Source organism: Sulfuricurvum sp. (assembly GCF_031427015.1).
GTDB lineage: Bacteria > Campylobacterota > Campylobacteria > Campylobacterales > Sulfurimonadaceae > Sulfuricurvum.
The window spans coordinates 460,286-542,266 of the sequence record NZ_JASJOW010000002.1 but is presented as its reverse complement, the minus strand read 5'-3'; the positions used below and the strand labels follow the sequence as shown (position 1 = coordinate 542,266).

Here is an 81,981-nt window from a genome sequence, read left to right as displayed (position 1 = left end):
CGTATGCCGCTCGAATCACACCGCTCGCTTTTCCCGCTACGAACGCCTCATCGATGCTCGATGCACTTAATGCAACCACCGCAGCCATACTCAGTACTAGTGTTTTTTTCATTATAAACTCTCCTTTTTTTGCTTATCAACACATTTCATTATTTTGATTTGCATTATTAAAATCTTCCGTAATGATAATGACTCTCGACTTATAGCAAGCTTAATAATGATAACACTTTTCATTATTATTCATAAACTCTTTCAGCAGGGTTTGGTTATAATTTATAGATTAAAAAGAGAGTATGGAGTTTTTATGCAATTTTTGTGGCGTTCTACGAGTCATTTCAACCTTGCCAACTTAGTAACGATGGCAAATATCACCTGCGGATTGCTGGCAACGTACTTCATTACCCAAAATCAGTTTATGATTGCCGTTATCCTCGCATGGATGGGGGGAGCGTTTGACATCATCGACGGCAAAATCGCTCGCAAATTCGGCCTCTCAAACGAGTTTGGCGTACAACTCGACTCTTTTGCCGACTTTCTCAGCTTCGTCCTTGTACCGACTTTCTTTATTTTCCAGTCAGTTTATACCGATCTCACGGGATTAGCGCTCATCATCACCTCAATCGCTTCCATCTATTATGTCATCAGCGGTTTACGCCGTCTAATCCAGTTTAACATCAACACCGATGCGGGGGAAGTTGCAAAACATTTTACGGGTGTGCCGACTCCGCTTGGGGCCATTTTACTTTGGCTCGTATGGCTGGGATCGGGATTTATCGGATGGATGGGGGTACTTGCCCTGATGATCATCATCGGAGCATTGCTGAATTCAAAGGTAAAGATTCCGCACCTATAAGAGAATCTCTTCTTCGTCTTCGGTATCGGTTACCGAGGAGGGAAGTAACTTCTTCGGCTTCAATCCCAGTTTTCTCATCGACTCGACACGGCGAATCAAATTCCCTTTTCCGCTAGAGAGCTTATTCATCGCCCCCTCATAACTCTTTTGAGTACGTCCGATCTGCTCGCCGATTTTCTCCATATCTTCGACAAACGCTACCAGTTTTTCATACAACGCTTCGGCAGATTCGGCAATCGCTTTAGCATTGCGTTCTTGATATTCGCTTCGCCAAATATGCTCGATGGTACGGAGGGTTACGAGCAATGTCGAAGGGGAAACAACAACGATATTTTGCTCATACGCCGTTTTAAAAAACGTATTATCCTGCTCCAGTGCGAGTAGAAATGCCCCCTCTATCGGCATAAAAAGGAGGACGAAATCGAGAGTCCTAACCCCGCTGAGCTGTTCGTATCGTTTGCCGCTCAACCCTTTGATATGAGCATGGATCGAGAGGAGATGCTGTTTAAGGGCATGGGCACGTTCCTCATCGCTCTCTGCTCGGATAAACGCATCATAAGCCACCAACGAGACTTTGGAGTCAATGATGATATCTTTGTTCTGAGGTAAATGGACAATAACGTCGGGACGGAACTTTTTCCCCTCTTCATCGCTGTAGGTATTTTGAGTTTCATACTCGTGCCCCTCACGCAGTCCCGATTCTTCAAGTATCCGCTCTAATACAATCTCACCCCAGTTTCCTTGAGTTTTGTTTTCCCCCTTAAGCGCTTGGGTGAGGTTGATCGCATCTTGGCTAAGCCGTTCATTGAGGGTTTTGAGTCGGAGGATTTCGTCTTTGATGCTTTGTCGCTCTTTCGCATCGTGGATGAACTGCTCTTTGCTCTGCGTTGCAAATTGGGCTATCTGCTCACGAAAGGGTTTGAGGAGCAAATCAAGCCCTTTGGTATGCGCTTCATCAAACGTTTTCGCTTTTTGTTCGAAAATCTGCGCCGCCAACTGTTCAAATTGCACTTTCATCTGCACTTTTGCTTCGTCTAAAAGACGAATTTTTTCTTCGAAAGAGCGTGAGGATTCCTCATGACGGGTGTGCAGCACCGCGTAATCCCGTTCTAGCGAATGGTACTCTTGTAGAGTCGTCTCCAATTGCGTTTGTATTTTTGATTTTAGCATCTGCTCTTGGGCGTACAACTCTTGCAGCTGTAACGCACGTGCTTCAAGCAGAGCGTAATGTTGACGGGATTGATTCCACATCCATCCAAATGTTCCGGCGGCCGCGAAGGTAATAAGGGTTGTTATTTCATACATCATAAAAGCGATTATAACTTAGCTCAGCTAAGAGGTTAAAAAGATGGCATTTTGTAAGATACGGCATGAAAATTTCAAACAATGCCTCCTGCCCCTGTCACAGCGGTGAAAAGTACAAAAAATGCTGTCTTCCGTACCATAAAGGGATATTCCCCTCCAATGCCCTGCGTCTTATGCGTTCACGCTACAGCGCGTTTTCCCTTTCATTAGCCGAGTATATTATGGCAACCACCCATCCGAACAACCCTGATTACACAGAGGATAAAGAGTATTGGAGAAAAAGCATTTTGGATTTCTCTCAAAATACTCAGTTTATCGGATTAAACATCGATGCATTTATAAATGGAGACGCAGAAGCCTTTGTCACGTTTGAAGCGAGGCTCGATAGCGGTATCCTCAAAGAGAAAAGCCGCTTTTTAAAAGAAGAGGGAAAATGGCTTTATGAGAGCGGAGAGTTTATTTAAACGGATTTCCGTTAATAACAAGACGAAATCCAATATCGTTAGAAATCAAATCGGGACGTGAATACCCTCGAAATGCACTGCGCAGGCACAAATAACCCGTTTTATAGCTTCCGCCGCGGCGTACTTTAAACGATTCCCCCTCTGCTCCGCCGATACGCGGACTTCCATCACTCGGGGCGCCGTTGTAATTGGCGAAAAAGTCATCTTCACACCACTCCCATACGTTCCCCAAAAGTGCGTGAACCCCTAATCGATTCGGGAGTTTACCGTCCACTATCGCCGTTTTGCCGTTCGAGCTGTACTCATAGATCGCATAATCATCGAGCATGGCTTCCGAATCGCCGAAAGAGAATCGGGTATTACCCCCTGCTTTGGTGACATATTCCCACTGTGCTTCGGTCGGCAATGCATAAAAGCGGGTTTTCCCCTCGTAACGGTTGAGCAGTTCCACATACGCTTTAGCATCAAACCAACTCACCTGTTCCACCGGATGGCGACGAGAGCTCTCCTCTTCAACTTTATCGTTCTTAAAATAAGAGGGATTGACACGGGTCAGTTTAAAATACTGTTCTTGGGTCACCGGATATTTGGCAATCCAAAATCCGCTTAATTTTACGGGATGGTCGGGAGACTCTACATCTCCCCCCTCAGTGTACTGCGGGTTACGACCCATCATGTACTCTCCCCCATCTATGTAGAGAAACTCCATACCGATCGAATTGGTAAAATCTCTTGGAGTCTCTACGGCTGATGCCGTCGGAGTTTCTTCGGTTTTCTTTTTAAAAAAATCGAGCAAAGTGAACCTTTTAAAATATGTTGATAGCTTTTTCTAAAACAGACATAGCAAAAACCGTTCACATCTTTATTGCGAATCGATCATTTTTCGATATTTGCGATAAAATCTTTTACATGAAAATCTTGCTGATGTTCCTTTTGCTTCTATCCCCTCTTGCCGGCGAAGAGATTGAACTCTACGCAACCCTAGGAATGGTATCGCACCATTTCGGCACGACTGAGAGCGGCAAGAAATACAATGAAGACCATAACGCCTTCGGTGCGGAAGCGGTGCTTGATCAACGCTATACCCTCGCCTACTTGCATTTTATAAACTCCCGTGATAAAACTACCGACATCATCGCCCTTGGATACCGTTACGACCTGATTGATTCTTTTGGCATTTACGGTGTAGTCGGCTATCAACGAGGCTATTGTTTCGACGCTCTACGATCAGTCGAGTGTACGGAGGGAAAAGACAATACGAATATTGCCTTTATGCCGATGCTCTATTACCGCCATAAATATTTTATCCTCGACTTTATTACGCAAGGAAGTATGATTGCACTTAAATTAAATCTGAAGCTTTTTTAACAAATCTCTTTAGAAAAATTACCTTTCTTGACAACGCGCCAAGCGATAGTTTATAATGTCGGAACAAAACAATGACCTGTCAATGACATCTCACCTAAAACTCGCCGATTAAATCCACACACTTTAAGGCATTCCACGCATGAGCGATACCGCAAAAACTCCTCGAAATAACTCGAAAAACCGTACCCATATACCGGTTGACGGATTCACGATTGAAGCCCTACGTACTAAAAAACTGGAAGATCTCCTCGAGATCGCTACCTCTTTAAGTATTGAAGACCCGAATGAACTCAAACGTCAGGATTTGATTTTTGAAATTCTCAAAACACAAGTTCAGCAGGGAGGATTCATCCTCTTCACCGGAATCTTGGAGATTATGCAAGACGGCTACGGCTTCTTGCGTGCGGTAGACCAAAGCTTCAGCGATTCCATGCACGATGCGTACGTCTCCAGCACCCAAATCCGCCGCTTTGCTCTGCGTAACGGGGATATCGTTACGGGACAAGTCCGTGCACCGAAAGATCAAGAGCGTTATTATGCCCTTCTCAAAGTCGAAGCAATCAACTACCTCCCTCCCGAAGAGTCTAAAAAACGTCCCCTCTTTGAAAACCTCACTCCGCTCTATGCGTTAGAGCAGATCAAACTTGAATACCAACCGACCAAACTTACCGGCCGAATGATGGATTTGTTTGCCCCTATCGGTAAAGGACAGCGCGGATTGATCGTCGCACCTCCACGCTCGGGTAAAACAGAGCTGATGAAAGAGATCGCCCACGGTATCACCAACAACCACCCCGAAATCGAACTGATGGTTCTTCTCGTTGACGAACGCCCCGAAGAGGTTACCGATATGGAACGCTCCGTCAAAGGGGAAGTCTACAGTTCAACGTTTGATGAACCGGCAAAAAACCACGTCAAAGTTGCTGAAATGGTAATCGAACGTGCCAAACGTCGCGTCGAACTCGGCAAAGACGTCGTGATCCTTCTCGACTCGATCACCCGCCTTGCCCGTGCGTACAATACCGTAACGCCGAGTTCGGGAAAAGTTCTCTCAGGGGGAGTCGATGCCAACGCATTGCACAAACCGAAACGATTCTTCGGAGCGGCGCGTAACATCGAAAACGGCGGAAGTTTGACCATTATTGCCACCGCTCTCGTCGAAACGGGAAGCCGTATGGATGAAGTTATTTTTGAAGAGTTTAAAGGGACGGGGAACTCCGAGATTGTCCTCAGCCGTAAAATCTCCGATCGTCGTATCTTCCCGGCTATCGATATTCTCAAATCGGGGACCCGCAAAGAGGAGCTCCTCCTCGGACCGGATGTGTTACAAAAAGTATTTGTCCTTCGTTCTATGTTGCACAAACAAGAGGATGAAGTCGAAGCCCTCCGCTTCCTCTATAACACCATGCTCAAAAGCAAATCGAATATCGAGTTTCTTGATAGCATGAACGAGTCGACCAAATAAGATGAGAGTCGGCGTCTTTGATAGCGGTGTCGGGGGGTTAAGCGTCGTCAAATCGCTGTTGGAACATAAGCTCTTTGAAGAGATTATCTACTTCGGCGATACCGCCCGCGTCCCCTACGGCGTCAAAGATCAAAACACCATCATCCGCTACTCGCTCGAAGCCCTCGAATTTTTTAAAAACTTTGAAATCGATCTCCTCATCACCGCATGCAATACCGTCAGTGCCTATGCTCTCGATGAGATGAGAGAGCACAGTGACTGCGACGTTATCGGAGTGGTCGACCCGGGGGTACTGGCTCTTAAAAATGCCATCCCCTCCACCGAGGCCAATATCCTCATTCTAGGAACCAAAGCAACCGTCAAATCAAGAGCCTATGAAAAAAAGCTGCACGAATTGGGATACAAAAATCTTAGTGCCATCGCGACCTCTTTGCTTGTTCCGATCGTCGAAGAGGGGCTGTACGAGGGTGAAGTACTTCAAAGCACCCTCCGCCACTATTTTCGTGACTTAGATAAAACACCCGATGCGATTATCCTCGGATGTACCCATTTTCCGTTAGTCGCCCGTGCGATTGACAACTATTTCGAGGGGAAAAGCTCCCTTATCCACTCCGGTGAAGCGATTGTCGAATATCTGGAGAGCCATTACGATTTTACAAAACGTTTTGAAAATACAAGCCTTAAATTTTTTGCCTCCGAAAATCCCGAAGGGCTTCGCCGCGTCGCAAAAGAGTGGCTAGCCCTATAATATAATTTTTACCCTAAGCACGGTAAACTTTATCACTCAGAATCAAAGAGGTCTCCATTGAGCACATCCGAAGTACTAGCACTTAAATACCGCCCTCGACGTTTTGAAGAGCTGATCGGTCAAGAGAGTATCTCTCAAACCCTCTCTCTCGCACTTGATTCAAAACGGCTCTCTCATGCCTACCTTTTCTCAGGACTTCGCGGTTCGGGAAAAACTTCTACGGCACGGATTTTTGCGAAATCACTTATTTGCGAAAACGGCCCCACTTCCAGCCCATGCGATGTGTGTAGCCACTGTGTCATGGCAAACGAAGGGCGTCATATCGACATTATCGAAATGGATGCGGCTTCCAGCCGTAAAATCGACGATATCCGCGACCTAATCGAACACACCAAATACCGCCCTGCGAGCGCCAATGTCAAAATCTTCATCATCGACGAAGTGCACATGCTCACCAAAGAGGCACACAATGCTCTCCTTAAAACCCTCGAAGAGCCGCCTGAATATGTCAAATTTATCCTCGCGACGACCGATCCGCTAAAACTGCCGCCGACGATTCTCAGCCGCACGCAACATTTTCGGTTCAAACGGATCAGCCACCCGAATATCGTCCATCATCTCAGCCATATCCTCCATTTGGAGAATATCGAGTACCAAGCCGAAGCACTCGATATTCTCGCCCGCAGCGGTTCAGGAAGTTTGCGCGACACCCTCACCCTACTCGATCAAGCCATCATCTACTCCAAAGGGTTCGTGGACGTTAAAACCGTTGCCGATATGTTGGGGCTTCTCGATCCCGATTATATCAGCCGTCTTTTCGACGCTATTTTTGCCAAAGACCGTACAAGCCTCATATCAATGCTTCAAGAACTCGAAGCGTATGAGTCGGAAATGGTCGTCGATGAACTAATCGCCTATCTCAAAGAGCGGCTGTATGAGGGGGATCACCGTTTCAGTCCTCTGGTTATCGAGCGGTTTTTCCGAATCTTGAGCGATGCCAAAACCCTTTTTGCGATCAATGCCGACGGTGGATTTGTGGTGAGCCTCGTACTCTTTAAAATGATTGAAGCGCTCAAAATCAAAGAGATTGATGAGATGATCGAGTCTCTCGAATCCCGTGTTACCCATATACCGACAAAAACACCTATCGCCGCAAGTGTCAGCGAAACACCGACCATTCATGTTACCCCGACACCCCCTGCGGTAAAATCCCCGTACGAACAATTATGTGAACGTATTAGTGATCGAAGCGGTGAGCTGGGAGTCTGTTTTAAAAATAACGTCCAATTCCTCTCTTTTGAAGAGGATACTCTGACATGGGAAAGTTGTGCCGAAGGTGAAGACAAAGAGCTTCTGAAAAACAGTTTCGGGATCATCCGCCAATTTGTCCGAGAGATTTACGGAGTCACTACCCAGATTAAATCTCAAGCGTGTACCAAAACAGCCGAAGAGATTTCCCCTCCGCCTCCTCTTGAAGAGATCAGTACCCTCGAACCGATTCCTGAACCCGCATCGATGGTAGAAGAGGCTGAAATCGGCGTAGGGAGCTGTGTAAGCGCGTGTGATGAAACCAGTATAAAAGAGTTTGACGGCAGCGATGTCCTCAAAGAGCCGATGATTCAAAAAGCGGCGGAGCTGTTCGAAGCAACCAAAATTACGGTGCAGTCTAAAGTTTAATAACTTTCCTTGCTATTAAGTTTTTTTTCAGCTACAATACCCTTACAGAAAGATGATTTAGAGTTTCATCTTTGGTTTGCTTTTTATTGAAGACCTTTTAGTTAACAGTACGATCTACCATAAGAATACTCCACTTTATATTTTCGACCACCTCGGCAACGAAGTGTATAACAACACAAAGGGTTTACTATGGCAGACGTACTAAACGGAACCGTTAAATGGTTCAACAGCGAAAAAGGTTTTGGATTTATCCAACAAGATAACGGCGGCAAAGATGTATTCGTACATTTCCGTCAAATCAACAGCACTGGTTATGGCCGTGTTTCTCTTGACGAAGGTCAAAAAGTGACTTACACAGTAGGTCAAGGTGACAAAGGTCCACAAGCAGAAAACGTTACAGCTCTGTAACTTCTACTTGTGTTACACATCTAAATGAGCTAAGCTCATTTAGATGGCAAGGACAATTTTGTCCTTTGCAATCCCCTAAAGCTTTCCGCATTTATGCGGAAGATTCCATTTTTTCCCGAAATCATTTTACTAAAGACACTATTAGGTGTTTTTCCAAGCCGATTTTAAAGGACCCCCATGGAAAGCAAAGAAGCCGTTTTGAGCGCATTAAAAGAAGGTAAAAAGCTTACCAGTAACGTTACAGGGTTACAATACACCCTTATCGGCGGTCAACTCCACGCCCGCAACAGTGAAAAAACCGACTGGCACGAAAGTGAACTCAGTTTCGACAATCCTCCCTCGTGGCTAAACCTTCGCGCGTAAGCGCAAGGTAGCTATGCCCTCACCTTTACGATTCCGTTATCAAACCCTCGAATTTATCAACGCTGACATCCACGTCCGAACCCTCAGAGATACCCAACAATATTACGATACCGACAATATGGCACACAATCTCGGAATATCCTCCGCATCATGGCCGTTGTTCGGCGTGATCTGGGATTCGAGTAAAATTCTCGCCCATCTGATGAGCGACTTCGACATTGCGGGAAAACGGATTTTAGAGGTAGGATGCGGTATCGGTCTCGCTAGCCTCGTCCTCAACCACCGTTCGGCGAACATCACCGCTACCGATTACCACCCCGAAGCAAAACGGTTCATGGATGAAAACGTCCGTATCAATAACGACAAACTTATCCCTTTTACCCGCACCGGATGGGGGGATTTTGACGATACGCTGGGTGAATTCGATCTTATTATCGGAAGTGATCTCCTCTATGAGAGAGACCATATTAACCTTTTAGCGGGATTTATCGATCGCCATACCAAAGAGCATTGCGAAGTGATCATTGTCGATCCGGGGCGTGGTAACCACTCTCATTTCAGTAAAAAAATGCTCACCCTCGATTTTTCCCATACCCAGAGTAAACCGCTGGATACTACTTACCTTACTCTCCCTTTTAAAGGGCAACTTCTCCGATACGTACGTTAAGAAGCAGCCGTGAGAGTAGTATAACTATTTAATGTCGAGTTTTAAATCAGGGTATTTTTCATGAAACACACGTTCGCTTTCATCGGTCAGTTTCGTCCCCTCGATAATATCTTTATTCCCTTGTTCAATCTCATTTTTACCCGTCGTAATATCTTTATCACCTGATTTAACCAGTTCTTCGCCATGTTTGACCAATTTTTCACCTGATTTTTTTAAGGCCAACCCCTTATCCCAATTTTTAGCTATCTCTTTTTGATCTATCCCTGTTGCTTTTTCATCTGCGGCATGCATACGCATAAAATCACCCGTAGTAGGAGCTTTTGCAGTACATCCAGCGAGAACTGTCATTGCAACAACGACAGTACTTATCATTTTCAATCTTTTCATAATTATTCCTTATATTTTCTATTGTGATTTCTCACTGAATTCAGTCTATCCCAGCAAGATCACTTAAATACTTTATATTACAACTATCCATTTTTATTTATATTTCATTAATAAATAGAATTATTATTAATTTTATTTATTTATATGTCATGAAGTTGTCCGGTTGTACTCTGTTATCAAATATGTATTGGTTTATTACTGAATAAACTAAAATAGCATAACGTCTAGCACTGACGCGTAATATTAGAGCTGCAGACATTGGTCTGCATCATTTACGACACGCTAAAGAAGAAAACATGCTTGAAACTATTGCAATCCTTCTCATTGTCCTCTGGGCATTCGGCTTTGTCTCCTCCTATACAATGGGTGGCTTTATCCATATTCTTTTAGTTATTGCGGTTGTGGTACTTCTCATTCGTATCATTCAGGGACGAAAACTATAAATCCCACTTAAGACTCACCTCCAATCATGTGCTGTTGTATTTGACAGCTTGATACCTTCGTTTCGTAGTTCAGAGGGATGAACCTCTGAACCCTTTGGATCGCCACACTTAAAAGGAACTATTATGAGTACAAAAGAAGCCTATAAACAAAAAATGAATGCCGAATTGGAATTGGCTCAAGCCAAACTCGTCGAGTTCAAAGCAGAAGTAAAAAATTCTGCAGCCGATGTCCGAATTAAATACAATGAGCACGTAGATGAACTTCAACAGATGGTTGATACGACAAAAGAGAAGCTAAAAGAGCTTGACACAGCTGGGAACGATGCGTGGGAGCACCTCAAAGAGGGTATCGAAAGTACATGGAATTCCTTAGGAACAGCCCTGCAAGATACAAGCGATATATTTAAAAAACAATAATTGCTAATTAGGCATATTAGAATGCACCTGAGAGGAAAAGCATTCGATCATTGTAGTAAGCCCTATATTTAAATGTTATGAAAACATTTCTTTCAACGTCATTGACAAAAAACTAATACCAAGGAAATATTATGAAATTAATTAAACGTACCAATGCCATGAATACAGCGATAGTTGCAGCTGTTTTAATAGCGACAACTCTCCCACTATTCGCATCTGAAACAGATGATCGTATTGAATCATCATTTAAAAAGAGCTATGTCTATAAAACCTATTTAACTGATGAAAATATCAAAATCAGTTCAAAAGACGGGGCAGTTATCTTATCGGGTAACGTTTTGGATGAGACACACATACCAATGGCTCAAAACGTTGCAGAAGCACTCCCCGGAGTCAAAAGCGTGGACAATACTATTGTACTCAAAAGTGATAAATCCGATATGTGGCTTAAAATGAAAGTGCAAACCGCACTCGTATTTCACAGTAATGTTGATGCCACAAATACCCATATTTCTGTACAAGATGGAATCGTAACCTTAAAAGGCGAAGCAGTTAGCCCTGCACAAAAAGAGCTTACTACAGAATATGCCAAAGATATTGAAGGGGTAAGAGGGGTCAAAAATGAAATGACCTTGGCAAAATCAACCAATACCATTGGTGAAAAAATTGATGATGCTTCCATTACGGCTCAAGTAAAAATGACCTTGATGATGCATAAATCTACCGGTGTATTGCGAACCGGTGTTACCACTAATAATGGGGTAGTCACACTCAGCGGTCAGGCACGTAACGAAGCTGAAAAGGATTTGGTTAGCAAGCTGACCGAGGATGTTCAAGGCGTTAATTATGTCATCAATAAAATGACTGTCAAATAAGAGAATAAGGATTAATTATGAAATCGTACATTAGAGCTACATTTTATTTTTAATTCTCTCAATTTTTGCTTTCCCGCTTATGCGGGAGAGAATAAATCCCTCATTTTTTAACTCTCCTGTGCTACTCTTTCGTACTTAACCATAACGAGGTAACTATGTATCTGCACAAACATATCGAGACTATCGAAGCGATTCCCCAAAAAGCGGGAAAAGGGGTTAGTATGAAAATGCTCCTATCTCCCGATGAATCCCCCAATTTTGCCATGCGTAACTTTACCATCGACGCAGGGGGTCATATGCCGCTGCATACCAACACGGTTGAGCATGAACAATACGTCCTCGGCGGTCGGGCGCGTGTCGTGATCGGAGATAAAACGATTGAAGCGGAAGCGGGAGATGTGTTACTGATCCCTGCGGGGGTGCCTCACAGTTATGAGACACTCGGAGAGGAAACGTATAGTTTTTTATGTCTCGTCCCTAAGGGGGTAGACGTTATCGAAGTATTGGCGTGCTAAAGAGAATGCGGGATTAGTTATTGGTCCCGCGAACTACACGCTTCACATCATCGATACCATCACTCACACCGTCACCAAACTCTTTTACCGTACATCCGCTAAAAAGTAATATTGTCACTATTGAGAGCATTGCGAAACGAATCATTGATTCTCCTAAAATTGTAAATAGATATGAAATTATAACGCGTTTGCCGTTCACATACCGTTTATCGACTATTGCGGTATCATTGCATCCATAAGAAAAAGGATCAACTATGGACGGCAAAGAGCGGAAAAATATTATGTCGGGTAAACGGGTGAGTATCGTCCTCAAAGAGGATCAATCGACGGGGAGATTAACAGAGGGGGTGGTTCGTGACATCCTCACCAAATCACCGAATCATCCTCATGGGATTAAAGTGCGGTTGATGAGCGGGGAAGTGGGACGCGTTAAAGAGGTGTTTTAAGTGTTATTTGAATGAAGCCAATACTAACGCATCTATCTCATTTTCACTGAGGTTTTCGAAATCACTTTTATCATAGATAAACAATAAGTAAAGCTCATTATCAATGAGTTTTAAATAGGTGATGAGTCGATAGCCACCGCTTTTGCCGCTTTTTTTGTCTGAGTTGGCAATACGTGCTTTATACACCCCATCACCCAAATGAATCCCTAAATCTTCTTCATGCTCGATGTGTTCAACAAACTCTGCACAATCATCTTCGATATGTCGGAATCGTTTTTTGAGTTTTTTTACAGATTTGGAAAATTTTTCGGTTTCGAGGATAACGACGGAGGAGAGTTTTTTCACTTGATTGTTCGGATACTTTTTACCCGTCCGGCTTTGACATCGTCAAAAGCTTCTTTGATATTGTTTTGAAATGTTTCGATCTCTTTGGACTTTTTATCTTCGGTAATTTTTACCGCTTTTTTCGGGAGCATATCCACAAATGCAACAAATCGATCGAAATAATCATCACTGATTTTAAGTGTCAGTGTACGCATTCTATACTCCTTGTAAATTCATTATGGAAATTATAGCACAAACGAAAAAATACGGTTGATGAGCGGGGTAGTGGGACGGGTTAAAGAGGTGTTTTAGTATCTACTTTAACAACTACCGTTCCAGCCATAAAGTCGTGAACAGCTCGACGTTTTTTATTAAACATCATAGTTATAAATTCGCTAAAAATCCATATTTGAATCATTATAATAATATATTCTTGCCAAAAAGGTCCGTATTCAATTAATTTTTGACCTTTTTCTATATAGCTAAATGAATAATATTGCTCATCAGTAATATTTAATTTTGCAATTATTCCACCTACTCCTGCAATAATCATAAGAATGAATAAAACTATATATCTTAAAAATGCTGCCTTTAAAGTGATCCTAGCCCCATCTAGCATTGTGACACGAAGTTTCATAAGGAGTTTGCCGGGAGTCCCACCATATTTTCGTAATAAATAGACATCAAACCAAATCAAAAATAATTCATTTGGTACAAAATAATACAATTGAGCCAACCGATAATAATCATTCATTAGATAAATAATCCCTGAAAGAGGGAGAAGAATAATTGCATCAATCCAATATGCTCCAAATCTCCGCCAAAATCCTGCGTAAATCATTTATACTCCATATAATTAAAATAAATATTTTTAAATTATATCTAAAAGCTATTATATTGAGCAAAATTATAAATTATCTGATTTCAAGAGTTTCAGTAATTACCACCACTTTCCCCTTACTATTGCTCTTCACATACTCCACTATCATCCCATGAAACCGCGCAAAAGCCGCAGGTAACTGAACACTGTCGAAATACCCTCTCACCCCCTCTTCACACCACTCCTGCAACTCATCATAACTCTCGAACTCATACCCGAATGCACCCAGTAATCGTGCCGTGTAGCTATCGACGACCATCGCGGGACGCGCACAGGCGTAACACAATATCGAATCTGCACTCTCAAGACCGATCCCTTTTTGACTCAACAGCCATTCACGGTCTACGCTGAGGGCAAACGTCTCGAAATCCCCGAAATCGTCCATCATGGCACGAGAAAGGCGAATAATATTTTGGGCTTTGGCTTTGAACAAACCGCTCGGACGGATCAGCTCCATCAATATCTCAACATCGCAATGGGCGAGAGCATCAGGAGATAAGAGTCCGTTATTACGAAGATTATCGAGAGAGATTTGAACCCGTGACCATTGGGTATTTTGGGTGAGAATGGCACCCACTACGACTTCAAAAGTTCCATAGGCAGGCCACCAAAGCGGCGGAGAGTTTTCGAGAAGTTTAAGACGTTCTAATGCACTAAAAAGTTCAAAAGAGTCGTGAAGCTCCATTTATTCCTCGATCCACGCATCGGTTCGGTAAACACGCCCGTCATCGAATATTTTGAGTTTAAACGCTTCACTGCATTTCCCCTCTTCGAGATTCATGATCGCAATTTGGAGAATCTTGCGGCATTTTTCAGGTACTTCGAACCGTCCCGATACCCCCGTGATAAACCGCTCTAACGGCACTTTCGAATCCATTCCGATAACGTTGTCGCGACAACCGCTCAAACCGATGTCGGTAAGGTACGCCGTCCCTTTGACAATCTGGAAATCATCGCTCCCCACGTGGGTATGGGTTCCAATAATACCGCTCACCTCTCCCGCGAGTAACATCAACATAGAGCGTTTCTCACTGGAGGCTTCGGCGTGGAAATCGAGAAAGATATGCTCCACTCCGTCGTTCTTGAGCTGTGCTACGGTGTCGCGGGCGCATCGAAAGGCGTTATCGACATACGGCATCCCGTAATGTCCCATGATGTTGAGGATGGCAAGTTTCTCTCCCGCAACGTCGAAGATACGGCACCCCGTCCCTTTAACCCCATCGGGATAGTTATGAGGACGCAGAAGCGGTAATGTCTCCAACAGTGGGAGGATCTCTTTTTTATCCCACGTATGATTTCCGCCGCTCATGCAGTCGATCCCCATCACTAACAACTCTTGGGCATTTTTCATCGTCACCCCGAAACCGTGCGAAGCGTTTTCGTAGTTGGCGATGACGAAATCGATACCGTGTTCGCGTCTGAGCTTCATAAGATGCTCTTTTATCATCATCCGTCCCGGACGTCCGACGATATCTCCGATAAAAGCTATTTTCACTCTTTCTCCTCTTTGAGATCTTCTCTAAGCTCTGTTATTCTCTGACGAAAATTATCACTGTCTCCGTAATCGAAGAATTTTTTATAATTGTTATGCATCGATTTGACCCGCGTTGCGTGACGGATCGGACACCAGTATTGTTCCGTTCGACCCGCAATCTCGCTGATATACCCCATCAGTCCGTTAAAATAACTGCAATAGAGGCAGTTAAGTTTTTCAATTGCGTTAAGATACCCTAAACGGTGACGATCGATGATGATGTAATCCCTCCGTTTAACTTTTGCGATCTTATAGATCGGAAAACAGACCCACTGATAAACACTCACGAAAGCATCCAGTATCAACGCTGGGATTAACACCGACCAGATGATCGGGACACTCAATAGATGTAAAATGGGGGTTGTCGCGAGATAACGAAGCAACCCCTCACGATCATGCCGATACGAAGCGAGAATCTCTTCCCGTTTTTTTGTAATTTCACAGGTAAATTTTTCATATTCCTGCTGGAGTTCTAATTCTAGCTCCGATTCGAGTGCTTTGATCTTTGCGACGAGGACGTCGATCTTTTGGTGTTCCATCCCGAACCTTTGCGTAATGTGGTGAAACTATACTATAACTGACCTTACGCACTTTAGTTCGACGGGTAAAATTGGGGAGGTAAAAGGGGTTATGGTGTATAATTTCCAATTAAAATTTAAAACAAAGCACACTCATTCTATGCACAAATCGATCCTCAAATCTCTTTTACTACTCGGCGCTATTTTCGGCAGTTATGCCATGGCAACCGAATTACCGAATCCTTGCAGTCGCGATCAAAACCCAAACGAGTTTACCGTCCTAAGCTATCATGAAATCGCCGATAAAAGCGAGACTCTCGATTCAACCTACGCGGTCACCCCTTCTCACTTTGAAGAACAAATCCATTGGTTGATAGATGAGGGTTATCACTTTATCAGTATCAATGATATTTTGGCGTATCGAAAACACGCAAAGCCCTTACCTAAAAAAGCCGTTTTAATGACGTTCGATGATGGGTATCAATCGGTGTATGCGAATGCCTATCCGCTCATCAAGAAATATAAAATTCCCGTTGTCATCGCATTGGTCGGAAGTTGGATGGATGCCAACAATACGGTAAATTTTGACGGGCAAATGATACCGCGCGATAAGTTCCTCAGCCAAGCGGAGATTAAAGAGATGGTGAACAGCGGATTGGTAGAGATCGGCAGTCACAGCTACTTTTTACACAAAGGGATTCAAGGTAATCCGCAGGGGAATATGCAGCCGGCCATGATCACACGCCAGTGGCTGAGTGATAAAAAAAGGTATGAAGACGAGAAAGCGTATCGGCAACGAATCACTAACGATCTCTCGGAAAATAACCGCTTTTTAAAAGCGTATACGGGGCAAAAACCCCGTGTAATGGTTTGGCCGTATGGGTATTACAATAAAGCCTCACGTACCCTCGCAGAGCATTTGGGAATGGAGGTCGGGTTAACCTTGGATGATGGGAGCAATACCAAGCTCACCCCTTTATGGGGACTTCGACGGATATTAATCGATAAAAGCATGACCCTCAAAGAGTTAGAGCAAAACATCCGCTCACGCAATGCCAATTTGATCGATAACGATCGTACCACTAAAGCGGCCCATATCGATTTGGATTATATGTACGATCCCGATCCTGCACAGCAGGAGAGAAATTTGGGTGATTTGCTCGATCGGATCAAGAAACTGGGGGTTAACACGGTCTATTTACAAGCTTTTGCCGACCCTGATGGCAACGGTGCTGCCGATTATGTCTATTTCCCCAATCGCCATATTCCGATGCGTGCCGATCTGTTTAACCGTGTAGCGTGGCAAATAGTCACCCGTACCCAAGTTAAACGTCTGTATGCATGGATGCCGATGATGGCGTGGCAATTACCGAAAACCCATCCAGCCGCCAACGACACCGTAGTGACGTTACAAGTCGATCAGACTCATCTCAACATGGGTTATCCTAGACTCTCGCCGTTTTCTTCCAAAGCACAAAAAGTTATCAAAGAGATTTATGAAGATTTGGCCGTATCACCCCGCATTGACGGCATATTGTTTCATGATGACGTGACATTATCCGATTATGAAGATGACAGTAAAGCGGCACGCAAACAGTATAAAAAATGGGGATTGGCACCGAGTGTGACCAAAATTCGAGCGGATAGAGCACAGTATGAAAAATGGAGTAACCTAAAAACAGACCATTTAGACGGTTTTGCGATGCAACTGGCGCAGATCATAAGAGATGCTCATCCGGAGGTAAAAACGGCCCGTAATTTATACGCTCAAGTGGCACTCAACGAATACGCGCAAGAGTGGTATGGACAAGGTTTGAGTGCATCTATCAAACGATACGATTACACTGCCATCATGGCGATGCCGTATATGGAACAAGCGAGTGATACACGACAATTTTACGATAAAATCGTTGAACGGGTAAAGCAAGAAGAGTGTGGCTTGGAACGGACGGTAATGGAGCTTCAAACGCTCAATTGGAGAAAAAACGATGAACCGATTTCATCACAGGAGTTGAGTGATACAATAACTCATTTGTATGCTTTAGGAGTGCATCATATGGCGTATTATCCCGATAATGTATTTAAAAACATTCCGAATGCCGATACGATCAAAGAGGCATTCACAAAAAAACCGGTCTATATGCATCTATCTACACCGAATAATACTACCCCAAAGAGCCGATGATGACATTCGAACTATTTTGGCATTCACTCTGGCACTTTGTATTGGGATATGTCTTTTATTATCCCCTCTTTATGTCCAGTTTATGGATTATCGGAGCAATCTTTTTTTATTACAAAAATGAAAAACCTTATCTCAAAAATATCATTCCCCCGCTTAGAGACAAAGAGAACTGGCAAGGGGTGAGTATTTTAATCCCTTGCTACAATGAAGGACAAAATGCAATCGAAACCATCACCTATGCTCTTAACGTGGAATATCCCGAATTTGAAGTAATCGCGATTAACGACGGCAGCAAAGATAATACGTTAGAGATATTACTCGAGTTGGCAAAAACCAATCCGAAATTAAAAGTGGTTAACTTAGCTGAAAATCAGGGTAAAGCGTTAGGTCTTCAAGCAGGTGCATTAATGGCTAAGTATGAGTATTTAGTGTGCATTGACGGAGACGCCTTGCTGGATAAATATTGTCTCTACTGGATGGTCAAACATTTTATCCGCTACCCTCAAGTTGCCGCGGTAACGGGTAACCCGAGAATACGAAATCGGACGACGTTATTGGGGAAAATTCAGGTGGGTGAATTTTCTTCTATTGTGGGGATGATCAAACGTGCCCAGCGCAGTTTTGGACGGATATTCACCGTTTCGGGGGTCATTACCGGCTTTCGAAAAGCGGCGGTACATGAGGTGGGCTATTGGAGCCCCGATATGCTGACGGAAGATATCGATATTACGTGGAAGCTGCAACGCAACGGTTGGGATGTCCGCTTTGAACCTCGCGCGCTAGTGTGGATTTTAATGCCTGAGACATTAAAAGGGCTATGGAAACAACGTCTCCGTTGGGCTATGGGCGGCGTTCAAGTGATGCTGAAAAATTTTAAAGTTTTATTCTCACATAAACAAACCCATCTTTGGGGTCTCATGACTGAGCTTATGTTAAGTACGCTGTGGGCGTATAGCATGGCATTGGTTTTTTTAGTCTGGTTTATCAGTTTGTTTGCACCTATCAATTATTTAATGCCTCAGCAATCTCCTATTTTGCCTGACCAAAGCAGTGTCATTTTAATCGGTGCTTGTTTAATACAATTTGCGGTCAGTAAATGGTTGGACGGTCATTATGATGAAGGTTTGGGTAAAAATTATTTTTGGATGATTTGGTACCCTTTTGCCTATTGGCTACTGAATCTCTTTACCGCCGTAACGGCTTTTCCGAAAGTTTTATTCAGTAAAAAAGGTCGTGCCAGATGGGTCAGTCCCGATCGCGGTGCACATCAACAGTTGGAGAAAAAAATCTAAGATGTCTATTGAAACCTTAATTATCAACAAACGTCGCGAGTTACCGAAAACCAAACGATTGATCTGGGATATCATAACTTTTTTACTGTGGGTCGGTTTTATCTATTTATGGAAACCTCTACTCATCGTTTTTTACGGAATCCTTACGTTGAAAGTACCGCCTGAAGAGATATCGGGTTGGATTTACGATAATATTCACAGCGTAACGTTCGAGCATGCACTGTTCATGTTAATCACAACGCCTGTGGTTCTCTTTATACTCTCCAGATTGAATAGACATCAAGCACCCAGTGAGCATTTGATCTATACTTCACGTGATTATTCAAACTATTTTAAAGTAGATGATACACACTTGCAAGCGTGTGTGGAGAGCCAATGGGTGACGGTTCACCATAATCATCATGGACATATCATCCATCTAGAGAATCAAATTACCCCTAATGACCGATGAATACACCGCTCAAATATCTTTCCCACTACAGCCAAGAGATACGTTCACAGGTTCAAACCCTGATCGATAGCCGTATGCTCGGGGAACACCTTTTACTCAAATATCCCGACACCCATCCGTACAATACCGATAAAACACTTTATGAGTACGTCATGGAGATTAAAAATACCCATTTTCGGAGTTCCGCCCCTATCTCCAAAGTACTCTATGACACCAAAATCCGTGATCTAAACTCAGCACTCGGAACCCACACGTTTGTTTCACGGGTACAAGGGGGAAAACTCAAAGCCAAAAATGAGATTCGGATATCGCATCTGTTTAAAAAAACACCTGAGCCGTTCTTGCGCATGATCGTTACCCATGAACTCGCCCATCTCAAAGAGAAAGAGCATAACAAAAGCTTTTATAATCTCTGCACTCATATCGAACCGCAGTATCACAGAATCGAATTTGAAGTTAGGCTCTATCTCACCCACCTCGATCTGTTCGGTGAACTTTATTCGAGTACCAACTCCACCAAAACTTCATAATGTACGGTGTGCGGAAACATATCAAACAGCTGAACGCGCCGAACGCTGTAGCCGCTCAGTGATTCCAGATCTTTAGCCAAGCTCATCACATTACAGCTCGAATAGAGTATCCGTTCACTACTAACGCGTATCAGCCATTTGCAGATTTGTTCTCCCAACCCGCGACGAGGAGGATTCACGATAATAAGATCGGGTTTTGCTCCCGACGTAGCGCTAAACGTCGCCGTATCAAGGGATTCGAAACGAAGATTGTTCATCTCTAACTGAGCCGCCGAATCGCGGGCGCACTCTATCGCTTCGGGCTCGATTTCGATCCCGACAATATGCCGTTCCGGTGCGGTGCAATGCAATGCAAAGCCCCCTACCCCACAAAAAAGATCCCAAAGAATTTTCGGTTTGCTCTCATCTGCCCACTCGGCGGCCGTTTTATAAAGTTGTTCCGCGACATCGGGATTGGTTTGGAAAAAACTTTTAGGACGGATAAAAAGGGGGATACCGTTAAATCTCTCTTCCAAACGGCGCTGTTCCGTGAAAAATATCTCTTCCTCCCCTTCCAAAATTGCCATATGTACCGGTTGTATATTGGCGGTAACCACTTTTAATTCCGGCGCCCGTTTTAGTAAATCATCCAGAGCGTTTTCCAATCTTGCAACAATGCCGTGAGAACGGAGAACGAAACGGATCATCATCGTATTATTCGATTTGCTACGGGTGAGGAGAACGTATTTCAACTCCCCTTTTCGCAAACGTACATCATACCCTTTTACCCCTAGCTCTCGGAGCCACTCTTGGACGGTGTGCAATACCTTCTGCATACTGATATCGTACAACGGACACTCAATCAGACTGACCTCTTCCGAGAGTCCCAAAACCACCCCCTCCAAAGTAGGAGTCGCCACCATTTTGGCTTTGTTTCGGAATCCTTTGATCGGTGATGTAGCCGGTTTGAGCCACACCTCCGGCTGATATCGATTGAGAAGTGCGTGTAATTGATCACTTTTAAGTTTCAACTGCTCGGCATAATGATAGTCGATCCAACCGCACGAATGGCAAAAATGGGCATCAAAATAGGAACAAAAGCTCATTAGACCCCTTTTGGTTTTACGTTGCGAAGATAGTGTAACACGGTTCCGATGAGATCATCATCGTCTTTACTCTTACTTTGTAAGGTCTCTTTGGTGCCGCTTTGGTACTCAATGGTGATGTTTTGGTTGTAGTTACTCACCATTTTTATTTTCTTTTCGATACAAAGGAGTTTAATCACCATGATCTCAAAAAACTGTTTCGTCGGCGTATCGGGTTTACCGAAACGATCCCCTACCTCCTCTTCAATCTCATAAATCTCACTTGGTGATTCACACTGACTAAGACGACGATAAAGCTCAAGTCTCAGGCGATCTTCACTCACGATTTCATCGCTGATAAAGGCACTGACGGTGAGTTTGATATCCACTTTAGCACGCACGGCCGTCGTTTGGTTGGTGAGGATTTTGATTGCATCCTCCAACATCCGCAGATATAACGAATATCCGATGTTTTTGATGTGACCGCTTTGGGCATCCCCGACGAGGTTCCCTCCGCCGCGAATTTCGAGGTCGTGATGTGCCAACATCGAGCCACTTCCAAGAAACGAATTGGATTCGAGTGCCACAAGACGTTTTTTCGCCTCTTCGGTGAGATGCTCTTTATCATCCACGATGAAATAGGCGTACCCCTCGGTATGGCCCCGTCCGACCCGCCCGCGCAACTGATGTAAATCCGCCATCCCGAAACGATCTGCCCCGTCAATAATCATCGTGTTGACCGTCGGCATATGGATTCCCGATTCGATGATAGAGGTGGCGAGAAGGACATCGTATTCGCGGCCCGCGAACTTGGCGAGTTCATCCTCGGTTTGGGTTGCACTGATCTGGGAGTGGAGTATGAGGATACGCAGATCGGGGAGGATCGCCTTAAGCTCGCCCGATTTAATAATCATCGAATCAATCGAGTTATGGACGTAGAACACCTGACCGCCGCGTCGAAGTTCGCGTAAGATTACCTCTTTGATCAGTTTCTCATCGTAATTTTTCACAAACGTCCGTACCCCTAAGCGCTCGGATGGAGGGGTGAGGAGTTCGGACATTGTTTTGATCGAGCTAAGCGCTTGATTGAGGCTTCGAGGAATCGGTGTCGCACTCATACTGAGGAGATGGACGTTCTCATAGAGCGATTTGAGTTTCTCTTTTTGTTTCACCCCGAATTTATGCTCTTCATCGATGATAACGATCCCCAGTTTCGCACAGCTCACCCCAAACAGCGCATGAGTTCCGACGACACAATCGAGTTCACCCGCTTCAAGCGCTCGCAGCGTTGCCGTTTTTTCTTTGGCACTGACAAAACGATCGAGCTTCGCGACCCGTAGACCGAACGGAGCAAGGCGTGCTTTAAGCGATTGGAAATGCTGGGAACTGAGCAAGGTTGTCGGAACGACGAGGAGCGATTGAAATCCCCCTTTTGCGGCGGCGAAGATGGCGTTCATCGCCACCTCGGTTTTACCGAAACCGACATCACCGCTGAGGAGGCGATCCATAATCTGCCCCGAAGCGAGATCGCGAATGATAGAGCTAATCGCGCTCGCTTGATCAGGGGTATAATCAAAACCTGCGGCGGCTTGAAATCGATCCAATTCTCCCCCGTCGACATTGATAACCGAAGCTTTGATAAGAGCGCGGCTTGCGGCAATCCCCACAATCTCGGAGGCGATTTCGAACAATCGCGCTTTAACCGACTCTTTGAGTTTACCGAAACTCCCTTTTCCGAGGCGATCGAGTACGGGAAGACTCCCTGAGGCGATATAGCGATCAATCGAATCGAGATTTTCGACAGGGAGAAGAAGTTTATCATCCCCCATGTATTTGATGACGACAAGATCTTTGATTCCGCCTAGAATCTCCGCCTGCTCAATCCCGACAAATATCCCCACTCCGTACTCTTCGTGAACAACATAATCGCCCACTTTCAGATCATCAAGAAGGATGGAAGTGCGACGGCGGCGACGCTTTTTCTCATGGCGGTTGAGGGAGAAAATAATCTCCTCAGGTCCGATCAGGTTAAGGACGATCCCTGAGGTTTTTACAGTGATCCCTTTGAGCTCAAATATCCCCGCTGCTTTGAGCTGCGTGTCGCTTGCGGCGATAAGGGTGAACTTTTTGTTTTTGTGGACGCTTCGAAGGGTCTCGAAATTTCCCCCGCCCAATGGCGTGTACTTCTCCGACTCGCTAAGGATATCGACTTCTAGCCGTTCGCGCGGCAATGTCGGCTGATTAAGACCGTAGGCTTCATCGAGAACGCTTTTCATCTCACGGATACGCGCAACCCTCTTCCCTTCGCACAGATCAATACCGTGTTCTCCTAATACCCAGAAGCCGAGAGAGGCGATGTCTTTGACAAAGCTGTCGCTTTGCGCCTGAGCTATCGCTTTTTCGAAATGTTTGTACTGCTGTGCATCGAGGGAGAAAAAGGCACTCGTTACCTCGATACTCGCTAAGTCTTCTTTGTCGGTACGCTGGGTTTCGACATCGAACGCTTTGATCTCTTCGATCTCATCATCAAACAGGCTGATGCGGTACGGATTGGGTTGATTCGGAACGTAGATATCGAGGATATCGCCGCGATGAGATACCTCCCCCTCCATCTCCACCATATCGACAAAGGTGTAACCCCAATGGATCAGCTTCTCTTTAAATGCACCCAAATCGATCCGTGATGCAAACTCAATGGTCTCGCTTTGAAGCAAAGAGGGATTTGGGAGCGGAAAGAGGAGCGTTTTTACAGGGGAGATGATAAGCGGTTTTTTACTCGCTGCGTAATAGATTCGAAGCGCGGCAAAAAGGGCAAATAACTCTTCACTAAAGGGGCGCAAATCGTCCATATAAGTCGCACGAAAATCGGGTAATACGACATGTGATACCTCTAAAAAGGTCGAAACATCGCTCAGTTCCGATGCCTCTTTCGCATCCTCACATAAAAGAATTTCAGGGCGATTTTTCGGATTGTTTTTTAGGTACTCATACCATCGGGCTTGTGACATTTATCCTCTTTAAAAACGTTTCGGCTACGCTGAACGAACCGAAAACTAAATATTCTTTACTTTTTTTAATATCTTTAAATGATCGATAGGGGATATTCAACTCACGCAATACCGATTCGAGAAGGCTCCGCTCTACAATCCGCCCTTCCTCTACCTCAATAATCTCAACCGAATCAATAATAGGCTTTAAAATACTCAAAATCTCTCGGTAATCTTTATCGCCGTAGGTGTTATAAATGAGGGTTACTTTTTTTCCTTGAAAGTTTAGGGCTATCGACTCTGCCGCCATAGCGTTATGCCCGACATCCAACGTAATATTCGGAGCTATACGGCTCAAACGTCCAAATAAAGCGTTCTGATCAAAAAGCGATTCATCTGCTTCATATCCTAACAACTCATACGCGACCATAGCCAACATCAGATTATCGCGTAAATACTCGCTAAGAGAGTTTTTTGTGGCAAGGAGCAATGCAGACGCTTCAATATTCGGAGTCAAACACTCTGAGAGGGTATAGAGCTTGCACCCTTTTTCATCTGCAATGGTACGTGCAATAGACTCAATATCAGAGTGTTTTTGTTTTCCAAGTAAAGCAATATTTTGCATACTTCGCAATTTGGTCGTTGCGATGGAATCGATAGTGTTACCTAAAAATGCGGCATGATCAAAATCGATGGGGGTAAAGATACTTAAAACCTTGTCAAAGGCATTGGTAGCATCAAATTCCCCTCCTAATCCCGCTTCACATACGACGTAATCGCATCCCTCATACACCACCATCGCGAGCAGTGTCGTATATTCAAAATAACTCAATGAGTCGGCGATTTCCGTAAATAAGAGATCCAAAAGCTTTTGGTGGGCACGCTCCAATACCTCATTGCTTACCTCTGAGCCGTCCAACCATATCCGCTCATTAAAGCAGAGAATATGAGGTGACGTGTAATGCCCTATCCTCTTGCCTGATCGATGCAACGCATTTGCTAAAAACCTTCCGGTTGAACCTTTGCCGTTGGTACCGACAAGATGAATTATCTTTGGGCTGGGTAGAAAATGTCTAATCGCTCGATACGCTTCCGGAAAACGCTCATAATCAATGACATCGTAAAAAAGAGGCTTGTGTGCTAAAAAATCATTTAAACTCATGCAGGCTCTACGCGGTTTCGCCCTTTACGCTTAGCATCGTAGAGACGCTCATCCGCACCGTTTACCAATGCTTTGAGAGAGGGATAATCACTACGCTGAGCGTATCCTATGCTTAAGCTTACGGCTATGCGCTGTCCCTGATACATAAAATGAGCTTGCTCGACGTGTGCTCTAACTTTTTCACAAAATATTTTGGCACCGGAGAGATCGGTTTCTCCCAAAATCGCCATAAATTCTTCTCCGCCGTAACGCCCTACTACATCACTGGTTCTTGCTTCTAGTTTTAGAATTTTTGCAAATGCGATCAATACCGCATCCCCCGCTTCATGCCCGTAAGTATCATTAACCGCTTTGAAATGGTCCAAATCAAGCATGGCAACACAAAACGAATGACCGTGGCGCTCATACTCCGCCTCTTTTAAACTCAAATGCTCTTCTATTGCACGTTTATTAAAAAGTTTCGTTAAAAAATCTTCTCGTGAAGCTTGCGTTGCTTGCGCTAGCTCAACTTCAAGCGTCGCAATCTTTTTCCCCATCTGAACCACTTTTTCATTGTGGATTTTCAAATCTTTGCTGAGTACCTCGACTTTTTCTTCCAACGTACTTGCAATCGTATAAAGACGCTTGTGCGCCGTTTTAAAATCGGTCGGTTTATTGCTCTCTAACGCTTCAAGATCACGTTTTACCTCTCGAATTTCACTGCTGGAGTTTTCACTCCGCTCAATCAGCTCAATCAGTTGCGCCGAGAGTTTTTCTAGGAGTATATCAAGGGCATTTACCATCTCTTCAACGCTCCGCTTGTCCAAAGCGATTCGCATTGCAATCGCAATTTTAAGCTCTTTTTCACACTCATCACTTGCAATATATTCAGGATTATTACTCAGTTTTTGTGTGAGTTCAATCGTTGCATTGTCCATCGTAGGTGCGATAGATGGGACTAACGAAGAGACGAGCAACCGGATGGTTTTATCGTAATCCACCCCTTGATCTGCACTTTTATGGAGATTAAGTCCCTCGATAGTACGTCGTAAATTTGCCGAATCGACAGGGCCGAAATGGGTTAATTTCATTAAAAAAGAGTCATCGTATACGGTTAAGAAGTTTGCCCATGCCTGTTTGAGCAGTTCAATCTGAGTCGAACCCCCTTGGGATTCTAAAATCGTAATGGTTTTTTTGGCCAATGCCGAAGCGTCCGGATTGTGGAGTAAATCGATACTTTGCGCCATCTTCTTCGCCAAAGCGCTGAGGAGTTCGACTAATACCGTCGCTTCGTTCGGATTCATACGGCTAAGTTTAGAGATTAAAAAACGGATAAGTTCAGCCGTTGTTCTAACACGGTATTGTTTTATCTCTTCGGCAGTTTTTTTATCAAACAGAGATACATAACGATCAATTCCACTACAATCTTCAACCGCAAAACCTGCTTTTTTCGCTTCAGAACAAAACGTTTCGGCATACACATCGGGAGTCCACGTTTTCCCCTCTGCTTTCAGCTTTTCGACCGTATTTCGAACAATCTGATGGATGGTCATTATTACCCCTTATTTCGAGTTCGCACCCTGTGCCGCAATTTGTGCAACAAAAGCATCAATCCCTTTTTGCGCCCCTTGGCGTATTGCTTCAAATCGGGCCTGATCACTTATAATCGCATTCGGTTCAATTTCGAAATCATACATCCCCTTGGTAGCGTAGGTTTGTGATTTTTCTTCCGATGTGCGGATAATTGACATGGTTACTGTCGTACGATAGGTAATTACATATCCATCCGTATCATAGCGAAGCGGTGTGAACGAAACACTCCCTATCGATATTTTCAAATGTGTTTTTGCCGTATTTTTAGGAACAAGTGCCGTCCTGAATTTTGTAATGACCGCCGTATCTACGGCATCTTTGATAATCACCGTATTTTGAGGATCCTCCATAGAGACAACCACTTCGGTACTGACGCTCTCACCTACAATATTTTTTGCATAATGACTGGCCGGCTGATAGCCGCATCCGCTGAGGAGAATTAATGCGCTCAGTATCCAATACTTCATAATTACCCTTTTATCACGAGGTTCACAAGTTTACCCGGAATGACGATCGCTTTGAGTATCTCTTTCTCTTCGATCCATTTCTCTACGGCAGCTTTTGCGATCTCGATAATCGCCTCTTGAGATTCATTCACTCCGACCTCAATCGTAGCGCGATTTTTGCCGTTGATCGAAACTCCCAGAGCTACGCTATCGACTTCAAATACCTCTTCGCGTACCACTTGAATACCGAAATTTTTCCCGCCGAAAAATTCGGTTGAGAGTTCCCAGCATAAGTGAGGGACAATCGGCTCCATCACAGAGGTGAGAATCCAATACCCTTCCGTCCAAACATCACGGTTGGTTTGCTCATTTAATGCGTTCATCGCTTCCATAACGCCGGCAATCATCGTGTTAAACGTATGACGCTCACCGTACACCTCTTGGGCGCGTTTAAGAGCTTCGTAAACTTTTTTACGAGCACCTTTCTCTTCTTTAGAGAGGGTGCTGTGATCGATAAGCGGTATTTTATCGGTGATGTTAACGTATTGGCTGCGATCGGCAAATCGTTTGAGAAAACGATATGCTCCCTCTACCGCGCTGTCGTTCCACTCCAACTCTTGGGTCGGAGGTGCGGCAAAGAGGATAAAGAGACGTGCGGTATCGGCACCGTATTTTTCTACCAAGGCACCCGGATCGACGGTGTTTCCTTTGGATTTGGACATCTTCGCACCGTCTTTAAGAACCATCCCCTGAGTGAGGAGATGCTCAAACGGCTCATCTGAACTGACGTATCCCAAATCACGAAGCATTTTGGTAAAAAATCTCGCATACAATAGATGCAAGATAGCGTGCTCAATCCCGCCGATGTAGTGATCCACTCCCATCCAGTAATCGAGCGCTTGCTTATCAAATGCCTCTTTAAAATCGTTTTTGACCGTATAACGGAGAAAATACCATGACGACTGGATAAACGTATCCATCGTATCGGTTTCACGAAGGGCAGGTTTACCGCATTTCGGGCATGTGCAATGTTTCCATGTCGGATGATGTTCCAGCGGATTTCCTTCGCCGTTGATCACCACATCTTCAGGAAGTGCGACCGGGAGATTGCCTTTATCTTCGGGGACAATACCGCAGCTCTCACAGTGGATAAACGGAATCGGTGCACCCCAGTAGCGCTGACGGCTGATTCCCCAATCTTTGAGGCGGAAGTTGATCACTTTTTTACCGAGTTTTTCGGCTTCGAAATAGTCCATAATCGACGCTTTTGCGGTAACGTTGTCTAAGCCGCTGAACTGTGCACTCTCACGCAATGTCCCTGTTTCCGTATAGGCGCACCCGCTAGGAAGTTCACCCTCAGGAAAAATAACCGCTTTGATCGGAAGATTATACTTCGTCGCAAACTCATAATCGCGATCATCATGGGCAGGAACCGCCATAACCGCACCCGAGCCGTAATCGGTGAGGACAAAATTCGCCACCCATACCGGCACTTTTTCCCCCGTGAGAGGATGGATAACATTGATTCCTAAAGAGACACCCTCTTTTGGGCTCGTGGCACGATCACGTGCGCTGACACGCTGCATCGCTTTGATCGCATCGCTTGTCGCTTGATCGAGTAAACCGAATGAGAGCATATGGCGAACAATCTCGTGTTCCGGTGCGAGCGCGGCGTAGCTCACCCCGTAAATCGTATCGGGACGGGTCGTAAAAACATCGAAACTTTGATAAACAGCTCCGAGTTTTGCCTCACTCTCATCATCGAGTTTAAACGCGAACTCCAAACCGTACGATTTTCCGATCCAGTTCTCCTGCATCGTCAAAACTTGTTTCGGCCATTTTCCCTCGAGGGTTTTAAGCGATTCGAGAAGCTCTTCGGCATAATCGCTGATTTTGAGATAGTACTGATACATCTCTTTTTGGACGATAGGGGTTCCGCATCTCCAGCATCCGCCGTCAACCACTTGTTCATTCGCTAAAACAGTCAAATCATGCGGACACCAATTCAGAAATCCCTGCTTACGATACAACAATCCCTTGTTGAACATATCGATAATAAAACCCTGTTCGAACGCCGTATATTCAGGATTCGAGGTCGCAAATTCTCTATCTTCCGAAAACGAAAGTCCTAATCCCGCAAGCTCACCGCGCATCGTAGCGATGTTTTCGTAGGTCCATTTTTTCGGATGAACGCCGTGTTTTATCGCCGCATTCTCTGCGGGCATACCGAAACTGTCCCATCCGATCGGATGAAGAACATTAAATCCCTGTTGGCGATAGTATCGGGCAAATGCATCACCGATAGTGTAGTTACGAACGTGCCCCATATGGATACGCCCGGATGGGTAAGGGAACATGCTAAGCACATATTTTTTAGGTTTGGAAAAATCAGTTGAGGGTTCATACGCTTTGGTTGTACTCCAAGTTTTCTGCCACTTGGCTTCAATCGATGCGGGGGTGTAATTCAAAAAAAACTCCTAGTTTATTATAAGACGCTTTCTCTCTGTAAAGCAAAGGCTCTTTTGAAAAAAAGCCTATTCGTAATTCTCTTTAGCCTTGGCACTCTCTATAAATACCATTACAATTGAAAAGAGGTTGGCAATCAATGCACCGATAGCCAATGATATAGCCCATGTTTGGTTTCCGACCACTTCCACATAAATAAATGCAGGGATCAAATGCAAATCCGCAACCAAAGAGGCAGCCAGTAACTCTGCCGCCAAGAGGTTACGAACCCCTAATTTCAAGATCGTTGAAATCAAATTCAAACTTGCCGCTACAAAAAGCATAATCGATGAATGATCGTATAAAAACCCCGCAACCGAGGTTAAGCTCATCAGTGTGAAAAAAACATAAACTACTTTTCCCCAATCCATTTATTACTCCTTAAACCACACCCTGCTCAAACTGAGCACGCATTTTTTCTTTTTCAGCTTGAGTTTTTATTTTTTCAGCCATTTTTTCACGATAACGTCCAACACTGAACCCTGTCCATACAACGAGCTGTGCGGCGACAAAAATCGAACTGTACGTTCCAATTATAACACCGACAAGCATCGGAAAGCTGAAACCGATCATAATGTCTCCACCAAATAAGAAAAGAGTCAACACAACAAAAAAGACGGTTAAAGAAGTCAACGTCGTCCGAGACTGTGTACGTGAAACCGCTTCATTGACTATCATTACAAAATCACTGTTTTTAGACTCTTGAATATGTTCGCGAATACGGTCATAAACGATAATAGTATCATGGATCGAATATCCTAAAATCATCAACAAGGCTGCAACACTCTCAATGTTGAAATCGATTTCGAAATAGGATACAAAACCAAACGTAATAACGATGTCGTGAACAATAGCGATAATCGCCGCCAATGCAAAACGCCATTCATAACGAAATGTCACCATTGCCATAATCGCAGCCAATGTCAAAAGAAATGCGGTAAGCCCTTTTACACGAAGTTCATCTCCGACTTTCGGGCCGACCATATCGACACGCCGAATCTCAAATTCACCCGTCCCTTTGAGAATCTCTCTCGTAACGTCTCCGATATCTTTGCTCAATCCGTCAGTTGATGCTGCCGTTTTGATAATAATTTCCTCGGGAGAACCGAACTCAGTAACGCTGGCATGTTTGAAAAGTTCATCTTTTTCCAATGCTTCACGAACTTTATCGATAGGTGCAACACCCTGATATTTGACCTGAACAACGGTTCCTCCGGTAAAGTCGATTCCGAATGAAAACCCTTTTGTCGCGATAAGAACAATCGCTAAAAAGAAAAGGACAAACGAAGCAACGAAAAAGATTTTCCCTTTGCCTAGAAAGTTATAGACTTTATCTTCTTTAAACAATTCCATGATTAGTTTACCTTTCTCGTCATTCCAAACCACAATTTGTAGTTTTTAGACTTTTCGATACGATTGGTGAAAAGTTGGAATATTCCATACGTTCCGACGATGGCAGTAAGCATAGAGGCCAAAATCCCCATACTCAGAGTTACAGCAAACCCTTTAATCGCACCCGTTCCATAGACATAGAGAATCGTACATGCGATAATTTGAGTAATATTGGAATCCAAAATGGCCCGCATTGCTTTTGCATATCCTTCTTCGAGCGCTTTTCGGACACTTAGCCCTAAGCGCAATTGTTCCCGAACACGCTCATTGATAATAATATTGGCATCGACCGCCAAACCGATATGAAGGACGATACCCGCCATACCAGGCAATGTCAACGTCGCCCCTAAAAGTGCCATCATCGCCAAAATAATAAAAATATTGATCAATACCGCAAGATTGGCGATAATCCCCGCCAACCCATAGTACATAATCATGAAAATCATAACAAGAACAAAACCGCTTACAAGTGCAAGCAAAGAAGCTCTAATACTATCGGCTCCTAAACTTGGCCCCACCGAGCGTTTTTCCAACATATAGATCGGTGCCAGCAATGCACCGGATCGAAGAGCGATTGCCAAATCGTTAGCTTCCGCAATCGTATAGTTACCGCTGATTTGACCGCTTCCGCCACCGATACGTTCATTAATAACGGGAGCTGAGTACACTTTACCATCCAATACAATAGCAAGCCGTTTACCGACACTTTTACCCGTAAAATCACCGAAAATCTGTGCACCGGCAGAATTAAGTGAGAAATTAATCACCGGACGGTTGTTTTGATCGTATCCGACTTGCGCATCGGTCAACATGGTCCCATCCAAAATCGGAATTTCATTGACCAAATGCTTCATCTGCGGCTGAAGGGCATCTTCGAGGATTTTGTCCCCATAGCTTGCCGCTTCTGCTTCACTCATGTCATTAACACGCATAGAACGATCTTCATCTACCGCCATCAGTTCGAGTTTTGCCGCACGGGAGATCAACTCGCGTGCACGCTGCTCTTCTTCGGGAGTTTTTATCCCCGGAAGCTCGACGAGAATTTTATCAATCCCTTGTCGTGCAACAACAGGTTCCGCCAATCCAAACTGATCAAGACGGTTACGAATTGTCTCAATCGCTTGATCAACAGCTTGCGCCTTTAATTTTTCAACCGCTTCCTGCGTAAAAGAGATGCTGTACGATTCACCTGAAGCTTTTGCAACAGCACCCTGAATGGTTTTTAAATGCTCGTCAATCTTGATACCGTCTTCAGTGTCCAAAAGAGAAAACACGACATGATCGCCTTCTACGCTGAGACCATCGAGTAAAATATCATTCTGTTCCGAAAAATGTTTAACACTGGATGCAACTGATTTAAGTTGAGAATTAACAGCCTCTTCCGTTTTAACACCCAAAAGAAGATGCAATCCCCCCTGAAGGTCAAGCCCCAGAGTAACTTTTGCACCTTGCTGGCTTTGTGTTAGAGAAGGAATTGAAAATATAATTCCAAAAAGGGTAGCGGCAATAAGTAATACAATGCGAAAATTAAGCTTCATCCTCGTACTTTCTGGCAACCGCATCTTTGACGAGGCGCACTTCGGTCTCATTATTCATTTTAATCACGAAATAAGTATCTTCGACTTTTTTAATTTCGACGATCAATCCGCCGGTAGTGATAATTTTATCCCCACGTGTAAGGGCTTCAATCATCTCTTTGTGTTTTTTAGCCTGTTGGTTTTGGGGACGAATGATCACGAAATACATAATAGCGATCAAAAAGACAAATGGGAGAATCTGGGTAACAATTTCCATGGGTATCCTTGGGTAATGTGAAATTGGGGCATTATACTGAAATGTGGCTAACAACGATATAATTACTCTATGAAATATCGAACTGCACCTATTATTGAACTCGTACTCGCCCCTTTGTTGATCGCCCTCTTTTTCTCAGCTTTTATCTATTGGGAACATTTTGATCTCACCTCTAAAGCTTTGAATACTTTTTCAGGGCTTATCGCCCTTTATGCCCTTTTGCATGCGCCCAAACGTACCCTCATCATCAGCGGGTTTTGGATCGGGTTACTGTGGTGCTATTGGATCGGATTTAGTTTCCAGTATTACGGTCTGGGATGGGCGACTTGGCTCGTTGCTTTAGGATTCGGAATCGTCTATGCCCTCTATTACGGAACGATGGCACTCACCGCACATCCCCTTATCCGCGCGATCATTCTCTTCGGTCTCACCTATGTATGGCCGATGGATTTTAACTGGATGCAACCCGAACTGATCTTCGTCGAAAGTTACATGGGATTTACTAAATGGCAGTTTGCCCTGATCCTCTTTTCGCTCGCCTCGACGGTATGGTTTGAGAGGTGGAAAAAACTCCTTCCCCTTATCCTTCTTCTCGGCGCGGTTCAAACCACCCATCCTGCTACGCCGCTTCCTGAGATAAAAATTAAACTGGTCTCTACCGATATTTCGCAGGATTTCAAATGGCAGGGGGAGCGTTTAGAGCAAACGCTACAAGAAAATTTCAATGCGATTGATGATGCGATTGTACAGGGGTATGATCTGGTCGTCCTCCCCGAATCGGCATTCCCACTTTATATGAATGAACATACCGCAATCGCCGAAGCACTCGCAAAACGTTCCCTGCACATCGCCATACTTACGGGAACATTGCATAAAGAAAATAACCTCAACTATAACGTCTCTTATCTTTTCGATCAGGGAAATGTGACCGTTGCGAAAAAAACGATCCTCGTCCCCTTCGGCGAGTACATTCCCCTCCCTGAATTTTTACGAGGATGGGTCAATCGTGAAATTTTCGGAGGAGGAGCTGATTTTGTCACCGCTAGAGCCCCGACCGATTTCAAAATCAAAGGGGTGAGTTTTCGCAATGCCGTCTGTTACGAAGCAACCCGCGAAGAGCTTTATACACCAGAAGTGCGTTACATGATTGCCGTAAGTAACAACGGATGGTTCAAACCCTCCATCGAACCGACGGTGCAAAATCTGTTAATCCGTTTTTATGCACGAAAAAATAATACGATTGTCTTTCATTCGGCGAATGGTGGAGGAAGCGGGATAGTGTATTGATTCAAGCCCGAGGGCTTGATATTTTAGTGACGAACGTTGAGGTTGTTTTTATTGATAGCTTCGATTACAGCAGTAATATGTTTCATTTTTGCCTCTTCGTCATCCATATTATGGATCGCGTCAAGGTTAAAATGTTGTAATTTCGTATCAAGATACCCTGTGTCCAATTCACCTTTAATAAAATGCTCATCACGTACAATTTGTCTGTGAAGCGGGATATTCGTCGGAATTCCCTCAATAAGAAATTCATCCAAAGCGCGGCGAGCTTTGCGAACCGCATCTTCCCATGTCAATCCCCAAATAATAAGCTTTCCAATCATAGAGTCATAGTTGGATGGGATTAGGTAGTTGGTATAGGCCATAGAGTCCAAACGTACTCCAGGACCACCCGGTGCAAGGTAGTTGGTGATGAGGCCCGGCGATGGAACAAAGCCCATTTTCGGATTTTCAGCATTGATACGGAACTCGATCGCATACCCACGAAACTTGATCTCTTCTTGCATAAAGATCAACGGATCACCCTCAGCAATTTGAATCATTCGTTGGATTAAATCGATCCCTGATATCGATTCCGTCACTGGATGCTCGACTTGAACACGAGTGTTCATTTCGATGAAATAGATATTATCATCTTGGTCAACCAGATATTCGATAGTTCCTACACTCTCGTATCCGAGTTTGAACATCGCTTTGGTAGAGATACGATACAGCTCACGACGAGTTGTTTCATTTAATAACGGTGAAGGAGCAATCTCAATCACTTTTTGGTGACGACGTTGGATAGAGCAGTCACGGTCTCCGAGATGGACAACATTACCATATTTATCGGCAACGATTTGAATCTCGATATGACGAGGGTTTTTAAGATATTTTTCGATGAATACTTCACCTCGACTAAAGAAACGCAATGCTTCTTTGGTTGCCGATTCGTACATCTCTTTAAAATCAGATGCCTTCTCAACAATACGCATCCCACGTCCGCCGCCGCCGAATGCCGCTTTGATAATAATCGGGAACCCGATATCGGCTGCAATTTTTTCGGCGTCGTCAATGTTGTCAATCGGCTCATCGGTTCCGGGAAGCATCGGAACACCTACCGCTCGCATCGCCACTTTAGATGCCATTTTATCCCCGAAAAGAGCAATATGTTCCGGTTTCGGTCCAATAAAAATCAAACCGTTATCGGCACATGCTTGAGCGAATTCAGCACTCTCGGATAAAAATCCGTATCCAGGGTGAATCGCATCACAATCAGCTTTTTTAGCCAAAGAGATAATACGCTCATAATCAAGATATGCGGCAATCGGATCACCCATAATCGGATAACATTCATCAGCTTTGCGAACCCAAACACCGTTAACGTCTACTTCTGAAAAAACAACGACACTTTGAATTTCTAACTCTTTACAAGCACGAATAATACGAAGTGCGATTTCACCACGGTTTGCAATCAATACTTTGCTGATCTTTTTAGTTTTCACTGTATTCCCTCATTTGAACATCTTTGAGTATTTTAGGCTCTTTAGATACCCGATATCTTGATTTAAAAATGAAATTATAGGATAAAACTGCTATTTATGCAAAAATTTTTACCTTATATCCTGTCCAGTCACGATTTCATATTATCCATACTAATTCACTAATGATTATTGGCTTTTTCAAATTTTGCTATTATACTTGTCAAAAACACAGGGATACACAATGAAAATAGCGGCAAATATCACTGAACTCATCGGCAATACTCCTCTCGTACGGCTCAATGCCCCCTCATCTGCGAGCGGAGCTACGATTTTAGGAAAATGTGAATTCATGAATCCGACCAGTTCGGTCAAAGATCGCATCGGCTATAACATGATCCATACGGCAATGGAAGAGGGGAAAATCAATGCGGATACCCTTATTATTGAACCTACTAGCGGTAATACCGGCATTGCTCTGGCTTCTATCTGTGCCGCATTGGGATTAAAGCTCACCCTTACCATGCCCGAATCGATGTCAATCGAGCGACGAAATCTACTTAAAGCACTCGGAGCCAATTTGGTTCTTACTCCTGCGGCACAAGGGATGAAAGGGGCGATTGATGAAGCCAATGCCCTCGTCGCCTCTAACCCCAATGCGATTGTTTTACAGCAATTTGCCAATCCTGCCAATCCCGCTATTCACCGTATCACTACCGCACAAGAGATTCTCCGAGACACGGACGGTCAAGTCGATATCTTTATTGCCGCAGTCGGAACAGGCGGAACTATCACAGGAACAGGTGAAGCGCTCCGAGCCGCTTTGCCGAATATCCAAATCATTGCCGTAGAACCGAAAGACTCTCCTGTCCTCTCCGGAGGTAAACCGGGACCTCATAAAATTCAAGGAATCGGGGCAGGATTTGTCCCAGATGTCCTTAACACGGCTCTTTACAGTGAAGTGATTACCGTAAGCAATGAAGAAGCAATAGCCGCATCCAAAGCACTGGCAAAATCTGAGGGATTGCTCGTCGGCATCTCAGCAGGAGCCAATGTTCATGCCGCATCATTGATTGCAGCACGTCCTGAAAACAAAGGAAAAACCATTGTCACGATCCTTTGCGATACCGCAGAACGTTACCTCAGCACCCCACTTTTTGAAGCCTAAATGCTACTAGAGACGCTTCGATGCGAGAACGGTTCCCCCCTCCATCTCTCCTACCATCAGGAGCGTCTCGAAGCGACCCTCCATACCCTTAACATTCAAACAACGTATGACTTACATACCCTCATTTTTCCCCCTAAACTCGGGATCTATCGATGCCGCTTTCTTTATAACGCAGAGGGGTATTCCATCGAATTCCACCCTTATATTCCGAAAAAAATCACTTCCCTCAAGTTGCTCTTCGCCGATGATATTGAGTACGCTATCAAATATTCCGATCGAAAAGCACTTGAGTGCTTATTTGAACAACGTGAAACGTGTGATGACGTTCTCATCGTCAAAAATGGCTTTCTTACCGATACGACTATCGCCAATATTGCCTTGGAAATTGAGGGGAAATGGTTCACCCCCCAGACCCCTTTACTTGCAGGAACCACACGTGCACGTTTGCTCGAGGAAGGGTTCCTCACCCCTATACCTCTCAGTGTATCCGATATCGCGAAAGCGACCAAAGTGGGAGTCATGAATGTGATGGTTGGCTTCATTGAAGTCGAAAATGGTATAATTTCCTAAAAACAGGTTTGTCGTTATGTTATTTGATATTATTAAAAGCTCTTCATTCGCACGTTTGATGGAAAATCATGTTCGAGATATGCTCATTTATCTTTTTGAAAACGACCAAAACTTCGGTATTTTATGTAAAATTGACCATGTCACCTTTGATCCGCCTCTCCCTCAACACTTAAGTGAAGAGTTTCGAGCCATGACCCTCTTTTTTCTAGCCGGATATACCTTTGAAAGCGCCCGAATCGATAATGATATTTTAATTTTTGAAGCAGGATTCGGTCATGAAAATATCGGCAGTTTCGTCTCCGTACCGTTACTCTCAATCGTCCAAGTAATTATCGATGATACTCCCGCATTTGTTAACTTAGCACTCCCGCAAGAGCAACATCCTGTTATTAATATTGAAAAGCATGAAGGGGTTCAGAACTCGATGAGCGCACTGCTTGCAAATCCCGAAAATCAGAAGTTTTTGAAGAAAAAGTAAAGGGTGAAGTTTATAACTTCAACCCTAGTAAGTAGGTAACTACATTGTCGATAAACGCATCATGTTTACGCTCTTTGCTGTAAGCGATGTAAAACTTACGTTTAATTTTATAGTTTTTAATCCGAGCCTCAAACAATTTTCCCTCTTCCACTTCATCACTGATAACATGGCGAGAGATAACCGATACTACCGGACGTTCAGCATCTTTAGGGGAACGCATCAGCGTCTCTTTAATCGCCGTCGAGCTGGCAACAACACCGATAACGCTAAAACTTGAACACTCAACACCGATCTCTTCGAATACTTCAGCAGTCAGTTTACGGGTATGGGAGTTTTCATCACGGCAGATCCAGTCGAATTTATACAAATCTTCTTTACGAAGCTGTTTCGGGATGGGCTGATTTGAGAAAACAACCAACTCATCCTCTTCCCATTCACGGTAAATCAACCCCTCTTTAAATACCGGAGATTCGATGAGGGCGATGTCGATTTTTTTATCCAATAACTGATCCACAATTTCTTCTGAAAAGGCAACCCGAATGTGTACTTCATTGTTAATCTTTTCTTTAAGCTGCCCCAAATACGACGGCAATACATAGTTACCTATGGCGTACGATGCACCGACAATAAACGTGAACTCTTTATTGATAATTTTAAGAAGCTCTTTTTCACTTGATTGAATTGCTTTTTCTAACTTAGTCGCAATGCGAAAAAGGTCTTCCCCCTCTTTGGTAAGCTTAATCCCGTTCTTTTTCCGTTCAACAACACGGGTATCCAGATAATCTTCGATAAATTTGATCTGCTGTGTTACCGCCGGCTGAGAAATTCCGAGTTTCGCCGATGCTTTGGAAAAGCTTTTTTCTCGGACTACCGTCAGAAACGTCATAAGTTTGGCAAAATCTTTTAACATAATAATTCCTATAAGCTGAATGAATAGCAGTATTATAACTCAATATTATAACCAATGCAAGAGTTTGAATGCAAATCAAATCCCGATAGTGTCATGGAATTTAAATAACAGAAAACTTGGGCTATAATAAATCAACTATATATTATGAGCAGGGCAAAAACGTTATGGATGAAATTCTCTCAAACCTTAATGAGGCACAGCGCAGTGCGGTAGAGCGGATTGACGGTCCTTTGCTCATTTTGGCGGGTGCGGGAAGCGGAAAAACCAAAACCATCACGACACGTCTTGCTTATCTTCTCGATCAAGTCGGGATTCCAGCAGGTAATACCCTCACCCTCACCTTTACCAATAAAGCGGCAAAGGAGATGCGTGAACGGGCAATGGGACTGATCTCCCAAAACTCTTATCCGCCGTTACTCTGTACCTTTCATAAATTCGGCCTTCTCTTTTTAAAATTCCATATTCACTTGCTCGGTCGTGCTAATAATTTCGTCGTGATCGATACCGATGACAAAAAGAAAATCATCAAAAAAATCAACGCCGATCTCCCTACCGCATTAATCGCCAGTGAAATTTCCCGCTATAAAAATTCCCTTATTGACCCAAGCGAAGCCTATGCTCAAGCAGAGCTGACCAACTACAAACACATTGCTAAAATCTATGAAGAGTATGAAGCCTATCTGCTCAAAAACAACCTTGTTGATTTCGACGATTTACTCTGCCTAACCTATAAATTACTCGATGAAAATCCTGAGCTTTGCACACAAACCTCGGAAAAATACCGCTACATTATGATCGATGAGTACCAAGACACCAACGAACTCCAACTCAGACTTCTTCAAAAACTCTGTTCTACCCACAATAACCTCTGTGTCGTAGGAGACGATGACCAAAGTATTTACGGCTGGCGAGGAGCGCATGTGCGCAATATCCTCGAATTTGATCAAGACTTTGCCGATGCGATGGTGGTCAAGCTAGAGCACAACTACCGCTCAACGCAGCCGATTCTTACCGTTGCTAACGCCCTGATTGAACACAATCGCTCCCGCCTTGGCAAAACCCTCATCGCAACGAAAACCGGAGGAGATGACGTTCAGACCATAACCTCAAACGATGAGAGTGAAGAGTCCCAAAAAATTGCTAAAACGATCAAAGGACTCATCAATCAAGGGGTGCGGCCGAATGAAATCGCCGTTTTGTACCGAATTAATGCCCTCAGCCGATCCCTCGAAGAAGGGTTAAACCGTGCAGGGGTCGCTTATAAACTTGTCGGCGGTTTGCGCTTCTATGACCGTGCTGAAATCAAAGACCTTATCAGCTATTTACGAGTTATTACCAACGTTCATGACAACTTTTCCCTCAAGCGTATCATCAATAAACCCAAAAGGGGTCTGGGGAAAGCGACCATTGATAAAATCGAACTCTCCTCTATCGAGCGCGAGCAGTCCATGTTCGAGTTTATCTCTACCTTAAACGACAGTGAGTTAGAAGCGCTGGTGCGTAAAAAAAGTGCCGGTGAACTGCGTGATTTTGTGGCTGAAATTCTCGAACTTCGACGTGTCTCTGAAGAGGCGATTTATCGTTTTATCGATCTGCTCGAAGAGCGTTTTAAGATCAAAGAGACCCTTAAAGGGCTTCCGGATGAAGCTGAAAAGATCGCTAATATCGATGAATTCTACGGACTCTTTCGCGATTACGTCAAACAAAATCCCGATGCCTCTTTGGCAGAATTTCTCAACGATATTACACTTCAGAGCGAACAAGATCAGGTAGAAGGTGAGAGCATCTACATTATGAGTATCCATGCGTCAAAAGGGCTGGAATTCGAGCATCTTTTCGTAATCGGATTGGAAGAGGGATTCTTACCGCTTATCGGAGACGGCAGCGATCTCGAAGAAGAGCGGCGTCTAGGCTACGTTGCTATCACACGTGCCAAAAACAATCTTACCCTATCCAACGTCAATAGCCGTTTTTATAAGGGGAGACGTACCGATCTGCAAAAAAGCCGCTTTATCAATGAAGCGGGCTTATGCGAAGGGTCGTTGATTTTAGAAAAAAATACCTCGTATAAAAAAGGGGATTTGGTTCGCCACAAAATTTTCGGCGCGGGTCGGGTTGAAGGGGTGAGCAAAGCAGGACGCGAATTTAAACTGAGCATTAACTTCGGTGGAAATAAACGGGATATTCTCGCCTCTTTTGTCGAAAAGCTTTAACCTCTATGAACCGCCTTTTTGTAGCCTACAAACCTTCCGGTATTAGTTCCAATCAACTTTTAGGACAGCTTAAACGCCGTTATAAAGTCAAAAAAGCGGGTTATTCCGGAACTCTCGATCCGTTCGCTAAAGGAGTTTTGATCATTGCATTCGGTAATCACGGCCGATTGTTCCGATTTTTAAATAAAACACCGAAACGATACCGTGCGACACTTTGGCTTGGTGCCTATTCCCCGACACTGGATATTGAAAAAATCGAAACCATAGCTAAAGTTCACCCTGTCACGACAGATCAAATAGAAAGTATCCTCCGCTCCTTAGAAGGGGAACTTACTTATCTCCCCCCCAAATACAGTGCCAAGCGGATAGAAGGGCGCAGAGCTTATGAGTTTGCGAGAGAAGGGAAAGAGGTTGATTTGCATGAAATTACTTCAACTATCTTCGAACTTAAACTCCTTCACTATTGCCACCCTTTTGTCACCTTTGAAGCAACCGTATCCGAGGGGACCTATATTCGATCTCTGGGAGAGATGATTGCTGCCGCTCTGGGAACCGATGGGGCACTTACCGCGCTGGAAAGACTCAATGAAGGGCAATTCATTTACGAGAATGAAACGCCTCTTGATATCAAAACTTCTCTCGGTATTACTAAAAATCGCTATAATGGCACATTACAAACGATTCTCTTAGGACAACCACTGCTACGCGAAGATTTCGATATTAGCGAAGAGGGAACCTACTGGATCGACAACGGTGACACGATCACAATCTTCGAGATTACCCCCGAGGGTGTCCGTTATCTACTCAACAAGGTTGAAGCATGCTGATTCTCTCCCGCAGACCTGAAGAATCAATCATTATCGCCGATACGATCACCGTTAAAGTGGTCTCCATCGAAAAAGGGGTCGTCAAATTGGGAATCGATGCACCCCATAATATTCGGGTACTGAGAAGTGAACTGGTTCGTGCGGTAGAGAACTCCAACAAAGAAGCTTCTTCGGGACATGATGTATCACTTCTACAACAGCTCGCTCAAAAATTAAAACTATGATTTGTCATCGTGCCTACGCTAAAGTTAACATTTTTCTAAAAATTACCGGGGTACGGGGAGAATATCATACCCTAAGCTCTCGGTTTATGCGTGTTAATAACCTTTTTGATACTCTTTGGTTTGAGAGTAAATCGACCCCTGAATTCGAGATACGTGGAAATTTCGACTGCGATGTACACTCTAATACGATCTATAAAGCCTATAAACATCTCCTCGCCGCTACCCACTCCGATAACCTCTCACAATGGATGGAAAATCATGCGATTTGCGTCGACAAACAGATCCCCTCTTTTGCAGGTCTCGGGGGCGGAAGTTCCGATGCGGCAACCTTTTTGCGAATGTGCAATGAAGAACTGCAATTAGGTCTAAGTATCGAAGAACTAGCAAAGATCGGCTCGAATGTCGGTGCCGATGTCCCCTTCTTTGTCTACGGTTATGCGTCTGCAAACGTGCGCGGCATCGGCGAGATTGTCGAACCCTTTAATGAGCCCTCAATTGATTTTGAAGTAACTACCCCTGAACTTCAAATCAGCACCCCTGCAGTCTATCGCTACTACCGTGAACACCGCTATGCTCCTATCACAGCCGAAGAGGCCACTCGTCTCGAAACCACCCCCTCACTAGAGATATTAGCTACTCTCAACTCAAAAGAGGCAAACGATCTTTACAGTGCCGCGTTAGGATGTTATCCAGAGCTGCAAGAAAAAGAGGGGTGGTTTTTCTCGGGAAGCGGAAGCAGTTTTTTTAGGATCAAGGAACAATAATTATGGGCGAAAATATAGCCACCAATAAAAAAGCTTTTTTTGACTACTACATCGAAGAGAAATTCGAAGCGGGACTTGTCCTCAAAGGCTCCGAAGTCAAAGCACTCCGTGCCGGGCGGGTCAACCTCAAAGACGGCTTTATCAAGATCGTTCGAGGTGAGGCATTCGTCTTTGGTGTCCATATCGGCGTGCTTGATACCACCCACCACTATTACACTCATGAAGAGCGAGGAAGCCGTAAATTGCTTCTGCACAAAAAACAGATCGACAAGATGTTTAAAGCAGTTGAGAAAGAGGGATTTACCCTTGTCCCTCTCAGCATCTATTTTAACGATAAAAACCTCGCCAAAATGCAAGTGGCTATCGTTAAAGGTAAAAAGCTCTACGATAAACGGGATGATTTGAAAGAGAAAAGTCTCAAACGGGATATGGAACGGGCATTAAAAGGGGAATAAGCTTAGGTTTGTTCGAATAAAAAGATTGATGGGGAAAGTAATGAGTTTGCCGCAAGAGAGTGCGGCAAGGGGAATTATTTGCGACGAATTTCTTTAATACGTGCTGCTTTACCTGCAAGATCACGAAGGTAGAACAATTTCGCACGACGTACACGACCACGGCGGAGAACTTCGATTTTCTCGAGGCTATCGCTGTAGATTGGGAATACACGCTCGATACCAACACCGTTAGCACCGATTTTACGTACAGTAATAGTACGACCGGTACCTTCTCCACGGATAGAGATACAGATACCTTCATAATTTTGAACACGTGACTTTTCGCCCTCTGTAATGGTTACAGCAAGACGAAGTGTATCACCCGCGCGAAACTCAGGAACGTTTTTGTTAGCGATTTGTGCTTGTTCGAAACTTGCAATGTACTTATTTTTCATAAGATGTCCTTGTTTTATGCTTTTGAAGCTGCTCCGGTCTGAAGTATTTTGTTTTGCATTCAGACAGAGACGATTTTAGTGCACGAATTTTACTGTGATTTCCCTTTAAGTATTCTGATGGAACACTCATATTCTCATAAACAGGGGGTTTTCCAAACGAAGGGGCTTCTAGGAGTGGCGATTCGAAACTCTCATATTCCAATGACTCACTGTTTCCCAAAACACCTTCGATGTTTCGGACAATGGCATCGGTCATTACCAAAGAGGGGAGTTCTCCACCTGTGAGGACGTAATCGCCGATACTGAACACTTCATCACCAAAGCGTTCAACCACCCTCTCATCGATCCCTTCATAGCGTCCGCTCACAAAGACCACATGGGACTTCATTGCGAGTCGTTTGGCATCGTTTTGGGTAAATTGTTTCCCTACCGGTGCCACAAAAATGATATGAGCCTCTTGCGGTAGTGAGCGAAGGGCATCAAACAACGGTTGAGGTGTCATTAACATCCCTGCACCTCCACCTGCGGCAGTGTCGTCCACTTTATGATGTTTCGAGGTACTAAAATCTCTTGGGTTGAGATAATCGACTGAAAATTTCCCTGACTCAATACCTCGTTTAAGGATAGAATCTTGAAAATATCCGTCTATAAGGTTAGAGAAAATCGTTACAAAAGTAAAACGCATCAGGATGCCTCTAACAGATCCAATCCGCCCTCTACGGTAATTACTTTCCCCTTTGCATCGGCATTTAAAACAAAACGATCAATGTAAGGGATTAAAAAAGTAGTAGGAAGCTCTTTAGCGACTAAAGCACTATCGGTTGCCACGAGTAAATAATCCAAGGGGCCGATACGCTCAATCTCTTGAACGCTGCCTAAAAGTATCTCACCCTCCATAACACTCGAACCTAACAAATCAAACCAAAAAAACTCCCCCTCACTCAAGTTACAGCGCTCACGCGTCGCTTCAAATGTGGTAAAAAGTTTCGCATTGGTGAGTGCTTTGGCCGCTTCGGGAGAATCGATCCCTTTTAGATGGATTAGTTCACGATCAGGATTATAGGAGGAGAGAGTGACTTCTTTACCGTTTTCCAAAATAAAAGAGGCATTAGCACTAAATTGTTCAGGGAAATCGGTGGAGAGGTTAAGTTTCATATCCCCTTTTAAGCCGACAACTCGGCCCAACGTGGCGACATGAAGAAGATCTTTCGGGGGTGAGTTACGAAATCGGTTCGACATTAATTCGGTAACTTTTTCCGTCTTTAGCTTTACAACCGGAAATGACGGTTTTGATCGCGCCGATCATTTTGCCCTCTTTTCCGATAAGCTTGCCCACATCCGCCTGATTGGCGTACAAAACGATTTCGGTCACTTCGTCGCCTTCATTCGATTCTACCCGAATTTCTTCGGGATAAGACGCTATTAACTTAGCAAAACCTGCGACGAAGTCCGCAACCATCATTATTTACCGGTAATTTTTTTAACGCGGTCTGACATTTGAGCGCCAACGCTCAACCAGTAGTTTAGACGCTCTTCATCAACTTTGGTTGTGATAGGGTCTGTCATTGGGTTGTAATACCCAATCAATTCGATCCAACCGCCGTCGCGACGTTTGCGACTATCGGTTACCGCGATACGGTAGAAAGGTTGTTTTTTGCGACCCATACGGGTTAAACGGATGACTGTTGCCATTGTGTGTCCTTTAAATGTTGTTTTGCACCAAGAAGCTTAGAAGAGTGTTTTACCCACAAAAGTAAAAGAAAAACCTCTAAGCTGCTTCAAATGCTAAGGATTGAACTCGAAGGAGTGCACACCTTAACATTTAACCTTGGCAAAGTTAACGCGGTAAACGCGCACCTTGCATCTGACCCATCATGCTCTGAAGGTCTTTCATCCCCGATTTACCGGAGAACCGTTTTGCCATCTTAGAAGCATTTTTAAATTGTTTTAAAATACGGTTCACTTCAATAATATCCAAACCGCACCCTTTTGCCAAACGGGCTTTTCGGCTGTTGTTTAAGAGCTCAGGGTCTTCACGCTCTTTTACCGTCATTGACGAAACAAGCGCTTTGATTTGTTTAAGCTGGCTAGAGTTCTCCAAATCGAAATCTTTGAGCGCAGATGCCATTCCGCCCATTCCGGGGATCATCCCCATAATGGATTTCATGCTCCCCATTTTTTTGAGGCTCTCCATCTGCTCTAGGAAGTCATTAAAGTTAAACTCCCCTTTTTTGATCTTTTTGGTAAGGGCTTTCGCTCTTTTCTCATCGATAACCGATGCGGTTCGCTCAGCCAAACCTTCGATATCACCCAATCCCATAAGACGGTTGACAATACGATCAGGGAGGAAGATTTCGAGATCTTCCATTTTTTCACCCGCACCGATAAAGCGAAGCGGTACTTGAATCTGGGAAGCGATGCCCAAGGCAACGCCCCCTTTGGAATCTCCGTCGTATTTAGTAAGGATAACCCCGTCGATCCCGATTTTTTCGTTAAAGGTTCCTGCCGTACGAACCGCGTCTTGACCCGATAGAGAATCGGCAACGTAGAAAATCTCATGCGGTTTTGCGACGGCTTTGACTTCCGCCAATTCACCCATCAACTCATCATCAATCGCCAAACGTCCCGCGGTATCGATCAATACGACATCGACCAATGCTTTTTGTGCATGGGCCAATGCCCCTTTGACTACTTCAACCGGATTTTTCGTCACATCATCGGCATAGAGTTCCACTTCGATAGAGGCACACACTTGACGCAATTGCTCAACTGCCGCAAGACGCTGTAAGTCGGCCGCAACGACCAGTACCCGTTTTTTCTGACGTGTTTTAAGCCAGTTGGCAAGCTTACCCGTCGTCGTCGTTTTCCCCGAACCTTGTAGCCCCGTCATCAAAATAACGGTCGGGGCTACCGGAGCGTAGATGAATCCCGATTTGCCTTTGACATCCAAAAGAGCATACAATGATTTGCGAAGCGCATCGAGAAATTGGTCTTTTCCGATACCGCTTTGTTTGGTTTGGAGTTCAACCGAATCAATCAGCTCTTTGACGACTTTATGATTTACATCGGCTTTGAGCAACGCTTTTTTAAGCTCGCCGAGTGCCTTGGTCAACGCCTTTTCATCGTCGTGAAAACGAATTTTGCGTATAGCTGATGTAAACGATTCGGTTAGTGTATCGAACACTTTAGCTCCTAAATGCTTTGGTTACAGGGTATAAAAAGTTTCGAATTATACTTAATTTTTTCTTCAATTACAATTAGAGTATTTAACTTCCGAAATGTCCAAATACTTTCGGCTCAGGCGCTTCAAATGTCTGTCCTAGCAAGGTCACTTTCTTCGCATGTAGCATTACCCGCTTCGACTGACGACCGCCGTAACTCTCATCCCCGATAATCGGATGCTGCGCATATTTCATATGGGCACGGATTTGGTGCGTTCGTCCATGATGGATAATGAGCTGTACTTTGGTTTTTTTCCCTGATACTTCAAGCGGTGTCACTTCAGTAATCGCAGGTTTCCCCTTTTTGGCAACTTTGGTATAGGCTTTGTTCCCTTTTTTCTCGGTAATAAGCGGCTGATCGATCACAAACGGCTCACTTACTAACCCCTCTACCCATGCCACGTATTCTTTATAGACATTGTCTTTTTTGAATTCGCTAATCGCTTTGAGACGAAACTCTTCATTTTTTACCAACATCAATACACCGCTTGTTTCACGATCAAGTCGGTGAAGAAGCTGTGAGCCTTTAAACTGTCGCTCAATCTCATCCGAGTTAACAAACGCCGGTTTATCGATAACGATTAAATCGTCATTCTCAAAAATCGGACGTGCTTTTTCCACTTTTTGAACGATAAAAATCGTCTTTGGACTGATCTCACCCCGTGCGATCATCACCTTGTTGTTTCCGACATAAACCAAACCGCGATCAATCAGTGATTTGGCCTCAGAGTTGGATATTCCCTCTTGCTCCGCTAGGAGCTTATACGCTTTTGGTTTTTCCATTTTTATTCTCCGTTAAATAATCTAATACTTTTTGCAGATCAATAGTTTCATTAACCTGTGACGGGGGAAGATCCTCAGCATGTATCAGCGCTTCGGAAACCTTGTCTAACGAAACAAATTGGACATGAGAGACGTACTTGAACAACTCCCGTTGTAAAAACATCTGCTCCCCCGTAATAATTTTGCACCCAAAATGAGCCGGTTCAAGAGGATTATGTCCTCCAATGGGTGCGAATGCCCCCCCTAAGATCGCTATATCGCTGATGGCGTAGAGGTTATTCAACTCTCCCATCGCATCGATAAGGACAATATCACTCTCCAGCGATTGCGACTCACTCCACCGTGACGTACGCATCATCGGAGCCGTTTTAGCAATCAATTCTCCTACTTTGGCAAACCGTTCGGGATGGCGAGGAACGACCAAAAGCTTGGCAAAAGGATTATGCTCGCGGTAAGCAATAAATCCTCGAATAATCCCCTCCTCTTCCCCCTCATGGGTACTCGCGGCAACAATGATCATCCCCTCGGGTTTAACATACTGCTTACTTGCCTCGATCTTTTGGGCAAGTTTGATATTTCCGACCACTTCAACATTCTTTGCCCCCAAAGCGATAAAGCGAACCATATCTTCACTGCTTTGGCAAAAAATACGATCACACTGAGAGAGTAAAATCCGATAAAACCACCGCATCCTGTAATATTTTGGAAAACTTCGATCACTAATACGTGCATTGAGGGCAATAATCCGCGCGCCTCTGATCCGAGCTAGACGAAACAACAGATACCAAAACTCCGCTTCGAGTACCACTACCGTTTTAGGACGTTCAATCCAAAACCACAGCCACATCTCATAGGGAAGATATCTCACCTGCGCCGCATATTTGGATGCCGCTTCATATCCCGTGTGGGTAATAACACTGATGGCAATCCGTTGATTCCCCAGTTTTTCTAAAAGCGGTGCAATCGCTTTTGCTTCACCCAATGAGCAGACATGAAACCAGATATCATGAGGTTGAAACGGCGGGTTCTTAATGCCAAAAAATCGTGCCGGAATTGAATCACGATATTTTTTCTTAAATGCAAAAAAGAGCAAAAGGGGAAGGGCTACGACGTAAAAAATCGTCGCAACCAAAGTATAAAAAAGATCGAATACTACGTTACGCACCGATAGCGTCAGAAACCGGCTCAAGGAATAGAATACGTCCGCAATGTGGACACATAGTAATCTCTTCGCCTTTGATAACGTCCGAATAGACTTTATCACTGATGGCCATGTAACAACCCATGCACGCTTGATTACGTACAGGAACGGCAGTCGTATTTTTTGCCCAACGGCGGATTTTTTGATAAAACGAAAGCCCTTTTTGATTCATCGCACCGACCAAAGTCTCTTTTCGGGTAAATACCTCTTTACGTGCATCGTCAATACGTGCCAATTTGACATCAACATCCGCTTTTACTGTAGAAAGAGTCCCTTCAATTTCAGAGGCTTTTGTTTCTAGCTCATCGATTTTAGCTTGCTTATGATCGATCAATTTTTCCAAACGTTCAATCTCTTCGTTTGCAAAACTCACTTGCTCTTTTGCAATCTCTTCTTCAAGTTGAAGCGATTTCATTTCACGTTCAGTTTTAACCTCACCGCTTTTACGAGCATTTTCTTCAAGTTTTGCAGAGAGTTCCGCAAGATGAAGCTCATTTTTCTGTTTTTTAATTTGCTCATCTTTAATCTCTTGTTTAAGAGCATTGATCTCATTAATGATGCTGTTTTTACTTGCTAAAAGAGCTTCATACTGAAGGTTCGCTTCTTCGATTTGCGGTTCAAATGCATCGATCTCTTTATCAACATGAGAGAGCTCGATTAATTGTTCAAGGTGTTTGTTCATACGGTTCCTTTTGGAGTTACACGATTACCTAATTTTAGCTCAAAGATAGGTGAAGGGGTTCTTAGATGGCGAAATTATAACACTCAATCCTAATTTTTCCAAATACCCCCCTAGAACCTCGCCAAAATAGCGTTCACTTTCATAGTGTCCGATGTCAATCATCGATAATCCGAGTGCCTTGGCCTCCATCGCATCGTGATATTTAATATCTCCGGTCAAAAAGCACTCCGCTTCGATATTTCGCATCAGCGATGCACCGGAACCGGTTACTAGAGCACAAGTTCGGATGTGATCGTGGCATTTCACCCCTCGCGTATGCGGTAATCCCAATGCAATTTTAATCTTAGCGGCAAACGTTTCATACGCTTCATCAACCCCTAAATACGCAACAAACCCCTCTTTGGCGATAATGGGATATCCCAGCACTTCAGTCGCCACATAATCGTTAAGGTGGGTTTGGTCAAAATTGGTATGCATTGCAATATTCGTAATGTTTTTACGAATCATAGGTGCTAGTATTTTTGCAGGATATTGATTGAACTGAAGCTGTTTGAGTCCGCCGAAAATAATCGGATGGTGGGTAATTAAAAGGGCGTTTTCTGGGATGGACTCGATCAACTCTTCATCTATGTCGATACTGAGTACGACATGGGTAATCTCTTGGGCGAAATCGCCGACCAAAAGACCCGAATTATCCCATCCTTCCTGTGTCACAAAAGGGGAAAGTTCATCAAGGTAGGTATAAATTTCTCGTACCGTCATTTTTCATAGCTCCTTTTATGCCGCTTTAGCCGCACGTGTACCGCTTGTGATCCCGATAAGGGATCAGAGAATTTGAATTCAAACTCCCCTAAGGATTCAATCAAATCAAGAAGTTTTTTATACCCGTAACTGCGCGGATCGAATTCGGGAGATTTATTGATCAAATTTTGCCCGATGGAACCTAAATACGACCATCCCGCTTCGTTGGTTGTGTCTTCGACCGCATTGCGTACCAGCGCTAACAGAGCTTTATTATCCGGTTTGATTTTCGTCGTGGCAGCTTCTTTATGATTAGCATCGCGACGAAGGTTTTCGGTAAAAATAAATTTATCACACACCCCGATAAACGCTTTGGGTGTTTTTTGTTCCCCAAACCCGTACACTTTTATCCCCGATTCACGGATACGACTGGCAAGACGGGTAAAGTCGCTGTCGCTGGAAACAATGCAAAAGCCGTCGAAGTTTTTCGTATAGAGCAGATCCATCGCATCGATAATCATCGCACTGTCGGTCGCATTTTTCCCCGTCGTGTAGGCAAACTGCTGCATCGGATGAAGACCGTGTTCTAAAAGGACATTTTTCCATCCCTTGAGTTTCGTATCGGTCCAATCACCGTAAATTCGCTTGACGCTGGCAATGCCGTGTGCGGCGATCTCATCCATTAATCCTGCAATGATAGAAGGCTGAGAGTTATCCGCATCGATTAAAACGGCGAGGCGCGCTTGATCATCAATCACGGATGTACCCCCAACGAAAGAAGCGCCTCGCGTGCCTGCGGAAAATCGCTCTGTAGGTCTAACGCACGCTTATACATATTTCGCGCTTCTTCAATCTCTCCCATATCAACGAGAAGATTGGCATAGTTATAATAGGTCTGGGCGTAAGAGGCATCAATCTCTATTGCCTTGAGGTAATGATCTTGTGAGCGTTCGTACGCATTTTCAGAGCGGTACAGTGAGGCAATAGCATTATGGGTCAAATCATCATTTTCATCGAGTTCCAATGAGCGCTCATACAATTCGATCCCTTTAAGCCGATCACCCGATTTGGCGGTAACAAAGGCGAGCTTGTTTAAAATCTCCGGATTTTCCGGTTCCAGTGTTATCGCTTCTTCCAACATCCTTTTTGCATTATCCAACTCTCCACGCTCATATGCGACATCCGCTTTATCTACTAGTGTCGAAGCGGATACCTCTACTGTTTTAGGAATATCGGGTTGGGCATTATTCGGAGACGAGTCTTCCAATGTTTGAACGTGACGATAAATCTGATATGCGAAAAAAAGTGTCGCCGCCAGCATTAAAATTTGAAATGTACCCATAGTGTTCCTTTTTTGTTACCTAAGTATAATATAATCCCGTTAACTTAAAACCAAAATCGGTAGAAACCATGCCTAATAATTACAAAGATCCAGCACTTTATATCAATCGAGAGCTTTCGTGGCTCCAGTTCAATACCCGCGTTTTGAAACAAGCACAAGATGAATCGCTCCCTCTATTCGAACGACTCAAATTTTTGGCCATTTACGGAACCAATCTCGATGAATTTTACATGATCCGTATCGCAGGGCTTAAAAAACTGTTCAGTGCAGGGGTCAATGTCTCAGGTGCGGATCGCTTCACACCGCTTCATCAATTGCGTGAAATTCGCACCTATTTACATAAAGAGCAACAAGAAGTTGAAGCATGTTTACTCGGAATTATGGAAAAATTGGAAAAAGAGGGGATCTTTTTTAAATCGTATAAAGAAGTAACCTCTCAACAACAACATATTCTCGATAACTATTTTAAAGAAAATATCTATCCGGTAATCGTCCCGATCGCCGTCGATGCGACCCATCCGTTTCCCCATTTGAATAATCTCAGTTTCGGACAGATCGTCAAACTTCGGGATAAAGACGACACGAGTGTCGAGCGTTACGGAATCATCCGCATACCGCGTGTTCTCCCTCGTTTCGTCGATATCGACAACCGTATTTATATCCCGATCGGAAGTATCGTCTCCGAACATATCCAAGACCTATTCCCCGGCTATGAACTGATTAAATTCTCAGCATTTCGCATTACCCGAAATGCCGATATCGCGATCGAAGAAGAAGAAGCGGATGATTTTATGGAGATCCTCGAAGAGGGACTAAAACTCCGTAAAAAAGGGGAAATTGTTCGACTTGAACTCAGTAATCATGCCGATGATGATCTGCTCAACTTTTTTAACCGCCATGCGAATGTTTTCAAAGACGATATTTACCGTTTCCAAACCTATCTAAACCTCGGAGCCCTTTGGCAAGTCGTCGGAAATAAAGATTTTGCCCATCTTACGAGTCCTAGCTTCAAACCTCGCAATCTTCCGCCGCTCGATTCGGATGAGAGTCTCTATACTATTCTCGACAAACAAGATCTCGTCCTTTTTCACCCTTTTGAGAGTTTTGAGCCGGTCGTACGCCTCATCCAAACGGCGGCAAAAGATCCCGATGTCGTCTCGATTCGTATGACCCTCTATCGTTCAGGTTCTAAATCGGTTATCGTTCAATCCCTGATCGCTGCTGCCGAATCGGGTAAACAAGTTACCGTAATGGTAGAATTACGTGCCCGCTTCGATGAGGAAAATAATCTTCAATGGGCAAAAGCGCTGGAGAGTGCCGGAGCACACGTTATTTACGGTATCACCGGATTTAAAGTTCATGCAAAAGCGGCTCTCATTACCCGCCGTGTGGATGGAAAACTCAAACAATACGCCCATTTGGGGACGGGAAATTATAACCCCTCTACCGCAACCGTCTATACCGATATCAGCTACATGACGAGCAATGACGCAATCACGTATGATATGACTCGCTTTTTTCACTTCCTCACCGGATTCAGTAAAAAAGGGAAACTTAATGAACTCTATATGGCACCGACGCAAATCAAGCCAAAAATACTATCCCTTATCCATAACGAGACCCGCATGGGAAGTGAGGGGATTATCATTGCCAAAATGAATGCTCTCGTCGATGAAGATATTATTCGCGCCCTTTATAAAGCCTCTCAAGCAGGTGTTAAAATAGAGCTTATTATCCGCGGTGTCTGTTGTTTGCGTCCGGGAGTGCCGGGGATGAGCGATAACATTCGGGTGATCTCCATCATCGGAAAATATCTCGAACATGCCCGTATTTTTTATTTTAAACACTCTACTCCGCAGACTTATATCTCCAGTGCCGACTGGATGCCGCGAAATCTTCTCCGTCGGATTGAACTTTTGACTCCGATAGCGGGGGAAGAGGCCTCGAATAAGTTGCTTCAAATTTTACAGTTGCAAACCTCGGATAACGTTCTTGCCCATGAGTTACAAAATGACGGCACCTATCTTAAAGTAGCACATGACGGACACAATATTATCGACAGCCATCAAATCGTTGAAACACATACCAACAAAGTGTATAATTCGGTCAAAAAACAAACTCCGAACTACGTACAACAGTTAACGACACGCTTATTTAAAGAAAGCTAATCAAGGATTTATATGGTTGGAAACTATCAACATTACACCCCTGAAATAAAAGATCGCGTTTGGATCGCCGATTCCGCCGATGTGATCGGGCGGGTCAAAATGGGTGAAGATGTCAGTATCTGGTTTGGATGTGTCGTACGCGGAGACGTTCATACTATCACGATCGGCGATCGCAGTAATATCCAAGATTTAAGTATGGTTCACGTTACCCATCACAAGCGCGATGATATGAGCGACGGCTATCCTACAATCATCGGCAATGATGTCACGGTAGGGCATCGTGTGATGCTGCACGGCTGTACCATCGAAGACGCATGTTTGATCGGAATGTCTGCGACCATACTTGATGGCGCGGTGATCGGAAAAGAGTCCATCGTCGGTGCCGGAGCATTGGTGACCAAAAATAAAGTTTTTCCTCCCCGTTCGCTCATTATGGGAACCCCGGCTAAAGTGGTACGAGAGCTTACCGATGACGAAGTTGCCGAACTTTACGCTTCCGCTGCACGTTATGTGAGTTTCAAAGAGAATTACCGTACCGCAAATGTTTGATCTTGTCGTTGCTGCCGATATTCTCGGAATCGTCGCGTTTGCCCTGAGCGGGTTTTTGGTTGGGGTACGCAACAATCTTGATCTACTCGGACTTATTATCTCTGCTTCCCTCACCGCATTAGGGGGAGGTGTTGTACGGGATGTGATTCTAGGACGTACCCCTTTTGCGTTTAATGAATACTACCCGGCTATCACCGTTATCACGACAATCCTGCTCGCGTTTGCTTTTCGCCTTTATCGCCGAGAGCAGCTGGAACGTCAATGGCTCTTTATCATTAGTGATACGATCGGTCTTGTCGCATTTAGTATCACAGGTGCTCTACTCGCCATCGAGGTAGAATTTAATTTCTTCGGCGTCATGATTTTGAGCTTCCTCACCGCGGTGGGTGGAGGAGTATTACGTGATACGATGATCAATCAAGTACCCTCCGTACTGATCAGTGATTTTTACGGTTCCATCGCTATTATCGTCTCTATTTTACTTCTTCTTTTAGTACAAATGGATATGCTCACGACATGGGGAGTTGCGAGTGTTGCCGGCTTTGCGGTCCTTTTGCGGCTTCTTGCGTATTATAAACAATGGCATCTGCCTAAACTCAATATGGATTAATGATGCGTACTTTTAAACTTATTTTTTTAGCGCTCCTATTCGGGGGAGCAATCGATATCGGCCGTTATTTTATTTATCCGAATATCTCTGATTTAAAAGAAGAAAAACCTATACCTACCGCTTTTATGGAATACCGCCAAGAGGAGTGGGCAGAACAAAACCGTGATAAAGAGATTCAACACAGATGGGTAAGTATGGAAAATATTTCCCCCAATGTTATTAAAGCGGTTTTAATCGGAGAAGATGATAAATTTTGGAACCACGACGGCTTTGATGTCAAAGGGATGGAACAAGCCATAGAGCGGAGTCTTAAAAAAGGTTCTGTTGCCGGCGGAAGTACGATTAGCCAACAACTCTCTAAAAATCTTTACCTCTCCCCGAGTAAAAATCCCGTACGCAAAATCAAAGAGGCGATCATCACTTGGCGTATTGAAAGTACCCTCTCCAAGCGTCGTATCTTGGAAATCTACCTTAATGTTGCCGAATGGGGAGACGGAATATTTGGAATCGAAGCAGCGGCACGTCATTACTACGGGAAAAGCGCCAAGAGGCTCACCGCCCGTGAAGCCTCACGCTTGGCTGCCGTTCTCCCTAACCCGATCAAATACAATCCTACGGGTAGCCAAAAATACGTCAAAAATCGTGCCCGTATTATTTACAAGATCATGAAACGTAGAGGAATCGTCATCCCTGATTTTAAAGAGGTGATGGCACCCCCTAAAATAGAAGAGACACCTCTAGACGAAAGTAATGAGAGTATCACCGATCTTTTCAGTGAATCGGCCCCTGAAGAAACTCCCATTAGCGAAGCGGAAGTCTCTGAAATCAGTGGCGAGAATAGTGAGGGGAACTCTTCTGCGACGTTTTAATTTTATGGTACACTATCCTATCACGTTAGAAGGATTTGTGTCATGAATAAGCGTACGTTTCTTAAATTTTTCGCCCTTACCACGGGCTCAATAGCTTTTGCCGGTTCCAATAGCCACGGTGCTGCGGCTCACGCAGCGCCTAACACTCAAGAGTTGCAAGAGATGGCCAATAAGATGTTTGGCGAAGTGATCTCCCAAAATGATTATTACGTCAATCATCAAGGGGCAACTTTTTTTGAAAAAATGAAAAATTCTCAACATCCCCGTGCAACTGTTATCGGATGCTCAGACTCCCGTTTTCAAAGTGACGCACTCGATAAAACAGCGGAAAATGATCTTTTCATTATCCGAAATATCGGTAACCAATTCAGTTCCAATATGGGAAGCATTGAATACGGAGTACGCCATCTCAACACCCCTTTGTTGATCATTGTCGGTCACTCACGCTGCGGTGCGATCAAAGCAGCTCTAAGCGATTATTCTGCAGAGGGACCGCATATCATCCAAGAGCTTGATTCTCTCTCCTTAGCGGTACGAAAAACATCCCTCAGCGGCACAGAAGATGCAAAATGGCTCTCGGCTGTTATCAGTAATGTTCATCAGCAGGCGTTTTATGCCCAAAAAGAGTTTAAAGGAGATGTTGAGAGTGGGAAACTCACTATCGTCGGCGTAGTCTATGATTTGGCAAATGATTTCAATAATGGCTACGGACGGTTAAAAATCGTCAATATTAACGGGGAAACCAATCCAGATAAAATCATGCAGTTTCCCTTAATGAAATCACTTTTCAAACCGGTACACGTCTAAGTACACTCCAGCCGATTAGCGATGTAAGCGCGATCACATATGCCGGTGTATACGGATCGCCGCTAAGTGCACTGAGTGAAGTCATCAAGGCGGGGGTAATTCCGCCGACGATTCCCGCCGCACTCCCTAAAATTACCGCTGTAAATGACGCACGATATCCATGATACTGCAAAACCATAACCGTCGAAGCAAAAATAGGGGCTTGAAAAGCACACAAGAGTATCACTAACGCGATCGTCCCTGCCATTGCACCCCAATACCCCCCGATACTCATACCGACCATTAAGGGGTAAATACCAAAAGCTAGCATGAATGCCGCATATTTCATTACACGAAGCGAGCCTACTTTATCGGCGACCATCGCCATCAACGGGATAAAAACAACCCCGATGATGATGGAAATAGTATTAATCTGCCCTGCTTCTGCCTTACTGAGTCCCGCACTTCCCTGAAGCCAGATGGGGAGATAAACGAATACCGTATAATAAAAGATCCATATTGCCGAAGCAATGCTCAAGAATTGCCAAAATTCACGACGATGATGTCGTAAAATCGCTACGATGGGAACGGTTTTATCTTCACTCGGCTGATACTCATCGGTTAAATTACGACGCAGATACAACCCCGCTGCCGCAATAACGATACTTGCCCAAAACGGAATTCTCCATCCCCACTCACCCATAGCCTCTTCGCCCAGATACCACAATAATGCACCACACAAGCCTGAGCCTAGAGCCATCCCTATCTTTGCACCAACAGAGACAAATGAGCCGTAGAGGTTTTGACGATTAGGGGAGGATTGCTCAACCAAATAGACAATGGAGCTAGCATATTCTCCCCCGACGGAAAGCCCCTGAATCATCCGAAGAGCGACCAAAAGAATCGGAGCCATAATCCCGATCTGAGCGTAAGTCGGTAAAAATCCGATTAAAAATGTGGGAAGTGCCATAAGAACCAATGAACTCATAAGAGCAAAGCGTCGGCCTATCCGATCACCGATATGACCGAAAACCAATGCTCCCACAGGACGCATAATCATCCCCGCGGCAAATGCGCCGAATGAGCCTAATAAAGAGAGCACGGGATCATCGGAAGGGAAAAAAAGATTCCCCATCATCACCGCCAAAAAACCGATCAATGCAAAATCATAATACTCAATGACGTTGCCGATAATTCCTGCCGCTACAATTTTTTGTTTTGGCGTTATCAAATAATCCATCCACCGCCGAGAAGTTTATCTCCATCGTAAAAAACACCCGCTTGACCTGAGGCTACACCCAGCACCGGTTCATGCAGTTCAACCACCGCATGATCGCCGTCGATTTTTACCGAACAACGTACTGCCGTAGTACGGTAGCGAAGTTTAACGTCACACTCAAACTCCGTGCGTGAATCGAACATATTGACACGCTCCAACTCCACACGGTTACACTCTAAATCTTCACGCGTCCCTACTACGATTTGATTGGCATCAGGTTTGATTTCGACAACGAAATGGGGATCATGTGCTCCGTTAACCGTAAACCCTTTTCGCTTACCGATCGTGTAATGCATATACCCTTTGTGCTTACCGACTATTTTACCGGAGAGATCGAGGACATCTCCCTCCTGATCAACAGGTACATACGGTTTCAAAACATCCATATAAGTCGTTTCAACAAAACAGATTTCACTCGATTCCCCTTGAGAGGCAAACGATTCTAACCCTTCGATACTAGCGGCATACGCTTTGATATCACTTTTGTGCCGTTCTCCGAGGGGGAACAATAATCGTGGAACCAGTGCAGGATCAATGTAAAATAGAAAATAGCTTTGATCTTTTGTATCATCATGCGCTTGCAGTAAATATTGTCCGTCATGTCGAATATAATGTCCTGTTGCGATGTAATCAGCACCAACACTGTCCGCATAAGCAACCATTGCACCGAATTTTATATTTCGGTTGCACAATGCACAAGGATTCGGGGTTTTCCCTTCACGGTAGGTTTCGATAAACGGTGTAAACACTTTCTCATTAAACTGCTCTTGCAAGTCAAGGATATGGAGTTTTACCCCGGCAAAATCTGCCGCTTTCTGCGCCCGTGCTTGATGAATTTCATGATAACCGGGTTTAGAATGGAGTTTCATATAAACGCCCTCTACCTCATACCCTTGCTCTTTTAAAAGCAGTGTTGAAACCGTTGAGTCAACGCCACCGCTCATCCCGATGAGTACTTTTTTTGCCATTAAATACTGCTCTCTTCACATTTAGTTCGATCTGCCATGTAGGAAGAGAGAACTTGATAATACTTCGTATCGTCCAATCCCTCTTTTTCTAATGTTGCCATCTGTGAAATTAGTGATTTTTCAATCTCCGTTGCAACAAAAGTTAAATCATCCGTCAGAATGATCAAATTAATATCTGCTTCATCAATCATCCCCTCAGCAAGCATCTTATCTCGAATAAACTGTATAAGCGGTGCATAAAACTCCGTTCCGATCACAAACAATCGGACACCCCATACTTTCCGCGTCTGAATTAGCGTCAAAGCCTCAAACATCTCATCAAGCGTTCCGAATCCCCCAGGAAAAATAACATACGCCATCGAGTATTTAACCAACATCACCTTGCGTGAAAAGAAATAGTCAAAGCTCCGCCCTTTGGTAATGTACGGATTCGGATGCTGTTCTGATGCCAATTCGATATTCAAACCGATTGATTCGACATCTTCATGCTCATAAGCACCGCGATTAGCCGCTTCCATGACACCCGGACCACCTCCGGTGATAACATTGTATCCGCGCGCACCCAGCATACTGGAAAGTTCCATTGCTTGCAGGTAATAGGGATGGTTTTCATCCACCCGTGCACTTCCGAAAATAGTTACCGACGGGCCCAAATCCCCGAGTTCGTCAAAGCCTTGAACAAAGTCGGCGATGATTTTAAAAACACTCCACACGTCTGCTGATTTAATATCTTTGACATAGCGGCTACTCGGGTATTCTTTTTCTTTCTTTTTTCGATGCGGAGGCATGGTTACCCTTTGAGTTTATTCAAACGATCGCGTTTGCTTCCGATTGAAGTAATCTGAACACCGAAATTTCCATCGACAATGACGACTTCACCCTGCGCAATAACATGATCGTCGACCAAGATGTCAAGAGGATCATTCGCAAGCTGATTGAGCTCAATAACAGATCCGATATCCATACTAAGAACATCTTTGAGAAGCATTTTTTTCTTCCCGATGCGGACACGAACGGGGAGCTTTACCCCCATAATCAAACCGATATTTTTCATCTCACCGTCTTCAAGTTTAACTGAAGGTTCAGGAGAAGGTTCATCAAAAATATTACTGCTGACATTTGCTTTGGGAGGGGGAGCAATCTCTCCGCTTAATGCATCATTGACAGATGAATCGATGGCCAACATCATCAAAGAGTTAATCGCTCCCAGTGAAAAACTAAAAACGAACATTTTTGCATAAGCATCAAGATTGACTTCACCGCTTTCGGGGATAAATTCAGCACGTTCGGGTTTGATGGTAAATTTAGGAAGTTCTTTTTGTGACGCCAAGGTAGTGCTCATCGCCCCAACAATATTCGAAACAATCTCTTTTGCCGCATCCATATCTTCATCCGACATGGTGTCATGCGCTTCACCCTCACCGCCGAGCATCATGTCACCCAATGCCGTTGCCAGTTGAGGAGGCATCATTACGATTCCTCGCCCTGCCGCCGCACCGCTAAAACTCACATGAATTTGAACAATCGGAGGTATGACATTGGAGATGATAGAGATATCTTCTGCCTCTTTAAGGGTAATACTCGGTGCTTGTCCCGTTAAACCTTCTATGGTTGCAACCGCTTCGTTTGCAAATACTGCGGGAAAATCACTCATCTTCATCCTCCTCTTCTATTGGTCCGCGTATCATCTCTTTAACCCCGCTGATACGTGCTTTTCGTTTCGTTTCAAACTCTTTAAGAGCTCGTTTGACCGCATCTTTTTCAGTATCGATAAGAGAGGTAATCTGTATCGATTTACGAAACCGCCGCAATCCCATCTGCCCGACAAAGCGTGCTTTTCCGTCAACACTGACATTAACGACATCATCGGCAGGAATATTAAGCCGAATTATATCCCCTTCACCTAAGTCTAAAAGCTCATGAAGACTTAATTCCGCTTCCCCAAGGTTCACTTCAACATTAACATGCGCTCCCCCGAGAAGGACTTGAAGTTCCTGATTACGGCTCTTTTTTGAACTGGTTTCATTGAGCATCAGATCACGACTGGCGAGTTTCGGTAATACCGGCTCCAATGCGATAACGGGATAACAGATGTTCATCATCCCCGAACTGTGCCCGATGATAATCTCCATAACGACCATGACGACGATCTCATTTTGAGCAACGATCTGAACAACGTTCGGACTCGACTCTTTCGATTCTACCTGCGGATAGAGATCGGTAACCGGTCCCCACGCCTCACGGAGGGTCCCCATCATCACCCGTAAAATCGTTTCAAAAAGGGAGAGTTCGATATCGGAAAACTCACGATTGGCTTCGAAAGGCTCCCCTTTTCCGCCAAGAATACGATCCAGCATCGGAAATGCGATAGAGGGATTGATCTCTAAAACACCGTTTCCTTCCAATGGCTTCATCGAAAAAACGTTAAAGCTGGTAGGATTAGGGAGGGACATCAAAAACTCACCATAAGTCATCTGATCGACGGAATGGAGCTGTATCTCTACGATGGAACGCATGATTGCCGAAATCTGTGATGCGATGGAGCGGGCCATCTTATCGTGGATACCGCGAAATGCACGAAGCTGCTCTTTAGAGACACGGTTAGGGCGTTTAAAATCGTAAAGGGTAATTTGACGCTGCGGAAATAGTGGATCTTCGTTCGACTCTAAAACCCCATCGCCCTCATCATCTACAACGTCTAAAAGGGCATCAATCTCTTCTTGTGATAATATATCAGCCATTAATACCCTCCTACCGCTTCTTTAATTCGTCGGATCACCGATTTGTGAATTTGTGAAATTCTTGATTCGGTGATATTGACAATTTCACTGATCTCTTTAAGTGTCAACTCTTCAAAATAGTAGAGTTGGATAATAATCTGTTCACGCTCTTCAAACCCCATCAAAACTTCTTGAATCGCTTCGATCAAATCTTCGTGTTCTAACCGCTCCAGCATCCCGCTCTCTTCGGGAGTTCCCAACTGATCGTCCAGTGGAAGTACGGTATAAATATCGGACGCGATACGCGCTTCGCGTACTTTTTCCTGTTCGATTCCCAAAATCTCGGCGAGTTCACTGTCACTGGGTTCATCGTCATGCGCGCTCATGTAGACTTCGATAGCATGATCGATCTCTTTAATCAGCCGTCTGCTTGAACGGCTTACCATATCGAGTGAGCGAAGATAATCGAGCATCGCTCCGTAGACGCGTGTTTTGGCATAGCCCCAAAATGAGTCATTTTGCCCCTCATCGTAACGACGTGCCAGTTTAACAAGTTCTTCAGTCCCTATAGCGCATAGATCCATATAATCAATCGAGCTTGGAAGCCGTTCTTTGAGGCGGAACGACATCGCTTTTACCGCCGGAAGGAATTGAATGGCGAGTTGATCTTCACGGTGTTTTAACTCTTGCGTATAAGCATTGGTACCGCTCATCCTTGCCCCCGTCCTTGATCATCAAGTAACTCTGATTTGTGCGTGTAAAATGCGTCAATAAACTGTTCGCGTTTATTAATTTCACGCACAAAGAAATCGAGATTATGTTCATGTGCTTTTTTAGGAAAAGATTGCGCTTTAATCCCCAACGATTGGAAAAAGAAGCCCACGCACAAATGGGCAAAAAGATAAAAAAAGAGGCTAATGAGGATCACAAATCCCAAGAAACTCTCCGCAGAATCCGATTGTAATATCCCAAAAACGATACCGATAAAAAAACCCTGTACCGTTAAAAAAGAGACAAAATTCGAACCCCGCATATCTTTCTATCCTTCTCGTAGCTGTCTATCCTAAAAAGCACTATTCGCCCTATCCGTGTAAACACAGTGGATCAAAAATGTTCCATTAGACGTTTAAACAGCCCACCTAACCCGCTATCTTTGGGATCTACTAGCACGTTTCGTTCCAATTTTTTGGCGATCCGCTTAACAATCTGCTCTAATTCGCTTGTTGGTGTTGCGGTAGGAAAATCACGAGAAAACAACGCTCTTTTTTTAACACTCATCGAAATTTTAGGATCACTTGAGATTTGTCCCAAATAACTTAACTGTAACGAGCCTCCGATATTAGCCGCCGCCACTTTATGAATCTTTTCAAATAAGCTTTCCGCTTCTTTAGGAGAACGGACTTGATTCATGATAACATTGATTTCATTACGTAAACGTGCCGTTAGCTTGATCGTAGCATAGGCATCGGTAATTGCCGCAGGATCGGGTACCGTCACCACAATCACATCATCACAGGCACGTAAAAAAAGCTGGATATGTTCTCCGATCCCCGCACCCGTATCGATAATCATCACATCCAAATCATCTAAAACATTAGCTTGATCCATAAACCGTTCAAACAATCCGCCCGACGCGTATTTGAAAATCTCTTCCCCGCTCTCACCGGGAATCAGTACCAAATTCGGCTCAATCGGAACCAATATCTCCTCGACGGTTGCTTCCCCTTTGAGGACATGCAAAATATTTTTTTTGATTTTGACATTAAACATAACATCAAGATTAGCAAGTCCGATATCGGCATCGAATATCCCGACTTTCAACCCATACTTCGCCATTATATAGGCCATATTGGAGCTAATCGTACTTTTTCCGACTCCACCCTTACCGCTTGTTATTGCGATAAATCGCGTTTTTTTCGCTACCGTATTTCGGTTTTGATTAACAAGGGCCTCAAGTTTGGACGCTTGATGGTTCATACATTTTCACCTTTGCCGAAGCCGTTCATAAGGCATTCGACTAAAAAATCACTCGTCGCCACTACCAAATCTTCAGGAACTTCCTGCCCTACCGAAAAGTAGCTAATCGGGACTTTGGTCTCATATACGAGAGAGAAAATATTGCCAAAACCTCTGGTCTCGTCAAGTTTCGTAAACATCATCGTATCAATCCCAAGCGGTGCAAAATTCTCATACGTCGCTTTAAGATCATCGTATTTAATCGAGCTTGGCATAACCAACACCACATCTACACTGTAATCGGTATTATTATCACGCAGACATTCGTAAATTTTTTCGATTTTCCCTTTATCGTACGGGGAAGAACCCATAGTGTCGATCAGAATATAATCACTGTAACGCAAAGCGTTAAGGGCACTTGAAAACTCCGGAGGGTCTACTACCGTTTCGATCCCCAGTTTCATCATCCGTGCGTATTGCATCAGCTGCTCTACCGCTCCGATGCGGTAGGTATCGAGGACAACAAGCCCTACTTTGTATTTTTTCTCCAAGAGATACGAAAAACGTGCCGCCAACTTCGCAATCGAAGTCGTTTTCCCGACACCGGTAGGGCCTACGAGCATAATCACTTTTTTACCGCCCGGTTTCGGCGATGTTTCCATTCTCACAGGAATCATTTTACGCATCAATACCTGAAAATAGCGCTTAACGGTTTCGGAACTCTCTCGCATTTTCGAGGGCATATGCTCGAGAGTAAGATGCATAATCTCGTCAAGATGTCCCTGATCCATTCCGCTTTGTTGGGCAAGACGGTAAATCTCTGCAAATTCAGGGGGAATAGCTGCCGTTGTTTTCGGCGATTTTTCAGACCAAAACATATTTTGGATCAGTTTGACTTTGTCTCCGAGTTTTTCAATCTCTTCTTTAATCCGCTTCAGATCTTCACTTTCTCTAATCGGTGCATGTCGAGGTGCACGCTCTTCTTCGGTAACTTCCGCAATTTTAGAGATTTGTTTGGCCGCTTCGGAAATATTATAAAGGACATCACTGCTTTTTTGTGCCAATGGACGCTGTTTCATTAAAGGCTCTTCGATTTTGGCCTTTGTCTTAGGAATAGTATGTTCTTCAACCCCTACTACAATCTCATACAAAGCACTTTTACCGAGTGATTTCTTCTGCACTTCGCGTGTCTCGATTAACATCGCCTCTTCGCCGACCTCCAACTGCGCTTTTTTTAGCGCTTCAGCAGGGGTGGCACCGCTAAATGTCAAGATTTTCATAATATCTCCGTGTGCTCTTTCGAGCTAAACTTCCAAGCGGTATGGTTACACTTACCCGCTCACGCCAATAAGGATGAGGAATACTCAACTCTTCGGTTCGAATGAACCGTTTTTCAAAGAATAGTATATCCAAGTCTAACGTCCTCGGCGCATTCGCAAAACTGCGACGCCGCCCAAAACGCTTTTCAATCCGCCAAATCAACCGCAATAATGCTTTTGGTTCCAATGAGCTTCCGATCTCGATCACCGTGTTGTCGAAATCACCTTGATCCACATACCCAAAAGGAGGATTTCGCAGTATCACACCGCTTCGGATTCTACATATCTGCGGTAATCTCCCCAAATAGTGCCAAAGATGATTCATTCGACGACGCGTATCACCGATGTTTCCACCAACCCCTAAAACAACGCGGTAACGATACCCATCCGCTTTAGAGAGTGTTTTGGGGAAATTGCGATCGACATAGATACTATGTCTCTCAGAAAGCTTACGGCACAGTGGCATTACTCTTCTTCGCTACCTTGCACAGCTGTGGCTTGCGCTTGACGCATTGCATTAATTTCACTCAAAATCTGCATCATCCCCACCATCGCTAAATGGTATCCGAAAGGGCCGAAACCGATGATCGAAGAGGTACATACAGGGGCTGTCATACTTTTTTGACGAAACTCTTCACGACGATAGATATTGCTGATATGTACTTCAATGGTCGGAAGGTTGACCGCACTGATCGCATCACGAATCGCAATCGACGTATGGGTGTAAGCGGCAGGATTGATGATGATCCCGTCGGCATCCCCGTAACACTCTTGGATACGGTCAACAATTTCCCCCTCCAAGTTACTTTGATAAAACTCAATCTCTACACCGTTTTGGGTTGCGACATCTTTCATTTGGGCATGAATCTGTTCTAAACGCATCGGCCCGTATACTTGCTGTTCCCGAACCCCTAACATATTGAGGTTTGGCCCTTGGATAACGACTATTTTCATTGATTAAACCTTGATCTTCTGTTTTAAGGATAGATTATAAGAGGTTCTATATTATAAGGAACTAAATCGCTTTCATCTTCGAAAAATTCGATTGCCCTAAAGCTCATTTCGCTATACTTTATCTTTTAAAAATCAGTATCAAAGGTCTAAAATTGCAAGTACTATTAAGTGACGCTATTTTTACAGATGGAACCGTTCTTCGTGATCACGGCATCGTATTTGATAAAACAATTCTCGAAGTCGCACCGAATGAAAATTTACGTTCACGTTACGGCACACAATGCACTGAATTAGGAGAGGGCTCTGTTCTTCTTCCGGGCCTTATCAATTCTCATGTCCATTTAGAGTTTAGCGCCAATCAATCCCATCTCACTTACGGCGAGTTTATGCCGTGGCTCTCCAGTGTTATCGCATCTCGAGATGAGCTCATCAACGCATGTAATGACGATTGTACAACCCGTGCGATTGAGACCATGCTCGCCAACGGTATCACCGCATTCGGTGCGGTAAGTTCGTATGGATTCGATCTCAATCCTTGTGTTAAAGCATCTCAGAAAGTTGTCTTTTTTAACGAACTCATCGGCTCCGATCCCGCCATGGCCGATGCACTTTATGCCAACTTCCAAGAGCGTCTTTTTGCCTCTCAAGAGCTAAAACGAGAAGGATTCCATCCCGCAATCGCCATCCACTCCCCCTACTCCGTTCATCGGGTATTAATCCAAAAAGCACTTAAATACGCAAAAGAGAAAGAGCTGCGTGTGACGGCTCATTTACTGGAAAGTCCAGCTGAGCGGGAATGGTTAGACACTAACAGCGGAGCATTTGCCCCGTTTTTTCAAAACTTTCTCAAACAAACCCAAGCCGCCAATACGGCACAAGAGTTTATAAACTATTTTTACGAAGTACCTACCCTCTTTACCCATGCCGTTCAAGCAACTGAAAATGAGCTCTCCGTTATCGCTTCAGGTGGACATAGTATTATCCATTGTCCCATCTCAAATCGCCTTTTAGGCAACAGCGTCCTTGATATCAATCGCCTCAATTCATTCTCTGTCCCGTGGGTATGCGGAACCGACGGACTAAGTTCCAACTATGCCCTCGATCTGTTTGAAGAGATGAAAATTGCCCTTTTTATCCATGCCGAGGATGACTTATCCTCTTTGGCTCTCCATCTTTGGAGGAGTGTCACTTCCGATGCGGCGAAAGCATTGAAACTCAATTGTGGTACAATCGCATCTGCTTATGATGCGGATATTTTAGCGGTACGAATCGATTACCCCATTAATGAACAACTGCCGATTCATCTGATAACACAACCTCGCATCATAGAATCCATTTATATCCAAGGGGAGAAAGTACAATGATGGAAATTATTAGAAAAATCGGCACTTGCCTCGCATCGGGACTCAAATTTATCCAAGAACATTTTAAAGCTACCCTCTTGGTACTCTTCGTCATTTGGCTCCTTCTCCCCTCAGGGGATGAGGGGATGACATCCCATAATCTCCAAAAAATTTCTCTTACGGGGCCAATTTTGGACGCAACCCCTATTGTCGAGCAAATCGACAAAGCCGGTGAAAATCCTGATATCAAAGGGGTCCTTTTTAGCATCGATTCTCCCGGCGGCGCCGTTGCCCCTTCCGTTGAAATTGCCTACGCAATCAAACGGCTTACGGAGTCCAAACCCGTTGTTGTCTATGCGGCGGGGATCATGGCAAGCGGAGGGTATTATTCCGCTATTTGGGGAAATGAGATCATTGCCAATCCCGGCAGCATGATCGGCTCCATCGGTGTCATTATGCAAGGAGCTGATATTTCCGAACTCATGGAAAAAGTAGGGGTAAAAACCCAAGTTGTCCATGCCGGAACCTACAAACAAGTGGGAACATTTGATCGAAAGTGGAGTGACATCGAACGTGCCGAACTTGATAAAGTGATCGGCGGAACCTACGCAATGTTTGTATCCGATGTCGCACGTGCCCGTAAAATCAATCCGTCACTTAGCAGTGAATTTGCCGATGCCCATATCTTTACCGCTGCTCAAGCGAAAAAAGTGGGTCTTGTAGACAGTATCGGAGTTGAATACGATGCCAAAAAACGGGTAGAGACGCTGGCAAAAGTGAGCGAACCGATTTGGAATAAAGAAGACCCGATGGATAGATTTTTCAAACGATTCGCCGCAGAGGGAGCAAGTTTGGCACACATGTACTTTCCGCCCGTATCTTTGCAATAACGATTAAATCGAAACGATCTCTACTACTTCCGAGCGGACAACTCTCCGCTCGTTCATCGCCTCAAACCGATCCCCGACACTGAGCACATCCAAATCGATCACTTTGCCATCCCGTGCGATCTGCGCAAATCCGCTTTTGTTTTTATTTTTTGGATGGTTGGCATTAAACCCTTCGATGAGCTGTGTAATCACAAACTGCTTTTGGCGTAGTGTTGATTCGATACTCTGATTTAATCGCTCTATCAACGGAGTAATCTCCCGTCGGCTTTGCTCTAAGCGTTGTGTCATTTGTCGATTTAAACGCTCTCGTAGCTCTTTGACCAACTCGTGTTGAACTTCCAAACGATGCTCAACCCCATGACGTTTAAACGCTTCCTGCATCGAGAGGAGCTGTTCGCGTTTACGCTCCAATCTCTGAGTAATCATCCCATAAGCACTGGAGCGAAGTTCATCGATACTCTGGTATAGCTCGTTTTGATCGCTAAGGAGCATCTGCATTGCCGCACTCGGTGTCGGAGCACGCATATCGGCCACATAATCACTAATGACCCAGTCGATCTCATGCCCCACCGCCGACATCACGGGAGTGTTCATGGCAAAAATGGCATCGGCAACAATCTCCTCGTTAAATGCCCACAAATCCTCAATACTTCCACCGCCCCGTCCGACAACGACCGCATCCGCATTTAACGTATCGGCATAGCGGAGAGCATCGGCTATTTGTCCCGCCGCACTCGAGCCTTGAACCAACACATCCAAAACGATGAGTTTGACCAGCGGCCATCGATGTGAGGCGACTCTCTGTATATCTTGCAATGCGGCACCTGTCGCAGAGGTAACTAAAATAATCGTTTGGGGGAATTTAGGGAAACTTTTTTTACGTCTCGGGTCGAAGTACCCTTTAGATTCCAATTTTTGTTTTAACTGCTCGAACGCTACCGCCAACGCCCCCGCACCGTAAGGTTCAGCACTGAACGCATTGATCTGATATTCGCCGCGCGGTTTGTAGAGGCTTAATGCCCCGTGCAAGATGATATGCGCCCCCTCTTCGAGAGAGAACTTTAGCCGGCTAGCGTTGCCTTTGAACATGACACATTTGATGGCGGAATCGTTGTCTTTGAGGGTGAAGTAGATGTGTCCGCTGCCGTGTTTAGTGACGCGAGAGAGTTCCCCCTCGACGCTGACAAATTCAAAAGAGGTCTCGAGTAGCGTCTTGATCTGTTCATTAAGAGAAGAGACGCTAAGGGTGGAAGCCATAAAGCTACTTTTTACGGGCAATTATCAACGTTGAAATATCCATTGAAAAGCTTTTGGTATAGAGCATTTCAAATCCAGCTTCTTCAAGCTCGCGAGACATTTTACCTACGGTTAAAAAACCTTCGATAGAATCGGGGAGATAACGATACGCTTCGTAGTTGTTAGAGATCAATCCGCCGATACGAGGGAGGACGTTGTTCATGTACCAATCACGCACTTTTCCGAGCATAGAGGGATTTTCGTTTTTCATAAATTCCAATATTACGACAAGCCCCCCTGTTTTAAGGACGCGATTAAATTCATGAAGTCCCTCTTGACGCTCTACAACATTACGAATTCCGTACGAAATGCTGATGATATCGGCAGAACTGTCCTCTTTGGGAAGTTGTGTTGCAGGGGCGATGTGAAACGACATATCCGGAAATTTTTCACGTCCTACACTCACCATCCCCTCACTAGGATCAATCCCGACAATACGATCAACATTCAATCCCGCTTTATCGGCACGACGTTTCCAATACCCCATCATATCCCCGGTACCGCATGCGACATCAACAATGGAGTCAATCGTTTTTGAGGGGCAGTAACCAAACGCCAAATCGCATGCCCTGCGACGCCAAAAGGTATCGATACCCATACTGAGCACTCGATTAGCACGATCATACGTCGGTGCTATATCGTTGAACATCGATACGATTTTCTCTTGTTTGGTCATAAATAGTCCTATTTTTTCTTCATCCAAAGGATAATATTGTCAGTGATTTTAGCGTTCATTACCTCAAAATCCTCTTGAATTACCCCAAGAGTTTGTGATCCACCCCCAATTTTAGGTGCAATGTAACTCAGATACCAATCACATACATCACGACTCGCCTCAAACATCCCTGCACCCCCTTCAATCATAACAAGACGATACTCCTTGATCCGGTCAAATCTTGATTCAATAAAAACTTGACGATTAGAGACGTTAAAGAGAGGAATGGTACGGTCAAATTCTTCTTCATAAGAATAAATCAACACGTCGGGAGCCTTTCCCTCTACAAGTCGTGCATCGAGCGTTGGACGATCAGTGCGCACCGTATTGCCTCCGATTACGATCAAATCGCATTTATCCCGAAGCGCATGAACATGCTCACGTGAATTCTTTGAGCTAATCGTTCCGTTATCAATCGTCCCGTCAAGTCGCTGTGCCCATTTAAAAAATACAAAAGGGTTCTCTTGCCATTTCAAAAATGGTTCTAAAAGCTCACCCCCCTCTTTTTCCATAATTCCAAAAGTACATTCAACACCTGCGTCGCTCAAAAGTGAAGCACCGCCTGAAGCTATCGGATTGGGATCTTTGCACGCGATAAAAAGCTCTTTAACTCCCAAATCTCGGATGAGTAATGCGCATGAAGGAGTTTTGCCGCTGTGGGAGCACGGTTCCAGCGTCACCGCCATAGAAATCGTTTTAAAAATACCGTTGTGGTGGGTTCTGAGGTAATCGTGTATAACGTGGGAATCATCGCTCAGTGCAATCGTGTTATCACCTGAGAGAATCGTATAAGCATCCCGTAATGCGTAAACTTCGGCATGAGGACCACCCGCGATTTTATGAGCACCGTGTGATAGGATTGTCCCTTTTTCTGATATACACGCTGCACCGACGGCAGGATTGGGAAAAGTGAGGAGTTGAAAGTCCCACGCCGCTTCGAGCGCGAGTTTCATAGCATGAAGTGCGGTGGTTTTCATTACCACTCGAAGTAGGTTTTAGCCTTGCTGATCGAGCGAAAAGGGATTTTTTGCTCACCGTTTTCTTTGGTCATTAAAATGATCTCATCGTTTTCGACACCGATCATTTCACCCTCATATTTCTCTTTAGAAATGGTACTCAAAGCAACTTTTTCACCCACGGATTGGATAAAGTGTTCTAGTGTTTTGAGACGGCGTTCAATGCCGGGTGAACTTACTTCGAGACGATATTCACCGCTTACCGGAGAGGTAACGTCTAATAGCGGATTGATGAGATGGGTGAGCTCAGCACATTGATTGAGCGTAACACCCCCTGGCGCTGTAACACTAACACGGAAAATGGTGTTCTCATTTTCGTTAAGTACAGCGGTATCATAGAGAGACAAGCCGATGGATTCGACCATTTTTTTGATGTCAGATTCAAGACTCATCTTTTTTCTCCTTGGCGATTTGGGCGAACAACGCCTCAATATTTTGGCTTCGTTTGAGGGTATCATCAAATACGAAGGTCATACGGGGACTGCGAAACCACCCTTGATCTTTCATACAGTGCTCTTCGATAATCGGACGCGCTTTTTCAAGCAGTTTTAAAAAAACGGCTTGTTCTTGCGGAGTGTAGTGATGAGGATCAAGATAGACTTTTGCATCGCTTCGTCCGCGTGAACAATGGACGTCGATAACATCCACTTCACGCACACGCGCATCGGAGAGTTGACTGATCGCTTCGGGAATCAACTCTTTTAGAATTGACTCCGTTCGCTTGATTTTTATTTGTGCCGGAGTCACAGGGATACTTTAGTCTCGATTTTTTTGAAGGTTTCGATAACGTCACCCACTTTGACATCGGTGTAGCCGTTGAGGACAACACCACAATCCATCCCTTTACCGACCTCTTTGACATCGTCTTTGAAACGTCGGAGTGACGTAAGATCACCCTCATGGATAACGACACCCTCACGGATAACACGAACCATTCCGCCGCGTACGAGTTTACCATCAACTACAACACATCCTGCGATGGTTCCTGAACCTTTAGGCATTGGGAAGGTATCACGAACTTCCGCCTGACCCGTGTTCTCTTCTCTAAATTGTGGTGCCATCATACCGCCGAGCAACAATTTAACATCGTCGATCAACTGATAAATGACAGAGTAGGTTTTAATCTCTACACCCATCTGTTTTGCCATAGCATTAACATTACCCGTAGGACGTACGTTGAATCCAAGTAGTGCACAGTTTTCACTGTTGTTAACCAATGCGACGTCATTTTCAGTGATTCCACCGACACCGCTGGAGATCACTTCAACTTTGACCTCTTCATTACGCAACTCTGCAAGGGCCGATTTAATCGCCTCAAGAGACCCGTGAACGTCGGTTTTAAGCACGACTTTAAGGGCTTTGATACGACCCTCAGCGATCAACGAGGTCAAATCATCAAACGATGCTTTCGTACTCAATGAAAGTTCACGGTGACGATCGTAGTCGGCACGTTTTTGTGCGACTTCACGTGCTTCACGATCACTCTCCATCACCATCATCACTTCACCCGATGGCGGTACGTCACTGAGTCCTACAACAACGGCGGTTTGACTCGGTCCGATCTGTTGAAGCTGTACTTTACGATCACTAATGAGTGCTCGAACACGTCCATAAGCGCCACCGCACACGATGTTATCACCGACACGCAATGTTCCGTTTTGAACAATAACGGTAGCAACCGGTCCGCGACCTTTTTCCAATGTAGACTCAACAACAACCGCTTTTGCCATAACATCAGGGTTTGCTTTGAGTTCCATCACTTCGGATTGGAGCAAGATCGCTTCTAAAAGCTCATCAATCCCCGTCATTGCTTTCGCTGATACGCCGACAAACTCAACATCTCCGCCCCACTCAGTAGGGTTAAGTCCGAGTTCTGCCATTTGTGCTTTAACCATATCAGGGTTAGCACCCGGTTTGTCCATTTTGTTCACGGCAACGATAACCGGTACTTTTGCATCTTGTGCATGTTTTACCGACTCACGAGTTTGAGGTTTAACCCCATCATCCGCCGCAACAACGATTACGATAATATCGGTAAGCTGTGCCCCGCGTGAACGCATTGCACTAAAGGCTTCATGCCCCGGAGTATCGAGGAACGTAATCAACTTACCTTTTTGCTCTACCGAATAGGCACCGATGTGCTGAGTGATTCCGCCCGCTTCGCCGTGTGCTACTTTGGCATTACGAATCGCATCAAGAAGAGAAGTTTTACCATGGTCAACGTGCCCCATGATCGTGATAACCGGAGGACGCTCAACGGCACCTTCACTGTCCTCGTGCTCTTCATCGTACGCACTCTCAAGATTAAACGCATCTTTTGGATCGATAGTGGTTACTTCGACACCGAACTCGCTCGCCAAAATTTCGATTTCGTCTTTTCCGAGAAAGTCATTTTTGGTTACCATCATTCCAAGATCAAAAAGAACTTTGATTACGGCAGAAATACTCTGACCTACTTTTTCCGCAAATTCGTAAACACGAACATCTTCTGCGATTTCAACGTGAGTAATTACTTCATCTTCTTTTGCATCTTTGGTATAACGTTTACGTGCTTCACGAGATACTTGACGCGGTTTATTCCGGTTAGCACCTTGTTTTTTACCTGCGTTACGGCCAATCGGTTTTTTCTCTTTTGGTTTTTGTTCTTCTTCCGGCGGTAAAGAAGCACCTAGATCGTTGAAGTCCATCAATACGACTTGATCTTGCTCATAGTCCATAGAGACGTCTGAGATACCCCCGCCGAAAATATCAAGACGAACTCCTTGATCTTTTTTCTGTACCGGAGCATTATTACTTTGTGCTTTTTTTGCTTTTTTTGCTTCCAACTCACGCTGAGCTTGTTCGCTCAATTTTCCGTAGCTGGAAACATTGAGATTTTCATGACGTACAGGCGCAATGAACTCTTCTTCTTGAGGACGTTTTTTCTTAACGATTTTCAATCCTGAACGCTTCGGCGCTTCCGGCTCAGACGAAGATTCTTCGCTACTTTCCTCTTTTTTCTCTGCTTCGGCTACTAAAACCGGAATACTCTCTTCAACCGCACTGAGGGTAATTGAAGGCTCTTCGGAAGAGGTAGTTTTTAGGGAAGACTTGGGCGCCGTAGTCTCAGTAGACGCCCCGCTCATGATATAGTTCATGATTTGCTCAGCTTCTTCGATCGAAACCGAACTCGAGGCAGTTTTTACATTAAGCCCCATTGCAGCTGCTTTGTCTACTACCTCTTTTGAATTAATACCAAGCTCTTTGGCAATTTCATGAACTCTAACTTTATCCATCATTAACGATGATCTCCTTTAACCGATTCATCAGCTCTACGCTAGCGCCGCTTTTACATTGACGGGATAATTGACCCGGAGTTTTTTTATGGTCGATACACGATCGACACAGATAAAAACTTCTCCCTTCTCCACGATAAGGTTCTAATAACCCCTCTCGGCATTGAAGGCGTAAAAGTGAAAATTGAGCGAAGCGCTCACGACAAACCACGCACATGCGTATAGGCTGATGTAACTTTTGCGCCATTATATCCAATACTTTCTTAGTTATCGTTCGACAACTAAACCGTCATTGTCAAAACCTAAAATTTTAACCTCAAAATCGGTAAATTCCGACTTGAATTTATCGGCTAACATCTGAGCATCCTGATCGTAGACCATATTAAAAAAAGTGGATCCGCTTCCCGAGAGGGTTGACATCAATGCCCCGTTATCGTACGCCATTTTTTGGACGGCAAAAAGTTCGGGCAACATCTTCATCCGCACTTTTTGGTGAAAGCGATCTTGAGTCGTAAGGCGGAGCATCTCCCAATCTTCATTGAAAAATGCCCCAACCGTCACTGCCGTATGAGAAAGGTTAAAAACGGCGTTCTCTTTGCTGTACGACTTAGGGAGCGTCGTACGCGATTTGGCGGTGGATATCGGTTTGTTCGGGATTACAACCACCGCCTTGAGATAATCGGGGAGATGTTTTTGTTGAGAAAATACTTTTTGTTTTTCCACCATCGCCGCATTGAATCCCCCCATTACCGCCGGAGTAATGTTATCGGGATGAGATTCATACACCAGTGCGTGATTGAGAATACGACGTTTGGAGACCTTTACTCCCGCAGCTTCATGAGCACAGCTGATGGCGCTTACAATCACGGCAGAAGAGCTCCCCAAACCGCGAGACATCGGTATTTGGTTATAAAATGTAAATTTAAAATTTTGCCGTTTTTGGGTCAGACGGCGGTAATGTTCGTTAAAAATAGAGACGAACAGATTATTTCCTTTGAGACGGGGATTATTTTCACCTTCACCTTTGATAGAAACAGCAAAAAAGCGTGACGGTACCAACTCTACTTGGTTCCGTAAATCAACCGCAAGGCCTAATGAATCAAATCCGGGTCCTAAATTCGCACTCGTTGCAGGTACACTAACGAACAAATAATTTCCTTATCCTACGGCATCAATCCCATAATAGGGAAGATTGTCCGAATCAAATTTTTCTAAATCGATCTTTTTGGGGAGCGTGAACGCTATTACCTCAGAGGAAACTAACGGTTCTAACTCAATGGTTGAGCTATTTTTAACAAAATAGAGCTTTCCAACTGCTTTGATGGGGCTATTTTGATTAAAAAAGAAAGCATCCGTAGCTAAAAGGGGAATCTTTTTCGTAATACTAAGGGTTTTTAAAAAGAGGTAAGTAACTTTTATCCCCATAAAACTTCCGGGGCCTTTAGCGTATATCAAATTGGAGAACGTGTACCGTTGAAGCAACGAATCAAAAATCTCCGCCAAAACATCTGAACTCATTCCCTCGCTTCGAATCTCTTCGATTAGATCCCCATCTTTATAGATTCCAACGAGAATAGGGGAGCTTAGTGCAATAACGAGGGCGTCATGCATACGCTTTCGCCAACTCTTTAGACTCGGAAGTTGCAAGTTCGACAATTTCGTAATTGGCAGGATCTTTTAAAAGCTCCAACGTCAATTTATGGTTCAAATCATGACTCCCCGCAAAGGCTTCGTAGTTACCGATAAAATTCATCCCGATCAGGGACATATCCCCGATTGCATCGAGGATTTTGTGACGAACAAACTCATCTCCGAATCGAAGACCTTCGGGATTAAGTACTTTTTTATCGTCCAAAACAACCGCATTTTCCAAACTTCCCCCTAGGGCAAGTCCTTTGGAACGAAGATACTGGACTTCATGAACAAATCCGAATGTTCGCGCCCGTGCGATCTCTTTTTTATAGTTCTCTTTTGTAAACGAGAGGATATAACTTTGCCGGTCAATAACGGGATGGGAAAATTTAATCGTGAAATCGTAGTTCATGTCGTTTGAAGGGATTAATTTAACGTATTTATCTCCCTCTTGCACAATCACCTCTTTCTTAATGCGCATCATCTTTTTCGGAGTGTCCTGCGGGACGATTGTGGCCTCTTCGAGGAGCATACAAAAACTCATGGAAGAGCCGTCCATCACAGGCACTTCGTCTGCATCTACAATAACACGCAGATTGTCGATTCCATACGCATAAATTGCCGAGAGCATATGCTCGATTGTCGAGATGGTGACGCCCTCTTTACCGATAACCGTTGCCATTTTCGTATCCACTACATTCTCAGGAGTAAGGGGAATCGATATACCGACATCACTACGGTAAAAAACGATACCGCTGTTCACCCCTAACGGCTCAAGTCGTAATTTTACAGGTGAACCTCGGTGCAAACCGATACCTACGAGTTCGACACTTTTACCTATCGTTGTTTGCATCATGGTTTTATTTTCCTTAGCTCTATTCGACTTATCTAATTATACCGTGTTTCACTGTTGGCTAATGATGACTTTTGCACTCTCGATAACACTCGTAATGTTGTCATAAATCCATTTTGTATCCATCCACTCTTCGGGACGTACTTCAATTCCTTGTACCAAAATACCGAAGTGAAGGTGATCTCCCATCGCATACCCGCTTAATCCTGTTTTAGCAATCTGCTGGCCGAGAGCTGCGATATCCCCTTTTTGCACATGGACTTCCGAACAGTGTCCATAGAGGGTATACAGACCGAATCCGTGATCGATAATCGGGAGATTTCCATAAATTCCGTTCGGCTGAGAAAATACGACATTTCCTCCATTCGACGACGTAATCGGCCCCATTGCGACACTCGCTAAATCGAGCCCCATGTGATAAGCTTGAGAAATATTTTCTTGACCCTTATAGCTGTAAATACGGTGATCACCGAAGTCTGCCACTTTTTGACCGTTGACAAGCGGATAAAACGGCTCAGGAGCAAAATCAACAATCATATTCTTTGAAACTTTTGACGTAATGTCATGGATGATTTTTTCATTATCGGCGCGCACTTTTTCGTTAATAATACGAAATTGTTCCAGTCGATCATCTACCCCTGCCGTTTGCTCGTATTCATTTGCAAGCTGTGCGATTTTGCCGTCTAAAAAAGCATCGCTGAGTTCAATATTGGATACTCGATAGCGGTGATCTTTTAAACGAAGCGGAACCGCATTTCTGGTTTCATTCCCGGCACGGTCACGAGCAATTACCGTAGCACTGAAACTTGCTTCTTGCACCGGCCATGCCACAAGAGAAGCATAATATCCCTGTTTCATAAACGGTTGAGCGATAAATGTTTTTCCAAAATTGGTCTCAATCTTTAAACTTTGCAGATGGGGGTCATCCGCTTTGAAAATAACAATAGCCGAGCCCCCTTTTTGAATTTTATAGGAGTTAGCAATGATAGAGAGTACCGGTCGGCGCTGATCGATAACCAACGTCATCTCTTGCTGGTAAGTATTTCCCATAAAGAAGCCCCATAAGCTCTTATCCGTTACCTGAATTTTAAGTACCACCGAAGTTGCTTCTACTCGGTGAACCCCTTTTGGAGGGAGAACCTCAAATACCTTTTTAGTTTCCGCTGATGGGGTATTCTCATCAACTACTATCCATTCATCATGCGGTGTAGCAATCGTTGCTTTAAACGATTTTAATCCGCTTGCATCTTCTACGCTCACGTGAATAGGATCGTTAAAATTCCAGTATCCCTCTTGAGAAACCGTAACTTTCGGTTCATCTCTCTCAAACAGTGGCGAAAAACCCATAAATCCAAGGGCACTCAAAACCAAAACAACACCTATCCATCCCATAATTCCCGAATTGTTTCGGCCTCTTCTCACTCTAACTCCTTTGTTATCAGCACTATCATATTTTTTACTAGCTCATCATATTTTTCATGTTTTAGACGTGTTCCGGCACGTTTGAGATGTCCGCCGCCGCCGAATGACATCATCATATTGGCGGCATTAACAGCACCGTCTGTCCGTAATGAGAGTTTAGCTCCTCCTCGGGGATGTTCAATCACCATCATAGCGGCTTGAACACTTCGCATCCCCAATGCTTCATCTAACACTCTCTTGCACTCGCTTAAAGTGGCACCGGTCTCTTCCAATACAGATAAAGGAACTTCAAAAACCGCAAGCCGTCCGTCAACCAAAAGCTTCATCTGTTTGAGTAGTATTCCCCTTACCCTCAACGAGGCAAGAGAGCGGCGGCGATAAAGCCACTCACTGCATAGCGCATGATCCGCTCCGCAATCTATCAAATCTTGTGCCATAGCAAACGTTTTGGAACTACATTCGGGTACACTAAAACATTTCGAATCATCGAGCAGTCCCGCGTAAAGCGCCGTCGCTATTTTACCATTGATTTTTATACCATTGGCAACAAAGTAGTCATAAACGACTTCGGTCGTACTGATAGCCGACGTATTGATAATATTATGGGTACCGTAAAAATCATTACTGATATGGTGATCAATATTAAGAAGCGGCAATTCGTTTTCAACCCCGATCCGTCCGTAGCTGCCGCAATCAAAACTAATTATACAGTCTGCATCTTCGGGAAAACGGTCCGTAATTTTGTCAAACCACGGTAAAAATGCAAGATTTTGGTTCACCTCGGCAGAGACACAAAAAAGGGTGATTTTCTTTTGGCTTCTCAACAGATAGGAGTAAAATGCACATGCAGCGCCCAGTGAATCGGCATCAGGGTTTTTATGGGCGATTAACACTATATGGTGGGACGAATCGATCAAGTTAGCGGGCATCAAATACTCTAATAGCCTGTATTTAGGCGGAAATACTTCGATTATAGCACTTCTCTTTTTATTTGGGGAGAGTAGAGTGATTAAATTTTAATCACTTTTTAAAAACTGCTCCATATTCTCTTGACAATAATACGTTACCTGATTACGTCCATTCTCTTTTGATCGGTACATTGCGGCATCTGCGTGACGAACAAGCATTTCAATCTCTTCGCCGTGATCGGGATAAAAAGATGCTCCAATGCTTGCCCCGATATTCATTAAGTTTCCATTGGCCGTAAACGGTTCTTTTAATACCTGCAGTATGCGCTCCAATAAAGGTTGAACTTCACGGATTGAATCAATATTGCTAAAAACTATGACGAATTCATCTCCCCCGATTCGTGCAATCGCGTCACTTTGACGAAGAACCTTTTCAAGTCTACCGGCAACTTGTCTCAGAACATGGTCCCCCACTTCATGCCCGTATATATCATTCACCTGTTTGAATCCATCTAAATCGAGAAACGAAATAACCGCTTTTGAATTTTTTCGTTTTGAAAATGCTAATATTTTCTCCGCAAGGCTCATGAACAAATAGCGATTCGGTAGATTTGTCAAAGGATCATAGTTGGCCATATGGTGGAGCTGCTCTTGGCGTTGTTTGTGCTCCGTAATATCGCTAAAAATTCCAATATAATTTTCTATTTCTCCATTGGTATTACGTACCGCATCGATACGCAAAAACTCAGCATACGTCTCTCCGCTTTTTTTCTGATTCCATATCTCTCCACGCCAAGAACCCTCACCGTTTATTGCTTTATCGAGTTGGTCATAAAACTCTTTTTCATGCATACCGGAGCGGAGGATTATAGGCTTTTTGCCGATCACCTCGTCTCGTGCATACCCTGTCAATTCGCAAAAAGCTTCGTTCACTTCAATAATTGTTTTTTGCGGATCGGTAATGACAATCCCCTCTCTGGAGTTATGAAAAACATTAGCGGCACGACGCAAATATTTTTCGCTCTCCTCAACAATTCTAATCTGATCTTCCAAAGACTCTGATTTGATCCGTAGAGTGCCGGCTAAGCGTATCGTCTTGCTTACAAGAAAAACTAACAATGCTACCACGCCGCTCAATACAATGATAATAAATATAGCATATTGATGAATAACGTCTTTGAGTGAGAACGGTGGAATCGTATCATAAGGCTTTATGCGCAGCGTCTGCATTAATCTACGGATACCCTCATATGAGAGGGGAATATTCCACCCGTAATATCCCGCTGTTTTGGTAACCTCGGAACCATACGGCAAAGTAAGTAACGCAACCATCACCTGATTTGCCAATACGTGATCGGTCATTTTTGAGGAAGCAAACGGCCATTCAGGATAAAGTGCGGTAGAGAGTGCTTGCGGGTAATTACTTATCGGATGGATAATCTTAAAATCGTTACGATTTACTTTCCCCTCTCTTGCCATTTTTTCCAATACCCCCGTACGGATAAATCCAACATCCGCCGAACCGCTTTCGACTATATAAACCACTTTATCATGCGGCATATCGGTGTATTGTAGTGTCGCCTCTTTCGTGATATCAATACCGTTTTCTTGTAGTAAAACCCGCTGAGCCAAATATCCGCCAAGAGAGAGTTCATCCACTGCGGCTATATCTTTTCCCCGCAGGTCATTCAGATTTTCAATATCTCGACGATCCGAACGGGCTATGATCACTCCGCCGAATTCGGTAAGCTCTGTTCCGTTGACATTGGCACGAATCAGGGTCGCCATACGGCTGACATCGTATTTAGTAGAGAGATAAATATAGTGTTCGGGATTGGTAAACATAAAATCAAGTTTACCCTCATGCGCCGCTTTGTTGAATTCAGCATAACTAAGGGGGAGTACGGTGAAGCGGTGGGTTAAAATTTTGTTGTTGAGATACGAGGCTAAAGGCTGCCATTCCTGGAGTGTATCGGCTTTGGAACGAAAAGCCAAAACACCGATGACAACTTCATCTTTGGTATGTTTTGCGATTGTCTCACCACTAAGAGAGAGGGAGAAGATCACGAAGAAAATAGCCGTTATGTACCCTCTGATTTTCATTTTATACCTCATATTTAAGATAGTATAAAATGAAAAACTTAAATATATCGTTAAGAAGCGTTATATTTTACTCTACAGTACTTTGTAAAACCACCTCGAAATCTTTTTGTGCCTGTAATAATGCCGCTTTACCCTCAGGGTCACTCACCCGCGCACTGCTCATCCAGTTATAAACTCCAGGGAAACCCATAACGATTTCATCCGCATCTTTTTTCTTATACACCATCAATGTACACGGTGCAAATGCCGCCGCTTCAGGAGCGGTTTTAGCTACCGTATAGATCACTTTAAGCTTGCAGATAGAGTAAGTATCGTAAAAATCAAACGGACTTTTTTCACCCAAAACAAAGTTATAATCGGTAAAGTTGGACATAACAAATCCGGCAGGTTTGAGTCCGTCTTCAATCATCATCTCAACCTCTTCTTTATCCGCCGCCCAACTTTTGGCATCGGATGGACGAACATAACGACTTAATAAAGCTCCCACGGCCGGCAGAGCTGCTTTACTCATCGTTACTTTTGCACCCGGCAATGCTTTTTTGAGCGTTGAGAGGGC

The 81,981-nt window shown here is 44.3% G+C and carries 93 protein-coding genes (1 of these 93 running past the window's edge); 34 read left to right on the top strand and 59 right to left on the bottom strand.

Annotated features, from left to right (window positions below):
• The first annotated feature begins 304 nt into the window (after positions 1–304).
• Positions 305–853 carry a CDP-alcohol phosphatidyltransferase family protein gene (locus RMO68_RS05265; RefSeq protein WP_310439657.1) on the top strand — a complete coding sequence of 183 codons (549 nt, stop codon included), beginning with the start codon at positions 305–307 and terminating at the stop codon, positions 851–853.
• Here the strand turns inward: RMO68_RS05265 and RMO68_RS05260 are convergent.
• On the bottom strand, positions 848–2,161 hold the full coding sequence (locus RMO68_RS05260) for a DNA recombination protein RmuC (RefSeq protein ID WP_310439656.1): 1,314 nt from the start codon (positions 2,159–2,161) through the stop codon (positions 848–850). The genes RMO68_RS05265 and RMO68_RS05260 overlap by 6 nt on opposite strands.
• Before the next feature lie 62 nt (positions 2,162–2,223).
• On the opposite strand from RMO68_RS05260, the gene RMO68_RS05255 reads away from it, so the two are divergent.
• Positions 2,224–2,622, top strand: a complete 399-nt coding sequence (locus RMO68_RS05255; protein WP_310439655.1) for a YchJ family protein — start codon at positions 2,224–2,226, stop codon at positions 2,620–2,622.
• On the opposite strand, the gene RMO68_RS05250 is transcribed toward RMO68_RS05255, so the two are convergent.
• The gene (locus RMO68_RS05250) at positions 2,615–3,418 is read right to left on the bottom strand and encodes a formylglycine-generating enzyme family protein (protein WP_310439654.1); all 804 of its coding nucleotides are present in this window, start codon (positions 3,416–3,418) and stop codon (positions 2,615–2,617) included. The genes RMO68_RS05255 and RMO68_RS05250 overlap by 8 nt on opposite strands.
• Before the next feature lie 113 nt (positions 3,419–3,531).
• Between RMO68_RS05250 and RMO68_RS05245 the strand changes: the two genes are divergently transcribed.
• From RMO68_RS05245 to RMO68_RS05215, 7 genes are all read left to right on the top strand, one after another.
• Positions 3,532–3,990, top strand: coding sequence for a hypothetical protein (locus RMO68_RS05245; protein ID WP_310439653.1), 459 nt, complete (start codon positions 3,532–3,534; stop codon positions 3,988–3,990).
• Between the two features lie 139 nt (positions 3,991–4,129).
• On the top strand, positions 4,130–5,455 hold the full coding sequence (gene rho / locus RMO68_RS05240) for a transcription termination factor Rho (RefSeq protein WP_013459409.1): 1,326 nt from the start codon (positions 4,130–4,132) through the stop codon (positions 5,453–5,455).
• A gap of 1 nt (position 5,456) precedes the next feature.
• The gene (gene murI, locus RMO68_RS05235; RefSeq protein WP_310439652.1) at positions 5,457–6,203 is read left to right on the top strand and encodes a glutamate racemase; all 747 of its coding nucleotides are present in this window, start codon (positions 5,457–5,459) and stop codon (positions 6,201–6,203) included.
• A 57-nt stretch (positions 6,204–6,260) separates the two neighbouring features.
• Entirely contained in the window at positions 6,261–7,880 is a 1,620-nt protein-coding gene (locus RMO68_RS05230; protein ID WP_310439651.1) for a DNA polymerase III subunit gamma/tau, read from the top strand.
• 189 nt (positions 7,881–8,069) lie between these two features.
• Positions 8,070–8,288, top strand: a complete 219-nt coding sequence (locus tag RMO68_RS05225) for a cold-shock protein (protein WP_294896378.1) — start codon at positions 8,070–8,072, stop codon at positions 8,286–8,288.
• Between the two features lie 177 nt (positions 8,289–8,465).
• Entirely contained in the window at positions 8,466–8,651 is a 186-nt protein-coding gene (locus RMO68_RS05220) for a hypothetical protein (protein WP_310439650.1), read from the top strand.
• Positions 8,652–8,664: 13 nt separating this feature from the next.
• On the top strand, positions 8,665–9,318 hold the full coding sequence (locus RMO68_RS05215) for a class I SAM-dependent methyltransferase (protein WP_310439649.1): 654 nt from the start codon (positions 8,665–8,667) through the stop codon (positions 9,316–9,318).
• A gap of 24 nt (positions 9,319–9,342) precedes the next feature.
• On the opposite strand, the gene RMO68_RS05210 is transcribed toward RMO68_RS05215, so the two are convergent.
• On the bottom strand, positions 9,343–9,705 hold the full coding sequence (locus RMO68_RS05210) for a hypothetical protein (protein ID WP_310439648.1): 363 nt from the start codon (positions 9,703–9,705) through the stop codon (positions 9,343–9,345).
• Between the two features lie 296 nt (positions 9,706–10,001).
• Here RMO68_RS05210 and RMO68_RS05205 point away from each other — a divergent pair, with 296 nt between their 5' ends.
• The 4 genes from RMO68_RS05205 to RMO68_RS05190 all read left to right on the top strand — a co-directional run bounded on the left by RMO68_RS05205 (position 10,002) and on the right by RMO68_RS05190 (position 11,955).
• Entirely contained in the window at positions 10,002–10,148 is a 147-nt protein-coding gene (locus RMO68_RS05205) for a lmo0937 family membrane protein (RefSeq protein ID WP_310439647.1), read from the top strand.
• 123 nt (positions 10,149–10,271) lie between these two features.
• Positions 10,272–10,565, top strand: a complete 294-nt coding sequence (locus tag RMO68_RS05200; protein ID WP_310439646.1) for a hypothetical protein — start codon at positions 10,272–10,274, stop codon at positions 10,563–10,565.
• Positions 10,566–10,696: 131 nt separating this feature from the next.
• A complete protein-coding gene (locus tag RMO68_RS05195; protein ID WP_310439645.1) occupies positions 10,697–11,440 on the top strand; it encodes a BON domain-containing protein in 744 nt (247 codons plus the stop codon).
• Positions 11,441–11,595: 155 nt separating this feature from the next.
• Positions 11,596–11,955, top strand: a complete 360-nt coding sequence (locus RMO68_RS05190; RefSeq protein WP_310439644.1) for a cupin domain-containing protein — start codon at positions 11,596–11,598, stop codon at positions 11,953–11,955.
• Positions 11,956–11,968: 13 nt separating this feature from the next.
• Here RMO68_RS05190 and RMO68_RS05185 read toward each other — a convergent pair whose 3' ends face one another.
• The gene (locus RMO68_RS05185) at positions 11,969–12,100 is read right to left on the bottom strand and encodes a hypothetical protein (RefSeq protein WP_310439643.1); all 132 of its coding nucleotides are present in this window, start codon (positions 12,098–12,100) and stop codon (positions 11,969–11,971) included.
• A gap of 109 nt (positions 12,101–12,209) precedes the next feature.
• On the opposite strand from RMO68_RS05185, the gene RMO68_RS05180 reads away from it, so the two are divergent.
• Positions 12,210–12,401 (top strand): YwbE family protein, encoded by a 192-nt coding sequence (locus RMO68_RS05180; RefSeq protein ID WP_294870613.1) that lies wholly within the window; start codon positions 12,210–12,212, stop codon positions 12,399–12,401.
• 3 nt (positions 12,402–12,404) lie between these two features.
• On the opposite strand, the gene RMO68_RS05175 is transcribed toward RMO68_RS05180, so the two are convergent.
• The 6 genes from RMO68_RS05175 to RMO68_RS05150 form a co-directional block, all read right to left on the bottom strand.
• Positions 12,405–12,746, bottom strand: a complete 342-nt coding sequence (locus RMO68_RS05175; RefSeq protein ID WP_310439642.1) for a type II toxin-antitoxin system RelE/ParE family toxin — start codon at positions 12,744–12,746, stop codon at positions 12,405–12,407.
• Positions 12,743–12,940 carry a hypothetical protein gene (locus RMO68_RS05170; RefSeq protein WP_310439641.1) on the bottom strand — a complete coding sequence of 66 codons (198 nt, stop codon included), beginning with the start codon at positions 12,938–12,940 and terminating at the stop codon, positions 12,743–12,745. Before RMO68_RS05170 ends, RMO68_RS05175 begins: the two co-directional genes overlap by 4 nt.
• An 80-nt stretch (positions 12,941–13,020) precedes the next feature.
• Positions 13,021–13,566, bottom strand: a complete 546-nt coding sequence (locus RMO68_RS05165; RefSeq protein WP_310439640.1) for an RDD family protein — start codon at positions 13,564–13,566, stop codon at positions 13,021–13,023.
• 73 nt (positions 13,567–13,639) lie between these two features.
• Positions 13,640–14,290, bottom strand: coding sequence for a 3-methyladenine DNA glycosylase (locus RMO68_RS05160; RefSeq protein ID WP_310439639.1), 651 nt, complete (start codon positions 14,288–14,290; stop codon positions 13,640–13,642).
• Positions 14,291–15,100 (bottom strand): TIGR00282 family metallophosphoesterase, encoded by an 810-nt coding sequence (locus RMO68_RS05155; protein ID WP_310439638.1) that lies wholly within the window; start codon positions 15,098–15,100, stop codon positions 14,291–14,293.
• On the bottom strand, positions 15,097–15,678 hold the full coding sequence (locus RMO68_RS05150; protein WP_310439637.1) for a hypothetical protein: 582 nt from the start codon (positions 15,676–15,678) through the stop codon (positions 15,097–15,099). The genes RMO68_RS05155 and RMO68_RS05150 overlap by 4 nt, the downstream gene beginning before the upstream one ends.
• 139 nt (positions 15,679–15,817) lie before the next feature.
• Here RMO68_RS05150 and pgaB point away from each other — a divergent pair, with 139 nt between their 5' ends.
• Genes pgaB through RMO68_RS05130 form a run of 4 tightly spaced genes read left to right on the top strand, consistent with a single transcriptional unit; the run spans position 15,818 to position 20,115 of the window.
• Complete coding sequence (pgaB, locus tag RMO68_RS05145) at positions 15,818–17,842, top strand: poly-beta-1,6-N-acetyl-D-glucosamine N-deacetylase PgaB (protein ID WP_310439636.1); 2,025 nt, start codon at positions 15,818–15,820, stop codon at positions 17,840–17,842.
• On the top strand, positions 17,842–19,134 hold the full coding sequence (pgaC, locus tag RMO68_RS05140) for a poly-beta-1,6-N-acetyl-D-glucosamine synthase (RefSeq protein ID WP_310439635.1): 1,293 nt from the start codon (positions 17,842–17,844) through the stop codon (positions 19,132–19,134). Before pgaB ends, pgaC begins: the two co-directional genes overlap by 1 nt.
• A 1-nt stretch (position 19,135) precedes the next feature.
• Entirely contained in the window at positions 19,136–19,585 is a 450-nt protein-coding gene (gene pgaD, locus RMO68_RS05135; protein WP_310439634.1) for a poly-beta-1,6-N-acetyl-D-glucosamine biosynthesis protein PgaD, read from the top strand.
• Positions 19,582–20,115, top strand: coding sequence for a M48 family metallopeptidase (locus RMO68_RS05130; protein WP_310439633.1), 534 nt, complete (start codon positions 19,582–19,584; stop codon positions 20,113–20,115). The genes pgaD and RMO68_RS05130 overlap by 4 nt, the downstream gene beginning before the upstream one ends.
• Here the strand turns inward: RMO68_RS05130 and rlmC are convergent.
• The 10 genes from rlmC to yajC all read right to left on the bottom strand — a co-directional run bounded on the left by rlmC (position 20,082) and on the right by yajC (position 33,037).
• Positions 20,082–21,200: a 23S rRNA (uracil(747)-C(5))-methyltransferase RlmC gene (gene rlmC, locus RMO68_RS05125; protein WP_310439632.1), complete on the bottom strand. Its 1,119-nt coding sequence runs from the start codon at positions 21,198–21,200 to the stop codon at positions 20,082–20,084. The genes RMO68_RS05130 and rlmC overlap by 34 nt on opposite strands.
• Positions 21,200–24,187, bottom strand: a complete 2,988-nt coding sequence (locus RMO68_RS05120; RefSeq protein WP_310439631.1) for a DEAD/DEAH box helicase — start codon at positions 24,185–24,187, stop codon at positions 21,200–21,202. The genes rlmC and RMO68_RS05120 overlap by 1 nt, the downstream gene beginning before the upstream one ends.
• Positions 24,165–25,328 carry a bifunctional folylpolyglutamate synthase/dihydrofolate synthase gene (locus RMO68_RS05115; protein WP_310439630.1) on the bottom strand — a complete coding sequence of 388 codons (1,164 nt, stop codon included), beginning with the start codon at positions 25,326–25,328 and terminating at the stop codon, positions 24,165–24,167. Before RMO68_RS05115 ends, RMO68_RS05120 begins: the two co-directional genes overlap by 23 nt.
• Positions 25,325–26,860 (bottom strand): diguanylate cyclase, encoded by a 1,536-nt coding sequence (locus RMO68_RS05110; protein ID WP_310439629.1) that lies wholly within the window; start codon positions 26,858–26,860, stop codon positions 25,325–25,327. The genes RMO68_RS05115 and RMO68_RS05110 overlap by 4 nt, the downstream gene beginning before the upstream one ends.
• Positions 26,861–26,869: 9 nt before the next feature.
• On the bottom strand, positions 26,870–27,367 hold the full coding sequence (gene lptE, locus RMO68_RS05105; protein WP_310439628.1) for an LPS assembly lipoprotein LptE: 498 nt from the start codon (positions 27,365–27,367) through the stop codon (positions 26,870–26,872).
• Positions 27,368–27,369: 2 nt separating this feature from the next.
• Positions 27,370–29,814 (bottom strand): leucine--tRNA ligase, encoded by a 2,445-nt coding sequence (gene leuS / locus RMO68_RS05100; protein WP_310439627.1) that lies wholly within the window; start codon positions 29,812–29,814, stop codon positions 27,370–27,372.
• A 66-nt stretch (positions 29,815–29,880) separates the two neighbouring features.
• Positions 29,881–30,222 carry a DUF6394 family protein gene (locus RMO68_RS05095; RefSeq protein WP_310439626.1) on the bottom strand — a complete coding sequence of 114 codons (342 nt, stop codon included), beginning with the start codon at positions 30,220–30,222 and terminating at the stop codon, positions 29,881–29,883.
• 10 nt (positions 30,223–30,232) lie between these two features.
• On the bottom strand, positions 30,233–31,204 hold the full coding sequence (secF, locus tag RMO68_RS05090; protein WP_310439625.1) for a protein translocase subunit SecF: 972 nt from the start codon (positions 31,202–31,204) through the stop codon (positions 30,233–30,235).
• Positions 31,205–31,206: 2 nt separating this feature from the next.
• A complete protein-coding gene (secD, locus tag RMO68_RS05085) occupies positions 31,207–32,781 on the bottom strand; it encodes a protein translocase subunit SecD (protein WP_310439624.1) in 1,575 nt (524 codons plus the stop codon).
• The gene (gene yajC, locus RMO68_RS05080) at positions 32,771–33,037 is read right to left on the bottom strand and encodes a preprotein translocase subunit YajC (RefSeq protein ID WP_310439623.1); all 267 of its coding nucleotides are present in this window, start codon (positions 33,035–33,037) and stop codon (positions 32,771–32,773) included. The genes secD and yajC overlap by 11 nt, the downstream gene beginning before the upstream one ends.
• A gap of 69 nt (positions 33,038–33,106) precedes the next feature.
• Here yajC and RMO68_RS05075 point away from each other — a divergent pair, with 69 nt between their 5' ends.
• Positions 33,107–34,324, top strand: coding sequence for an apolipoprotein N-acyltransferase (locus tag RMO68_RS05075; protein WP_310439622.1), 1,218 nt, complete (start codon positions 33,107–33,109; stop codon positions 34,322–34,324).
• A gap of 23 nt (positions 34,325–34,347) precedes the next feature.
• Here RMO68_RS05075 and RMO68_RS05070 read toward each other — a convergent pair whose 3' ends face one another.
• Positions 34,348–35,805 carry an acetyl-CoA carboxylase biotin carboxylase subunit gene (locus RMO68_RS05070; protein WP_310439621.1) on the bottom strand — a complete coding sequence of 486 codons (1,458 nt, stop codon included), beginning with the start codon at positions 35,803–35,805 and terminating at the stop codon, positions 34,348–34,350.
• 220 nt (positions 35,806–36,025) lie between these two features.
• Between RMO68_RS05070 and cysK the strand changes: the two genes are divergently transcribed.
• Genes cysK through RMO68_RS05055 form a run of 3 tightly spaced genes read left to right on the top strand, consistent with a single transcriptional unit; the run spans position 36,026 to position 37,997 of the window.
• A complete protein-coding gene (gene cysK / locus RMO68_RS05065) occupies positions 36,026–36,949 on the top strand; it encodes a cysteine synthase A (protein ID WP_310439620.1) in 924 nt (307 codons plus the stop codon).
• On the top strand, positions 36,950–37,519 hold the full coding sequence (locus tag RMO68_RS05060; protein ID WP_310439619.1) for an aminotransferase class IV: 570 nt from the start codon (positions 36,950–36,952) through the stop codon (positions 37,517–37,519).
• Between the two features lie 16 nt (positions 37,520–37,535).
• Complete coding sequence (locus RMO68_RS05055) at positions 37,536–37,997, top strand: hypothetical protein (protein WP_310439618.1); 462 nt, start codon at positions 37,536–37,538, stop codon at positions 37,995–37,997.
• 10 nt (positions 37,998–38,007) lie between these two features.
• Here RMO68_RS05055 and RMO68_RS05050 read toward each other — a convergent pair whose 3' ends face one another.
• Positions 38,008–38,907, bottom strand: coding sequence for a LysR family transcriptional regulator (locus RMO68_RS05050; protein WP_310439617.1), 900 nt, complete (start codon positions 38,905–38,907; stop codon positions 38,008–38,010).
• A 164-nt stretch (positions 38,908–39,071) separates the two neighbouring features.
• Between RMO68_RS05050 and RMO68_RS05045 the strand changes: the two genes are divergently transcribed.
• Genes RMO68_RS05045 through smpB form a run of 5 tightly spaced genes read left to right on the top strand, consistent with a single transcriptional unit; the run spans position 39,072 to position 43,390 of the window.
• The gene (locus RMO68_RS05045) at positions 39,072–41,120 is read left to right on the top strand and encodes an ATP-dependent helicase (RefSeq protein ID WP_310439616.1); all 2,049 of its coding nucleotides are present in this window, start codon (positions 39,072–39,074) and stop codon (positions 41,118–41,120) included.
• 5 nt (positions 41,121–41,125) lie between these two features.
• Positions 41,126–41,947, top strand: coding sequence for a tRNA pseudouridine(55) synthase TruB (truB, locus tag RMO68_RS05040; protein WP_310439615.1), 822 nt, complete (start codon positions 41,126–41,128; stop codon positions 41,945–41,947).
• Positions 41,941–42,171, top strand: coding sequence for a carbon storage regulator CsrA (gene csrA, locus RMO68_RS05035; RefSeq protein WP_310439614.1), 231 nt, complete (start codon positions 41,941–41,943; stop codon positions 42,169–42,171). Before truB ends, csrA begins: the two co-directional genes overlap by 7 nt.
• Entirely contained in the window at positions 42,168–42,935 is a 768-nt protein-coding gene (locus RMO68_RS05030) for a 4-(cytidine 5'-diphospho)-2-C-methyl-D-erythritol kinase (protein ID WP_310439613.1), read from the top strand. Before csrA ends, RMO68_RS05030 begins: the two co-directional genes overlap by 4 nt.
• A gap of 2 nt (positions 42,936–42,937) precedes the next feature.
• Positions 42,938–43,390: an SsrA-binding protein SmpB gene (smpB, locus tag RMO68_RS05025; RefSeq protein ID WP_304741453.1), complete on the top strand. Its 453-nt coding sequence runs from the start codon at positions 42,938–42,940 to the stop codon at positions 43,388–43,390.
• A 74-nt stretch (positions 43,391–43,464) separates the two neighbouring features.
• On the opposite strand, the gene rplS is transcribed toward smpB, so the two are convergent.
• The 12 genes from rplS to RMO68_RS04965 form a co-directional block, all read right to left on the bottom strand.
• Complete coding sequence (gene rplS / locus RMO68_RS05020; protein WP_015652941.1) at positions 43,465–43,824, bottom strand: 50S ribosomal protein L19; 360 nt, start codon at positions 43,822–43,824, stop codon at positions 43,465–43,467.
• Positions 43,814–44,509: a tRNA (guanosine(37)-N1)-methyltransferase TrmD gene (trmD, locus tag RMO68_RS05015; protein ID WP_310439612.1), complete on the bottom strand. Its 696-nt coding sequence runs from the start codon at positions 44,507–44,509 to the stop codon at positions 43,814–43,816. The genes rplS and trmD overlap by 11 nt, the downstream gene beginning before the upstream one ends.
• The gene (gene rimM, locus RMO68_RS05010; RefSeq protein ID WP_310439611.1) at positions 44,509–45,063 is read right to left on the bottom strand and encodes a ribosome maturation factor RimM; all 555 of its coding nucleotides are present in this window, start codon (positions 45,061–45,063) and stop codon (positions 44,509–44,511) included. The genes trmD and rimM overlap by 1 nt, the downstream gene beginning before the upstream one ends.
• The gene (locus RMO68_RS05005) at positions 45,044–45,283 is read right to left on the bottom strand and encodes a KH domain-containing protein (protein WP_310439668.1); all 240 of its coding nucleotides are present in this window, start codon (positions 45,281–45,283) and stop codon (positions 45,044–45,046) included. Before RMO68_RS05005 ends, rimM begins: the two co-directional genes overlap by 20 nt.
• A 2-nt stretch (positions 45,284–45,285) precedes the next feature.
• Complete coding sequence (gene rpsP / locus RMO68_RS05000) at positions 45,286–45,516, bottom strand: 30S ribosomal protein S16 (protein WP_013459360.1); 231 nt, start codon at positions 45,514–45,516, stop codon at positions 45,286–45,288.
• Between the two features lie 145 nt (positions 45,517–45,661).
• On the bottom strand, positions 45,662–47,008 hold the full coding sequence (gene ffh, locus RMO68_RS04995) for a signal recognition particle protein (RefSeq protein ID WP_310439610.1): 1,347 nt from the start codon (positions 47,006–47,008) through the stop codon (positions 45,662–45,664).
• 82 nt (positions 47,009–47,090) lie between these two features.
• Positions 47,091–47,828, bottom strand: coding sequence for an RluA family pseudouridine synthase (locus RMO68_RS04990; RefSeq protein WP_310439609.1), 738 nt, complete (start codon positions 47,826–47,828; stop codon positions 47,091–47,093).
• On the bottom strand, positions 47,806–49,017 hold the full coding sequence (waaA, locus tag RMO68_RS04985) for a lipid IV(A) 3-deoxy-D-manno-octulosonic acid transferase (protein WP_310439608.1): 1,212 nt from the start codon (positions 49,015–49,017) through the stop codon (positions 47,806–47,808). The genes RMO68_RS04990 and waaA overlap by 23 nt, the downstream gene beginning before the upstream one ends.
• On the bottom strand, positions 48,986–49,711 hold the full coding sequence (locus RMO68_RS04980) for a zinc ribbon domain-containing protein (protein ID WP_310439607.1): 726 nt from the start codon (positions 49,709–49,711) through the stop codon (positions 48,986–48,988). The genes waaA and RMO68_RS04980 overlap by 32 nt, the downstream gene beginning before the upstream one ends.
• 39 nt (positions 49,712–49,750) lie before the next feature.
• The gene (locus RMO68_RS04975) at positions 49,751–50,473 is read right to left on the bottom strand and encodes a Nif3-like dinuclear metal center hexameric protein (protein ID WP_310439606.1); all 723 of its coding nucleotides are present in this window, start codon (positions 50,471–50,473) and stop codon (positions 49,751–49,753) included.
• The gene (locus RMO68_RS04970; RefSeq protein WP_310439605.1) at positions 50,470–51,210 is read right to left on the bottom strand and encodes an NYN domain-containing protein; all 741 of its coding nucleotides are present in this window, start codon (positions 51,208–51,210) and stop codon (positions 50,470–50,472) included. Before RMO68_RS04970 ends, RMO68_RS04975 begins: the two co-directional genes overlap by 4 nt.
• Positions 51,207–51,794 (bottom strand): tetratricopeptide repeat protein, encoded by a 588-nt coding sequence (locus tag RMO68_RS04965; protein ID WP_310439603.1) that lies wholly within the window; start codon positions 51,792–51,794, stop codon positions 51,207–51,209. The genes RMO68_RS04970 and RMO68_RS04965 overlap by 4 nt, the downstream gene beginning before the upstream one ends.
• Before the next feature lie 68 nt (positions 51,795–51,862).
• Here RMO68_RS04965 and RMO68_RS04960 point away from each other — a divergent pair, with 68 nt between their 5' ends.
• The 5 genes from RMO68_RS04960 to RMO68_RS04940 are packed head-to-tail and all read left to right on the top strand — an operon-like array spanning position 51,863 to position 56,797.
• A complete protein-coding gene (locus RMO68_RS04960) occupies positions 51,863–53,962 on the top strand; it encodes an RNA degradosome polyphosphate kinase (RefSeq protein ID WP_310439602.1) in 2,100 nt (699 codons plus the stop codon).
• A 12-nt stretch (positions 53,963–53,974) separates the two neighbouring features.
• Entirely contained in the window at positions 53,975–54,511 is a 537-nt protein-coding gene (locus RMO68_RS04955; RefSeq protein WP_310439601.1) for a gamma carbonic anhydrase family protein, read from the top strand.
• On the top strand, positions 54,504–55,121 hold the full coding sequence (locus RMO68_RS04950; protein ID WP_310439600.1) for a trimeric intracellular cation channel family protein: 618 nt from the start codon (positions 54,504–54,506) through the stop codon (positions 55,119–55,121). The genes RMO68_RS04955 and RMO68_RS04950 overlap by 8 nt, the downstream gene beginning before the upstream one ends.
• A gap of 2 nt (positions 55,122–55,123) precedes the next feature.
• The gene (gene mtgA, locus RMO68_RS04945) at positions 55,124–55,990 is read left to right on the top strand and encodes a monofunctional biosynthetic peptidoglycan transglycosylase (RefSeq protein WP_310439599.1); all 867 of its coding nucleotides are present in this window, start codon (positions 55,124–55,126) and stop codon (positions 55,988–55,990) included.
• 42 nt (positions 55,991–56,032) lie between these two features.
• Complete coding sequence (locus tag RMO68_RS04940; RefSeq protein ID WP_310439598.1) at positions 56,033–56,797, top strand: carbonic anhydrase; 765 nt, start codon at positions 56,033–56,035, stop codon at positions 56,795–56,797.
• Here RMO68_RS04940 and RMO68_RS04935 read toward each other — a convergent pair.
• The 11 genes from RMO68_RS04935 to aroQ form a co-directional block, all read right to left on the bottom strand.
• Positions 56,778–58,016 carry an MFS transporter gene (locus tag RMO68_RS04935; protein WP_310439597.1) on the bottom strand — a complete coding sequence of 413 codons (1,239 nt, stop codon included), beginning with the start codon at positions 58,014–58,016 and terminating at the stop codon, positions 56,778–56,780. The genes RMO68_RS04940 and RMO68_RS04935 overlap by 20 nt on opposite strands.
• Entirely contained in the window at positions 58,004–59,023 is a 1,020-nt protein-coding gene (gene mnmA / locus RMO68_RS04930; RefSeq protein WP_310439596.1) for a tRNA 2-thiouridine(34) synthase MnmA, read from the bottom strand. Before mnmA ends, RMO68_RS04935 begins: the two co-directional genes overlap by 13 nt.
• A complete protein-coding gene (locus tag RMO68_RS04925) occupies positions 59,023–59,811 on the bottom strand; it encodes a TIGR00730 family Rossman fold protein (protein ID WP_310439595.1) in 789 nt (262 codons plus the stop codon). Before RMO68_RS04925 ends, mnmA begins: the two co-directional genes overlap by 1 nt.
• 2 nt (positions 59,812–59,813) lie before the next feature.
• Positions 59,814–60,677, bottom strand: coding sequence for a flagellar motor switch protein FliY (gene fliY, locus RMO68_RS04920; protein WP_310439594.1), 864 nt, complete (start codon positions 60,675–60,677; stop codon positions 59,814–59,816).
• Positions 60,670–61,764, bottom strand: a complete 1,095-nt coding sequence (gene fliM / locus RMO68_RS04915; RefSeq protein ID WP_310439593.1) for a flagellar motor switch protein FliM — start codon at positions 61,762–61,764, stop codon at positions 60,670–60,672. The genes fliY and fliM overlap by 8 nt, the downstream gene beginning before the upstream one ends.
• Positions 61,764–62,456: an RNA polymerase sigma factor FliA gene (locus RMO68_RS04910; RefSeq protein WP_310439592.1), complete on the bottom strand. Its 693-nt coding sequence runs from the start codon at positions 62,454–62,456 to the stop codon at positions 61,764–61,766. Before RMO68_RS04910 ends, fliM begins: the two co-directional genes overlap by 1 nt.
• On the bottom strand, positions 62,453–62,776 hold the full coding sequence (locus RMO68_RS04905; RefSeq protein ID WP_310439591.1) for a hypothetical protein: 324 nt from the start codon (positions 62,774–62,776) through the stop codon (positions 62,453–62,455). The genes RMO68_RS04910 and RMO68_RS04905 overlap by 4 nt, the downstream gene beginning before the upstream one ends.
• A gap of 71 nt (positions 62,777–62,847) precedes the next feature.
• Entirely contained in the window at positions 62,848–63,720 is an 873-nt protein-coding gene (locus RMO68_RS04900) for a P-loop NTPase (protein ID WP_310439590.1), read from the bottom strand.
• A complete protein-coding gene (gene flhF / locus RMO68_RS04895; protein WP_310439589.1) occupies positions 63,717–64,979 on the bottom strand; it encodes a flagellar biosynthesis protein FlhF in 1,263 nt (420 codons plus the stop codon). The genes RMO68_RS04900 and flhF overlap by 4 nt, the downstream gene beginning before the upstream one ends.
• Positions 64,960–65,484: a 2-amino-4-hydroxy-6-hydroxymethyldihydropteridine diphosphokinase gene (folK, locus tag RMO68_RS04890; RefSeq protein ID WP_310439588.1), complete on the bottom strand. Its 525-nt coding sequence runs from the start codon at positions 65,482–65,484 to the stop codon at positions 64,960–64,962. The genes flhF and folK overlap by 20 nt, the downstream gene beginning before the upstream one ends.
• Positions 65,484–65,972 (bottom strand): type II 3-dehydroquinate dehydratase, encoded by a 489-nt coding sequence (gene aroQ, locus RMO68_RS04885; protein ID WP_310439587.1) that lies wholly within the window; start codon positions 65,970–65,972, stop codon positions 65,484–65,486. Before aroQ ends, folK begins: the two co-directional genes overlap by 1 nt.
• A 152-nt stretch (positions 65,973–66,124) precedes the next feature.
• On the opposite strand from aroQ, the gene RMO68_RS04880 reads away from it, so the two are divergent.
• Both RMO68_RS04880 and sppA read left to right on the top strand, forming a co-directional pair.
• Positions 66,125–67,336: an aminofutalosine deaminase family hydrolase gene (locus RMO68_RS04880; RefSeq protein ID WP_310439586.1), complete on the top strand. Its 1,212-nt coding sequence runs from the start codon at positions 66,125–66,127 to the stop codon at positions 67,334–67,336.
• On the top strand, positions 67,333–68,205 hold the full coding sequence (gene sppA, locus RMO68_RS04875) for a signal peptide peptidase SppA (protein ID WP_310439585.1): 873 nt from the start codon (positions 67,333–67,335) through the stop codon (positions 68,203–68,205). The genes RMO68_RS04880 and sppA overlap by 4 nt, the downstream gene beginning before the upstream one ends.
• A gap of 3 nt (positions 68,206–68,208) precedes the next feature.
• Here sppA and xseA read toward each other — a convergent pair whose 3' ends face one another.
• From xseA to RMO68_RS04805, 14 genes are all read right to left on the bottom strand, one after another.
• Entirely contained in the window at positions 68,209–69,462 is a 1,254-nt protein-coding gene (xseA, locus tag RMO68_RS04870; protein WP_310439584.1) for an exodeoxyribonuclease VII large subunit, read from the bottom strand.
• A 4-nt stretch (positions 69,463–69,466) separates the two neighbouring features.
• Positions 69,467–70,177 carry a bifunctional demethylmenaquinone methyltransferase/2-methoxy-6-polyprenyl-1,4-benzoquinol methylase UbiE gene (gene ubiE / locus RMO68_RS04865; protein WP_310439583.1) on the bottom strand — a complete coding sequence of 237 codons (711 nt, stop codon included), beginning with the start codon at positions 70,175–70,177 and terminating at the stop codon, positions 69,467–69,469.
• 8 nt (positions 70,178–70,185) lie between these two features.
• Positions 70,186–71,193 (bottom strand): bifunctional diaminohydroxyphosphoribosylaminopyrimidine deaminase/5-amino-6-(5-phosphoribosylamino)uracil reductase RibD, encoded by a 1,008-nt coding sequence (gene ribD, locus RMO68_RS04860; protein WP_310439582.1) that lies wholly within the window; start codon positions 71,191–71,193, stop codon positions 70,186–70,188.
• On the bottom strand, positions 71,193–71,624 hold the full coding sequence (locus tag RMO68_RS04855) for a ribosome maturation factor RimP (protein ID WP_295013869.1): 432 nt from the start codon (positions 71,622–71,624) through the stop codon (positions 71,193–71,195). Before RMO68_RS04855 ends, ribD begins: the two co-directional genes overlap by 1 nt.
• A complete protein-coding gene (gene rbfA / locus RMO68_RS04850; protein ID WP_015652896.1) occupies positions 71,614–71,979 on the bottom strand; it encodes a 30S ribosome-binding factor RbfA in 366 nt (121 codons plus the stop codon). Before rbfA ends, RMO68_RS04855 begins: the two co-directional genes overlap by 11 nt.
• Positions 71,976–74,510: a translation initiation factor IF-2 gene (gene infB, locus RMO68_RS04845; RefSeq protein ID WP_310439581.1), complete on the bottom strand. Its 2,535-nt coding sequence runs from the start codon at positions 74,508–74,510 to the stop codon at positions 71,976–71,978. Before infB ends, rbfA begins: the two co-directional genes overlap by 4 nt.
• The gene (locus tag RMO68_RS04840; protein ID WP_310439580.1) at positions 74,500–74,754 is read right to left on the bottom strand and encodes a DUF448 domain-containing protein; all 255 of its coding nucleotides are present in this window, start codon (positions 74,752–74,754) and stop codon (positions 74,500–74,502) included. The genes infB and RMO68_RS04840 overlap by 11 nt, the downstream gene beginning before the upstream one ends.
• Before the next feature lie 20 nt (positions 74,755–74,774).
• Positions 74,775–75,656: a homoserine kinase gene (gene thrB / locus RMO68_RS04835; protein WP_310439579.1), complete on the bottom strand. Its 882-nt coding sequence runs from the start codon at positions 75,654–75,656 to the stop codon at positions 74,775–74,777.
• Between the two features lie 9 nt (positions 75,657–75,665).
• On the bottom strand, positions 75,666–76,118 hold the full coding sequence (locus RMO68_RS04830; protein ID WP_310439578.1) for a hypothetical protein: 453 nt from the start codon (positions 76,116–76,118) through the stop codon (positions 75,666–75,668).
• Positions 76,111–76,995, bottom strand: a complete 885-nt coding sequence (gene lpxC / locus RMO68_RS04825) for a UDP-3-O-acyl-N-acetylglucosamine deacetylase (RefSeq protein WP_310439577.1) — start codon at positions 76,993–76,995, stop codon at positions 76,111–76,113. The genes RMO68_RS04830 and lpxC overlap by 8 nt, the downstream gene beginning before the upstream one ends.
• 48 nt (positions 76,996–77,043) lie before the next feature.
• Complete coding sequence (locus RMO68_RS04820) at positions 77,044–78,414, bottom strand: M23 family metallopeptidase (protein WP_310439576.1); 1,371 nt, start codon at positions 78,412–78,414, stop codon at positions 77,044–77,046.
• On the bottom strand, positions 78,411–79,343 hold the full coding sequence (locus RMO68_RS04815; protein ID WP_310439575.1) for a bifunctional oligoribonuclease/PAP phosphatase NrnA: 933 nt from the start codon (positions 79,341–79,343) through the stop codon (positions 78,411–78,413). Before RMO68_RS04815 ends, RMO68_RS04820 begins: the two co-directional genes overlap by 4 nt.
• A gap of 87 nt (positions 79,344–79,430) precedes the next feature.
• Positions 79,431–81,425, bottom strand: a complete 1,995-nt coding sequence (locus tag RMO68_RS04810) for a diguanylate cyclase domain-containing protein (protein ID WP_310439574.1) — start codon at positions 81,423–81,425, stop codon at positions 79,431–79,433.
• A gap of 67 nt (positions 81,426–81,492) precedes the next feature.
• Positions 81,493–81,981, bottom strand: the 3' portion of a protein-coding gene (locus RMO68_RS04805) for a DUF302 domain-containing protein (protein ID WP_310439573.1). 411 nt of this gene lie beyond the right edge of the window; the window shows 489 of its 900 coding nt (coding positions 412–900); the start codon falls outside the window, past its right edge; the stop codon is at positions 81,493–81,495.

Excerpts from the sequence above, each read along its gene's own strand:
- RMO68_RS05265 (WP_310439657.1), top strand. The coding sequence starts at position 305 with ATGCAATTTTTGTGGCGTTCTACGAGTCATTTCAACCTTGCCAACTTA.
- RMO68_RS05260 (WP_310439656.1), bottom strand. The coding sequence starts at position 2,161 with ATGATGTATGAAATAACAACCCTTATTACCTTCGCGGCCGCCGGAACA.
- RMO68_RS05255 (WP_310439655.1), top strand. The coding sequence starts at position 2,224 with ATGAAAATTTCAAACAATGCCTCCTGCCCCTGTCACAGCGGTGAAAAG.
- RMO68_RS05245 (WP_310439653.1), top strand. The coding sequence starts at position 3,532 with ATGAAAATCTTGCTGATGTTCCTTTTGCTTCTATCCCCTCTTGCCGGC.
- rho (WP_013459409.1), top strand. The coding sequence starts at position 4,130 with ATGAGCGATACCGCAAAAACTCCTCGAAATAACTCGAAAAACCGTACC.
- murI (WP_310439652.1), top strand. The coding sequence starts at position 5,457 with ATGAGAGTCGGCGTCTTTGATAGCGGTGTCGGGGGGTTAAGCGTCGTC.
- RMO68_RS05225 (WP_294896378.1), top strand. The coding sequence starts at position 8,070 with ATGGCAGACGTACTAAACGGAACCGTTAAATGGTTCAACAGCGAAAAA.
- RMO68_RS05220 (WP_310439650.1), top strand. The coding sequence starts at position 8,466 with ATGGAAAGCAAAGAAGCCGTTTTGAGCGCATTAAAAGAAGGTAAAAAG.
- RMO68_RS05215 (WP_310439649.1), top strand. The coding sequence starts at position 8,665 with ATGCCCTCACCTTTACGATTCCGTTATCAAACCCTCGAATTTATCAAC.
- RMO68_RS05210 (WP_310439648.1), bottom strand. The coding sequence starts at position 9,705 with ATGAAAAGATTGAAAATGATAAGTACTGTCGTTGTTGCAATGACAGTT.
- RMO68_RS05205 (WP_310439647.1), top strand. The coding sequence starts at position 10,002 with ATGCTTGAAACTATTGCAATCCTTCTCATTGTCCTCTGGGCATTCGGC.
- RMO68_RS05200 (WP_310439646.1), top strand. The coding sequence starts at position 10,272 with ATGAGTACAAAAGAAGCCTATAAACAAAAAATGAATGCCGAATTGGAA.
- RMO68_RS05195 (WP_310439645.1), top strand. The coding sequence starts at position 10,697 with ATGAAATTAATTAAACGTACCAATGCCATGAATACAGCGATAGTTGCA.
- RMO68_RS05190 (WP_310439644.1), top strand. The coding sequence starts at position 11,596 with ATGTATCTGCACAAACATATCGAGACTATCGAAGCGATTCCCCAAAAA.
- RMO68_RS05185 (WP_310439643.1), bottom strand. The coding sequence starts at position 12,100 with ATGATTCGTTTCGCAATGCTCTCAATAGTGACAATATTACTTTTTAGC.
- RMO68_RS05180 (WP_294870613.1), top strand. The coding sequence starts at position 12,210 with ATGGACGGCAAAGAGCGGAAAAATATTATGTCGGGTAAACGGGTGAGT.
- RMO68_RS05170 (WP_310439641.1), bottom strand. The coding sequence starts at position 12,940 with ATGCGTACACTGACACTTAAAATCAGTGATGATTATTTCGATCGATTT.
- RMO68_RS05165 (WP_310439640.1), bottom strand. The coding sequence starts at position 13,566 with ATGATTTACGCAGGATTTTGGCGGAGATTTGGAGCATATTGGATTGAT.
- RMO68_RS05160 (WP_310439639.1), bottom strand. The coding sequence starts at position 14,290 with ATGGAGCTTCACGACTCTTTTGAACTTTTTAGTGCATTAGAACGTCTT.
- RMO68_RS05150 (WP_310439637.1), bottom strand. The coding sequence starts at position 15,678 with ATGGAACACCAAAAGATCGACGTCCTCGTCGCAAAGATCAAAGCACTC.
- pgaB (WP_310439636.1), top strand. The coding sequence starts at position 15,818 with ATGCACAAATCGATCCTCAAATCTCTTTTACTACTCGGCGCTATTTTC.
- pgaC (WP_310439635.1), top strand. The coding sequence starts at position 17,842 with ATGACATTCGAACTATTTTGGCATTCACTCTGGCACTTTGTATTGGGA.
- pgaD (WP_310439634.1), top strand. The coding sequence starts at position 19,136 with ATGTCTATTGAAACCTTAATTATCAACAAACGTCGCGAGTTACCGAAA.
- RMO68_RS05130 (WP_310439633.1), top strand. The coding sequence starts at position 19,582 with ATGAATACACCGCTCAAATATCTTTCCCACTACAGCCAAGAGATACGT.
- rlmC (WP_310439632.1), bottom strand. The coding sequence starts at position 21,200 with ATGAGCTTTTGTTCCTATTTTGATGCCCATTTTTGCCATTCGTGCGGT.
- RMO68_RS05120 (WP_310439631.1), bottom strand. The coding sequence starts at position 24,187 with ATGTCACAAGCCCGATGGTATGAGTACCTAAAAAACAATCCGAAAAAT.
- RMO68_RS05115 (WP_310439630.1), bottom strand. The coding sequence starts at position 25,328 with ATGAGTTTAAATGATTTTTTAGCACACAAGCCTCTTTTTTACGATGTC.
- RMO68_RS05110 (WP_310439629.1), bottom strand. The coding sequence starts at position 26,860 with ATGACCATCCATCAGATTGTTCGAAATACGGTCGAAAAGCTGAAAGCA.
- lptE (WP_310439628.1), bottom strand. The coding sequence starts at position 27,367 with ATGAAGTATTGGATACTGAGCGCATTAATTCTCCTCAGCGGATGCGGC.
- RMO68_RS05095 (WP_310439626.1), bottom strand. The coding sequence starts at position 30,222 with ATGGATTGGGGAAAAGTAGTTTATGTTTTTTTCACACTGATGAGCTTA.
- secF (WP_310439625.1), bottom strand. The coding sequence starts at position 31,204 with ATGGAATTGTTTAAAGAAGATAAAGTCTATAACTTTCTAGGCAAAGGG.
- secD (WP_310439624.1), bottom strand. The coding sequence starts at position 32,781 with ATGAAGCTTAATTTTCGCATTGTATTACTTATTGCCGCTACCCTTTTT.
- yajC (WP_310439623.1), bottom strand. The coding sequence starts at position 33,037 with ATGGAAATTGTTACCCAGATTCTCCCATTTGTCTTTTTGATCGCTATT.
- RMO68_RS05075 (WP_310439622.1), top strand. The coding sequence starts at position 33,107 with ATGAAATATCGAACTGCACCTATTATTGAACTCGTACTCGCCCCTTTG.
- cysK (WP_310439620.1), top strand. The coding sequence starts at position 36,026 with ATGAAAATAGCGGCAAATATCACTGAACTCATCGGCAATACTCCTCTC.
- RMO68_RS05060 (WP_310439619.1), top strand. The coding sequence starts at position 36,950 with ATGCTACTAGAGACGCTTCGATGCGAGAACGGTTCCCCCCTCCATCTC.
- RMO68_RS05055 (WP_310439618.1), top strand. The coding sequence starts at position 37,536 with ATGTTATTTGATATTATTAAAAGCTCTTCATTCGCACGTTTGATGGAA.
- RMO68_RS05050 (WP_310439617.1), bottom strand. The coding sequence starts at position 38,907 with ATGTTAAAAGATTTTGCCAAACTTATGACGTTTCTGACGGTAGTCCGA.
- RMO68_RS05045 (WP_310439616.1), top strand. The coding sequence starts at position 39,072 with ATGGATGAAATTCTCTCAAACCTTAATGAGGCACAGCGCAGTGCGGTA.
- truB (WP_310439615.1), top strand. The coding sequence starts at position 41,126 with ATGAACCGCCTTTTTGTAGCCTACAAACCTTCCGGTATTAGTTCCAAT.
- csrA (WP_310439614.1), top strand. The coding sequence starts at position 41,941 with ATGCTGATTCTCTCCCGCAGACCTGAAGAATCAATCATTATCGCCGAT.
- RMO68_RS05030 (WP_310439613.1), top strand. The coding sequence starts at position 42,168 with ATGATTTGTCATCGTGCCTACGCTAAAGTTAACATTTTTCTAAAAATT.
- smpB (WP_304741453.1), top strand. The coding sequence starts at position 42,938 with ATGGGCGAAAATATAGCCACCAATAAAAAAGCTTTTTTTGACTACTAC.
- rplS (WP_015652941.1), bottom strand. The coding sequence starts at position 43,824 with ATGAAAAATAAGTACATTGCAAGTTTCGAACAAGCACAAATCGCTAAC.
- trmD (WP_310439612.1), bottom strand. The coding sequence starts at position 44,509 with ATGCGTTTTACTTTTGTAACGATTTTCTCTAACCTTATAGACGGATAT.
- rimM (WP_310439611.1), bottom strand. The coding sequence starts at position 45,063 with ATGTCGAACCGATTTCGTAACTCACCCCCGAAAGATCTTCTTCATGTC.
- RMO68_RS05005 (WP_310439668.1), bottom strand. The coding sequence starts at position 45,283 with ATGGTTGCGGACTTCGTCGCAGGTTTTGCTAAGTTAATAGCGTCTTAT.
- rpsP (WP_013459360.1), bottom strand. The coding sequence starts at position 45,516 with ATGGCAACAGTCATCCGTTTAACCCGTATGGGTCGCAAAAAACAACCT.
- RMO68_RS04990 (WP_310439609.1), bottom strand. The coding sequence starts at position 47,828 with ATGGAAAAACCAAAAGCGTATAAGCTCCTAGCGGAGCAAGAGGGAATA.
- RMO68_RS04980 (WP_310439607.1), bottom strand. The coding sequence starts at position 49,711 with ATGAACAAACACCTTGAACAATTAATCGAGCTCTCTCATGTTGATAAA.
- RMO68_RS04975 (WP_310439606.1), bottom strand. The coding sequence starts at position 50,473 with ATGACGGTACGAGAAATTTATACCTACCTTGATGAACTTTCCCCTTTT.
- RMO68_RS04965 (WP_310439603.1), bottom strand. The coding sequence starts at position 51,794 with ATGGGTACATTTCAAATTTTAATGCTGGCGGCGACACTTTTTTTCGCA.
- RMO68_RS04960 (WP_310439602.1), top strand. The coding sequence starts at position 51,863 with ATGCCTAATAATTACAAAGATCCAGCACTTTATATCAATCGAGAGCTT.
- RMO68_RS04955 (WP_310439601.1), top strand. The coding sequence starts at position 53,975 with ATGGTTGGAAACTATCAACATTACACCCCTGAAATAAAAGATCGCGTT.
- RMO68_RS04950 (WP_310439600.1), top strand. The coding sequence starts at position 54,504 with ATGTTTGATCTTGTCGTTGCTGCCGATATTCTCGGAATCGTCGCGTTT.
- mtgA (WP_310439599.1), top strand. The coding sequence starts at position 55,124 with ATGCGTACTTTTAAACTTATTTTTTTAGCGCTCCTATTCGGGGGAGCA.
- RMO68_RS04940 (WP_310439598.1), top strand. The coding sequence starts at position 56,033 with ATGAATAAGCGTACGTTTCTTAAATTTTTCGCCCTTACCACGGGCTCA.
- RMO68_RS04935 (WP_310439597.1), bottom strand. The coding sequence starts at position 58,016 with ATGGATTATTTGATAACGCCAAAACAAAAAATTGTAGCGGCAGGAATT.
- mnmA (WP_310439596.1), bottom strand. The coding sequence starts at position 59,023 with ATGGCAAAAAAAGTACTCATCGGGATGAGCGGTGGCGTTGACTCAACG.
- RMO68_RS04925 (WP_310439595.1), bottom strand. The coding sequence starts at position 59,811 with ATGCCTCCGCATCGAAAAAAGAAAGAAAAAGAATACCCGAGTAGCCGC.
- fliY (WP_310439594.1), bottom strand. The coding sequence starts at position 60,677 with ATGAGTGATTTTCCCGCAGTATTTGCAAACGAAGCGGTTGCAACCATA.
- fliM (WP_310439593.1), bottom strand. The coding sequence starts at position 61,764 with ATGGCTGATATATTATCACAAGAAGAGATTGATGCCCTTTTAGACGTT.
- RMO68_RS04910 (WP_310439592.1), bottom strand. The coding sequence starts at position 62,456 with ATGAGCGGTACCAATGCTTATACGCAAGAGTTAAAACACCGTGAAGAT.
- RMO68_RS04905 (WP_310439591.1), bottom strand. The coding sequence starts at position 62,776 with ATGCGGGGTTCGAATTTTGTCTCTTTTTTAACGGTACAGGGTTTTTTT.
- RMO68_RS04900 (WP_310439590.1), bottom strand. The coding sequence starts at position 63,720 with ATGAACCATCAAGCGTCCAAACTTGAGGCCCTTGTTAATCAAAACCGA.
- flhF (WP_310439589.1), bottom strand. The coding sequence starts at position 64,979 with ATGAAAATCTTGACATTTAGCGGTGCCACCCCTGCTGAAGCGCTAAAA.
- folK (WP_310439588.1), bottom strand. The coding sequence starts at position 65,484 with ATGCCACTGTGCCGTAAGCTTTCTGAGAGACATAGTATCTATGTCGAT.
- aroQ (WP_310439587.1), bottom strand. The coding sequence starts at position 65,972 with ATGAAAATAGTCGTTATCCAAGGGCCAAACCTCAATATGTTAGGGGTT.
- sppA (WP_310439585.1), top strand. The coding sequence starts at position 67,333 with ATGATGGAAATTATTAGAAAAATCGGCACTTGCCTCGCATCGGGACTC.
- xseA (WP_310439584.1), bottom strand. The coding sequence starts at position 69,462 with ATGGCTTCCACCCTTAGCGTCTCTTCTCTTAATGAACAGATCAAGACG.
- ubiE (WP_310439583.1), bottom strand. The coding sequence starts at position 70,177 with ATGACCAAACAAGAGAAAATCGTATCGATGTTCAACGATATAGCACCG.
- ribD (WP_310439582.1), bottom strand. The coding sequence starts at position 71,193 with ATGAAAACCACCGCACTTCATGCTATGAAACTCGCGCTCGAAGCGGCG.
- RMO68_RS04855 (WP_295013869.1), bottom strand. The coding sequence starts at position 71,624 with ATGAGTCTTGAATCTGACATCAAAAAAATGGTCGAATCCATCGGCTTG.
- infB (WP_310439581.1), bottom strand. The coding sequence starts at position 74,510 with ATGATGGATAAAGTTAGAGTTCATGAAATTGCCAAAGAGCTTGGTATT.
- RMO68_RS04840 (WP_310439580.1), bottom strand. The coding sequence starts at position 74,754 with ATGGCGCAAAAGTTACATCAGCCTATACGCATGTGCGTGGTTTGTCGT.
- RMO68_RS04830 (WP_310439578.1), bottom strand. The coding sequence starts at position 76,118 with ATGCATGACGCCCTCGTTATTGCACTAAGCTCCCCTATTCTCGTTGGA.
- lpxC (WP_310439577.1), bottom strand. The coding sequence starts at position 76,995 with ATGATGCAAACAACGATAGGTAAAAGTGTCGAACTCGTAGGTATCGGT.
- RMO68_RS04815 (WP_310439575.1), bottom strand. The coding sequence starts at position 79,343 with ATGCCCGCTAACTTGATCGATTCGTCCCACCATATAGTGTTAATCGCC.
- RMO68_RS04810 (WP_310439574.1), bottom strand. The coding sequence starts at position 81,425 with ATGAAAATCAGAGGGTACATAACGGCTATTTTCTTCGTGATCTTCTCC.